Source organism: Gordonia sesuvii (genome assembly GCF_036350415.1).
GTDB lineage: Bacteria > Actinomycetota > Actinomycetes > Mycobacteriales > Mycobacteriaceae > Gordonia > Gordonia sesuvii.
Genome location: NZ_JAZDUF010000002.1, coordinates 749731 through 865073, shown reverse-complemented (window position 1 = coordinate 865073; position 115343 = coordinate 749731). Strand labels below are relative to the sequence as shown.

91 protein-coding genes, 5 tRNA genes and 1 pseudogene (2 of these 97 only partly in view) are annotated in these 115343 nt (G+C 67.3%); 62 read left to right on the top strand and 35 right to left on the bottom strand.

Annotated features, from left to right (window positions below):
- Window positions 1–355 carry the beginning of an AMP-dependent synthetase/ligase gene (locus VZC37_RS10650; RefSeq protein ID WP_330432418.1) on the bottom strand. It extends 1430 nt beyond the left edge of the window, so 355 of the gene's 1785 nt are visible here — the first part of the coding sequence; its start codon is at window positions 353–355; its stop codon lies beyond the left edge, outside the window.
- Window positions 356–585: 230 nt separating this feature from the next.
- Here VZC37_RS10650 and VZC37_RS10645 point away from each other — a divergent pair, with 230 nt between their 5' ends.
- The 3 genes from VZC37_RS10645 (at window position 586) to VZC37_RS10635 (ending at window position 7178) form a co-directional block, all read left to right on the top strand.
- Window positions 586–2358, top strand: a complete 1773-nt coding sequence (locus VZC37_RS10645; protein ID WP_330432417.1) for a DEAD/DEAH box helicase — start codon at window positions 586–588, stop codon at window positions 2356–2358.
- Window positions 2359–2556: 198 nt separating this feature from the next.
- Window positions 2557–2889, top strand: a complete 333-nt coding sequence (locus VZC37_RS10640) for a rhodanese-like domain-containing protein (protein WP_330432416.1) — start codon at window positions 2557–2559, stop codon at window positions 2887–2889.
- Window positions 2890–2996: 107 nt separating this feature from the next.
- Window positions 2997–7178 carry an AAA domain-containing protein gene (locus VZC37_RS10635; protein ID WP_330432415.1) on the top strand — a complete coding sequence of 1394 codons (4182 nt, stop codon included), beginning with the start codon at window positions 2997–2999 and terminating at the stop codon, window positions 7176–7178.
- A gap of 76 nt (window positions 7179–7254) precedes the next feature.
- Here the strand turns inward: VZC37_RS10635 and VZC37_RS10630 are convergent, their stop codons facing one another.
- Window positions 7255–8043, bottom strand: coding sequence for an SIR2 family NAD-dependent protein deacylase (locus VZC37_RS10630; protein WP_330432414.1), 789 nt, complete (start codon window positions 8041–8043; stop codon window positions 7255–7257).
- Complete coding sequence (locus VZC37_RS10625; protein WP_330432413.1) at window positions 8040–8468, bottom strand: HIT family protein; 429 nt, start codon at window positions 8466–8468, stop codon at window positions 8040–8042. The genes VZC37_RS10630 and VZC37_RS10625 overlap by 4 nt, the downstream gene beginning before the upstream one ends.
- Before the next feature lie 507 nt (window positions 8469–8975).
- Between VZC37_RS10625 and VZC37_RS10620 the strand changes: the two genes are divergently transcribed.
- Both VZC37_RS10620 and acpS read left to right on the top strand, forming a co-directional pair.
- Entirely contained in the window at window positions 8976–18230 is a 9255-nt protein-coding gene (locus VZC37_RS10620) for a fatty acid synthase subunit beta domain-containing protein (protein WP_330432412.1), read from the top strand.
- 20 nt (window positions 18231–18250) lie between these two features.
- Complete coding sequence (gene acpS / locus VZC37_RS10615; RefSeq protein WP_330432523.1) at window positions 18251–18643, top strand: holo-ACP synthase AcpS; 393 nt, start codon at window positions 18251–18253, stop codon at window positions 18641–18643.
- Window positions 18644–18714: 71 nt separating this feature from the next.
- Here acpS and VZC37_RS10610 read toward each other — a convergent pair whose 3' ends face one another.
- The 3 genes from VZC37_RS10610 to bcp form a co-directional block, all read right to left on the bottom strand.
- Window positions 18715–19194 carry a hypothetical protein gene (locus VZC37_RS10610; protein ID WP_330432411.1) on the bottom strand — a complete coding sequence of 160 codons (480 nt, stop codon included), beginning with the start codon at window positions 19192–19194 and terminating at the stop codon, window positions 18715–18717.
- Between the two features lie 595 nt (window positions 19195–19789).
- Window positions 19790–20422 carry a TetR/AcrR family transcriptional regulator gene (locus tag VZC37_RS10605; protein WP_330432410.1) on the bottom strand — a complete coding sequence of 211 codons (633 nt, stop codon included), beginning with the start codon at window positions 20420–20422 and terminating at the stop codon, window positions 19790–19792.
- A gap of 24 nt (window positions 20423–20446) precedes the next feature.
- Window positions 20447–20920, bottom strand: a complete 474-nt coding sequence (gene bcp, locus VZC37_RS10600) for a thioredoxin-dependent thiol peroxidase (protein ID WP_330432409.1) — start codon at window positions 20918–20920, stop codon at window positions 20447–20449.
- 144 nt (window positions 20921–21064) lie between these two features.
- On the opposite strand from bcp, the gene VZC37_RS10595 reads away from it, so the two are divergent.
- The 4 genes from VZC37_RS10595 to VZC37_RS10580 all read left to right on the top strand — a co-directional run bounded on the left by VZC37_RS10595 (window position 21065) and on the right by VZC37_RS10580 (window position 24109).
- On the top strand, window positions 21065–21286 hold the full coding sequence (locus tag VZC37_RS10595; protein WP_330432408.1) for a DUF3618 domain-containing protein: 222 nt from the start codon (window positions 21065–21067) through the stop codon (window positions 21284–21286).
- Between the two features lie 98 nt (window positions 21287–21384).
- A tRNA-Lys gene (locus tag VZC37_RS10590) sits at window positions 21385–21457 on the top strand.
- A gap of 185 nt (window positions 21458–21642) precedes the next feature.
- The gene (locus tag VZC37_RS10585) at window positions 21643–22860 is read left to right on the top strand and encodes a L,D-transpeptidase (protein WP_330432407.1); all 1218 of its coding nucleotides are present in this window, start codon (window positions 21643–21645) and stop codon (window positions 22858–22860) included.
- Between the two features lie 106 nt (window positions 22861–22966).
- The gene (locus tag VZC37_RS10580) at window positions 22967–24109 is read left to right on the top strand and encodes an acyl-CoA dehydrogenase family protein (RefSeq protein ID WP_330432406.1); all 1143 of its coding nucleotides are present in this window, start codon (window positions 22967–22969) and stop codon (window positions 24107–24109) included.
- A gap of 54 nt (window positions 24110–24163) precedes the next feature.
- Here VZC37_RS10580 and VZC37_RS10575 read toward each other — a convergent pair whose 3' ends face one another.
- The 8 genes from VZC37_RS10575 to orn form a co-directional block, all read right to left on the bottom strand.
- Window positions 24164–24772, bottom strand: coding sequence for a DUF8020 domain-containing protein (locus VZC37_RS10575; protein WP_431309374.1), 609 nt, complete (start codon window positions 24770–24772; stop codon window positions 24164–24166).
- 105 nt (window positions 24773–24877) lie between these two features.
- Complete coding sequence (locus VZC37_RS10570) at window positions 24878–26926, bottom strand: neutral/alkaline ceramidase (RefSeq protein WP_330432405.1); 2049 nt, start codon at window positions 26924–26926, stop codon at window positions 24878–24880.
- Window positions 26927–26981: 55 nt separating this feature from the next.
- Window positions 26982–27593 carry a TetR/AcrR family transcriptional regulator gene (locus tag VZC37_RS10565; RefSeq protein ID WP_330432404.1) on the bottom strand — a complete coding sequence of 204 codons (612 nt, stop codon included), beginning with the start codon at window positions 27591–27593 and terminating at the stop codon, window positions 26982–26984.
- Window positions 27594–27631: 38 nt separating this feature from the next.
- Window positions 27632–29107: a flavin monoamine oxidase family protein gene (locus VZC37_RS10560; RefSeq protein WP_330432403.1), complete on the bottom strand. Its 1476-nt coding sequence runs from the start codon at window positions 29105–29107 to the stop codon at window positions 27632–27634.
- Window positions 29108–29270: 163 nt separating this feature from the next.
- Complete coding sequence (locus VZC37_RS10555) at window positions 29271–29432, bottom strand: hypothetical protein (protein ID WP_330432402.1); 162 nt, start codon at window positions 29430–29432, stop codon at window positions 29271–29273.
- 129 nt (window positions 29433–29561) lie between these two features.
- Window positions 29562–29723, bottom strand: a complete 162-nt coding sequence (locus tag VZC37_RS10550) for a hypothetical protein (protein WP_330432401.1) — start codon at window positions 29721–29723, stop codon at window positions 29562–29564.
- 100 nt (window positions 29724–29823) lie between these two features.
- Window positions 29824–29896, bottom strand: a tRNA-His gene (locus tag VZC37_RS10545).
- A 103-nt stretch (window positions 29897–29999) separates the two neighbouring features.
- Entirely contained in the window at window positions 30000–30599 is a 600-nt protein-coding gene (gene orn, locus VZC37_RS10540; RefSeq protein WP_330432400.1) for an oligoribonuclease, read from the bottom strand.
- Window positions 30600–30632: 33 nt separating this feature from the next.
- On the opposite strand from orn, the gene VZC37_RS10535 reads away from it, so the two are divergent.
- The gene (locus VZC37_RS10535; RefSeq protein ID WP_431309373.1) at window positions 30633–32261 is read left to right on the top strand and encodes a helicase HerA-like domain-containing protein; all 1629 of its coding nucleotides are present in this window, start codon (window positions 30633–30635) and stop codon (window positions 32259–32261) included.
- Between the two features lie 13 nt (window positions 32262–32274).
- Here VZC37_RS10535 and cmrA read toward each other — a convergent pair whose 3' ends face one another.
- The 6 genes from cmrA to VZC37_RS10505 form a co-directional block, all read right to left on the bottom strand.
- Window positions 32275–33081: a mycolate reductase gene (gene cmrA / locus VZC37_RS10530; protein WP_330432398.1), complete on the bottom strand. Its 807-nt coding sequence runs from the start codon at window positions 33079–33081 to the stop codon at window positions 32275–32277.
- Between the two features lie 126 nt (window positions 33082–33207).
- The gene (locus VZC37_RS10525) at window positions 33208–35271 is read right to left on the bottom strand and encodes an NADPH-dependent 2,4-dienoyl-CoA reductase (RefSeq protein WP_330432397.1); all 2064 of its coding nucleotides are present in this window, start codon (window positions 35269–35271) and stop codon (window positions 33208–33210) included.
- Window positions 35272–35317: 46 nt separating this feature from the next.
- A complete protein-coding gene (locus VZC37_RS10520; protein WP_330432396.1) occupies window positions 35318–35863 on the bottom strand; it encodes a PadR family transcriptional regulator in 546 nt (181 codons plus the stop codon).
- 68 nt (window positions 35864–35931) lie between these two features.
- Complete coding sequence (locus tag VZC37_RS10515) at window positions 35932–37611, bottom strand: ABC transporter ATP-binding protein (RefSeq protein ID WP_330432395.1); 1680 nt, start codon at window positions 37609–37611, stop codon at window positions 35932–35934.
- 311 nt (window positions 37612–37922) lie between these two features.
- Window positions 37923–39110: a globin domain-containing protein gene (locus VZC37_RS10510; RefSeq protein WP_330432394.1), complete on the bottom strand. Its 1188-nt coding sequence runs from the start codon at window positions 39108–39110 to the stop codon at window positions 37923–37925.
- A 33-nt stretch (window positions 39111–39143) separates the two neighbouring features.
- Window positions 39144–39650 (bottom strand): RrF2 family transcriptional regulator, encoded by a 507-nt coding sequence (locus VZC37_RS10505; protein ID WP_330432393.1) that lies wholly within the window; start codon window positions 39648–39650, stop codon window positions 39144–39146.
- 111 nt (window positions 39651–39761) lie between these two features.
- On the opposite strand from VZC37_RS10505, the gene VZC37_RS10500 reads away from it, so the two are divergent.
- Window positions 39762–41033, top strand: coding sequence for a uracil-xanthine permease family protein (locus tag VZC37_RS10500; RefSeq protein WP_330432392.1), 1272 nt, complete (start codon window positions 39762–39764; stop codon window positions 41031–41033).
- Window positions 41034–41268: 235 nt separating this feature from the next.
- Window positions 41269–41580, top strand: a complete 312-nt coding sequence (locus VZC37_RS10495) for a hypothetical protein (protein ID WP_330432391.1) — start codon at window positions 41269–41271, stop codon at window positions 41578–41580.
- A 44-nt stretch (window positions 41581–41624) separates the two neighbouring features.
- Here the strand turns inward: VZC37_RS10495 and VZC37_RS10490 are convergent.
- Window positions 41625–41698 (bottom strand) — tRNA-Arg (locus tag VZC37_RS10490).
- Between the two features lie 55 nt (window positions 41699–41753).
- On the opposite strand from VZC37_RS10490, the gene VZC37_RS10485 reads away from it, so the two are divergent.
- Both VZC37_RS10485 and VZC37_RS10480 read left to right on the top strand, forming a co-directional pair.
- Window positions 41754–43781 carry a bifunctional copper resistance protein CopD/cytochrome c oxidase assembly protein gene (locus VZC37_RS10485; RefSeq protein WP_330432390.1) on the top strand — a complete coding sequence of 676 codons (2028 nt, stop codon included), beginning with the start codon at window positions 41754–41756 and terminating at the stop codon, window positions 43779–43781.
- 123 nt (window positions 43782–43904) lie between these two features.
- The gene (locus VZC37_RS10480) at window positions 43905–44345 is read left to right on the top strand and encodes a single-stranded DNA-binding protein (RefSeq protein ID WP_330432521.1); all 441 of its coding nucleotides are present in this window, start codon (window positions 43905–43907) and stop codon (window positions 44343–44345) included.
- Between the two features lie 27 nt (window positions 44346–44372).
- Here VZC37_RS10480 and VZC37_RS10475 read toward each other — a convergent pair whose 3' ends face one another.
- Window positions 44373–44561 carry a three-helix bundle dimerization domain-containing protein gene (locus tag VZC37_RS10475; protein ID WP_330432389.1) on the bottom strand — a complete coding sequence of 63 codons (189 nt, stop codon included), beginning with the start codon at window positions 44559–44561 and terminating at the stop codon, window positions 44373–44375.
- Window positions 44562–44842: 281 nt separating this feature from the next.
- Here VZC37_RS10475 and ettA point away from each other — a divergent pair, with 281 nt between their 5' ends.
- The 5 genes from ettA to VZC37_RS10450 all read left to right on the top strand — a co-directional run bounded on the left by ettA (window position 44843) and on the right by VZC37_RS10450 (window position 55082).
- Entirely contained in the window at window positions 44843–46516 is a 1674-nt protein-coding gene (ettA, locus tag VZC37_RS10470; RefSeq protein ID WP_330432388.1) for an energy-dependent translational throttle protein EttA, read from the top strand.
- A gap of 150 nt (window positions 46517–46666) precedes the next feature.
- Window positions 46667–51490, top strand: a complete 4824-nt coding sequence (locus VZC37_RS10465; RefSeq protein WP_330432387.1) for an NAD-glutamate dehydrogenase — start codon at window positions 46667–46669, stop codon at window positions 51488–51490.
- Between the two features lie 85 nt (window positions 51491–51575).
- The gene (locus tag VZC37_RS10460; RefSeq protein WP_330432386.1) at window positions 51576–53801 is read left to right on the top strand and encodes a molybdopterin-dependent oxidoreductase; all 2226 of its coding nucleotides are present in this window, start codon (window positions 51576–51578) and stop codon (window positions 53799–53801) included.
- 127 nt (window positions 53802–53928) lie between these two features.
- On the top strand, window positions 53929–54390 hold the full coding sequence (locus VZC37_RS10455) for an acyl-CoA thioesterase (RefSeq protein ID WP_330432385.1): 462 nt from the start codon (window positions 53929–53931) through the stop codon (window positions 54388–54390).
- The gene (locus VZC37_RS10450; RefSeq protein ID WP_330432384.1) at window positions 54387–55082 is read left to right on the top strand and encodes a DUF8010 domain-containing protein; all 696 of its coding nucleotides are present in this window, start codon (window positions 54387–54389) and stop codon (window positions 55080–55082) included. Before VZC37_RS10455 ends, VZC37_RS10450 begins: the two co-directional genes overlap by 4 nt.
- 18 nt (window positions 55083–55100) lie before the next feature.
- On the opposite strand, the gene VZC37_RS10445 is transcribed toward VZC37_RS10450, so the two are convergent.
- Both VZC37_RS10445 and VZC37_RS10440 read right to left on the bottom strand, forming a co-directional pair.
- Window positions 55101–57182 carry a glycoside hydrolase family 13 protein gene (locus VZC37_RS10445; RefSeq protein ID WP_330432383.1) on the bottom strand — a complete coding sequence of 694 codons (2082 nt, stop codon included), beginning with the start codon at window positions 57180–57182 and terminating at the stop codon, window positions 55101–55103.
- Between the two features lie 68 nt (window positions 57183–57250).
- Window positions 57251–57691, bottom strand: a complete 441-nt coding sequence (locus VZC37_RS10440; RefSeq protein ID WP_330432382.1) for a globin — start codon at window positions 57689–57691, stop codon at window positions 57251–57253.
- Between the two features lie 160 nt (window positions 57692–57851).
- Between VZC37_RS10440 and VZC37_RS10435 the strand changes: the two genes are divergently transcribed.
- The 3 genes from VZC37_RS10435 to VZC37_RS10425 all read left to right on the top strand — a co-directional run bounded on the left by VZC37_RS10435 (window position 57852) and on the right by VZC37_RS10425 (window position 59378).
- Window positions 57852–58511: an HNH endonuclease gene (locus VZC37_RS10435; RefSeq protein WP_330432381.1), complete on the top strand. Its 660-nt coding sequence runs from the start codon at window positions 57852–57854 to the stop codon at window positions 58509–58511.
- A 134-nt stretch (window positions 58512–58645) separates the two neighbouring features.
- Window positions 58646–58894: an aa3-type cytochrome oxidase subunit CtaJ gene (gene ctaJ, locus VZC37_RS10430; RefSeq protein ID WP_330432380.1), complete on the top strand. Its 249-nt coding sequence runs from the start codon at window positions 58646–58648 to the stop codon at window positions 58892–58894.
- Window positions 58881–59378, top strand: a complete 498-nt coding sequence (locus tag VZC37_RS10425) for a DUF5130 domain-containing protein (protein ID WP_330432379.1) — start codon at window positions 58881–58883, stop codon at window positions 59376–59378. The genes ctaJ and VZC37_RS10425 overlap by 14 nt, the downstream gene beginning before the upstream one ends.
- Before the next feature lie 73 nt (window positions 59379–59451).
- On the opposite strand, the gene VZC37_RS10420 is transcribed toward VZC37_RS10425, so the two are convergent.
- Entirely contained in the window at window positions 59452–60873 is a 1422-nt protein-coding gene (locus tag VZC37_RS10420) for a cation:dicarboxylate symporter family transporter (RefSeq protein WP_431309372.1), read from the bottom strand.
- Window positions 60874–61012: 139 nt separating this feature from the next.
- Between VZC37_RS10420 and VZC37_RS10415 the strand changes: the two genes are divergently transcribed.
- Together VZC37_RS10415 and VZC37_RS10410 are read left to right on the top strand one after the other, a co-directional pair.
- The gene (locus tag VZC37_RS10415; protein WP_330432378.1) at window positions 61013–62632 is read left to right on the top strand and encodes a sensor histidine kinase; all 1620 of its coding nucleotides are present in this window, start codon (window positions 61013–61015) and stop codon (window positions 62630–62632) included.
- Window positions 62629–63327 (top strand): response regulator, encoded by a 699-nt coding sequence (locus tag VZC37_RS10410; RefSeq protein ID WP_330432377.1) that lies wholly within the window; start codon window positions 62629–62631, stop codon window positions 63325–63327. Before VZC37_RS10415 ends, VZC37_RS10410 begins: the two co-directional genes overlap by 4 nt.
- Window positions 63328–63339: 12 nt before the next feature.
- On the opposite strand, the gene pepN is transcribed toward VZC37_RS10410, so the two are convergent.
- A complete protein-coding gene (pepN, locus tag VZC37_RS10405; RefSeq protein WP_330432376.1) occupies window positions 63340–65946 on the bottom strand; it encodes an aminopeptidase N in 2607 nt (868 codons plus the stop codon).
- A gap of 120 nt (window positions 65947–66066) precedes the next feature.
- On the opposite strand from pepN, the gene VZC37_RS10400 reads away from it, so the two are divergent.
- On the top strand, window positions 66067–66696 hold the full coding sequence (locus tag VZC37_RS10400; protein ID WP_330432375.1) for a DsbA family protein: 630 nt from the start codon (window positions 66067–66069) through the stop codon (window positions 66694–66696).
- Between the two features lie 12 nt (window positions 66697–66708).
- On the opposite strand, the gene VZC37_RS10395 is transcribed toward VZC37_RS10400, so the two are convergent.
- Window positions 66709–67734, bottom strand: coding sequence for a M48 family metallopeptidase (locus VZC37_RS10395; protein WP_330432374.1), 1026 nt, complete (start codon window positions 67732–67734; stop codon window positions 66709–66711).
- Window positions 67735–67756: 22 nt separating this feature from the next.
- On the opposite strand from VZC37_RS10395, the gene VZC37_RS10390 reads away from it, so the two are divergent.
- The 4 genes from VZC37_RS10390 to sthA all read left to right on the top strand — a co-directional run bounded on the left by VZC37_RS10390 (window position 67757) and on the right by sthA (window position 72425).
- Window positions 67757–68233 carry a ribose-5-phosphate isomerase gene (locus VZC37_RS10390; RefSeq protein ID WP_330432373.1) on the top strand — a complete coding sequence of 159 codons (477 nt, stop codon included), beginning with the start codon at window positions 67757–67759 and terminating at the stop codon, window positions 68231–68233.
- Window positions 68234–68255: 22 nt separating this feature from the next.
- Window positions 68256–69080, top strand: a complete 825-nt coding sequence (locus VZC37_RS10385; RefSeq protein WP_330432372.1) for an Fpg/Nei family DNA glycosylase — start codon at window positions 68256–68258, stop codon at window positions 69078–69080.
- Between the two features lie 85 nt (window positions 69081–69165).
- Complete coding sequence (locus tag VZC37_RS10380) at window positions 69166–70098, top strand: PE-PPE domain-containing protein (RefSeq protein WP_330432371.1); 933 nt, start codon at window positions 69166–69168, stop codon at window positions 70096–70098.
- 875 nt (window positions 70099–70973) lie between these two features.
- Window positions 70974–72425, top strand: coding sequence for a Si-specific NAD(P)(+) transhydrogenase (gene sthA / locus VZC37_RS10375; RefSeq protein ID WP_330432370.1), 1452 nt, complete (start codon window positions 70974–70976; stop codon window positions 72423–72425).
- 135 nt (window positions 72426–72560) lie between these two features.
- On the opposite strand, the gene VZC37_RS10370 is transcribed toward sthA, so the two are convergent.
- The 3 genes from VZC37_RS10370 to VZC37_RS10360 all read right to left on the bottom strand — a co-directional run bounded on the left by VZC37_RS10370 (window position 72561) and on the right by VZC37_RS10360 (window position 73968).
- Window positions 72561–73304 carry a L,D-transpeptidase gene (locus VZC37_RS10370; protein WP_330432369.1) on the bottom strand — a complete coding sequence of 248 codons (744 nt, stop codon included), beginning with the start codon at window positions 73302–73304 and terminating at the stop codon, window positions 72561–72563.
- A gap of 330 nt (window positions 73305–73634) precedes the next feature.
- Window positions 73635–73820, bottom strand: coding sequence for a hypothetical protein (locus tag VZC37_RS10365; RefSeq protein ID WP_330432368.1), 186 nt, complete (start codon window positions 73818–73820; stop codon window positions 73635–73637).
- A gap of 74 nt (window positions 73821–73894) precedes the next feature.
- A tRNA-Gly gene (locus VZC37_RS10360) sits at window positions 73895–73968 on the bottom strand.
- A 214-nt stretch (window positions 73969–74182) separates the two neighbouring features.
- Here VZC37_RS10360 and VZC37_RS10355 point away from each other — a divergent pair.
- The 16 genes from VZC37_RS10355 (at window position 74183) to proB (ending at window position 92795) form a co-directional block, all read left to right on the top strand.
- Window positions 74183–74256 (top strand) — tRNA-Pro (locus VZC37_RS10355).
- Between the two features lie 79 nt (window positions 74257–74335).
- On the top strand, window positions 74336–75688 hold the full coding sequence (gene tig / locus VZC37_RS10350; RefSeq protein ID WP_330432367.1) for a trigger factor: 1353 nt from the start codon (window positions 74336–74338) through the stop codon (window positions 75686–75688).
- Between the two features lie 248 nt (window positions 75689–75936).
- Window positions 75937–76548, top strand: coding sequence for an ATP-dependent Clp protease proteolytic subunit (locus tag VZC37_RS10345; protein WP_330432366.1), 612 nt, complete (start codon window positions 75937–75939; stop codon window positions 76546–76548).
- 53 nt (window positions 76549–76601) lie between these two features.
- The gene (locus tag VZC37_RS10340) at window positions 76602–77312 is read left to right on the top strand and encodes an ATP-dependent Clp protease proteolytic subunit (protein WP_330432365.1); all 711 of its coding nucleotides are present in this window, start codon (window positions 76602–76604) and stop codon (window positions 77310–77312) included.
- Between the two features lie 356 nt (window positions 77313–77668).
- Window positions 77669–78949 carry an ATP-dependent Clp protease ATP-binding subunit ClpX gene (clpX, locus tag VZC37_RS10335; protein ID WP_330432364.1) on the top strand — a complete coding sequence of 427 codons (1281 nt, stop codon included), beginning with the start codon at window positions 77669–77671 and terminating at the stop codon, window positions 78947–78949.
- A 103-nt stretch (window positions 78950–79052) separates the two neighbouring features.
- Window positions 79053–79655 (top strand): molybdenum cofactor guanylyltransferase, encoded by a 603-nt coding sequence (mobA, locus tag VZC37_RS10330; protein WP_431309387.1) that lies wholly within the window; start codon window positions 79053–79055, stop codon window positions 79653–79655.
- Window positions 79656–79681: 26 nt separating this feature from the next.
- Window positions 79682–82330 carry a valine--tRNA ligase gene (locus tag VZC37_RS10325; protein WP_330432362.1) on the top strand — a complete coding sequence of 883 codons (2649 nt, stop codon included), beginning with the start codon at window positions 79682–79684 and terminating at the stop codon, window positions 82328–82330.
- Window positions 82331–82446: 116 nt separating this feature from the next.
- Window positions 82447–83886: a bifunctional tetrahydrofolate synthase/dihydrofolate synthase gene (gene folC / locus VZC37_RS10320; protein WP_330432519.1), complete on the top strand. Its 1440-nt coding sequence runs from the start codon at window positions 82447–82449 to the stop codon at window positions 83884–83886.
- Window positions 83883–84284 carry a DUF4233 domain-containing protein gene (locus VZC37_RS10315; RefSeq protein WP_330432361.1) on the top strand — a complete coding sequence of 134 codons (402 nt, stop codon included), beginning with the start codon at window positions 83883–83885 and terminating at the stop codon, window positions 84282–84284. Before folC ends, VZC37_RS10315 begins: the two co-directional genes overlap by 4 nt.
- A 192-nt stretch (window positions 84285–84476) precedes the next feature.
- Complete coding sequence (locus tag VZC37_RS10310) at window positions 84477–84887, top strand: hypothetical protein (RefSeq protein ID WP_330432360.1); 411 nt, start codon at window positions 84477–84479, stop codon at window positions 84885–84887.
- A 48-nt stretch (window positions 84888–84935) separates the two neighbouring features.
- Window positions 84936–85352 (top strand): nucleoside-diphosphate kinase, encoded by a 417-nt coding sequence (gene ndk, locus VZC37_RS10305; protein WP_330432359.1) that lies wholly within the window; start codon window positions 84936–84938, stop codon window positions 85350–85352.
- Between the two features lie 432 nt (window positions 85353–85784).
- Window positions 85785–89138, top strand: a complete 3354-nt coding sequence (locus tag VZC37_RS10300; RefSeq protein WP_330432358.1) for a translation initiation factor IF-2 N-terminal domain-containing protein — start codon at window positions 85785–85787, stop codon at window positions 89136–89138.
- A 350-nt stretch (window positions 89139–89488) separates the two neighbouring features.
- Complete coding sequence (rplU, locus tag VZC37_RS10295) at window positions 89489–89800, top strand: 50S ribosomal protein L21 (protein ID WP_330432357.1); 312 nt, start codon at window positions 89489–89491, stop codon at window positions 89798–89800.
- Between the two features lie 36 nt (window positions 89801–89836).
- The gene (gene rpmA / locus VZC37_RS10290) at window positions 89837–90100 is read left to right on the top strand and encodes a 50S ribosomal protein L27 (protein ID WP_330432356.1); all 264 of its coding nucleotides are present in this window, start codon (window positions 89837–89839) and stop codon (window positions 90098–90100) included.
- 110 nt (window positions 90101–90210) lie between these two features.
- Complete coding sequence (gene obgE, locus VZC37_RS10285) at window positions 90211–91683, top strand: GTPase ObgE (RefSeq protein ID WP_330432355.1); 1473 nt, start codon at window positions 90211–90213, stop codon at window positions 91681–91683.
- The gene (gene proB / locus VZC37_RS10280; RefSeq protein WP_330432354.1) at window positions 91680–92795 is read left to right on the top strand and encodes a glutamate 5-kinase; all 1116 of its coding nucleotides are present in this window, start codon (window positions 91680–91682) and stop codon (window positions 92793–92795) included. The genes obgE and proB overlap by 4 nt, the downstream gene beginning before the upstream one ends.
- Before the next feature lie 20 nt (window positions 92796–92815).
- Here the strand turns inward: proB and VZC37_RS10275 are convergent, their stop codons facing one another.
- The 5 genes from VZC37_RS10275 to ectA all read right to left on the bottom strand — a co-directional run bounded on the left by VZC37_RS10275 (window position 92816) and on the right by ectA (window position 97916).
- Window positions 92816–94474 carry a CotH kinase family protein gene (locus tag VZC37_RS10275; RefSeq protein WP_330432353.1) on the bottom strand — a complete coding sequence of 553 codons (1659 nt, stop codon included), beginning with the start codon at window positions 94472–94474 and terminating at the stop codon, window positions 92816–92818.
- A gap of 91 nt (window positions 94475–94565) precedes the next feature.
- Window positions 94566–95471, bottom strand: a complete 906-nt coding sequence (locus VZC37_RS10270) for a Sir2 family NAD-dependent protein deacetylase (RefSeq protein ID WP_330432352.1) — start codon at window positions 95469–95471, stop codon at window positions 94566–94568.
- An 89-nt stretch (window positions 95472–95560) separates the two neighbouring features.
- Window positions 95561–95998: an ectoine synthase gene (locus VZC37_RS10265; RefSeq protein ID WP_330432351.1), complete on the bottom strand. Its 438-nt coding sequence runs from the start codon at window positions 95996–95998 to the stop codon at window positions 95561–95563.
- Window positions 95995–97266 (bottom strand): diaminobutyrate--2-oxoglutarate transaminase, encoded by a 1272-nt coding sequence (gene ectB / locus VZC37_RS10260; RefSeq protein WP_330432350.1) that lies wholly within the window; start codon window positions 97264–97266, stop codon window positions 95995–95997. Before ectB ends, VZC37_RS10265 begins: the two co-directional genes overlap by 4 nt.
- A gap of 122 nt (window positions 97267–97388) precedes the next feature.
- Complete coding sequence (gene ectA / locus VZC37_RS10255; RefSeq protein ID WP_330432518.1) at window positions 97389–97916, bottom strand: diaminobutyrate acetyltransferase; 528 nt, start codon at window positions 97914–97916, stop codon at window positions 97389–97391.
- Between the two features lie 187 nt (window positions 97917–98103).
- On the opposite strand from ectA, the gene rsmD reads away from it, so the two are divergent.
- From rsmD to ffh, 17 genes and pseudogenes are all read left to right on the top strand, one after another.
- A complete protein-coding gene (rsmD, locus tag VZC37_RS10250; RefSeq protein WP_330432349.1) occupies window positions 98104–98712 on the top strand; it encodes a 16S rRNA (guanine(966)-N(2))-methyltransferase RsmD in 609 nt (202 codons plus the stop codon).
- Window positions 98709–99776, top strand: a complete 1068-nt coding sequence (locus VZC37_RS10245) for an NAD(P)H-dependent flavin oxidoreductase (protein WP_330432348.1) — start codon at window positions 98709–98711, stop codon at window positions 99774–99776. Before rsmD ends, VZC37_RS10245 begins: the two co-directional genes overlap by 4 nt.
- 108 nt (window positions 99777–99884) lie before the next feature.
- Window positions 99885–100373, top strand: a complete 489-nt coding sequence (gene coaD, locus VZC37_RS10240; protein WP_330432347.1) for a pantetheine-phosphate adenylyltransferase — start codon at window positions 99885–99887, stop codon at window positions 100371–100373.
- Window positions 100374–100504: 131 nt separating this feature from the next.
- Window positions 100505–101323: a DivIVA domain-containing protein gene (locus VZC37_RS10235; protein ID WP_330432346.1), complete on the top strand. Its 819-nt coding sequence runs from the start codon at window positions 100505–100507 to the stop codon at window positions 101321–101323.
- A 69-nt stretch (window positions 101324–101392) separates the two neighbouring features.
- Window positions 101393–102037 carry a YceD family protein gene (locus VZC37_RS10230; RefSeq protein WP_330432517.1) on the top strand — a complete coding sequence of 215 codons (645 nt, stop codon included), beginning with the start codon at window positions 101393–101395 and terminating at the stop codon, window positions 102035–102037.
- 51 nt (window positions 102038–102088) lie between these two features.
- The gene (gene rnc, locus VZC37_RS10225) at window positions 102089–102808 is read left to right on the top strand and encodes a ribonuclease III (protein ID WP_330432516.1); all 720 of its coding nucleotides are present in this window, start codon (window positions 102089–102091) and stop codon (window positions 102806–102808) included.
- 12 nt (window positions 102809–102820) lie between these two features.
- A complete protein-coding gene (gene mutM / locus VZC37_RS10220) occupies window positions 102821–103738 on the top strand; it encodes a bifunctional DNA-formamidopyrimidine glycosylase/DNA-(apurinic or apyrimidinic site) lyase (RefSeq protein ID WP_330432345.1) in 918 nt (305 codons plus the stop codon).
- A 78-nt stretch (window positions 103739–103816) separates the two neighbouring features.
- Window positions 103817–104050 carry a FitA-like ribbon-helix-helix domain-containing protein gene (locus tag VZC37_RS10215; RefSeq protein WP_330432344.1) on the top strand — a complete coding sequence of 78 codons (234 nt, stop codon included), beginning with the start codon at window positions 103817–103819 and terminating at the stop codon, window positions 104048–104050.
- Entirely contained in the window at window positions 104047–104469 is a 423-nt protein-coding gene (locus VZC37_RS10210; RefSeq protein WP_330432343.1) for a type II toxin-antitoxin system VapC family toxin, read from the top strand. The genes VZC37_RS10215 and VZC37_RS10210 overlap by 4 nt, the downstream gene beginning before the upstream one ends.
- 88 nt (window positions 104470–104557) lie before the next feature.
- On the top strand, window positions 104558–105016 hold the full coding sequence (locus VZC37_RS10205; protein ID WP_330432342.1) for an OsmC family protein: 459 nt from the start codon (window positions 104558–104560) through the stop codon (window positions 105014–105016).
- A gap of 5 nt (window positions 105017–105021) precedes the next feature.
- Window positions 105022–105306 (top strand): acylphosphatase, encoded by a 285-nt coding sequence (locus tag VZC37_RS10200; protein ID WP_330432341.1) that lies wholly within the window; start codon window positions 105022–105024, stop codon window positions 105304–105306.
- 75 nt (window positions 105307–105381) lie between these two features.
- Window positions 105382–108987, top strand: a complete 3606-nt coding sequence (gene smc / locus VZC37_RS10195) for a chromosome segregation protein SMC (protein ID WP_330432340.1) — start codon at window positions 105382–105384, stop codon at window positions 108985–108987.
- 24 nt (window positions 108988–109011) lie between these two features.
- On the top strand, window positions 109012–110586 hold the full coding sequence (gene ftsY / locus VZC37_RS10190) for a signal recognition particle-docking protein FtsY (RefSeq protein ID WP_330432339.1): 1575 nt from the start codon (window positions 109012–109014) through the stop codon (window positions 110584–110586).
- A 253-nt stretch (window positions 110587–110839) separates the two neighbouring features.
- Entirely contained in the window at window positions 110840–112186 is a 1347-nt protein-coding gene (locus tag VZC37_RS10185) for an ammonium transporter (RefSeq protein WP_330432338.1), read from the top strand.
- A gap of 49 nt (window positions 112187–112235) precedes the next feature.
- The gene (locus tag VZC37_RS10180; RefSeq protein WP_004572306.1) at window positions 112236–112574 is read left to right on the top strand and encodes a P-II family nitrogen regulator; all 339 of its coding nucleotides are present in this window, start codon (window positions 112236–112238) and stop codon (window positions 112572–112574) included.
- A pseudogene (locus tag VZC37_RS10175) lies at window positions 112571–115223 on the top strand ([protein-PII] uridylyltransferase). Before VZC37_RS10180 ends, VZC37_RS10175 begins: the two are co-directional and overlap by 4 nt.
- Window positions 115224–115274: 51 nt before the next feature.
- Window positions 115275–115343, top strand: partial view of a signal recognition particle protein gene (gene ffh / locus VZC37_RS10170; RefSeq protein WP_330432336.1) — the start only. Its footprint extends 1509 nt past the window's final position; 69 of the gene's 1578 nt are visible here — the first part of the coding sequence; it begins with the start codon at window positions 115275–115277; the stop codon falls past the right edge of the window.

The following is a 115343-nucleotide window of genomic DNA, read 5'->3' as shown; positions in this document are numbered from 1 at the left end:
CGGTGCCGGAATCCTCGAGGATCCACTGCACCTGGTCGGGCGCCGAGGTCTCGTAGATCGCCACCGTGGTGCCGCCGGCCCGCCAGATGGCGTAGTCGAGAACCGTCCACTCGTATCGCGTCGACGACAGGATCGCAACGCGCTCGCCGGGCTTGATCCCCGATGCGATGAGACCCTTCGCCACCGCGTCGACCTCGTCGACGAACTGCTTGGCGGTGACGTTGATCCACTGATCCCCAGAGCGCCGCTTCAGCAGCGGCATCGTCGGACGTTCGGCCCGATAGCGGAGAATGCTGTCGATGGTCGTCGCCTTGTCCTCGATGGCGAGGTCGGACGGTGTGGTGTATTCCTGCATGGCGGCTCCCCTACGCGCACGAAATGGGTCATAACGGACACTGTGTTGTCCGCTTCAACACGTCAGCTCTGTTGAGTGGAACTGACGGTACCAGTATCCGTGGTCGGCATCACAGAACGGTGTCCGCGGAGCGTAGCCGCGGTCACAGCACTCCGTGTCAGATCTCGAGGATTCCGCCTGCGGGGCGTTCGGCCACTAGAGTTGGCCAGTGTGAAGAGGACTGCGCGCGCATGAGTGCCACCGAGGATCCGGACGGCTCCACGGGAGCCGGTGACATCACCTTCGACGACCTCGACATCGCGCCGAAAGTCCGGCAGGCCATCGCGGATGTGGGATACGAGACGCCGTCGCCGATCCAGGCCGCGACGATCCCGCCGCTGATGGACGGTCGCGACGTCGTGGGGCTCGCCCAGACCGGCACCGGGAAGACCGCTGCCTTCGCGATCCCCATCCTGTCGCGGCTCGACCCGTCGTCGCGCCGACCGCAGGCGTTGGTCCTGGCCCCCACGCGGGAGCTGGCGCTCCAGGTCGCCGAGGCCTTCGGGCGTTACTCCGCGCACCTACCCGAGGTCCGGGTCCTGCCGATCTACGGCGGCCAGAGCTACGGGGTCCAGCTGTCCGGTCTACGCCGCGGCGCCCAGGTGATCGTGGGGACGCCCGGCCGCGTCATCGATCACCTGGACAAGGGGACGCTGGACATCTCCGAACTCGACTTCCTGGTGCTCGACGAGGCCGACGAGATGTTGACCATGGGATTCGCCGAGGATGTCGAGCGCATTCTCGCCGAGACGCCGGACGACAAGCAGGTCGCGCTCTTCTCGGCCACCATGCCGAGCGCCATCCGACGTTTGGCGCAGCGCTACCTGAACGATCCGCAGGAGATCACCGTCAAGTCGCGGACGGCGACGGCGCAGAACATCACCCAGCGCTATCTGCAGGTGTCACATCAGCGCAAACTCGACGCACTGACCAGATTCCTGGAGGTCGAGACCTTCGACGCCATGATCGTGTTCGTCCGCACCAAGTCCGCGACCGAGGAGCTCGCGGAGAAGTTGCGTTCGCGCGGATTCTCCGCGGTCGCGATCAACGGTGACATGGCGCAGGCACAACGCGAGCGGACCATCAACCAGCTCAAGAGCGGCTCCATCGACATCCTCGTGGCCACCGACGTGGCCGCCCGCGGGCTCGATGTGGACCGCATCTCGCACGTCGTCAACTACGACATCCCGCACGACACCGAGTCCTACGTCCACCGCATCGGTCGCACCGGTCGGGCCGGTCGTTCCGGAAACGCCTTGTTGTTCGTCTCCCCGCGAGAGCGTCACCTGCTCCGGGCCATCGAACGGGCCACGCGCTCGACCCTCGCCGAGATCGGTCTACCCAGCGTCGAGGACGTCAATGCCCAGCGCGTGGCGAAGTTCGCCGACTCGATCACCGAGAACCTTGCGTCCGACAACCTCGATCTGTTCCGCAAGCTCGTGGAGGACTACGCGCAGGAGCACGATGTCGCCCTGGCCGACGTCGCCGCGGCATTGGCGCTCGAGACCCGTGACGGCGGCTTCCTGATGGCACCCGATCCGCCCGAGGGTGTACGAGCCGAACGTCGGGAGCGGGCCCCACGTGGGTCGGGTGGCCAGTTCGCCACGTACCGGATCGCAGTCGGACGCCGTCACAAGGTGTCGCCGGGGTCCATCGTCGGCGCCATCGCGAACGAAGGCGGGCTGACCAGGGGCGACTTCGGCAACATCAGCATCCGTGACGACTTCTCGTTGGTCGAACTCCCCGAGAACCTCGACAACGAGACCTTGGCCTCGCTGCGGCACACCAAGATCGGGAAGAACCCCATCGACATCCGGCGTGACTACGGGCCGCCACGCACTCGCGGCGGTGCCAAACGTGGGCAGGGCCAGCGCGGCGGTGGGACCCGCGACGGCTACGGAAAACGGTCGGACACCTGGGGAAAGCGCGGTCCGAAGCGGATCGCCGGCCGCGGCCGCGGCTGAGCGAATCCATAGGAGTCCCTGAGAATTTCACGCCTGGTGGGGCAGAACTTGCCGGATCGAGATAATTCCGTAACCTTTGTGTGGGGGTTCGAAGGATACGTGATCGATGACCACGCCATGGCGTGGGGCGCCGACCGAAGCCGACGTACACCCTCGATCATTGGACAACGAGATACACACAGGAACGGTGAGTCACCAGTGTCAGTGGTGAATTCGATAACAGCAGCCGACGCACGAGAGCACTGCCAGAGGTCGCGGGCAGTCCTCGTCGACGCACGCCCGCAGGTGATGCGCCACCAGGGAAGCCTTCCCGGGGCGGTCGTCGTGGAGCCGACCGACGTGCGGGAGCACTTCACACCCACGCCGTCGGGGACATTCCCGGTCGTGCGCAACCCCGACACCGAGATCGCTGTCGTGTCCGTCTCGTCCCAGGCCCCCGTCATCGCCGAGGAGATCGCCGGTCTGGGCTACACCAATGTGCGCTACGTCGACGGTGGCTACCGCGCCATGCGGTCGCAGTTCCAGGAGTAGTCCGGTCTCTCGCGGCGGGGTCGGATTGGTAGCGTGCGGGAGGTATCCACGCCCGTGATCCAGCCGAGGACGCCGGCGCAGGCGTACGCAGGAGGGATCGAGAACCGATGGCCGAGGAGACCGACACGTCGCAGCCGGACCAGGTCGTCCGGCTGATCGGTTACCTTCGCGAACTCGTCCGCTCCCGCTTCGACGTCGTCACCGACGTCGATGATCATCCCGGGGTGCTCTGGGTGGGGAAGTCCACCGGCGTTCCGGTACGGGCGGCGGCGGTTGCCGGGCAGACGGTCATGGAGCTCGGCCCGGGCGACGACGCGCACGCGGAGCTCGCACGATTGGTCAGCGAACTGCACGAGGATCCCGACGGCCTCGAGCTCGTCCTCGCCAACGCGATCGTCTCGGTGCACGACGCGACCGCGTCCTCCGGCGAACCGGCGCTCCGCCATGAACATCTCGTCACCCAGCAGGTCATTGCGGACCGCGACGACGAGACCGGCTCGATCCGGGTCGTCCTCGGGGCCGGGGCCGTACCCGTCGTGCACGACGCACCGCTGCTCGCCACGATCGACGGCGTCGACCTGTCCGGCACCCTCAAGGCGCGGGCGAAACTCGCGGAACTGTCCAGTCCGGTCGGACCGAAGATCGGTGAACTGATCGACGAATGGCTGGCCAGGCTCGAGGTGGACCGCGATCGCGTTTCGGTGTCGACCGACCTGCGTCCGGCGGTCGTACTCCGTCGACGCGGGGTCGCGGCCGTGCTCGACTTCTATGACGCGGTACTCGCGGAGCTGCGCGCCGAATCCGAGGATGTGCCGGTCGGTCTCGCTCAGCTCGTCGCGCCGATCGAGGCGCCCGACCGCGTCGCGGCGTTGGCGAAGACGGGCGCGAAGGCCCCCGACGAGCTCGTCCGAGACGCGTTGTACCCGTTGCCCGCCAACGTCGAACAACGCGATGTGCTCGCCCAACTCGGCCTCGACAGCGGGGTCGTCGTGGAAGGCCCACCGGGTACCGGCAAGACGCACACGATCGCCAACCTGACTGCTGCACTGCTGGCGCAGGGGCAGCGAGTGCTGGTCACCAGCGAGAAGGCGCATGCGCTGCATGTCCTGCGCGACATGCTGCCCCCGGAGCTGCGCGATCTCACCGTGTCGATCGCCGATGTGGGTACCGACGATTTCGAGGCGACGGTCTCGAGCGTCGAGGCGATCGCCGACCGGAGGTCTCGATATCAGCCCCGGGTGGTCGAGGCGGAGATCGCGGACGTGATCGGAAAACGCGACCAGGCGCTGCGCCGGCGTGAACGAGTCCTCCGCGAACTCTGGTCGGCGCGCGAGTCCGAGACCGAGGTGCACGAGTGGGTGGCCGGTGACTACCGCGGCACCGCGGCCGAAGTGGTACGCCAGTGCAAGGCCGACGAAGAACGGTACGGGTGGCTCCCGGGTCCCGTGGAGGGTGCGACGCCTCCGCTGGACGCCGGCGAGTTCGAACGGCTGAAGGCCCTGCTGGCGAGCGCCGTCGACTCCGAACCACGTCTGGGTCAACGACTTCCGGACCTGGCCACGCTCCTGCCCGCCCCGGCGGTGCTCGATGACATCTGCGCACGGATCGCCCAGCGGCCCACCGACCCCGAGGTCGGGACCGGCTCTCTGCTGTCGATCCTCGCCGATGTCGAGAGCGCACGGCTCGTCCGGATCAAGGAGGTGTGCGAGCGGCTCGCGGTGGCGGCCGGCGAGGTCTCGGGCTTTCCACCCGCGATCGTCGACATGGCGGATCGCCTGCTCGATGGTCAGGCCGCCCATCTGTGGTCGCGGGTCGTGGGTCTCTCGCCGGTGATCGCCGACGCGGCCGAACGTGATCGTGTGATCGGTGGCCACGTAGTCGACGTCGACGGAGCCGGGCCAGGCGACGACGCGGTGTTTGCCGAGGCGGCAGACCATCTGGCCGGCGGAGGGCGCTGGCGGAGCAGGCTGCTGCGGTCACCGCAGCAGCGGGCCGTCGAGGAATCCCGGGTCAACGCCACCGTGGACGGCCGGGCACCGACCGATGAGCAGGGGCTGCGTCTGGTCGCCGACCATCTCGCGGTCCTCGATGCCGTGGGCAAGGTGCAACGGGTGCTGGCGGACCTGCATGTCCCGGTGGACAACACGGGATCCCGATCGGCGCAGCTGAACTCGCTGGTCCGGCTCGACGGTCAGTTGGCATGGATCTCCGAACTCATGACCGGGCGCGATCAACTCGTCCGGGAACTCGAGGCGATCAGTCCCGGCGGTCCACGCCCGCGTAGCGTCGCCGACGTGTCGGCGGTGGCGCTGCAGGCGGGTGCGATCGCCGCGACCAACGACGCCGTGCTGGCCGAATACGAACTGGCCGACTGCGCCTACCGGCTCGCGGCCGAGGTGGAGCAGGGTCCGTCCCCCGAGGGTGACGCGCTGCTGTCGGCATTGGCCGGTGCCGACCCCGACACCATTCGCGACGCGCGCCGCGCCTGGAATGCCGCCCGGGACGAACTCGCCGACCAGACAGCGCTCGATCTGTTGACCCTGCGATTGCGCAGCAAGGCGCCCGAGCTCTACACGCTGTTCACCGAGACCGCGGATGATCGTTTGTGGCACAAGCGGTTACGGGATGTCGATGCTGCCTGGTCGTGGCGGCGCGCCCAAACCTGGGTCGAGGAGCGCAGCGATCCCGCACTCGAGGGCCGCCTGCAGTCCGAACTCGACGAACTCGAGGCCGACATCGGCGTCCTCACGGTCCGCCTCACGGCCGCCCGGGCATGGCGGGCCTGCCTCGAACGCATGACGGTCGCCGAGGTCCAGGCGTTGCAGTCCTACCGCGATCACATGATCAACCTCGGCAAAGGATCGGGCAAGTACGCCAACCGCTTTCGTGCTGCCGCCCGCGCCGCGATGGAGCAGGCGCAGGGAGCGGTACCCGCCTGGATCATGTCGATCAGCCAGGTCGCGGAGACCGTGACACCGCGCCGCGACGCGTTCGACGTCGTCATCGTCGACGAGGCGAGCCAAGCCGACATCACGAGTTCGTTCCTGCTGTGGTTGGCACCGCGTGTCATCGTCGTCGGCGACGACCGACAGTGCGCACCGACCGGCCTCACGGGGGCCACCCTCGACGACGCGTTCGCCAAACTCGACGCGCACCTGCCCGACCTCCCGAACTACCTCCGCGACGGACTCACGCCTCGGTCGAGTCTGTTCTCGTTGCTGCGTAGTCGATTCGGGCATCTCATCCGCCTGCGCGAACACTTCCGGTCGATGCCCGAGATCATCGAGTTCTCGTCGCGCCAGTTCTATTCGGGAGCGCCGCTGGTGCCGGTGCGGCAGTTCGGTGCCGACCGCCTCCCGCCGCTGCGTGCCGTGCACGTGTCGGACGGTGATGCGAGGGGACAGGGTCAGGGTCTGGTGAACGAGGCCGAGGCGATTGCGATCGCGGATGCGCTGTCGGCATGTCTGCGCGACCCGGCCTACGACGGTGCGGATTTCGGGGTGATCGCCCTGCAGGGCACCAAGCAGGTCGACGAGATCACACGACGACTCCGGGAGACGCTGACGGACCGGCAGTGGCGCGAGCGACGACTGCGGGTCGGCACGCCGCCGGACTTCCAGGGCGATGAGCGTCGGGTGATGTTCCTGTCGATGGTGGTGTCGGATTCCGCGGCCATCGCGCCGCTGACCCGTGCTGAGTCCCAGCGGCGGATCAATGTTGCCGCGTCGCGCGCGATGGATCAGATGTGGCTGTTCCACTCCATTGAGCTCGATGATCTCAAGACCAATGACCTGCGTCGGTCACTCGCCGCCTACGTGGAGTCCAATCAGGGAGCCACACTTCCGCCGATGCCCGGAGATGTCTCGGAAACCGAACGGCAGCAGCCATTCTCGAGTCTTTTCGAGCAGCGTGTGTTCAACCGCCTGGCGGAGCGCGGGTACCACGTGGTGCCCGCGATGACCGTCAACAACCGCACCATCGACCTCGTCGTCATCGGGGCGGATGCCCGTATGGCCGTGGAATGCGACGGCGACACGTTCCGGACCACCGGCGAACAGGCGCGATCGGACATGGAGCGTGAACGCGAACTCCGCAGGTGCGGATGGGAGTTCTGGCGTGTTCGCGAGTCGGAGTACGAACTGGACCCGGGACGCGCGCTCGCCGGACTGTGGGAGGCGCTGGATCGACGCGGAGTCAAGCCAGGGTCGGTGACCGGTCCGAAGGTCGTCGTCGGCGAGACCGCGGACGGTGGGGAATGGGCGCCCATCGACCTCACCGCCGGCGAGTGACGATGTTCATCCCCGGGTAACAGGCCGGCCGCCAGTGGTTTTCGGGTCTGAGAGTGCTACCGGGGAGGGTCGGTACTCAGCCCACGTGCTCGAGGAGTGCGGGAAGCCCGACCCCTGCCGACGCGCGGACGCTGTGGGTGACGAACCGGCTCAGCGCCGACGGCTCCGGATTGAACTCGATGACCGGCACGCCACGGTCGAGAGCCTGCTCGGGTAGCGCGGCGGCGGGATACACCACGCCGCTCGTACCCACCACGAGGACGACGTCGGCGAACGCGAACGCGTTCTCCGCGGCCTGCCACTCGCCCGCCGGCAATCCCTCGCCGAACCAGACGACACCCGGCCGCACCGGCGACAGGCAGATCGGACACGACGGGGGTTCCACGCGGAGCTCCTGCACCGCCCGCTCGGGGTCCGCGTCGGTGCCCTGATAGAGCCGACCGCAGTTGCTGCATCGAGGGGCGAACAGACTCCCGTGGAGGTGACTGACCGCCGTGCTGCCGGCTCGCTCGTGGAGATCGTCCACGTTCTGGGTGACGACGAACACGCCGCGGTCGCGTTCCAGACTTGCCAACGCCCGGTGGCCGGCGTTCGGTTCCGCGTCACAGACGAGTCGTGCACGCCACTGATACCAGGCCCAGACGAGACCCGGATCGTTGTCCCAGGCGGCGGGAGTTGCGATCTCGGTCGGGTCGAACCGCGCCCAGAGCCCGGTCTCGGTGTCCCGGAACGTCGCGATCCCGCTGTCCGCCGACATCCCCGCGCCGGTGAAGACGGTGATGACCTCGGCCCGACGGACCGCCTCGACCGCGGCCGCGGGAATGGCGATGTCGCCCTCGTGCCGGGGGACGGTGTCGTCGGTCATCGCGAGTCCTGTGCCAGTGCTGCTCGCAGGATCTCCGCCGTGTGGTCGGGGTCCGGGTCCCGCCGGACGACGAGTCCTTTGGCGAAACTCAACTTGTCACCGTCGTGCCGCGGCACCACATGGAGGTGAGTGTGGAACACCGACTGAAAGGCCGCGCGTCCGTCGTTGAGCACCAGATTGACGCCATCGGCCGCGATGTCGCCGCTCTTCATCGCGGCCGCGATTCGCTGGCCGGCGGCGAACAATCGCCCGCCCACCTCCGGGGCCAGGTCGGCGAGCCCGGACGAGTGATCGCGCGGGAGGACCAGGGTGTGGCCCCTGGTCACCGGACGGATGTCGAGAATCCCGATGACCGCGTCGTCGCGGTACACGGTGCGGGCGGGCGAGGACCCCTCGACGATGGCACAGAACACGCAGGACGGCATGACCACCGAGGGTACTTTCCGCGCCTGGCGAGGGCCGATCAGACGGCCCGTCGCGACGCCGCCACCAGGAGTGGAACACATCACATAACGATTGCATAACGGCCCGATCCAGGCGTCCTAACCGCCGATCGAGCGCTCGGGCGCCGCGCCTCAACTGCGCCGATGTCCGAGGGTCCCGAAAGCGTTTCGGTGAACACCTGTCCTACCGCCGGGGTTACCGGTGGGTATACCGACGGGTTCGATTTGAACATGAGGAAACCCTCATTTTCGTGTGTCATCATTGGGTCACGTTCACGCCGACGGTGACTCACGGATGAGTCCCGCGAGCCGCGAAAAGCAATGCGCGGCAGGTGTGTTCACCAGTGTGCCATTGACTGCTGCCCTGGACCTGACCAGGCCGACCGACGCCCGACGCGCGGATACATTCCGCGCTCCGCCGCCGACTACCAGCCCCCGAGATCCACGACCCGACACGCCCGCGAACGTGTCGAGACAAGAGGAGTGCACGTGACCGTCGACCAATACCGCTCCGGAGCACAGGGTGCCGCGCACTCGAACCGCCCCACCGCGCCATTGATCGATCGTCTCGCCGACGGCGAGCCGTATGCCATCAGCTTCGGCGGACAGGGCTCGCCGTGGCTGCCGACCCTGGCCGAACTGGTGGTCGACGCGGATCTCGAACACCGCATCGCGAAGATCGTCGCCGCCGCGGAACGCATCATCGACCCGGTCGCCGACCAGGTCACGATCGCGCTCGCCGACGGGTTCCACCCGTTGACCTGGGTGCGGGCTCATGACGCCGAAGAGGCCGTCCCCAGCGACGCCGAGCTCGCCGACTTCACCTTGTCGGGTCCGGGCGTCCTGTTGACCCAGCTCGCCGCCATCGAGGCGCTCAAGAAGCAGGGCCTCGACACCGCGGTCATCTCGCCCACGGCCGTGATCGGCCACTCGCAGGGAGCGATCGCCACCCACGCGATCGGCGCCGACGGCCAGGTCGCCGAATCAGGGCAGGGCCTGCTCCTGGCCATCGCGCAGCTCATCGGTGCCGCCGGCACCCTGATCGCCCGCCGGCGCGGGCTGGCGACCACCACCGACGGCACTCCGATGCTCGCGGTCTCGGGGGTCGCACCGGAACGCATCTCGGACATCCTCGTGGAGTACCGGGCAGGCCTCAGCGACACCGAACTCGCGTCGGCGCCGGTGCTGGCGATCAACAACGGGCGCCGGTCGGTCGCGTTGTCGGGTGCGCCGCGCCACCTCGCCGCGTTCGCGGCCTTCTGCGAGCGGATCGCCGCCGACGAGGCCGACGCGCGCAAGCGTAAGGTCACCGGTGGAGCACCGTTCGCCCCGAAGTTCGACGATCTCAATGTCAGTGTCGCGTTCCATCATCCGACGATGGTCGAGGCCGTCGACCTCGTCGCCCGTTGGGCGGAGGAGTGCGGGATCGACAGTGACACCGCTGTGACGCACGCGCGTGCGGTCCTGGTGGATCCGGTCGACTGGGTCGCGACCGTCGACGACGTCGTCGCGTCCGGCGCGACCTGGATCCTCGACTTCGGCCCGGGCGACCTGGCGACCCGCCTGAGCTCGGCGCTGGTCCGCGGCCAGGGCGTCGGCCTGGTGCCGGCCGCGCTGCGCGTCGGACAGCGAAACCTCTTCAGTCCCGGCGGTATCCCCGAGATCGCCCGGCCGTGGCATCAGTTCGCGCCGCAGCTGATCGCACTGCCGAACGGGCAGACCGCGGTGGACACTGCCTTCACCCGACTCACCGGCCGTTCGCCGATGCTGCTCGCGGGTATGACCCCGACGACCGTCGACCCGGCGATCGTCGCGGCCGCCGCCAACGCCGGCCACTGGGCCGAGCTCGCCGGCGGCGGGCAGGTCACCGAACAGATCTTCGCCGACAACGTCGCGCGCCTCACCGACATGCTCGACGACGGCCGACAGGCGCAGTTCAACGCGCTGTTCCTGGACCCGTATCTGTGGAAGCTGCAACTCGGCGGTAAACGTCTCGTGCAGAAGGCGCGCGCCCAGGGCGCCCCGATCGACGGCGTGGTGGTGTCGGCGGGCATCCCCGAACTCGAGGACGCCGTCGCCCTCGTCGACGAGTTCGTCGAGGCCGGACTGCATTACGTCGCGTTCAAGCCTGGTACCGTCGAGCAGATCCGCGCGGTCGTGCGCATCGCGGCCGAGGTCCCGCATCACCCCGTGATCGTCCAGATCGAGGGCGGGCGCGCCGGCGGCCACCACTCGTGGGAGGACCTCGACGACCTGCTGCTGGCCACCTACGGTGAGCTGCGGGCCCGCGACAACGTCGTCATCTGTGTCGGCGGCGGGATCGGCACCCCGGAACGTGCCAGTGAGTACCTGACCGGCACCTGGTCGGCGGCCTATGGCTACCCGGCCATGCCGCTGGACGGCATCCTGGTCGGCACCGCCGCGATGGCCACCAAGGAGGCCACCACCGCACCCGAGGTCAAGCAGCTGCTCGTCGACACCGTCGGGTGCGACGACTGGATCGGTGCAGGTCACGCCACCGCCGGAATGGCATCCGGGCGTAGCCAACTCGGCGCCGACATCCACGAGATCGACAACACCGCATCGCGCTGCGGCCGACTGCTCGACGAGGTCGCCGGCGACGCGGACGCCGTCGCCGAGCGCCGCGACGAGATCATCGCCGCGATGGAGGGCACCGCCAAGCCGTACTTCGGCGACATCGCCGGGATGACCTACCGGGAATGGCTCGACCGTTATGCCACCCTCGCCGTCGGCGACGGACGCTCCGATCAGATCCCGTGGGCCGACATCACCTGGCAGCAGCGGTTCGTCGACATGCTGCAACGCACCGAGGCCCGCATGAACCCGGCCGACTCGGGTGAGATCCCGACCATGTTCGCCGAACTGGGGTCGACCCACGACCCGCACTCGGCCATCGACGCCATCGGCAGCGTCTACCCGCAGATCGAGACCGATGTGCTGCACCCGGCCGACGTGGCGTTCTTCCTCGAGCTGTGCCGGATCCCCGGCAAGCCCGTCAACTTCGTGCCGGTCATCGACAAGGACGTGCGCCGCTGGTGGCGCAGCGACTCCCTGTGGCAGGCCCACGACGCCCGCTACCCGGCCGACGCCGTGTGCGTGATCCCGGGTCCCGTCGCGGTTTCCGGCATCACCCGGGTCGACGAGCCGGTCGGCGACCTGCTCGACCGCTTCGAGGCCCAGGTGGTGACCGACCTGCACAACACCGGCGTCGAGGCCCTGGCGGTGGATTCCCGCAAGCGTGTGGGTCTCGTCGGCGACGAGGGCGCGATCGTCGCGGTCCTCGAGGCCGAGGACGTGGAATGGGCAGGACGGATGGTGTCGAGCCCGATCGCTCTGCTCGGCGACGTCGACTGCTGGGAGGTCGTCGATCTCGGCCGTGCAGAGCACGAGCCGACCGGCTCGGTCCTCGAACGCATCGCGGGTGCGCCCGAACAACTCGACGGCTCACGTTTCGACCTCATCACCCCGATCTCCGGTTCCTCGGTGCGTATTCCGCTGCACATCGATGCCACGATCCTCGACGGCGGCAGCCCTCGGGTCGGCATCGATGAGGCGTCGACCGCGATGACCGAGATCCTCACGGTGGCCGCCGGCGGCGCCCTCGCCGAGGTGACCGACAAGGTCTCCACCACGACGGTGGCGTGGGATCCCGACAGCGTCGCCGACCACGCGGCGGTCACCGGCTACACCATGCCGGCCCACCTGCGTCCGACGACCCCGACCGCACCGTTTGGCTTCGCGGTTCCCGATACGCTCGTCGGTGCATCCTGGCCGAGTGTGTTCAGCGTCATCGGCGCTGCCCGCACCGAGCACGGCCGGCCCGTCGTCGAGGGGCTGCTGGATCTGGTCCATCTCGATCACGCGATCCACATCGTCGGCGAGATTCCCGCCGACGCCACCGAACTGACGGTGACCGCCCGTTGCGGCGCGGTGACCGACACCGAGGTCGGCCGGGTCGTCGAGGTGAGCGTGGACATCGCGGGACCGACCGGACCGGTCGCGACCCTGGCCGAGCGGTTCGCCATCCGCGGACGACTCGGTGCGGCGGAGCTCTCCGATCCCGCCCGGGCCGGCGGCGCCGCCGACGACGAGACGTCGGCGACCCGAAAGCTGCTGCGCCAGGCCACGATCACCGCGCCGAGCCGAATGACCGGCTTTGCCGCGGTGTCGGGCGACCGCAACCCCATCCACACCGATGCCGCCGCAGCGAAACTCGCCGGTCTCGGTGAGCCGATCGTGCACGGGATGTGGCTGTCGGCAGCCGCACAGCAGGTGGTCACGGCCACCGACGGCAAGCAGCCGATTCCGTCGCCCCGTCCGCTGGTCGGCTGGACCGCGCGGTACCTGGGCATGGTGCGGACCGGCGACGAGATCACCGTGCGGGTGGATCGTGTCGGGCTGGACGCGGGCCGCGAGATCGTCGAGGTCAGCGCCAAGGTCGGCGACGACCTCGTGATGAGCGCGACCGGTCTGCTGGCCGCGCCGCGTACCGTGTACGCGTTCCCCGGGCAGGGCATCCAGAGCAAGGGCATGGGTCTCGACGCCCGTTCGCGATCGAAGGCCGCCCGCAAGGTGTGGGACCGCGCCGACAAGCACACCCGTGCAGCCCTCGGCTTCTCCATCCTCGCGGTGGTTCGCGACAACCCGACCACGCTGGTGGCGAACGGGACCACCTACAACCACCCGGACGGCGTCCTCTACCTGACGCAGTTCACCCAGGTTGCGATGGCCACGTTGGGCGTCGCCCAGATCGCCGAGCTCAAGGAGTCCGGCGGATTCGTCGAAAACGCCATCACCTGCGGGCACTCGGTCGGTGAGTACAACGCGCTCGCCGCCTGCGCAGGCGTGCTCCCGCTGGAAGCAGTCCTCGAGGTCGTGTTCCAGCGTGGCGAGGCCATGCATCACCTGGTGCCGCGAGACGAGTTGGGCCGCAGCGACTACCGGATGGCCGCCATCCGCCCGAGCCAGTTCGGTCTCGCCGACGCCGACGTCACCGACTTCGTCGCCGACGTGGCTGCCTCGGTGGGAGAGTTCCTCGAGGTCGTCAACCTCAACCTGCTCGGCTCCCAGTACGCCATCGCCGGAACGGTCCGCGGCCTCGAGCACCTCGAAGACGAGATCGAGCGTCGCCGACTGGAGTTCGGCGGGAAGCGGTCGTTCATCCTGGTCCCCGGTATCGACGTCCCGTTCCACTCCAGCGTGCTGCGCGCCGGTGTGCCGGAGTTCCGGTCGAAGCTCGAGGACCTGCTGCCCGAGCACTTCGATCCGGCGATCCTCGTCGGCCACTACATCCCGAACCTGGTGCCGCGGTTGTTCAACCTCGGACGCCCGTTCGTCGAGGAGATCGCCGCGCTGGTCCCGTCCGATCCGCTGGATGCGGTTCTCGCCGACTGGGATTCGTGGGCGGCCAAGCCGAGCGACCTGGCCCGTGTCATCCTCATCGAGCTCCTGGCCTGGCAGTTCGCCAGCCCGGTGCGCTGGATCGAGACCCAGGAACTGCTCTTCGCCGGCCCGGAGCGTGGCGGACTGGGAGTGCAGCGGTTCGTCGAGATCGGCCTCAAGGGCGCCCCGACGCTCGCCGGTCTGGCATCCAACACGCTCAAGCTCGACGACTACTCCGCGGCGACCACCGAGGTGGCCAACGTGGAGCGCGACTCCGACCTGATCCTGGCCAAGGACTCGGGCCCCGAGCCCGAGGACGACGTCGACGAGGTCGCGGCCGAGGCTCCGGCCGACGCCGAGGCGCCTGCCGCCGCCGCACCGGCCGCACCGGCCCCGGCACCCGCCGCCGCGGCCGGCCCGCGTCCGGACGACATCGCCTTCGGTCCGGCCGACGCGGTGAAGTCCGTCATCGCCCTGTGGACCAAGATGCGCACCGACCAGATCGGCTCGGCCGACACCATCGAAGCGCTGTGTGACGGTGTGTCGTCGCGTCGCAACCAGTTGCTGCTCGACATCGGTGGCGAACTGGGCCTCGGTGCGATCGACGGTGCCGCGGAGGCGGATATGACCGCCCTGTCGTCCACCGTCGACACCCTCGCCCGCGGATACAAGCCCCTCGGCCCGGTCCTGACCGACGCCGTGGGCGACCAGATCCGCAAGGTGCTCGGCCCGGTCGGCAAGCGTCAGTCCTACATCACCGATCGCGTCTCGAACGTCTGGCAGCTGGGCCCGGGCTGGGGCCTGCACACCACGGTCGCCGTCGCACTCGGTACCCGCGACGGTGCCAGCGTGCGCGGTGAGGATCTCGGCAACCTGCTCGACGGTCCGCTCACCAACGCCGACTCGCTCGACGCCTTGATCGACCGCGCGGTGACGACCGTGGGTGCCGCGCGCGGCATCTCGGTCGCCAAGCCGGCCGCCGAGGGCGGAGGCGGTGCGACCGTCGACGCGGCGGCGCTCGGTGAGTTCACCGAACAGATCACCGGACGGTCCGGGGCACTGGCCTCGGCGGCCTACACCGTGCTCGCCAAACTCGGCCTGGCCGATGAGGTGTCGACCGCGGAGATCGTCGAGGACCCGAATGCGGTGGTGGCCGAGCGGGTCAGCGCCGAGCTCGGCTCGGATTGGGCGCGCACGGTCGCACCCGCATTCGACGTCGCGAAGGTCGTCCTGGTGGACGATCGGTGGGCCACCAGCCGCGAGGACCTGGTCCGGCTGTGGCTGGCCGACGAGCACGACCTCGACACCGACTTCGACAGTGTCGTCGGCCGTTTCGACGGCGCCGGTCGCACCGTCGCGCAGCACGCCACGTGGTGGCAGGGCAAGGCGCTGGCAAACGGAAACGCTGTGCACGCGAGGACCTTCGCGGCGATCGCCGAGGCGGCCGAGAAGCCGGCTGCGGGCGAGTACGCCGACGACATCGCGGTCGTGACGGGTGCCGGCAAGGGATCGATCGCCGCTTCGGTGATCGGCGGCCTGCTGGCCGGTGGCGCGACCGTCATCGCCACCACCTCACGGCTCGACGATGCGAAGCTCGCGTTCTACAAGAAGCTCTACCGGGAGAACGCGCGGTTCGACGCCGCTCTCTGGGTGGCACCGGCCAACATGGCGTCGTACACAGACGTCGACGATCTCGTCGAATGGATCGGCGCCGAGCAGACCGAGAACCTGGGTGGCACGACGTCGGTGATCAAGCCGGCGATGAAGCCCACCCTGCTGTTCCCGTTCGCGGCGCCGCGCGTCGCCGGTGACCTCACCGATTCCGGTGGCCGGGCCGAGCTGGAGATGAAGGTCCTGCTGTGGTCGGTCGAGCGGATGATCGCCGGACTCGGCGAGATCCACGCCGATCACGACATCGCCGCCCGCGTCCACGTGGTTCTGCCCGGGTCGCCCAACCGCGGCATGTTCGGCGGCGACGGGGCCTACGGCGAGAGCAAGGCCGCACTCGATGCGCTCGTGACCCGCTGGGCCGCAGAGGAATCCTGGAGCACCAAGATCACCCTCGCCCACGCCCTGATCGGCTGGGTGCGGGGCACCGGACTGATGGGCCACAACGACGGCATGGTCGACGCCGTCGAGGCGGCCGGGGTCCGGACCTGGAGCACCGAGGAGATGGCCGGCAACCTGCTCGGCCTGTGCAGCCCGGAACACCGGAGCAGCGCACGCAGTGCGGCCATCGTCGCCGACTTCACCGGCGGGCTCGACCCGTCCGTCGACCTCAAGGCGCTCGCCTCTGCGGCTGCGGATTCCGCGGTCGCCGAGGACGAGGAGTCCGAGACACCAGACGTGGCAACGGTGTCGGCGCTGCCCGCGCCGGCCCGCGCGCCGCAGGGGATGACCCCGCAGTGGCCGTCGATCGACGCGCGTCCGGAGGACCTCGTCGTCATCGTCGGCGCCGGTGAACTCGGGCCGTACGGCTCGGCGCGCACCCGCTTCGAGATGGAGGTCGACGAGAAGCTCTCCGCCGCAGGCGTCGTCGAGCTGGCCTGGAACACCGGCCTGATCCACTGGGACACGGCACCGAAGCCCGGTTGGTACGACACCGAGACCGGAGACCCGGTGCCGGAGAGCGAGATCGCCGAGCGCTACCACGACGAGGTCGTCTCCCGCTGCGGTATCCGCCGCTACGCCGACGACGGCGCCATGGTGGACAACACCTCGCCGCTGCTGACGTCGGTCTTCCTCGACGAGGACCTCACCTTCACGGTGAGCTCCGAGACCGAGGCCCGCGCATTCGCCTCGGCGAACCCGGAGAAGACCCGCGTCGCCGAGAACGCGGAGACCGGTGACTGGCAGGTCACCCGACTGGCCGGCACGGAGATCCGTGTGCCACGGCAGTTCTCGCTCACGCGGACCGTCGGCGGGCAGATCCCGACCGGATTCGACCCGACCCGCTGGGGTGTGACCCCGGACATGGCCGAGTCGATCGACCGGGTGGCCCTGTGGAACCTGGTCGCGACCGTCGATGCGTTCCTCTCGTCGGGCTTCACCCCGTCGGAACTGATGCGGTGGGTGCACCCCGGTCTGGTGGCCAACACGCAGGGCACCGGCATGGGCGGCATGACCTCGATGCGCGAGCTGTACATCAACACACTGCTCGGCGAGTCGAAGGCCAACGACATCCTGCAGGAGGCGTTGCCGAACATCGTCGCCGCGCACGTCGTGCAGTCCTACGTCGGCAGCTACGGTGCGATGATCCACCCGGTCGCCGCGTGCGCCACAGCCGCGGTGTCGGTCGAGGAGGGGGTCGACAAGATCCGGCTCGGCAAGGCGATGTTCGCCGTCGCCGGCGGTTTCGACGACCTCGGTATCGAAGGCATCGTCGGATTCGGCGACATGTCCGCCACCGCGGACTCGGCCAAGATGGCCGAACGCGGCATCGACGAACGCCGGTTCTCCCGGGCGAACGATCGTCGCCGGGGCGGATTCGTCGAATCCGCCGGTGGCGGAACGATTCTGCTCGCCCGTGGTGATGTGGCCGCACAGATGGGCCTGCCGGTCCTCGGCGTGGTCGCGTGGGCGCAGAGCTTCGGTGACGGCGTCCACACCTCGATCCCGGCCCCCGGGCTCGGCGCATTGGGCGCGGCGCGGGGCAACGATGCCTCGCCGCTGGCTCTCTCGCTGAGTGCGCTGGGAGTCACCGCCGACGACGTCGCGGTGATCTCCAAGCACGACACGTCCACGCGGGCCAACGATCCCAACGAATCCGAGCTGCACGAGCGGATCGCGTCGGCCATCGGCCGGGGCGACGGTGCACCGCTGTTCGTGGTGTCGCAGAAGACGCTGACCGGTCACGCCAAGGGCGGCGCCGCCGCCTTCCAGCTGATCGGGCTGTGCCAGCTGCTCCGTGACGGCGTGATCCCGCCGAACCGCAGCCTGGACTGCGTGGACGAGCAGATGCGTGAGTACCCGCACCTGGTGTGGCCGCGGGAAACCCTGCACCTCGGTGAGCGGTTCCCGCTCAAGGCGGGTCTGCTGACCAGTCTCGGCTTCGGCCACGTGTCCGGTCTGATCGCCGTGGTCCACCCGGAGGCATTCGTGGCCACGCTGGACGCCGAGCAGGCCGCGCAGTACCGGCGGGTGTCCGCCGAGCGCGCTCGCAAGGGCAATCACCGTCTGCTGGAGGCGATGTGCGGTGTGGAGCCGGCTTACCGGCGCCCGGCCAACCGTCGCTTCGACGAGGCCGTCGACGAGCACGATGCCGAGGCCGGCCTGCTGCTCGATCCGGCGGTCCGGTTGGCCGCCGACGGCAGCTACGGCCGCGCAGGCGAGGCGGTGTGACCGCCGGGGCAGACGCGGCGATGAGCGTTCTGGGTGTGGGCATCGACATCGTGTCGATCCCCGAGTTCGGCGAGCAGTTGCGCCAGCCCGGCACGACGTTCGCGGATCGGTTCACGGTCCGCGAACGTCGCGACGCCGCCGCCGGGACCGGTGACGAGGCCCGTCACCTCGCCGCTCGCTGGGCCGCCAAGGAAGCCGTCGTCAAGGCATGGTCGGTGAGCCGGTTCTCTCGTCAGCCGCTGCTGCCGCTGATCCGGCACAGCGACATCGAGGTGGTCACCGACAACTGGGGTCGTCCGGCCATCCGGCTGGGCGGCGAGATCGGGGAACTCCTCGCCGACACCCGCGTCCACATCTCGTTGACCCACGACGGCGACACCGCTGCCGCCGTCGCGATCCTCGAAGGCGTCTGACAACTTCTCGCACCTCCATCGGTCGTTCGCGCGCGCAGCTACGTGCGCGAACGACCGATGGACGCGCTTCGTCATGCAGCCAACAGGTGGAACCGGATCAGCCATTCTCGAGCCTGGCCTGCGACGACCCGGTTCTCGAGGTCTTTCCAGGTCCACCGGATCACCATGACGTCCATCCGCCTGAGGGCGTCCTCACGTGTCTTCTCCCGCTTCATGGCCTGGAAAGGCGTCTCCCCGGGACGTAGATGCTTCCCGTACTTGACATCACCGTCGAACTCGGCGACCAACAGCCCCGCCCAGTCGAAGTCGGTGCGAGCGACGAACCGGCCGTCCTCGTCGTAGAACTCGTGCTGAAGCCGTGGGATCGGAAGTCCCGCTTCGATGAGCTGAGCCCTCACCCAGGATTCGCCCGGGTTCTCGGCGCCGCTGTCTGCGTGGTGAAGTGCCCGTCGTGCGTGACCGACACCGTGCCGTCGGCCGTGCAGCATGGCGCGCATCACATCGCGATCCGCGCCGAGCCGCAACGCGGAGTCGAACACGGCCAAACGCACCGGCGAATCCCATTCGGGAGGTGCAGGCTACATCTACCGCGGTGCGTTCGAGAGATGTCACCACCACGCCATCGACGATGACGACGTCGGTCTCCTCGAGGGGTCCTGTGTGCTCGTGTCTCGCCGAGCTGCGGTGGGCGCCATACGACTTCCCGGTGGTGGTGTGTACCCGCCGAAGGTTCGGTCTGAGCATGGCGAGCCCGTGGAGCGTGGCTGCGCTCTGGTGGCTGAGGGTGATCGTGGAGTCCGACAGCTTGCTCGCGGCGATGGCAGTCAGCCGATGGAACTGCTCAGGTGTGCGTTCGGCCGGGTATACCGCAGCCCCGCGCCCGACGGGGATCAGCTCACCGCGTCGGCGTGCTCTCGTCAGGTCGGTGTCGGAGAAGCCGGCGTCGAGCGCAGTCGTGCGGAAGACGAGGCCGTGCTCGTCGGTGGGGAAGGTGGTCATGCATCTTTGGACGCACGGAAGGCCGACGTGGTGCCGCCTGCGTGTGCTCGCGCGTCGATCTTGTGTTCGCGCGCGCAGCTGCGCGCGCGAGTGAACGGTGGGCGCGCGAAAACGCGAGCCGCACCCGCGTGAAGGCGCGAACGGCCCTCAGTCCTCGGCCGTCGTCTCCTCGAGCAGCAGATAGCCGGCGAGCATCCGTTTCAGCTCGTCGACCGACTGGTCGTGGTCGTGGCCGTCCTGCACCGAGAAGCTGAGTACCGAATAGGCGGTGTGCACCAGCACCTGCGACATCATCTCGCGGCGGGTGCGCTGGGTCGGGGTCAGCGGCGCCAGGATCTTCGCGACCTGGTCGGCCAGCACCCGTTCGTTCTCCGAGGCAGTTGCACGGGTCGCGGGAGTCGACTGCACGGCCAGCCAGACCGCCCGGCGCGACGGATCGTCGCGCCACAGCGCGGCGAGGTGGTCGAGGAACTTCTCGAGTAGATGGGGCCATTCCAGCGACGGGATCTCCGAGGCGAACGCGGCGAGTTCCTCGCGCACCCCGACGGTGTCCTGACGGTCGAGTTCGCAGACGATGACGTACTTGTTCGCGAAGTACTGATAGAGCGTGCCGATCGGCACCTCCGCCCGCGACGCGATCTCCTCGCATGTCAGGGATTCGAAGCCGACCTCGGTGAGTAGGTCACGCGCGGCGGCCAGCATCGCGGAGAACTTCTTCTTGCTGCGTTCCTGGGTCGGCCGCTTACGCGGGACGAGGGGCTCGGCGAGCGGCGTGGACATCGTCGTCGGACCTGCTGGTGACACTCACACCGACAGGTCGCGGCGGAGCTTGGCGACGTGGCCGGTGGCACGGACGTTGTACTGCGCGGCGGCGATCTTTCCGTCCTCGTCGACGAGGAATGTCGACCGGATCACCCCGGTGACCGTCTTCCCGTACATCTTCTTCTCCCCGAACGCCCCCCACTCGGTGAGCACCTGCTTGTCCGGGTCGGACAGCAACGGGAAGGTGAGGCCCTCGTTCTCCACGAACTTCGCGAGCTTCGCCGGCTTGTCCGGGGAGATGCCGACGACATCGATTCCGGCGTCGTTGAGCTCGGCGAGATTGTCGCGGAAGTCACACGCCTGCTTCGTGCAGCCGGGCGTCGACGCCGCGGGGTAGAAGTAGACGATGACCTTCCGGCCGGCGTAGTCGGCCAGCGATACCGGGTTGTCTGCGGCGTCGCTGAGGGTGAAGGTGGGGGCGGGGTCTCCGACGGACAGCCGCGTGGGTGCTGGCATACACGTCAGGCTAGTCGATTGACTCACGGGACCCGAGTGCGTGGGCCGACATGCCGTACGCTCGGAAGGTCGCGTCACGCTGTCGTTGCACACGTCGAGACACTCTGTCGTCATGTATGTCGTCAAAGCGCTGGGAGGAACCACGTGTCCGGGGATACCGAACGGATCGAGCAGGAGATCGCGCAGGCGCGAGAGGACCTCGCCAAGACCCTCGACACGCTGGCCGAACGAACCAGCCCACAGCGGTTGGCGGCAGACGCGAAGGGCAAGGCCGTCGCCACCCTGAGCAAGCCGGCGGTCAAGTACGCGCTGGCCGGTGTCGGGGCCGTGGTGGTTGCGCTGGTGGTGCGAAAAGTCCTGCAGTAACGGCCACGATCGCGACCACGTACGCGTGCGATGATCGCCGGTCGGGGCGATTTCACTTCTGTCGTCCGGACATGTAAGGTTCCTTCTCGCACCGACAAGCGCCATTAGCTCAATTGGCAGAGCAGCTGACTCTTAATCAGCGGGTTCGGGGTTCGAGTCCCTGATGGCGCACAGGATTCCGACAAGACGCCCCACGGCAAGTGGGGCGTCTTTCGTGTTCGGTCGGGTGTCCGACCGACTCGGACAATCCGGTCGCGAGATGTCTCGTACACTTGTGGCCAGCCGTGCGTAACAGGGGGAGGCTCCTCGACGACATCGCATGGTGTGTTCGTTCGGCGTTTCCAGGATGGAGGATCATGCGGATCGGTCGTACCCGCGCAGGCGCTCGTTCGCCGCTCGCGATCATCGGCATTCTCGTCGCAGTAGTCGCCATGGTGTCGGCCTGTTCGCAGGAGCCCACCTACTCGTCGAATGTCAGTAGTTCCAACCTCTTCGACGACATGCTGCGGCCCGGCATGGTCACCGAGGTCGGCAACATGCCCCTCAACGACCAGACCATCGGCGTGCAGCCGGGCGCCCCGATCAAGGTCGCGGCGACCGAGGGGTCGATCACCGGGGTCCGGATCGACAAGTCGGACGGCAAGCCGGTCAAGGGTGTTCTGTCCGAGGACGGTACGACCTGGACCAGCGCCGAGCCGCTCGGATACAACCGCACCTACACGTTGCAGGCCGACGCCGTGGGCATCGGTGGGCGGACCACCAAGCGCGTGTCGTTCACCACGCAGGCACCGAACAATCTGACGCTCGCCTACCTGACGCCCTCCCCGGGCGAGACCGTGGGCGTCGCACAGCCCGTCGCCATCAAGTTCGACGAGCCGATCCCGAACCGTCGGGCCGCGCAGGACGCCATCCGGGTCACCACCGATCCGCCGGTCGAGGGCGCGTTCTACTGGATCAGCGACTCCGAGGTCCGCTGGCGCCCCAAGGATTACTGGCAGACGGGCACCAAGGTCGACGTCGCGGTCAACACCTACGGCATCGACCTCGGCGACGGCCTCTTCGGCCAGGAGAACTCGAAGACCAACTTCACCATCGGCCGGTCGATGGTCATCACCGCCGACAACAACACCAAGCAGGTCACGTTCAACCGCGACGGCAACGTGATCCGGTCCATGCCGACGTCGATGGGCAAGCCCGGCCACGACACGCCCAACGGCGTGTACCTGGTGTCGGACAAGCACGAGCACATCATCATGGACTCGTCGACCTACGGGGTGCCGATCAACGCCGCCGAGGGTTACCGCACCCCGGTCGACTACGCGACCCGGATGTCCTACAGCGGCATCTTCTTCCACTCGGCTCCCTGGTCGGTGTGGGCGCAGGGCAACACCAACACCAGCCACGGCTGCCTGAACCTCAGCCCGAACGACGCGCTGTGGGTCATGCAGAACACGCTCCGAGGCGACCCGGTCATCGTGAAGAACACCGCCGGTGAGACGTTGTCCGGCGTCGACGGGCTCGGCGACTGGAACATCTCCTGGCAGGAATGGTCGAAGGGCAACGCCGACGCCTGATCCCGCGACCTGCGGTGGTACCGACCGCAGGCGCTCGCATCCAGACGTTGACATCAGCCACTGTTACGATCGTCGGTGAAATGAACGCCGACCGTAAGGGTGCCAGATGACCGACCGCTCCTCGTGGGAAACCGACGACCTGACCGCACTGCGCGATCTCGCCCGCAGCTTCTGCGAGAAGGAGATCAAGCCGAACATCGAGAAGTTCATCGAGCAGCATCATGTCGACCGCGACCTGTGGAACAAGGCCGGTGACCTCGGTCTGCTGTGTATGTCGATCCCGGAGGAGTACGGCGGGGGTGGCGGTAGCTTCGCGCACGAAGCCGTCTTGATCGAGGAGCAGGCGCGTATCGCCGACTCGTCGTGGGGAGCGAGCCTGCACAACGGCATCGTCGCCCACTACCTCCTCGAGTACGGCTCCGAGGAGCAGAAGCAGAGATGGCTACCCAAGATGGCAAGCGGGGAAGCGGTCGGGGCGATCGCGATGACCGAGCCGGGAACCGGGTCGGATCTGCAGAACGTCAAGACCAAGGCGATTCGCGACGGCGACGATTATGTCATCGACGGCGCCAAGACCTTCATCACCAACGGTGGGCAGGCCGACCTGATCATCGTCGTCGCCAAGACGGACGTCGGCGAGGGCGCCAAGGGGATCTCACTGATCCTGGTCGAGGGCGACCGCGACGGCTTCCGGCGCGGACGAGTCCTCGACAAGGTGGGGCAGCGCGGCCAGGACACCTCCGAACTGTTCTTCGACGGTGTCCGGGTGCCCACCTCGAATCTTCTCGGCGCCGAAGAGGGCCAGGGATTCATCCAGCTGATGCAGCAACTGCCGCAGGAACGCCTGATCATCGCCGTCGCGTCGGTCGCCGGGATGGAGACGGCGGTGGCCCAGACCATCGAGTACACCAAGGACCGCACGGCATTCGGGCGACCGATCTTCGGCTTCCAGAACACCAAGTTCAAGCTGGCCGAGGCCGCCACCGAGACCAGGATCGCGCGCGTCTTCGTCGACGACTGCATCGTCAAGCATCTCGACGGCGCACTGGACATCCCCACCGTCGCGATGGCGAAGTGGTGGACCAGCGATCGTGCGATGGTCGTCGCCGACGAATGCCTGCAGCTGTTCGGCGGCTATGGCTACATGAACGAGTACCCGATCGCGCGGATGTGGGCGGACAACCGGGTGCAGAAGATCTATGCGGGTACGAACGAGATCATGAAGGAGATCATCGCGCGCTCGCTGTGATTCGACGGCAGACGGGTCGGAGTCCGCGGATCGAGGACTCCGACCCGTCCCGTATCACGGGGTGTTGATCCAGTTCAGGATTGCCTGGCCGGCCCGGGGATCGCCGTTGTTGATCCCGACGACGGCTCCGATCGCAGCGCCGACACCGGCGCCCCAGATGCAGCCCACGATCACCAGGCAGCCGACGATCAGTCCGACGATCGCACCGACCGCGGTGGCGACCCCGCCGCCACGGTTCCATCCGTTGTTGATGTGCCAGATCATCCGGTTCCAGGCGCGGTCCTTCTGAGCGGACGCGGGGTGCATGCCTGCGGCGATCGCGGCCCGCATCTCCGGGCTGATCATCGGCGTCAGCGTCGCGGTCGAGCGATCGGCACTCACCTCGGCGCGCAGCGGCACCTGGACCCCGTTGAGGGGGATGGACAACCCGACGCTGTCGATGGTCCGGCCGTTGTCGTCGATGACGGTCAGGGCGTTCGCGTCGCGGGCGACGAAGGACGCGTTCTGCAGCACGGACGTGATGCTCGTACCGCCGGGTGACGTCGAGGTCAGGTGAGACGGTGCGGTCGACACCGGCGCTCCGTGCGCGGTTGCGGTCGACACGGTGAGGAGCGCGGTGACGACACCGGCGAGCGTCAAGAGAGTGAGCCTGAGCAGCTTCATCGTTCTTCGTTCCGATCTTCGAGTTGCGTTCTCAGCAGGGACAATCCCGTCTGACCTTATCGTCGCCGGGTGTTGTGGTGGTTGCGGCCGTGAGAATTACAGCGATCAGCCGACGGCGAAGGCGGGGGACACCCCGACGATCGCACGGACGGCCCCATCTGCCGCGCGGCTGTCGCCCAGATAGCGGATACGGAAGCGTCCGGAGGTTCGTTCCGGAATCGTCCACTCGATGCGGATCACGGACGCGTCGCCCTGGTCCGGTGGGCGCCGCCAATGCAGGACGGTCTCCCAGTCGTTGTCGTCGGCGACGGTTTCCCATCCGGTGGGCGTTCGGCGTTGCACTTCGAGATACGTACCACCGGTCCGGAAGTCATTGTTGGGATGCGCCCCGACGAACTCGACTGCCGCCACCTGACCTGCCCGGTAGCGGGCGCGGGGCGCCGACAGCACGTCGCCGTAGGTGTATCCGGCGAGTGGCCGGTCCGCGGGGACGGGCGGCAGCAGGTCGGGCTGGAACCCCGACTTGTCCAGTGGCGCCGGGCCTCGCCCCGGCGCCGACCCCTTCGCCATCGCCGATGCGAGGGCGTGGAACTCCTGCATGTATGCGGAGAGGGTCCAGCGACCGAACATCGTCGCGCCGCCCTCGTACTGCTGTGAGTCGTACTCCTCCGGCGTTGTCACGTACTGGGTGAACGCGTTCGAATATCCCTGTACCAGAACGCTCTCCGGGTCCACTCGAAGAGCATCGGCCACCACCGTCCGCAGCCGCAGTCCCGCGACGATGGTGACCTCCGCGGGGACGGCGACCAGAACGAGCTCGCCGATCCGCAGCACCTGCAGTGGGACGACGTGGGGTATCCACGGCGAGGGCGGCAACAGCCCCAACGGAAAGGCGATCAGCTTGGGTGCCTGCATGTCTCGCATCCATGGCGAGACCGGGGGATGACGATCACCGCCGAGCGCGGTGACGACCGGATTGGTGGTGCCCTCCTGGAGGAATCCGAGTTGCGAGCGCCAGTTGTCCTCGGTGCTGGTCGCTGCGGCGGCGGCACCCATCATCGCCGGCGTCGTCGCGGCCGGGCGGCCTTCCGGTGTGTAGTCCCCGTCGATGCGTACCGACGACATGTCGACGTAGCGCACCACCGAGTCCACGCCGCCACGCGTCATCGGACGCGCACGGTCGTATGCTGCCCGGCCGGCCCGGTATTGGCGCTCGCCGATGATCTCGCAGTTGGTTGTGTTGTCCGCGGTCGGCCCGCCCGGATGCATCTTGACCAGGTTGAGGTTGGGCGTCATGTCGCCGCTGTTGGTCTGTGGGAATGCCGCGACGAACCCGGGTGCGGTGCGCTCCCAGCGATAGCTCGCGTAGCCCTTGTTGTCACCCGCGATGAGCTTGTTGCGGTCGGTCAGCGAGGTGCCGTGCGTCGGGAACCACGTGATCGCCCCGACGTCTGTACCGCCCTGGCGGAACCGCAACACGGTGACCGACGGGTCGATCGAGGTGGGAAAGTGTCGACGGTCGGATGCCGGGTTGAGATCGAAGGCGGGCTGCGAACGGTTGCGGCTGGCGTCGTGCAGTTCGCCGCGGCCGATCGAGATCGTTCCCGGAGCGAGGTTCTCGTGGGCACGGACGATGGCGGTGTAGATGCCGTCGACCTCGGCATCATAGGAGTTCTTCTTGAATCCGTAGGCCGCGAGAGTGTATGCGAAGTCCCAGGCGGTACCCCCGCATGACGCGTGCGTGTGGGTAGCGTTGAGATTGACGTTGCGCTCGGTGTACAGCCCGCCGAACCGTTGACGAAGCCTCGGCATCACGCCCATGTGGTGCGACTGGAACAGACAGGCGACGTCGCTGGTGACGAACACGACCCGCTCACCGGTCGCGCGGTCGACGACGATGTACGCGCGTGCCCAACACCGTTGCAGCAGACCGGCCGCCACCTGCTCGGCATCGGAATAGCCCATCATGCCTTGACCTGCGATCGCGCCGGTCATGTCGGCACGACCACACCCGACGAGATAGTCGCCCGATGCCGGTGGCGCGGTGCCATCCGGCGTCGCACTCGCCGTCGGTTGACCGGCGACGAGTGCGACGCCGCCCCCGACGGCCGTCGCCGCTGCTCCGGTGAGCAGGTGTCTGCGTGATACCCCCATGGTTTGTCCCCCTGATCGTGAGGCGACAACGTCGTCGCAGATGAAATGGTGTCCGCTATCTCCGGACGACGTGGCCGAGCAACAAGGTGACCGTGGCGTCGGCGATCCGGTCGCAGATCGCGCGGTCGCGAGTGTTGAGGTAGGCCAACGTGATCCCGTCGGTCGCAGCCACGACGAGGGGCGCCAGCTCCTCGGTCGGGCGAGTCCACTCGACTTCTGCCTGGGCCGCGGCCAGGGCGAGTCCGTCCGCGATGGCGGCGTAGTAGCGGTGGTACATGTCCGCGCCCAGCCAGGCGAGCCCGGTGGTCTGGCGCGCGTACTGGTTGAGCGAGATCATCGCCTGCTCCCGCTCGGGATTGGCGACGACGCCGTCGATATAGCCGAACAGACTTTCTCGCAACATGACCCGGACACCGTCGAATCCACCCACCAGATCCTCGGCTGCGGCGGTCAAGGCTTCGGCGATCACGGAGATCTCGTTGTCCGTGCCCCGCTGGACCAGCGCTGCGAGCAGTTCGTCGCGCGAGGCGAAGACGTAGTGGAACGTCGACAGGGTCATGTCCGCCTCGGCGCTGATCGCCCGCGTGGTCGCCGCATCCACACCACCGCGGGCGATCACGCGGAATGCCGCGTCGAGCAACAGGTCTCGGCGCTTCTCGACCGGCATCCGGGCCATCATCGTTCCTCTGTTCGGTTCGAGCAGGTTCAGCGCAGGGCGCCGAGCACTTCGCGTGCCGCGCGTTTGCCGGAGCGGACGGCGCCGTCCATGTACCCGGTCCAGTAGTCGGCGGTCTCGGTGCCGGCCCAGTGGATCGGGCCGACCGGTGCCCGCAGGGCGGGACCGTACTTGGTCAGGGTGCCCGGCGAGGATACGGCCACCGGGCCGCCCTGCGCCCAGGGATCGAGGTCCCACTTGTAGATGCCGTAGTCGATGAAATCTCGGGCCTCGGGTCCGAAGTAGTCGACGAAGTTGCCGATGCACTCGCGCACGATCTGCGATTCCGGTGCCGGGTCGAGCCGTCGCATCGCATCGGCGGAGATGAATCCCATCAGGATGTGTCGATCCTCGGCGTAGCTCTCGAAGGTGACGTCGATCGGACGGCCGTTGCCGTACACCTGGCCCGACAGCCCCTTCTCCCGCCAGAACGGCCGACGGTAGAGCGCGGCGAACTTGCTGACCGCGCCCATGTGGTACCCGTTGGTGAGCCCGACACGGGCGGCCGGGAGGCCGGGTGCGTAGCGAATCCGATCACTGATCGCCGGCGACATCGCGACGATGACCTTGCGGGCCCGGAAAGTGCCCGCCCCGCTGACAACCTCGGCACGGCCCCGCGACCAGCTGATCGACCGTACCGGCGCGTTGTAGACCATCCGGTTGCCGAGGGCGCGGGCCATTCGGATGGGAATGAGGGCTGCGCCGCCCTCGAACAGGCTCTCCTGGGCCCCGTCGTCGGTGCTCAGGAGGCGGATGAGGGTGCCGGGATTGTTCTCGTCGCCGGACGCCGCGATGTAGTTGAGGAAGTAGAGCGCAGACACCTCATCGGGCCGGACGGAGAGCGGTGCGGACATCGCGACCTGCATCAGTGCCTGTCCGGTGGGCGTGGATGTGATCTGACGGCTGTACTGCCCCCAGGTCAGCGAGTCCAGGTATCGCGCGTTCGGGTGCTTCCAGGGTTCGCCGACGGGGAACCCCGCGAGCGCGTCGATCGAGGCCCGGCCCAGACCTACTCCGGCCTCGAGGGTTTCGGCCTGAAGGGGTAGTGGCACGGCAGCGGGCATGCGGGTGCCGTTGCCGCTGTTCCAGAACACGCTGTCGCCCTGGTTGTAAGTGGGAATGGTGCGGACGTCGTACTCGCGGGCCAGGGCCGCGATGTGATTCTGTGTCGGCCCGATGAACTCGGCGCCGGCGTCGAGGGTGGCGCCGAGTCGGGGTGACTTGATGTTGTGCACGCGTCCGCCGGGCCGGTTGCGGGCCTCGAGCACCAGCACCGACGCCCCCGATTCGACGAGAGTCTTCGCGGCGGCCAGTCCGGACAGACCTCCACCTACGACGACGGCATCGACCGTGTCGCCCGGAGCTGCGCTTGCGCGGCCACCGCCGAAGGTGGCCGCGCCGACCGCGGTGCCCGCCGCGGCGAGCCCGGTCCCGAGGAACAGACGACGCGAGAAGTCTTGTGTCATGGAGGCTTTCCGTCCTGCCGTGGACCGTTGGGTCCGGGGTGATGCGGGGGACGCTATCGACCCATTGTTTAGGTCGTTTGACCTGAAGTAACGGCATGGTAACAGGTCATGTGGTGTGTGTCCCATGATCGAGTGCTACACGCCCGGATCACATCACCCGGCGTCAGGTGTGGGCGGCGATGATGGACTCGGCCTCGCTCGCATCGACGTCCATCGCGATCAGTGCGGCGTTGTTGGCCCTCCGGATGGAATAACGCCCGTTGTTCTTCGTTGCCGCGACGTGCAGCCCGGCCTTCTTGGCAGCGTGGTTCAGGTTTTCGAGCATGCCGGGATGGTACGGCATGGACGCAGTTGTCTCATTCTGAGTGGCGGGCTGCACCCGTGGCCGCTGCGCTAACCAACGTCAACACGAAATTCGTTGGAGTGAAGCGGGTTTCGAAGCCGAGAAGGCTTCTCACTTGTGCTTCTTGATGAGTTTCTCGACCTCGTCGGCGTCGACGTTCTTCGCGATCAGTTTTCCGTTCTTGGCCTTGCGGACCGAGAACAGGCCGGACTTCTTGGCGGCGGCGACGTGTAGGCCGGCCTTCTTGGCTGATTTGTTGAGGTCCTCGAGCATGCCGGAATGGTACTGAGCAAAGGTGAACAATCGGTTCATCGCCTCGAAGGGCATATCGACCAGAACGGCCCTCCGCATGCACGCGGAGGGCCGTTGTCGGGGTGGATGACGGGACTCGAACCCGCGACAGCCAGGATCACAACCTGGTGCTCTACCAACTGAACTACATCCACCATCGGCGTCCGTCACCCAGGGTTTCTCACCGGGTCCCAGAGCCAGGGACTAACTCTAGCGGGTGAAGGCGTCCGAACTCCAATCGGTTGCCGATCCGCGTGTTCACGCAGGTCCGAGGTCCTTCACGATCGTGGCCAGTTGGTCGGCGTCCGGGCCCGGGGCCGGGACGAACGCGGCCGCGCGGTAGTACTTCAGCTCCCGGATCGACTCACGGATGTCGGAGAGAGCCCGATGGGACAGCCCCTTTTCGGGCTGCCCGTAGTAGACCTTCGGGTACCAGCGACGACACAGTTCCTTGATGGAGCTCACGTCGACCATCCGATAGTGGAGGTAGGCGTCGAGGGTGGGCATGTCGCGCGCGATGAAGCCCCGGTCGGTGGCGATCGAGTTACCCGCGAGGGGGACGGCACCGGAGGTCGTCACATGGGTGCGGATGTAGTCGAGGACCTGCTTTTCGGCCTCGGCGATCGTCACCGTCGATGATCGAACCTCGTCGGTGAGCCCCGAGGACGCGTGCATCTTCGCGACCACCTCGGGCATGGCGGCGAGGTCGGCTTCGTCGGCGTGGATGACGATGTCGACACCCTCGCCGAGAACGTTGAGCTCGCTGTCGGTGACGAGTGCGGCGATCTCGATCAGCTTGTCCGACTCGAGCCGCAGGCCGGTCATCTCGCAGTCAATCCACACCAATTTGTCCTGCACCCGGTCAACCTTAGTCGTCATAGCCGCGCGGCAATGCCTCGACCGCTATGGTCGGCTCTGGTGAGGGTCGAACCGACGGCTCGACGAGAGGACACGCACGTGGCCGACGCTGCTGCCACCATCGCTTCCGGCTACGCATTCGGAACCGCATCGATCGAACTCGGTTCGGTGTCGGTCGACGGACAGGTCGACCCGGCCGCGAAGGTGCGGATCCCGTTGGCGATGATGAACCGTCACGGCCTGGTGGCCGGTGCGACCGGAACGGGCAAGACCAAGTCGATTCAGGTCGTCGCCGAGCAATTGTCTGCCAACGGCGTGCCCGTGGTGATGGCCGACATCAAAGGCGACCTGTCGGGGCTGATGAATCCCGGTGTCTCCGGCGAGAAGATCGTCGAACGTGCGACGCTGACGGCCGACGACTGGGTGCCGGCAAGTTCACCGGTCGAGTTCGTCTCGCTCGGTTCTGAGGGCATCGGAGTGCCGATCCGGGCAACGGTGACCTCGTTCGGTCCGATCCTGCTCAGCAAGGTGTTGGGGCTCAACGCAACACAGGAGTCGGTACTGGGTCTGATTTTTCATTGGGCCGACCAGCAGGCCTTGCCGTTGTTGGATCTCAAGGACCTACGTTCGGTCATCACTTACTTGACGAGCGACGAGGGCAAGCCCGAACTGAAAGGTATCGGCGGTGTGTCGACTCAGAGCGCGGGGGTCATCCTGCGTGCGGTCGCGAATCTCGAGGCACAGGGCGGGGACACGTTCTTCGGCGAGCCGGAGATCGAGCCGGAGGACTTGATCCGCCTGGACTCCGAGGGACGTGGCGTGATCACACTGTTCGAACTCGGTGCGCACTCGGGTCGACCGGTGCTGTTCTCGACGTTCCTGATGTGGATACTGGCCGACCTCTTCGAATTCCTGCCCGAGGTGGGCGATCTCGACAAACCCAAGCTCGTGTTCATCTTCGACGAGGCGCACCTGTTGTTCGATGACGCGTCGAAGGCGTTCATCGAGCAGGTCGAGCAGACTGTCAAACTGATCCGCTCCAAGGGGGTTGGAGTCTTCTTCTGCTCGCAATTGCCCACCGACATCCCGGACGGCGTGTTGTCCCAGCTGGGTGCGCGGATCCAGCATGCGCTGCGCGCCTTCACCCCCGACGACCAGAAGGCCTTGCGCAGGACGGTGCGGACCTACCCGACGTCCGACGTCTACGACCTCGAGAAGGCCTTGACATCGTTGGGAACGGGTGAGGCGATCGTGACCGTGTTGTCGGAGAAGGGGGCGCCCACGCCGGTTGCGTGGACCGTGCTGCGTGCGCCGAGGTCGTCGATGGATGCGGTCGCCGCCGACGCGATCACAGCTGCGGCCAAGGCCGGGCCGCTGTATCCGAAATATGGCCGGTCCATTGATCGGGATTCGGCCTACGAACGGCTGGCGGCAAAAACTCTCGCGCCGGGTGAATCGCCTGATGCGCCGCCGCCCGCGCCCGAACCGATCAACGAGCCGCAACCGGCACCGGAACCGAAATCGATGTCGGAGGAGCCCAGTGTGATCACCGAGGTTCTGTCGAGCAAACCTGTCCAGAGCTTCCTTCGCCAGGCTGCGAGTCAGGCGGGCCGAGAGTTCAGTCGAGCCATCTTCGGCACCGGGCGTCGACGTCGCCGATGAGCGGCTGCGGAGATCAGTCGCCGCCCAGCTTGCGGTAGAACGTACCGACGATCGGCGCGACCACCGCGCGTGGGCTGTATCCGCCGGCGACCGACATCGCCTTCGACAAGGTTCCGGGCACGACGCGCATCTTGTTGTGCTCCAGTGCGTCCAGGCTCATCTCGGCGACCTTGGCGCTGGAATGCCAGAGGAAGTCGGGGACCATCCGATCGACGATGGAGGCATCGTCGGGGGCGGGGGTCTCGGTACGTACGGGTCCGGGGGCCAACAGCGTGATGTGCACTCCCTGTGCCGCGACCTCGCCACGCAGGGATTCGCTGAACGAGTTGACGAAGGCCTTGCTGGCGGCGTAGGTCGCGTTGTTCGGGATCGGCATGTTGCCGGCCGCGGACCCCACCATCAGGATGCCGCCTGACCCTCGATCGACCATCTGGGGCAGCACGGCAAGGGTCAGGTCGTGCACGGCGGTGACGTTGAGACGTACCTGCGCGCGTTCGTACTCGGGGTCGAGGTCGCGGACCGGGCCGAACGTGGCGATGCCCGCGTTGTTGCAGAGGATCGACACCTCTCGGCCGGCGAGTTCGGCCGACAGCACTTCCAGTGCACAAGGATCGGACAGGTCAACGGGGCGGACCTCCACCTGCACCTGGTGGGTGGCGCGCAGTTCGACGGCCAGGTTCTCGAGAACGTCGCCGCGCCGGGCGACGAGGATCAACGAATGCCCACGCGCGGCCAACGCCCAGGCGAGAGCCATCCCGATCCCTGAGGACGCGCCGGTGACAACGGCACGGGAGGACTCGGTCGGCGACGGGACACCCATGTCTGACGATCCTAGTCGGGCGGTCGGGGGGATCTCGATACACCGGCTCGCTGCGCTCGCGCGGTTACTCGATCGGCGGGGATACGCCCGCTGCGCTCGACGAAATCGAGACCCCCTCCGCCTTGGTCAGGCGATGCCCGCGGCCACCTCGGTGCCCTGTCGGATGGCCCGCTTGGCGTCGAGTTCGGCGGCCAGGTCGGCGCCGCCGATGACGTGCGTGGTGACACCGGCGACGGTCAACGGGTCGACGAGTTCGCGCACCGACTCCTGACCGGCACACACCACCACGTTGTCGACTTCGAGGATGCGGGTGTCGGTGACCTTGCCCTCGTCGTCGTGGAAGCTCAGGTGCAGTCCCTGGTCGTCGATCTTGTCGTAGGTGGCGCCCGAGATCTGTTCCACGCCCTTCATCTTCACCGTCGCGCGGTGCACCCAGCCGCTGGTCTTGCCGAGTGTCTTGCCCTGCTTACCGGGCTTGCGCTGCACCAGGTAGACCTGACGGATCGCCGGCAGCGGACGGGGTTTGGTGACGAAGCCGGGCTTGTCGCCGTCCTCGGTGACGCCCCATTCCTGCTCCCATTCCTTGAGATTCAACGATGGGGACTCGTCGGTGACGAGGAATTCGCTGACGTCGAAGCCGATTCCGCCCGCACCGATCACCGCGACACGCTTGCCGATCTCGCGGCGCCCGAGGACGGCGTCCGCATACGACATCACCATCGGGTGGTCCACCCCGGGGATGCTCGGGATGCGCGGGGTGACACCGGTTGCCACGATCACGTCGTCGTAGCCGCCCTCGATGATCTCGTCGGCGGTGACGCGCTTGTTCAGCACCACGTTCACACCATTGATCTCCAGCTGACGGGTGTAGTAGCGAATCGTCTCGCTGAACTCCTCCTTGCCGGGGATGCGGGAGGCGATGGAGAACTGGCCACCGATGCTGGAGCCGCCCTCGTAGAGGTCCACCTTGTGGCCGCGTTTGGCCGATGCGACCGCGGCCGACAATCCGGCCGGTCCGGCGCCGATGACCGCGACCCGCTTGGCGCGGCGCGTCGGTCCGAGCAGCAGCGTCGTTTCGCGGCCCGCCTGCGGATTGACGAGGCAGGAGACGTGCTTGCCGACGAAGGCGTGGTCGAGGCAGGCCTGGTTGCAGCCGATGCAGGTGTTGATCTCGTCGGCCCGACCCTCGCGGGCCTTGTTGGCGATCTCGGGATCGGCGAGGAACGGGCGCGCCATCTGGACGGCGTCGACGCGTCCGCGTTCGAGGATCTCCTCGGCGAGTTCGGCGGTGTTGATGCGGTTGGCGGCGATCAGCGGGATCGACACCTGGTCGCGCAGACGTTCGGTGAATTTCACGAACGCGCCGCGGGGCACCGAGGTGACGATGGTGGGCACCTGCGCCTCGTGCCAGCCGATGTCGGTGTTGATCGCATCCACCCCGTGCTCTTCGGCCTTACGCGCCATGAGTGCGACCTCGTCCCACGTCTGGCCGTTGCGGATGAGGTCGGCGATGGACTGGCGCAGGATGATCGGGAAATCACGCGGCACCTGGCGGCGCATCTCCTTGATGACCTCGACGAGGAACCGCTGCCGGTTCTCCGTTGAGCCACCCCACTTGTCGGTGCGATCGTTGGTGTGCGGGCAGAGGAACTGATTGATCAGGTAGCCCTCGCCGCCCATGATCTCGACCGCGTCGTAGCCGGCCTGCCTGGCCAGTTTCGCCGACCGTCCGAAGCTGCGGATGACGTGCCGGATGATCGGCTCGTTCATCTTGAGGTGTTTGAACGGGTGGATCGGCGACGGCTCGGAACCGGCGGCGACCTTGAACGGGTTGTAGCCGTAGCGGCCGGCGTGGATGAGCTGCATCGCGATCTTGCCGCCCTCGTCGTGCACGGCCTTCGTGACCCGTTGATGCCGCTTGACCTCGAGGACGTTGGTCATCTTGCCGCCCGCGATGGACAGCACACCGGTCCGGCTGGTGGCGAATCCGCCGGTGATGATCAGGCCGGCGCCGCCCTTCGCGCGCTCGGCGAAGTAGGCGGCGAGTTTGTCGGTGTCCCACACCCGATCCTCGAGACCGGTGTGCATCGAACCCATGATGAGTCGGTTCGGGATGGTCATCCCGCCGATCTGCAGCGGTTCGAACAGGTTGGGAAACTGCGGATTTCGCTCGGCCGTGTGGGCTGACATGGCGTTGCCTCTCGTGTCGGGATCGGTGGAGCGGTGATCGTGGGTGTCAGGTGGACATTTCGCGTTCGAGGGCGTCGATGACCTCGTCACACCAGTCGACGAAGCCCTGTTCAGACCGGATTCCGCCGCGCAGCACCAGATATTGGTGAAGTTTTCGGCCGGTCAGGCTGTTCGGGGTGGGGTAGTACGCGGCCTCGAAGCCATTGAACAGAGTCAGTTGGGCGAGATGTTCGTCCCGATGCGCCTTGAGCTCGCCGATGATGGTGGCCAGGTCGCCGAACTCGGCGGCGCGCAACTTGACTCCGAGGTCATTGCGCAGCGGCTGCAACGGGGTCGGACTCATCGCCCACTCCGCCAGGACTTCTCGTCCCGCATCAGAGATGGTGTAGACCTTCTTGTCCGGACGGCCGTCCTGGGCGACCGATTCGAAACTGACCAGGTCGTCGGCATGCAGCTTCTTGAGCGTGCGATAGATCTGCTGGTGGGTCGCCGACCAGAAGTAGCCGATGGATCGATCGAACTGCTGACCGATCTCGTAGCCCGTTCCGGGCCGTTCGGCCAGCGACACCAGGATCGCGTGTTCGAGCGCCACGAACTCAAACTAGCACTGCACTCATGCACTATGCAACCAAGTTCATATGCACCGAGTTGCGTATTGGGTCACCCGACGCCGACGACTCGATGCTGGGTCGAAAGGTGCCCGTCGCGCAGTTCGAGAATCTCGTCGGCGATCGCGATGACCTGGGCGTCGTGCGTGATGAGCAGTGTCGAGCGGCCGGCCGCGAGACGGCGCAGCGGTGGAAGAATGCGTTGCGTGGTCGCGCCGTCGAGTCCGGACGTCGGCTCGTCGAGGATGAGGACGGGGGTGTCGCGGAGGATCGCGCGCGCGATCGCGATGCGTTGGCGCTGTCCGCCGGACAGGGTGAGGCCGTCCTCGCCGAGGAGGGTGTCGTAACCGTTCGGCAGGGCCGAGATGAACGCGTCGGCGTCGGCGGCAACGGCGGCGTGCACCACCGACGTGCGATCGGCGTCGGGGCGGCCGTACGCGATGTTGTCGGCCACGGACGCGGCCGCGATGATCGGTTGCTGCGGCAACAAGGTGATGTGGTCGCGGATCGACGTGCCGGTGAGGTCGGCGAAGTCGCGGCCGCCCAACGTGATCTGGCCTGCGTCCGGCCGGCCGAACCGGCACAGCAGTGACGCGAGGGTGGATTTACCTGCGCCGCTGGGTCCGACGAGTGCCGTGATCGTCCCGGGCCGCAGTTCCAACGACACTCCGTTGAGCACGGTCGTCTCGCCCCGACGGACGGTCACGTCGCGGACCGCGATGCGATGGTCGGGCCCGGAGTATGGCATCGCGTGCGGGTGGTCGGAGTCGGTCGCCTCGAGGTCCAGCAGTTCGGCGAGGCGTTCCGCACTCACCGCCGCCGAGGCCAGTGCCAGCCGGACTTCGGCCAGTTCCTGCATCTTCGGATAGAGCATGCCGAGATACCCGGTGAGCGCGAGGAGTTCACCGACGCTGAGCTCGCCGGCGCGGACCTGCCACACGCCGGCGACAGCGATGGCCAAGGTGACGACGACCTGCCCGAAACCCATCGCCGCGCCGAAGCCGGCCTCGATCCGGGTCTGCGCCATGCGGGCGGTCAGCCACCTGACGCCGTGCCGATGGAGGCGGGCGTGCTCGCGGCCCTGCTGGTTGTAGGCGACGGCGGTCTCATGGCCGATCAGGGCAGCGGTGACTGCTTTGGCGATGTCGGCGTTGGCGATTCGTTCGTCGCGGGTCACCCGGGTCTGGCGGCTGCCGTAGACGGCCGAGATCGCCCACAGCGCCGGTACCGCGGCGAGCGCCACCGCGGCGACCTGCCAACTCATCACCAACGCGGCGACGACCAGGCCAGCGGTGTTCACCGCGGCGATCAGGAATTGCATCACCCCGGACCCGACGAGGTACTCAACGGCTTCGAGGTCACTCGAGTGGCGCGTGACCAGATCGCCGATTCCGAAGCGCCGCTGGGTGACCGGGGCGAGGCGTTGAACGTGGGTGAACAGCTGGTCGCGCAGTCGCAGAACGACGCGCTCGGAGATCCCGATCGCACACACCTGGCCGTGGTAGTCGGCCGCGGTCGACGCCGCGGTGATCAACAGCCAGAGCGCTGCGAGCTCGACGAACTGACCGACGCCGTCTGCCGACAGGGCGCCATCGATGACATCGGAGAGTACGAAGATCGCCACGATCTCGCACCCGGCGGCGAACAGCAGAAGCAGAGCGGCCCAGGAGAATCGAATGGCCTCCCCGGAGAGTGCAGGGGAGAAGCGGCGAAACGCGCTACGAGTGGTCAACGGTGCGTCCGATCAACACGGGGATGCCCCGGGCCGTGATCGGGGGTCACGGCCCGGGGCAGGGGATGGGTCAGGGCGGGGTGGACCCGCTCAGAACCACATCCAGTCCCAGCGATGCAGCCGGGGATTCCACACGCGACGACGGCGCCGCTGCGGTGCCGGGTGCTGTTGGCGACGTGAGGTGTTCGGCTTCGGGGTGGGTTGCGCCATCGAGATTCTCCTTTGGTGTTCCGTGTCGGCGACGATGCCGACCCGCAGAAACCTATGGCTGGTTTCTGCGGGCCTGCTGCTGCGGAACTGGGAGGTGGCTGTCAGGCCTGTGCGCCGCTGCGCAACAACTCGGGCCCGAAGGTTTCGTAATGGAGACGGTTCTCGTCCACTCCGCGGTCGACGAACTCGTCGCGCATGGCGGACAGGAATCCGCCCGGACCGCAGAGCATCACATGTGCAGAATGGTCGAACGTGATGTCGTGCAACGACATCTGGCCCGAGCGGACCTTCTCCGAGATCACGTGCGGTGACGCGTTCTCGTACCACTGGAAGAGTCGGGCGTCGGGCAGCGATTCGACGAGGGCGGCCAGGTGACCGCGGTGGGGCTGCCGGTCGCGGGACCGGTCCGCGTGCAGGACGGTCACCGGCCGCGCAACGCGGGACTCCGCCATCGCGGTGAGGAGTCCGATGACGGGGGTGCAGCCGATTCCGGCGGACGCGAGCACGATCGGCGAGTCGTCGTCGGGCAGCACCAGATCTCCGAACGGCGTGCTCACCCGCAGGGTGTCGCCCTCGAACACCTCGGCGTGCAGATACCCGGACACCTCTCCGGCCAACTTGACACTGATACGCCAGTCCGGAGCGCTCGGGGCGCCGGTCAGGCTGTACTGACGGATCTGATGCGCGCCGTCTGCCAACGGGACCTGCACCGAGATGTATTGTCCTGGAGAGAATGCGGGCAATGCGCTGCCGTCCGAGCTGGTGAGGGTCAGGGCGACCGTGTCGGGGGAGACCTGGAGTCGCTCGGTCACCCGTACGTCACGCCACACCTGCCCCGGCGTCACTCCGGCGGCTTCGTAGAGGCCGGTCTCGGTGGTGATCAGTAGGTCGGCCATGTCCCAGTAGACCTGATCCCACGCGTCGGCGACGGCAGGTGTGACCGCATCGCCGAGAACGGCGACGATCGCCGCGAACAGGTGCTCGTGGACCACGGAGTACTGCTCGCGGGTCACGCCCAAGGAGGCGTGCTTGTGCGCGATGCGATCGAGGATGAACCGTTGCCGCCGAACATCCGGCTCCAGCTGGAGCCGGGCGAAGGCGGCGACCGACCCGGCAAGTGCCTGGGGTTGTTCGCCGGTCTGTTGATGCGTGCGGTTGAACAGGTCCTCGCGCAGCTGCGGATGGGCGGTGAACAGGCCCTGGTAGAACCTCGTGGTGATCTCGCCGAGTGCATCCTGGACGGCGGGGAGGGTCGCGGCCAGGGTGCTGCGTTGACTGTCGGACAACATGTGGTGACTCCTGTTTCCTCGATGACGTTTCGGTCAGGGTGTGTGGGCGCCCGCCGACCTCGTACCGGGGTCGTGCGACGCATGTGGTGGCGCCAGGGACAGCAGAACAGCGGCGGTGGGTTCACGGACGAGATCGGCGACGGTCTGCTCGTCCAGGCTGGCGAAGAACGCCGCCCGGGCGCGCGCCAGTGCGCCGCGCAGCCGACAGGCCCGTCGGAGCGGACAGGGTTGGGGCCCTTCGCAATCGACCACCTCGCCATCGCCCTCCAGGGTGGCGGCGAGCCAGCCCACCCGCGCTTCGCGTCCCAGATCGGTGATCACCAGCCCGCCGCTTCGGCCGCGTCGAGAGTGGACCACGCCCATTTCGGACAGCCGGCCGACGACCTTGGCGACGTGGGTGTAGGGCACCGCGAGTTCGACTGCCAACGCCCTTGTGGTGATCGCTGTGGTGACTGCGGTTGTGTCCGAGCGCTTTTCGTCGGCCACGGCAAGTCGCATGACAACCCGGAGGCCGATGTCGGTGAACCGGGTGAGTTGCATGAGATGAGTGAACCATAATTGGAATCTGAAATGCATATTAAAAGATCGTGATGCCCGTCACGGCACTCGTTGCGGCAGCGAGGCGACCCGCGATGCCGCACACTGATTCCCATGGCGACACCGGAAACGCGATCGGGTGGGTTCTTCTCCTGGCGGCAGGTCGACGGAGGAGGGGTGATCGGCCCTGATGAACGACTGAGTTGGTCCCGGACTGTCGGGATCGGACTGCAACACGTGGTCGCCATGTTCGGGGCAACGTTTCTCGTGCCGGTCCTCACCGGCTTCCCGCCGTCGACCACCTTGCTCTTCTCCGGAATCGGCACCCTGCTGTTCCTGATCATCACGCGCAACCGGCTGCCGAGTTACCTCGGTTCCAGTTTCGCGATCATCGCCCCGGTGCTGGCTGCCACCGCATCCAACGGCCAATCCGCCGCGCTCGGCGGGATCGTGGTCGTCGGTGCGCTGCTGGTCGTCATCGGAGCGATCGCGCATTTCGCCGGCACCGGCTGGATCGAGGTGATGATGCCGCCGGTGGTCACCGGGACGATCGTGGCACTGATCGGACTGAACCTCGCGCCCGCCGCGAAGGACAACTACGAGCAGGACGCGGTCATCGCGACGATCGTGCTGGTTCTCCTGGTTGCGTCCGTGGTGCTGTTCCGGGGTCTGATGGGCCGTTTGGCGATCTTTCTGAGCGTGATCATCGGCTACGTGATCTCGCTCATCTTCGACAAGGTCGACACGAGCGGGATCGGCGACGCGGCGTGGATCGGACTACCGGACTTCCAGGCTCCGAGCTTCCATCTCTCGGTCATCCCGATGTTCCTGCCCGTCGTCCTCGTCCTGCTGGTGGAGAACATCGGTCATGTGAAATCGGTCGCCACGATGACCGGCATCAACTACGACCGCAGAATCGGCCGTGCCCTGGCGGCCGACGGCTTGGCGACGGTCATCTCGGGCAGCGGCGGCGGCACCGCCACCACCACCTACGCGGAGAACATCGGCGTGATGGCGGCCACCAAGGTGTACTCGACGGCGGCCTACTGGATCGCCGGAGCGGCGGCGGTGCTGCTCGGGCTGTCGCCGAAGGTGGGTGCGGTGATTGCGGCGGTGCCGCCCGGGGTGCTCGGCGGAGTCACCACGGCTCTCTACGGCCTGGTCGGCATCCTCGGTGTCAACATCTGGGTCTCCAACCGGGTCGACTTCGGACGGCCCATCAACCAGTTCACCGCGGCGATTCCATTGATCATCGGAATCGCCGACTACACGTGGGTGGTGGGGGACCTCAACTTCGGCGGCATCGCGCTCGGCGCCGCCGCGGCGTTGCTCATCTACCACTCGATGGCGTTGATCGGGCGGTGGCGCGGGACGGTCACCGCCTGACGGTCACCGTCCGAGGAGGGGCGCGGGACGGTTCAGTCCTTGCTTCCCGGAATCCCCACGAAGAAGCCGATCCCGATGATCACACACGAGACGAAGGCCACGGCCGGCATCACCCACATGAAGTCCATGCGCAGGATGCTACGAGGGATTCGGCGCGCATGTCGGGTTTCGGAGTCGCAAAGGGACTTTCGTCCTCTCTCAGCAGCACCGTCCACCATGGCGGTACGGTCCGGGTATGCGAGACGACGTCACGCGAGGTGATGGCGACGATGTCGAGGTCAGTGCGCTGGCGATCAACGTTGCGATTCCGGAGCACCTGCAGTGGGCCGACGTGCGGCGCGATGTCGAGTTCCGCCTGACCACGCTCAACGTCCGCATGCTGTCGGACGGTCGGCTCGCGGCCAGGGCCTACGGAAGGCCCACGGCTGGGGGCCGAGGGGCCTACACCTCGTTTCGCGTACCCGACGATCCCGAGATCGCGGCGTTGATCGATCACGCCGCGACCCGCGCGGCGGCGATGTGGGCGGGACATCGCGGCCTGGGTTGAGGTGCGCGTCCCGAGTGAACGCGGGAAGTCGGTCAGTTCGGCGGTGCCCCCGGCAGGACTCGAACCTGCGACCTAGGGATTAGAAGGCCCTTGCTCTATCCACCTGAGCTACGGAGGCTGGTACCGCTCAGGGCGGCAGCGAGGGCGAGTATATCCCGTCCTACAGTTGACCCATGACCAGCGCAACGCCGAGAGCTCCGGCCGACCCCGGCCGCGACTCGATGCATGAGCATCGCGGTGTGGTCGCGGGTCTCGCCTGGGCGGTGGGTTGGGTGGCTGCCCTCGTGGCGATCGTGGCCACGGCATTGTCGGCGGCGTCCGCGATCGAACTCGCCGGGGTCCCCGATCCCGGATGGCCGACGACGTACGGCGTCGCGGTCGTGACCGTGATCGGGCAGGTGGGTGCGGCGATCGCGGTCGGATCGTCGATGTTCGCGGCGTTCTTCGTCCCGCCACAGTCCGACGGGGTCCTGGACGTCGGTGGCTATCGGGCGATCCGGATCGCGGCGACCGGGTCGCTGGTGTGGGCGGTCTGCGCGGTGTTGATGATTCCGCTGTCGATCTCCAACGTCAGCGGACAGCCGTTGTCCGAGACGCTGCGGCCGTCGAATCTGATCACGGCCTATCCGCAGGTCGCCGACGCCACCACCTGGCTGTGGACGGCGATCTTCGCCGTGGCCGCCGCTGCGTTGGCGCGGATCGTCCTGCGTTGGGGCTGGACGGTCCCCGTCCTCGGCATCGCACTTCTCAGCCTGATGCCGCTCGCACTCGCCGGACATTCGTCGACGGGCGGCAACCACGATCTGGCGACCAACAGCCTGATCCTGCACATCGTCGGCGCGACCGTGTGGATGGGTGGCCTCTTCGCGGTACTCGTCTATGCGTTCGCCGGCGGCCGTTGGCGGGCGCTGGCGGTGCGCCGGTTCTCCCGCGTGGCGTTCTGGGCGATCATCGTCGTCGGCGTCAGCGGCGTCATCAACGCATTCGTGCGGATGTCCCTGTCGGATCTGTTCACCGACGTGTACGGCGCCCTGGTGCTCGCCAAGGTGGCGGCGCTGGTGCTCCTCGGTGCGCTCGGATGGTGGCATCGGCGAGTGACGATCGCGCGGCTCGAGGACGGCCCGGCCGAGCGCTCGCTGTTCGTCCGATTCGGCGTCGTCGAGTTGTTGGTGTTCGCGGTCACCTTCGGTGTGGCGGTGGGGCTGTCCCGGACGCCGCCACCGATCGGTGAGATCGCCGACATCAGCGCGGTCGAGAACCAGATCGGCTATCGCATCGACGGACCGCCGACGCTGGCGCGAATCGCCTTCGACTGGCGCTTCGACATCCTGTTCGGGACCCTGGCACTCGTTCTGGCGATCGTCTACCTACGCGGGGTGATCCGCCTGCGCCGACGTGGCGACGCATGGCCCGTGGGACGCACCGTTGCCTGGATCCTGGGGTGTGCACTACTGCTGTTCACCACGTCCTCCGGGCTCGGGCGCTACTCGCCGGCGATGTTCAGCGTGCACATGATCGCTCACATGTCGATGTCGATGATGGTGCCGGTGCTGCTGGTCCTCGGAGGTCCGGTCACCCTGGCCCTGCGCGCGCTGCCGCCCGCGGGACGGGGCAATCCGCCCGGACCACGGGAATGGATCCAGTCGGCCCTGCACAGCGCGCCGTCGCGCTTCGTCACCCACCCGGCCATCGCGGCAGTGCTGTTCGTGGGCAGCTTCTACCTGCTCTACCTGAGCGGGCTGTTCGAGACCGTCGTGCCGTACCACGCCGCACACCTGCTGATGAACGTGCACTTCATCGTGAGCGGGTACCTCTTCTACTGGCTGGTGATCGGCATCGACCCCGCGCCCCGCCAGGTGTCCCCGGTGGCGAAACTCGGAATAGTCATGGGGTCATTGCCGTTCCACGCGTTCTTCGGTGTGGCGTTGATGATGACGAGCGCCGTCATCGCCGAGGGCTACTACCTGGGTCTCAACCTGCCGTGGGACTACACGCTGGCCGACGACCAGCGGGTCGGCGGCGGCATCGCGTGGGCCACGGGTGAGATCCCGCTCGTCGTGATCATGCTGGCCTTGTTCGTCCAATGGCGTCGCCAGGACGAGCGGCAGGCGCAACGGCTGGACCGTCGCGCCGATCGCGATCATGACGCGAACCTCACCGACTACAACGAGATGCTCAGAGAACTCAACAAGAAACGCTGATCGACCCGACTCGCGGCGTGTTGTCCACAGATCGTCTCTGGACCGGTTACGCAGCCGTGCGATGCCCGATGCTGTCGGCAGTCACGGAGAACCGTGGCGCTCGACGAGCCGGAGGAGCCGATCATGTACGAGACCTACACGACCGTCATCGGGACAGTGGTGTCCGATCCGCGTCATCGCGAGACCACCACCGGTGAGCCGGTTATCTCGTTCCGCGTTGCCTGCAACTCACGGCGCATCGACAAGCGCAGCCAGGAATGGGTCGATGGCCCCACGCTGTATCTGACCGTGAGTTGTTGGCGACGTCTGCTGGCAGGGGTCTCGCAGGCCGTTGCGAAAGGCCGACCCGTGATCGCACATGGACAGATCAAGACCAACGAGTACGTGACCGCCGACGGGGAGAGACGTGCCGACCTGGAGATGACCGCGAGTGCGGTCGGGCTCGACCTGAGTCGGTGCGTGGTGACATACGCAGGGGCGGCGGACCACGGTCGGGCGCCCGTGGACACGGCGGTCATCGGCGCGGACGGAAGCCACGCCCAGGGGCGCCCGGCGGCGGCGTGAACCTGCCTAGTGTCCCGCGTCGGGACACTAGAACTCGAGGCTTGCCCGCACGCGGCGCTCGACGAGGAGCGGCACGAAGTCACGCACGCGGGCGGTGTCGAAGTCACGGACCACCGTGTCGAAAGTGTGGCGGACCTCGTCGGGCGAGCGGTTGGGGTAGGCGGCCTGGATTCGACCGGCGACTTCGTCGAGGACTCGTTGCTCATCGGTGGTCATACCGAGGATGGTACGTTCCGGACCGGTTGTTCCATTGAGGAGAAAGTCCTGATCAGGACGTGATTTCGACCACCCTGACACCCAGTGCGCGAGGGAAGTGCGTACCGCATGCCGACAGGGCGGGGGGCGCGCCCCGGTCGGGGCGTCAGACCATTAGGCTTGGAGCGAGTTGTGGCAGTCCGCCGCATGGCCGGAGCCGCGTAGGGATTTGCTCGAGAGAGCCCATAGATGGCAACACGATGCGTGGCAACGAAAACCAGGGTCTGAAGGAGATTTCGTAAGTGGCTGAGTTCATCTACACCATGAAGAAGGTGCGCAAGGCGCACGGCGACAAGGTCATCCTCGACGACGTCACCATGTCCTTCTACCCGGGTGCCAAGATCGGCGTCGTCGGCCCCAACGGCGCCGGCAAGTCGTCGATCCTGAAGATCATGGCCGGCCTGGACCAGCCGTCGAACGGTGAGGCCTTCCTCGACCCCGAGGCGACCGTCGGCATCCTGCTGCAGGAGCCGCCCCTCAACGAGGAGAAGACGGTCAAGGAGAACGTCGAGGAGGGCATGGGCGAGATCAAGGTGAAGCTCGACCGCTTCAACGAGATCGCCGAGCAGCTCGCCACCGATTACTCCGACGAGCTCATGGAGGAGATGGGCAAGCTCCAGGAGGATCTGGACAACGCCGATGCATGGGACCTCGACTCGCAGCTCGAGCAGGCGATGGATGCGTTGCGTTGTCCGCCCGGGGATTCGCCGGTGACCCATCTCTCCGGTGGTGAGCGCCGCCGAGTCGCACTGTGCAAGCTCCTGCTGCAGAAGCCGGACCTGTTGCTGCTCGATGAGCCCACCAACCACCTCGACGCGGAGAGCGTCCTGTGGCTCGAGCAGTTCCTCGCCGCCTACCCGGGCGCGGTCCTCGCCGTGACACACGACCGCTACTTCCTCGATCACGTCGCCGGCTGGATCTGCGAGGTCGACCGCGGCCAGCTGCACCCGTACGAGGGCAACTACTCGACCTACCTGGAGAAGAAGGCCGAGCGGCTCGAGGTGCAGGGCAAGAAGGACCAGAAACTACAGCGTCGCCTCAAGGAGGAACTGGCGTGGGTGCGCTCGGGTGCCAAGGCGCGGCAGACGAAGAACAAGGCACGACTCGCGCGGTACGAGGAGATGGCGGCCGAGGCCGAGAAGACACGCAAGCTCGACTTCGAGGAGATCCAGATCCCCACACCGCCGCGTCTGGGCGATGTGGTCGTCGAGGTCTCGCACCTCGACAAGGGTTTCGAGGGTCGGGTACTGATCAAGGACCTGTCGTTCACGTTGCCGCGCAACGGCATCGTCGGCGTGATCGGTCCCAACGGTGTCGGCAAGACGACCCTGTTCAAGACGATCGTCGGGCTCGAGGAGCCGGATTCGGGCTCGGTGAAGGTGGGCGAGACGGTCAAGCTGAGCTACGTCGACCAGGGCCGCGCCAACATCGACCCGAAGAAGACTGTGTGGGAGGTCGTGTCCGACGGGCTCGACTACATCGAGGTCGGTCAGAACGAGATGCCGTCGCGTGCCTACGTCAGCGCGTTCGGCTTCAAGGGCCCGGATCAGCAGAAGCGCTCCGAGGTGCTCTCCGGCGGTGAGCGCAACCGCCTCAACCTCGCGCTCACCCTGAAAGAGGGCGGCAACCTGATCCTGCTCGACGAGCCGACCAACGACCTCGACGTCGAGACCCTCGGCTCACTGGAGAACGCGCTCGAGCAGTTCCCCGGCTGCGCCGTGGTCATCTCCCACGACCGGTGGTTCCTGGACCGGACCTGTACCCACATCCTGGCGTGGGAAGGCAACGTCGAAGAGGGCAAGTGGTTCTGGTTCGAGGGCAACTTCGAGGCATATGAGGCCAACAAGGTCGAGCGCCTCGGTGCCGACGCCGCGCGACCGCACCGCGTGACGCACCGTCGCCTGACCCGCGACTGAACGAAGAGTCGCGTCCTCGCGGTTCGGAGGACACGCGGCGTCGATCCCGGGCCGCGCAGGCGTGAGGATCACTACCATCGCAGGCAGGGAGGTACACCCGGAGATTCCGGGTTCCTGCCTCGCCGCGATGGGGTGAGTGCCGTGACGAACATGACATCGCTTCTGCCGCAAGCGATTGCGCGTTACTTCGGCACGGCCTCGGCGTTCGCGGACGACGCTCGGTACCCGGATCCCGATTCCTTCGACGACGAGGAAGTGGGACGGGTGCGGCGTCATCTCGAAGTGGCCGAGACGCGTGCACCCGGTCGCACGCTCGTCGACGTCGTGGCCACCGATTCCGGTGGGATCGAGGTCGTGGTCGTCAACGACGACATGCCCTTGCTGGTCGAGGCCGTGCTGGCCACCGTCGAGGCGCATGACCTGGTGGTCAGTCGGATCGACCATCCGGTGATCCCGGTCTTGCGCTCGGCGGACGGTGTGCTCGTCGATTTCGCGCCGGATGATCCGAGTGCGGTCGAGTCCTGGATCTTCGTCGTGGCGCTCTCCCGTCAGCCGGAGTTCGACGCCGATGCGCTCACCCGGGAACTCACGGAGGTCATCGGGAGGGTCGCCGACGTCGACCAGGACGTCGCGACCATGCGGGAGAAGTTGACCCGCCTCGCGGGGGAGTGCATGTCACCGCCGCCGTCCGCCGAGGGCGGCCTGCTCGCGGGCGAGCGTCGGGAGTACGCACGACTGCTCGAGTGGTTCGCCGGCAACCACTTCCTGCCACTCGGGTACGTCCGGGCGATCGACGAGTCGTCGTCCTCCGATCGGCTGGGGATCTGGCGCACCGAACAGGTGTCGTCGGCGTTTCCGACCTCGGTGACGGCGCCGCTGTTGCCCGTGGTGTCACGGGTCTACCTCGAGACCGGTATCCAGCGTTCGGATTTTCCCACGCTGCTGCAGATCCCGGCCTTCGACGACGACGGCGCACACGTCGGCGAGCATCGATTCGTCGGTACCTTCACCTCGTCGGGGTTGCACCAGACGGTGCTCGACGTCCCCGTCCTGAGAGCCAAGGTGCACGGTGTGCTCGGCCGGGCGAAGGTCGACGAGGACTCGTTCGCCGGGCAGTCGATGCTGGAACTGCTGCAGAACTATCCGCTCGTGGAGATGTTCGCGGCCTCCGACGAAGAGCTCGGTCGGCGGGTGGACGAACTGCTGGACGCCGTCGCCACCCGTTCGTTGCGGTTGTTCGTCCGCGCCGATCCGGCCGGTGAGATGGCCTCCGCGCTGGTCTACCTCCCGCGTGACCGCTACAACACGAAATCGCGCCTGGAGCTCCAGTCCCATCTGCTGCGCGCGCTCGGCGGTTCCGCGATCGAATACACCGCTCGGGTCAGCGAGATGCCGCTCGCGTTGTTGCAGGTCCTCGTGCGCGTGGACGCCGACGTCGCGCGCTCCCTCGGAGCCCTCCACACCGGCAGCGACGCACAGCGCAGTATGCAGGCTCAACTGGCCGACGCGATCCGCAGCTGGGACGAGCGGGTACGTCAACTGGCGCGCGCGGTCGACGCGCAGCAGCCGGCCGCGGAATGGCCGCAGGGCGGCGCCGACGCGGTTCTGCGGATGCTGCCGTCGCTGTCCGACGACTACAAGGAGCAACGCAGCCCGCGGGACGGGCTCGCCGATCTCGTCCACGTCACCGGGCTCGCGCCAGGGGATCTGACGGTCACCCTCGGTCGTCCGCTCGGCGACGAGGAATCCGAGGACACCCCGCCGATCGTGGGTATCGACGGCACCGACGACGGTCGCCGCCTGCGCGAAGAACGCTGGACGTTCACCCTCTACCTCTGCGACGAGGCCGCCACCCTCACCGACGTTCTGCCCGTTCTGCAGAGTCTCGGGCTCGACGTCCTCGACGAACGCCCGTATCACCTTCGCCGCAACGACGGATCGTCCTGCTGGGCCTACGAATTCGGTGTCCGACTGAGCGAGGGCATGACCATCGACACCGGCTCGCTCGACGACCTCGAGCATCGCTTCACCGACGCGTTCCGGCAGATCTGGCGGCGTAGCGCCGAGATCGACGCGGTGAACGAACTCATCATCCGCTGCGGCCTCACCTGGCGAACCGCGGCGATGCTCCGCGCCTACGGCCGCTACCTTCGGCAATGCGGATTCGCTTACACCACAACACATGTGGCGTCTGTACTGGGCGATCACAAGGCCGTGACGCAGGGCCTCGTCGAACTGTTCGCGGCCTCGTTCGACCCGGAGTCCGCCGACGAGACCCGGCGCCGCGCCGCCCTGGATGCGCTGCGTAGCGAGATCGGTACGGTCATCAGCCTGGATGCCGACCGGATCCTGTCGGCGTTCGCGGCGGTGGTCACGGCGACGTCGCGGACCAACTTCTTCGTCACCGACCCCGACGGCGTCCGGCAGTCGGTGATGTCGTTCAAGTTGCGCCCCCGCGACATCCCGCAGGCGCCCCAACCCAAGCCCCTGCACGAGATCTTCGTGTACTCGCCACGAGTCGAAGGCGTGCACCTGCGGTTCGGCATGGTCGCGCGCGGCGGACTGCGGTGGTCGGACCGGCGGGAGGACTTCCGGACCGAGATTCTCGGCCTGGTCAAGGCACAGGCGGTGAAGAACGCGGTCATCGTCCCGGTCGGGGCCAAGGGCGGCTTCGTCGTGAAGCGGCCGCCCGCTCCCACCGGCGAATCCGCCGCCGACCGCGACGCCCACCGGGCCGAAGGGGTCGCGTGCTACCGCGCTTTCATTGCCGGGCTGCTCGACGTCACCGACAACATCGACCGGCAGACCGGGGTCGTCGTCCCCGCACGGTCGGTGGTCCGTCGCGACTCCGACGACCCGTATCTGGTGGTCGCGGCCGACAAGGGAACCGCCGCGTTCTCCGACATCGCCAACGAGGTCGCGGCGGACTACCGCTTCTGGCTCGGCGACGGATTCGCCTCCGGCGGCTCCGCCGGCTACGACCACAAGGAGATGGGCATCACCGCCCGCGGCGCCTGGGAGTCGGTGAAGCGGCATTTCCGAGAGATGGGTGTGGACACCCAGTCCCAGGGCTTCACGGTGGTCGGCATCGGCGACATGAGCGGCGACGTGTTCGGCAACGGGATGTTACTGTCCGAGCACATCCGGCTCGTCGCGGCATTCGATCACCGCCACGTGTTCATCGACCCCGATCCGGATGCCGCCACCGCGTTCCGCGAACGGGCACGGCTGTTCGAGCTGCCGCGGTCGTCCTGGGACGACTACGACGTGTCACTGATCAGCCGCGGCGGCGGCGTGTGGTCGCGGCATCAGAAGTCCATCCCGGTCAGCGCAGAGATGCGCGAGGCGCTGGGAATCGAGGGTGATACCACCGAACTCTCACCACCCGAGCTGATCCGGGCCGTGCTGCTCGCCCCTGTCGACCTGCTGTGGAACGGCGGAATCGGCACCTACATCAAGTCGTCGGCCGAATCCGATGCCGATGTCGGTGACAAGGCGAACGACGCCATCCGGGTCAACGGTGATCAGCTGCGGGCCAAGGTGATCGGGGAGGGCGGCAACCTCGGGGCGACCGAACGCGGGCGGATCGAGTTCGACCTGTGGGGCGGACGGGTCAACACCGACGCGATGGACAACTCCGCAGGTGTCGACTGTTCCGACCACGAGGTCAACATCAAGATCCTGCTCGACTCCGCGGTGTCGACCGGCGACATCGGCGGTGTCGAACGCACCGAACTGCTCGACTCGATGACCGCCGAAGTGGCCGATCTGGTGCTCGCCGACAACGTGTCGCAGAACTCCGAACTCGGCTACTGCCGGACGTTCTCGCAGGACCGCGTCGACGTCCACGTGCGGCAACTCGCCGACCTGGCAGACACCTACGGGGTGGATCTCCACCTCGAGGCCCTGCCGGAACCGGCGGAACTACGCAAACGGTTCGACGTCGAGCCGCACCGCGGACTCACCTCACCCGAACTCGCCACCTTGATGGCCCACGTCAAACTCGCGACCAAATCGGATCTGCTGGCCACCGACCTGCCCGACAACGACGTGTTCGACGAGCGACTCGGCCGCTACTTCCCGGTGCCGCTGCGCAACCGGTTCGCCGACGGCATCCGCTCCCATCGCCTGCGGCGCGAGATCGTCACGACGACGCTGGTCAACGACGTGGTCGACAAGGCCGGTACCACCCACCTGTTCCGGCTGCGTGAAGGCGCCGGCGCATCCACCGAGGAAGGCGTCCGAGCCTACGTGGTCGCATCGGCCGTGTTCGGGATGGACGCTCTGTCCGAGCGAATCCTGCACGCACCGGCCGCGGTCGGCGTCATCGACGAGATGATGCTCTACGCACGGAGGCTGCTGTTCCGGTCGTCGCGCTGGCTGCTGGCCTTCCGGCCGCAGCCGCTGGCGATGGCGGCCGAGATCACCCGCTACCGTGAGCGGGTCGCCGAACTGACCGCCTTGCTCGACAGCTGGCTCGGGACGAGTTCGGCCCTCGACGTGGACCAACGGGTCGAGCACTATCGGTCGTGCGGTGTACCGGAGGACCTTGCGCATGACGTCGCGGTGAGCCTGCACAGGTTCTGTCTGCTCGACATCATCGACGCCGCCGAGATCGCCGATCACGATCCGGTCGAGGTCGGCGAACTCTACTTCGGTGTCATGGAGCATTTCCGCATCGAGGAACTGCTCACCTCGGTCTCCGATCTCGACTACGGCGACCGATGGCATGCCCTGGCGCGCTTGGCTCTTCGCGACGACATGCACGGTGCACTACGCGCGATCACGTTGAAGATCCTGGAGATCGGTGAGCCCGACGAGACGGCGGCGGAGATGATCAGCGAGTGGGAGTCGTCGCACTCGTCACGGCTGTCGCGCATGCGGACCATGCTCGCCGACATCAACGACCTCGTGGACCCCGATCTCGCGACATTGTCGGTGGCCGCCCGGCAACTCCGTAGCGTCATCCGCTGACACGGCCCGCAGCATGACGGGACACTCGATGTCGGGTCGGCGCGATCGCTGGCCATGACCCCGGTCGATCGGTCTATCGTGAGGCATGACCCGGACTGCGCTGCGAATTTGTCCGCTGTGTGAGGCCACCTGCGGACTCACCGTGACCGTCGACGACGACGGTCGACTGCTCACCGCTCGGGGGGACGCCGACGACGTGTTCAGCCACGGTTACATCTGTCCCAAAGGGGCGAGTCTGCCCGACCTCGACAACGACCCCGACCGCCTGCAGCGGCCGTTGGTGCGCCGTGACGGAGAACTGGTCGAGACCGACTGGTCCGACGCGCTGACCACGGTCGTGGAGCGGCTCGGCGGCATCATCGGCGAACACGGCGGCTCTGCTGTCGGTGTCTACCTCGGGAATCCGACCGCACACACGGTCGCGGGCGCGCTGTACGCGCCGGTTCTGGTCAAGACCCTCGGCACGTCGAATCTGTTCAGCGCGAGCACGCTGGATCAGATGCCCAAGCAGATAGCCCTCGGGTATCTCTTCGGCAACCCGTACGCGTTTTGTGTGCCCGACCTCGACCGCACCGACCACCTCGTCGTCATCGGCGCGAATCCCGTTGTCTCCAACGGAAGCGTCACCACCGCGGCGGATTTCCCCGGCAAACTGGCCGCGCTACGCAAGCGCGGTGGACGCCTCACGGTCATCGACCCGGCCCGTACCCGGACCGCGAAGCTGGCCGACACCCACCTCGCGCCTCGCCCGGGTACGGACGCGGCACTGCTCTTCGGCGTGGTGCACACCCTGTTCGACGAGGATCTGGTGGCTCCCGACCTCGGCGGAATCGCCCGATACGTCACCGGAGTCGAGGTCCTGCGCGCGCAGGCGAACGACTTCGCGCCCGAGCGTGTGGCCGACTACTGCGGGGTGTCCGCGGAGGCGATCCGCGACCTGGCGCGCTCGATCGCGGCAGCGCCCTCGGCAGCGGTATACGGGCGGATGGGTACGACCACCGTCGAGTTCGGCACGGTCACCAGCTGGCTCATCGATGCGGTCAACATCCTCACCGGCAACCTCGACCGCCCGGGCGGCGTGATGTTCCCGACCCCGCCGACCGCCCCGGCACCGCGCCCCCCGCGGCCCGGGCGCGCGTTCCGGACCGGCCGGTGGCGCAGCAGGGTCTCCGGACATCCCGAGGTCGCGGGCGAACTGCCCGCGGTCGCCATCGCCGAGGAACTCGACACACCCGGCGAAGGCCGGATGCGGGCGTTGATCACCGTCAGCGGCAATCCGGTGCTGTCGGCCCCGGACGGCGACCGGCTGTCGCGCGCACTCGACGGAGCCGAGCTGGTGGTGTGCATCGACCCGTACCTCAACGAGACGACCCGGCACGCCGACGTGATCCTGCCGCCGCCTCCGCCGTCGCAGAGCCCGCACTTCGACTTCATCCTCAACAACCTCGCAGTGCGGGCGACGGCACGATACTCACCGCCAGTCACGCCGACGGACAGCCGCCCCGGTGAGTCGGAGATCATCGGCCGAATCGTCCTGGGCCTCGGAGGGTTCGGCGTCGACTCCGACCCGGCGCTGGTGGACGAGCAGGTGATCGCGATGACTCTGGCAAAGGAGGTCGCCGACCCGCATTCGCCGGTCGCCGGGCGTGACGTCGCATCGCTCGTCGAGATGTTGCCCGATGCGCCGGGACACGAACGGCGACTGGACATGATGCTCCGGTTGGGAGCCTACGGCGATGCGTTCGGCGTCCGGCCCGACGGCCTCACCCTCACCCAGGTGCTCGCCGCACCGCACGGTGTCGATCTGGGGCCGCTGCAACCACGCCTGCCCGGGGTGTTGCGGACCGAGTCGGGCACGGTCGAGTTGGCCGCCGACGATCTCATCGCCGACGTCGAGCGGCTTCGCTCGGCCCTCGACCGCACCTCCGACGGCCTGGTCCTGATCGGGCGCCGGAACCTGCGGTCCAACAACAGCTGGATGCACAACCTCACCGCTTTGTCCGGGGGCACGAACCGCTGCACGCTGTACGTGCACCCCGACGACGCCGCGCGCCTCGGCCTCGATGACGTCGCGATCGTGCGCGGTCCCGGTGGGGAGCTGAAGGTCCCCGTCGAGATCAGCGCCGACATCCTGCCGGGTGTCGTGTCCCTCCCGCACGGGTGGGGCCACGATCTGGCCGGCACCCGGATGACGGTTGCCGCCGCGGCACCCGGCGCGAACGTCAATCAGCTCAACGATGGAACCCGGATGGACCCGCTGTCCGGGACGGTCACCCTCAACGGGCTGCCGGTGGAGATCATCCCCGCCTGACAGCGCGGACCGTGTCGGTCGCCGGGAGAATCCAGGACACCCGGTGCGTAGGGTGGACCGCGATCACCCGCTGCGGCGGCCGAGTCGCGGCCGTGTCGCGGCCGTGTCGACGTCAGAGAGGAGACACGTGCTCTACGAGGACGAGGGAACCAGAACCGAGGCCGGCTACGTCGTCAAGGTTCCGGTCCGATGGTCGGACATGGACGTCTTCGCCCACATCAACCACGCCCGCATGGTGACGTTGATCGAGGAGGCCCGCATTCCGTGGCTGTTCTACGACGAGCGGCCGACTGCGGAGCTGCGCCGGGGATGTGTGGTCGCCGACCTGCACGTGCGATACCGGGAGCAGGTGCGTCACGACGAAGGGCCCATCGTGGTCACGATGTTCGTCGAGCAGTTGCGTGCCGTCGACTTCACCGTCGGATACGAGGTACGGCGCAACGGCGACGACCCGGACGCCAAGCCGGCGGTCACCGCGACCACCCAACTCGTCGCGTTCGATGTCGACGCACAACGTCTGCGTCGCATCACGCCGGCAGAGAAGGAGTACCTGGCCTCCTTCCAGCGCGACCGGACGGCGAACCGATGACCGAAAGCGAGCGGCACATCACCCTGGCCGGTCCGGCCGACCGGGCCGACGCAACGGCATTCCTGGGCCGGGCGCTGCGCCTCGACGACGCCGCCGTGATCCGGGTCGCCGCGCGGGCCGACGGACTCATCGGGCTCTGGGCCGCCACCGGATTCGACGTCCTCGCCGGCCGGTCGGTGTTCGGCACCATGCGGCCCGACGACATCGTCTGTGACGCAGCGACATTGCGAAGCTCGCTGAGCGCAGCCGAACCCGGGACCGAGGTCGATCCCGGGTTCGCACTCGCGAGCGCATGGCGAGGCGCTCTGCCCGCGACGACCGGATTCACCCAGCTCGACGACGTCCCGGCTCGCACCGTCGTCGAGTTGTCACGTGGCGGAGCGCACTTGGCGCGAACCGAGGGAAGCGCGCACGGCCCGGCGACCGGACTGCTCGACCAGGACATCCTGGATGTGTCGTCCACCGACGACAGTGAACATGCATCGGTGTCGATGCGATCGCTGTTCGCACTCACCGCGATGGGTTTCATCCGCGACGCCGAGGGACATGAGGTCACCGAGTCGTCGCCGATCGAGAAGATCAGCGAGTCAGAACCGGTCCGAATCCGGTTGTCCGGCGCATGGATACGCATCGACGCCCGATACGGATCGGTGTTCCAGCGCCGCGAACGTATCGCGATGATGACCCTCTGAGGACGGCCGGCGCCGCCGTCAGACCAGCCAGGCCGCCGAATTCGGTGCGAGCTGACCGTCGATGAGCGGGTAACTGGACAACAGGACCTCACCGGGCGGCAGCGGGACCGGGACATCGCTGGTGTTGAGGGCACAGATCAGGTGTCCGACGGACCTGCGGAACGCGAGACAACCATCCGGTGCCCCGTACCATTCCACCGTGTCGCCGTCGAATTCTGACCGCTGATAGCGCATCTCGATCGCCTGCCGATAGAGCGACAGCGTTGAGCCGACGTCCTCGAGCTGTGCCTCCACGGTGAACCGAGTCCAGTCGTCGGGAATCGGAAGCCAGGTGTCGGTAGTGGTGCTGAAGCCGTACGGCGGCTCGAACCCCTCCCACGGCAACGGAACCCGACATCCGTCGCGGCCCCGCTCGGTGTGTCCGGAACGCTCCCACACCGGGTCCTGCAGCGCCTCGTCGGGCAGGTCGGCATTCGGCAGGCCCAATTCGGCGCCGTTGTAGATGAAGACCGTGCCGGGCAGGGCCAGTTCCACCAACAGCATCGCTCGCGCACGCAGGATGCCGAGATCGACGTCGACACCGTCGGCATCCGCACCGTCGCCGAGGCGACCGTAGCGGGTGACCTCCCGCTCGACGTCGTGATTGGACAGGGTCCAGGTGGGTGTCCCGTCCACCGAGAGCACCGACTCCAGCGAGTTCTCGATGGCGTCGCGGATCGACTTGGTGTCGAAAGCCGCTTTGGCGAGGCGGAAGTTGAACCCGAGGTGCAGTTCGTCGGGGCGAAGGTACTCGGCGAAGCGCTCGTTGTCGTCCACCCAGATCTCACCGACGTTGGCCGCTCCGGGGTAGTCGTCGAGCACGGTACGGATCTTGCGATGGATGTCGTGTACCGCGTAGTTGTTGAACCGCGGGTCATCGTCCGAGTTCTGCAGCAGGCCTGCGGATTCGACGTCCATGTCGGGCAGGTCGGCAGGCTTCGCCATCCCGTGTGCGACGTCGATGCGGAACCCGTCGACGCCCCGGTCGAGCCAGAATCGCAGCGTCGTCTCGAGATCATCGAAGACCTCGGGATTCTCCCAGTTCAGGTCTGGCTGCTCGGCCGCGAAGATGTGCAGATACCACTGACCGGGGCTGCCGTCGGGGTCGGGCACCCGCGTCCACGCCGGGCCGCCGAAGACGCTGTGCCAGTTGTTCGGCGGCTCGTCACCGTTGTCCCCGCGGCCGTCGCGGAAGATGTAGCGGGCACGTTCGGGGCTGCCGGGTTCGGCCGCGAGGGCGTTGACGAACCACGGGTGCTGATCGCTGGTGTGGTTCGGCACCAGGTCCATCGTGATCCGGATGTCGCGGTCGTGGGCCTCGGTGATCAGCTCGTCGAAAGTCGCGATGTCACCGAAGAGCGGGTCGATGTCGCGCGGATCGGATACGTCGTAGCCGTGGTCGGCCATGGGGGAGCGCATGATCGGGCTCAACCAGATGGCGTCGACGCCGAGGAGCTCGAGGTAGCCGAGCTTGTCGATCACACCGGCGAGGTCGCCGACCCCGTCGCCGCTCATGTCGGAGAACGACCGGGGATAGATCTGATAGAAGATCGCGGACTTCCACCACGTGGTGTCGGCCGGGTCGAGCTGGGTCGCGGTGGAGGCGGGAACCACCGCGAGCTCGTCTTCTGGCGGTTCCGGGTCCTCGGTGGTGTCGGCGGTGTCGGTGTCGGTGTCAGGCGTGTCGGTCACATCGCTGTCGGCGCGCTCGGTTTCGGTGGGCTCGGTTTCGGTGGGCTCGGTTTCGATGGGCGCTGCGTCCGTGTCCTCGTCCGCGGGGGTGTCATCCTCAGCGCTGTCGTCCGCCTCTGGATCAGCCTGGTCGGCGGCATCCGCGGAGTCGGTCGCCTCGATGGCGTCTCCGGCCGTCGGATCGTCCCCGTCGTCGCTGCTTTCGTCGCCATCGGCTTCGATGTCGGCGCTCACTGCGGGGGCCTCGTCGATCCCCGCATCCGATGGTGTCGCGGCGTCGTCGACACCGGTCTGGGGTGCCTGATCTGCGCCCTCAGGATCCGGTTCGGCGGGGACAACCTTCGATGTCTCGTCGCTCACCGTCGTCATTGTGCCTTACCAGTGTTTTCGACGAGACGTCCAGGTCACCTCGGCGCGTCGGCTCGGCGTTCGGCGTGTCAGACAGGCGAGTTCATCATCGAGTTCGCTGCCATCTCCATGTAGTCGACGAGCGCCCGACGGTGCGGATCGTCCAGGGTTTCGGAGTCGATCGACGCGATCGCGATGTGCATACATCGCAACCATGCGTCGCGTTCGATCGGTCCGATCCGGAAGGGGTGGTGGCGCATCCGCAGCCGTGGGTGACCACGCTCGTCGGAATAGGTCCGCGGTCCGCCCCAGTACTGCTCGAGGAACATGCGGAGGCGACGTTCGGCGGGGCCCAGATCCTCCTCGGGATACAGCGGACGCAGGACGTCGTCTGCGGCGACCTCCTCGTAGAACCTGGCGGTGAGCTTGTCGAACGTCTCCGCGCCGCCGACCTCGTCATAGAAGGTTCGTTGCGTCGCGGGTGTACTCGGCTGGATACCGCCTGGGACCTCACTGCTCACGATCCCCATTGTCCTGACGGTCGGCGAACTCATCAACAGCACTGGTCGGCGGCGGGCGTGTCATCCGTTGTTCACGTGGTCGACCTGCGTTGACACGCAGAATTGTCGTGCAAACAGGGGTGTTCCGTGGTCAACTTGACCTCGTCGAATGTTCAGGTGGGAGATGCGTATGAAGGCCAGGTCCGCGACGAAGGTGACCTCGGCAGATGGCGCGCGGCAGCGTGTCCACGCACTCACCACGGTGCCCGGTGGTCGTGAGTCGGATTCGGTGGGCATCGGCCACCCCGTCGTCGGCGCGCCGTCGGCGTCGCTGTGGGGCCGCCGACGGGTGCTGCTGCTCAACGCCACCTATGAGCCACTGACCGCGGTATCCCTCCGTCGTGCGATCGTCCTCGTCCTGCGGGAGAGAGCCGACGTCGTCCATGCCGACGACGCGGGCCTGGTCGTGCACTCGGCGGATCTGTCCGTGCCGGTGCCGTCGGTGATCCGGCTGCGCTCCTTTGTGAAGGTGCCCTACCGCGCGGTGATCCCGATGACGCGTGCCGCACTCATGCACCGCGACCGGTTCCGCTGCGGGTACTGCGCCGGCAAGGCCACCACGATCGATCACGTCGTACCGCGTAGCCGCGGCGGGGCGCATTCGTGGGAGAACTGTGTCGCGTGTTGCGCGAGTTGCAACCATCGCAAGGCGGACCGATTGCTCAGCGAGCTCGGCTGGAAGCTGCGGGTCGTCCCGTCCGCGCCCAAGGGGCGCCATTGGCGTCTGCTCGCGACGATCAAGGACATCGACCCGGTCTGGACGCAGTACATCGACGCCGGCGCCGCGTGAGCGCGGCATGCCGCGGCGTCTACGACGCGGTGTAGGGGTCGTCGCCCGCAGCGTCGAGCGGTGGGCTAGATTGATCACACGACCTGCACCGCAGTCGCATGCAGGGCTCAGCACCAACCGATCGAAAGGGTGGCATGGAAGACCTGATCGTCCCCATCGGAGTGCCGGTCACGATCCTGACCGTTCTGTCCGTCGTGGCATGCGTCGTCGCCATGGCGTTCACGCGCGGTGTCAAGTACCCGAAGGTGCAGAACTACACCCTCGATCAGGAGTGGCAGCACAAACCGCTGCTGTTCAGCGCCACCGACATCGAACCGATGGCCCTGGCACACCACGCAGAGGCGAGCGACACGGACGGAGGTTCGGCAAGTGGCAAATGGTGACGTGGTCCCAGGACAGCACGGCGATGTCTCCGTCTCGTCGGCGGCGACGACGGCACTGCCGATCGGCACGGTGGTCACCAACGGCGGACGGGTGTCGGCCACTCGCTTCCCGGGTCAGGCGCCCACCACACCGCCGTTCACGCGTGAGGAGCTCATCGGTCTCGACGATGCGCTGAAGGCAGCCAGCGAGAAGGCGCTGATCCGCTTCTCGGTGTTCATCGGCGACCTGGGCTCCGACGCCGTCGCCGACGCCCGGGCCGTTCTGCTCCGCGCCCCCGAACCCGCCCATGGCACCCTGATCGCGGTCTCGCCGAACACCCACGACGTCGTCGTCGTGTCCGGCACGAAGGTCGCCGACCGGGTGAACGACCGAGTGGCACAACTCGGCGTCACCGCCGCGGTCACGAGCTTCCGCCAGGGCGATCTGATCGACGGACTGATCGCCGCATTGCGCGTCATGTCGACCGCCGCCGCGGTGTCCTGACGACACGAGAAATCCACCACATCGGCCGCTCACCGTTTCGGTGAGCGGCCGATGTGTGTTGTGCCGACTCCGGTCAGTGCGTCAAGGCCGGTTGCCGCGGCTCCGGCGTCGGCTCGTCGGGTAACTGGTCGATGGGGTCGTCGTCGACCATGTCGGACTCGTCGAACGGATCGTCCCCGCTCAACACGGAGTCGACACGACTGCGATCCACGGTGGATGTCCATGACCCAACCAGCAGGGTGGCCACCGCGTTGCCGGAGAAATTGGTGACCGCGCGTGCTTCGGACATGAACCGGTCGATGCCGACGATCATGCCGACGCCGTCGAGCATGTCGGGTCGGTGCGCCTGCAATCCACCTGCGAGCGTTGCCAATCCGGCGCCGCTGACGCCCGCGGCGCCCTTCGAGGCGATGATCATGAAGGCCAGCAGCCCGATCTGTTCACCGATCGACAGCGGGTCGCCCATCGCATCGGCGATGAAGATGGACGCCATCGTCAGATAGATGGCGGTGCCGTCCAGATTGAACGAATAGCCGGTCGGTACAACGACTCCGACCGTCGTCTTCTCCACGCCGAGGTGTTCCATCTTGGCGATGAGCCGCGGCAGCGCCGACTCCGACGAGGACGTCGCGAAGATCAACAGGTACTCCCGGGCGAGGTAACGCACGAGCCGGAAGATCGACACACCGGCGACCGTGCGCAGCAGCACGCCGAGCACGCCGAAGACGAAGACGAGGCAGGTGAGGTAGAAGGCGAGCATCAAGATGAGCAGCTGCTGGACCGCGGCCCAACCCGTCTGGCCGACGACGTTGGCGATGGCGCCGAAGGCGCCGATCGGGGCGACCCACAGGATCATGGACAGCACCTTGAAGACCAGCTTCTGGAAGTACGACACCGCGGTGAGGATGGGCTCCCCGCCACGTCCCATCGCCTGGATCGCGAAACCGACCAGGAGCGCGACGAACAGGGCCTGAAGAACATTGCCCTCGGTGAGGGCACTGAGCAGCGACGTCGGAACGATTCCCTCGATGAACTCCAACGTCCCACCGGACTCGTGCGCCTGTTCGGCCAGCTCGGCACCCTTGCCCGCGTTGGCCGAGACACTCAGTCCCTCACCCGGGTTGATCACGTTTCCGACGACCAGCCCGATTCCGAGGGCGACGGTGGACATCGCCAGGAAGTAGACGAAGGCCAGGCCGCCGACCTTGCCGACCGTGGCCGCCTTCCGGACCGACCCGATGCCCAGCACGATGGTGCAGAAGATGACCGGTGCGATCATCATCTTGATCAGGCTGACGAATATCGTGCCGAGTACGCCGAGGTTCTGGCCAACTTCCGGCCACACCATGCCGACGACGACGCCTGCCACCACGGCGCCGATCACCGCGATGTAGAGCCAATGCGTTCGGTCGCGCTTCCGGGTCTGTATCGGCATGTCCGCCGTGGCGCCGGGCGAGGTGTCACCCCTGCGGCCGGCCCGTGATCTGAGATTCATCGGATTCCTTTCGTCGCGCGCCACCGTGCGCGTCGGGTTCTGTCGTGTACGAATTGTTGGGGTATCCCGTGACATGGGTCACGATTGAGTTCATTTCGTTCACGCCGGGCGTCGACCCGCACACATCCGAGGAAGACCGATGACGAGCGTCGTGCCACGTACCCTCGCAGGGCAGGCCGTCGCCTGGCTGCTCGGCCTCGTCGCGGTGATCGTGGTGGTGGGCGGGGTCCTGGCCGCAGTCGATGCCCGCGTGGACGGCGATCGAGCCGCACGACAGGAAGTGACCGCCGTCGCGGTGAGTCTGGCCGACGCACCGTCGACCGCCGAGGCCGTGATGTCGCCGGATCCGGCCACACTCCTGCAGCCGGTGACCGAACAGGTACGGCAGGCGACCGACATCGCGTTCATCACGATCATGGATCCCGCCGGTCGCCGATTCACGCACACCGATCCCGAGATGATCGGCGGCTCGTACCTCGGTAGCCGCGCCGAGGCATTGCGCGGCGAGGTGCACACGGAGACCTACACCGGAACGCTGGGGCCGTCGATCCGCACCATCGCGCCCGTGCGTTCCGCCGACGGGCAGATTGTCGGCCTGGTCGCGGCGGGGATCACCCAGCAGACGTTGTCCGACGCGTGGACGGCTCAACTGCCTCTCATCGCGACCATCGCGGTCCTGGTGCTGCTGTTCGCCGGTGCCGGATTGTGGTTGATCCGCAGGCGCCTGCTCCGGCAGACCGGAGGGCTCGCACCTGCGGAACTACGGCTCATGTACGAGCACCATGACGCCGTCCTCCATTCGGTCCGCGAGGGCCTGGTGGTCACCGAGGCCGGGCGGCCGGCACTCGTCAACGACGAAGCCCGGCGACTGCTGGACCTCGACGGTGACATCGTGCCGTCGGAACCCGACAGCGCACCCGTCCCTGAGTTTCTGGACGGCAGCCGAACGCCATTGGTGGACGAACTCTATGCGCAGGGTGGCCGGACACTCGTGGTCAGCCGTTCCCCGGTTCCGGGCAGTCGGGACTCTGCGGTGGTGACCATCCGCGACCGCACCGAATTGTCGGAAGCGCTGGGGGAGTTGGACAGCATGACCAGCTTCGCCGAGGCGCTGCGGTCCCAGGCGCACGAGACCGCGAATCTGCTGCACACCATTGTGGCCATGATCGAGATGGGCCGTGGTGCCGAGGCCGCCCGGCTCGCAACCTCCGAACTGCAACTGTCGCAGCGCCTGATCGACGAGATGAGCGAATCGGTCGCCGAACCCGCACTCGCCGCCCTGCTGCTCGGCAAGACCGCCCAGGCGGCCGAACGCGGTGTCGCACTGACATTGACGGAGGATTCACTTCTCGTCGACGCCGCGACGCAGCTGCTCCCGGCGGGTGAGATGATCACCGTGGTGGGCAATCTCGTCGACAACGCGCTCGACGCGGCGGATCCGGCTGATCCGTGGGTGGAGGTGACCGTCATCGGTGACGCTTCCGAACTCACGGTGGTCGTCGCCGACAGCGGCCCCGGCATGGCACCCGACGTATTCCGTCGAGCGCGGATGCGTGGATTCTCCACCAAGTCGGGTGGCGACGCAGCCGGACGCGGCCTCGGTCTCGCGCTGGTTGCGCAGATCATTGCCCGCCACGGTGGGACGTTGACGGCCGAGACCACGTACGGGTCTGTCGTCACCGCGACGGTGTCTGCGGCGACGACGCGAGAACCGGGAACCGAAGATCCGGCCGCACCGACAGCGGGGCGGGGCCGATGATCCGTGTACTGATCGTCGAGGACGAACCGTTCATCGCCGAGGCGCACCGCGAGTTCCTCGACCGGGTGGGCGGTTTCGAGGTCGTCGCCGCCGTCGGCACGGCCCAGCAGGCCATGCGTGCCGTGCGGTCCGCGGCAGAAGCGGATACCCCGGTCGACCTCGTGCTACTCGATCTCGGACTACCCGACGCGCGTGGTGTCGATCTCGCCTCCGCGTTGTCCGGGATCGGTCCGGATCCCGACATCATCGCGATCACGGCACAGCGCGATCTGACCACGGTGCGCAATGCGATCTCGCGCGGAGTGCTGTTGTACCTGTTGAAGCCGTTCACGTTTGCCGCGTTCCGGGAGAAGATCGAGCAGTATCTACGGTATCGCGAGGCGCTCGGCTCAGGCGCCGATGCCGTCAGCCAGCGCGAGGTGGACCGCGCCGTCGCGGCACTGCGGACCACCGACACCCGATCGACCGCGGCGAAAGGCGCCGCGCCCGACACCCTTGATGCGGTGGGTCGGGCGGTGCGGGACAGCGAGAGTGGTCTGACCGCTTCGGAAGTGGCAGTGGCGCTAGGTAGTTCGAGGGTGACCGCGTGGCGTTACCTGGAACGTCTGGCCGACGACGACACCGTCGAGCGCATCACCGAGTACGGGAACACCGGCCGCCCTCAGGTGCGCTACCGCTGGCGGTCGCGCACCTGAGGACCGCCGACGTCAGGATGCCGATTCGGCGTCGAACCGGCGGGCGCGCAGCGACCGGGCCACCGTGTCCCGTCCCTCCGAGATCAACCGTTTGAGTGCCGGCGGATGGTCGCCGGCCAGGAATGCATCCGCCGCCGCGAGTCCGTCGTCGTCGATGGCCCAGTGCGGATAGAGCCCCACCACCACCGTCTGCGCGACCTCGCTGGACCGCCGCGCCCAGAGGTCGGGCACCGCGGCGAAATACTTCGCGACGTATTCGCCCAGCAACTCCGACTGGCCGGGCCGTGCGAATCCCTCGATCATCGTGCGGGTGTAGATGTTCGACAACGAATCGTCCTCGGTGGCCTGCGTCCATGCGTCCGCCTTGGCTTCCGGGAGTGGTCGGGACGAGCGTGCGGCCGCCGCCTGTCGCTGCCCGGTGGCGGTGTTGTCACGTGCCGCCTCGGCGTCGATCACCGGTGAACTCGCGGGATCGGTGTCGATCGCACCGACGGTTGCCAACGCGTGCACCAGCTTCCACCGCATGTCGGTGTCCACCACGAGCCCGGGCAGACCGTGCTCGGAGGGGTCTGCCCCGTCGAGGAGTGCCTGTGCGGCCGGAATCTGGTCGTCGTTCAACCGACCACCGAGCAAGGTGTTGACGAAGGCCAACTGATGATCCGATCCCGCCTCCGACGCCCGTGCGAGTTCGAGTAGCCGGGCGCTGAACGACGGCCGACCCGTTGCGGCGACCCATTCCGGATCGGCATAGGCCTCCAAGGCGCTCGTCGCCTGCATGAGTACGCGCTGCACGACGCCGATCTCGGACTCCGCGGCGATACCGCGCTGCACGAGCTCGATGAAGTCACGTGCCGCCATCTCGGCCTGCCGGGTCATCTCCCATGCCGCCGACCACACCAGGGTGCGCGGCATCGGGTCCACGATGTCACCGACCCGTGAGGTCGCGGTGGCCAGCGAGTCCGGGTCGAGGCGCACCGACGCGTAGGTCAGGTCGTCGTCGTTCAGCAGGATGAGCGCTCCGCGCGGGACGCCGACGAGGTCGGCGACGTCGGTCCGCTCGCCTTCGACGTCAAGCTCGACGCTCTGCGTGCGTTCGAGTGCGCCGGAGCCGTTGTCGTCGTACACACCGACGCGGAGCCGGTGCACCCGGGTCTCGCCCTCACCCGGCCGGGCGCCATCCTGCACGATCGTGAATCGCGTGAACCGACCGTCGTCGTCCACCTCGAAATCCGGGCGGATCACGTTGATACCGGTGGTCTTGAGCCACTGGGTACCCCAGTCGGACAGGTCGCGTCCTGACGACTTCTCCAGTGCCGTCAACAGATCCGAGAACGTGGCGTTACCGAACTCGTGCGCGGCGAAGTAGTCACGCAGTCCCGCCAGGAAGTCCTCCAGGCCCACATACGCGACCAACTGCTTGAGGACCGAGGCGCCCTTGGCGTAGGTGATGCCGTCGAAATTGACCTCGACCGCGGCGATGTCGGGAATGTCGGCCGCGACCGGGTGCGTGGACGGCAGCTGGTCCTGACGGTACGCCCACGACTTCTCGACGTTGGCGAAGGTGGTCCACGCGTTGGTGTACTCCGTCGCCTCCGATTGGCAGAGCACGGATGCGAACGTGGCGAAGGACTCGTTGAGCCACAGGTCATCCCACCACTGCATGGTGACGAGATCGCCGAACCACATATGGGCCATCTCGTGCAGGACGGTCTCCGCGCGACGCTCGTAGAGGTACTTCGTCACCCGCGACCGGAAGACGTAGTCCTCCAGGAAGGTCACCGCACCTGCATTCTCCATGGCTCCGGCGTTGAACTCGGGGACGAACAGCTGGTCGTACTTCCCGAACGCATAGGGGATACCGAAGTTCTTGTGGTAGAAGCCGAATCCCTGCTTGGTCTCGGTGAACAGGCGGTCGGCGTCCATGTGCTCGGCCAGCGACGTGCGGCAGTAGATCCCCAACGGGATGGTGCCGTGGTCGTCGCTGTAGGTGTCGGTCCACTCCGCATACGGGCCGGCGATCAAGGCCACGAGATAGGTGCTCATCAGCGGGGTCTCGCGGAACCGGTGGACAGTGCCACCGTTCGGTCCGGACTCGGCCTTGAGCGTGTTCACCACCGCGGCATTGGAGATCACCTTCCAGTCGTCGGGAGCGGTGACGGTGATCGTGTAGGTGGCCTTGAGATCGGGCTGGTCGAAACACGCGAACATCCGCTTGGCGTCGGCGGTTTCGAACTGCGAATAGAGATAGACCGCGTCGTCGGTCGGGTCGACGAACCGGTGCAGTCCCTCGCCGGTGTTGGAGTAGGCGCAGTCGGCGACCACGGTGAGTGTGTTCTCGGCTGCGAGGTCCGGCAGTGCGATCCCGACCGACTCGTCGAAGTCGGCGACGTCGAGTTCGGTGCCGTTGAGGGTCGCCGAGATCAGCGTCGGGGCGACGAGATCGATGAAACTGGACGCGCCGGCCGTTGCGGTGAAGGTCACCGTGGTCACCGACCGGAACGTCTTCACACCCGGCGCGCCGTCGCCGTCGGTGAGGTCGAGTTCGATCGTATAGTTGCCGACGTCCAGCGTTGCGGCGCGTTCCTTCGCCTGGTCGCGGGTCAGATTGGGAGCAGTCACAGTCCGTCCATCACCTCTCGAATCGTGGTCCGGAGGCCAGCTTAACGGGAATGTTCGGAGCGCAATCTGGTTGCAGTTGGGGAGCAGGTCGAACCATGTACCAGAGCGGAAGGGCAGTCGATGACGACGACACAGACATCGGAACAGCAGCGCGATCGGGTGGATTTCTGGTTCGACCCGTTGTGTCCGTGGTGCTGGATCACGTCCCGGTGGATTCTCGAAGCCGAGCAGGTCCGGCCCATCGACGTGAACTTCCATCTCATGAGCCTCGCCGTGCTGAATGAGAACAAGGACATTCCCGACGAGTACCGCGAGAAGCTCGCGCAGGCCTGGCGTCCGGTCCGGGTGATCGCCGCCGCGGTGGCGCAGAAGGGTGACGAGATCCTCGCGCCGATCTACACCGCGATGGGCACACGCATCCATAACAAGGGCGTCGACGATCTGGACCAGGTTGTCGCCGAGGCGCTCGACGAGGTCGGCCTCGACGCAGCTCTGGCCTCGGCGGCCGACTCCGACGAGTTCGACGACTGGATTCGCACCAGTCACCACGAGGGAATGGACAAGGTCGGCGACGATGTCGGTACGCCGACCATCCATGTCAACGGCGTTGCGTTCTTCGGGCCGGTACTGTCCCGTATTCCGCGTGGGGAGACCGCCGGCACCGTGTGGGACGGGGCTGTCGCCCTCGCGTCCTTCCCGCACTTCTTCGAGCTGAAGCGCTCCCGGAACGAGGACCCTCAGTTCGACTGAGGTGCCAGGGTCTCAGACCCTCGGCGGCATCGACAGCCCGTTCGGTAGTGATCCCGGCGCCACGGCTGCCGGATGCGGTGGCGGCGGCACCGGGACCACATTTCCGCTGCCGACACCGCGGACGATGGTGCGTGGCCGGAAGAGCATGGCGCCCGGACGGGTGCGGTCCCGGAGGGCCGCGGCCCGCCAGGTGAGCACCGGGTGTGACGCCAATGCGTTGACCGCCCAGGTGAAGAATCCTCGTTCGTGGGTGGCGCGGTCGGCGAACTGGTCGAAGTCCACGGCAGACAGCATGTACTTGCCGGACGAGAGCACACCCACGACGCCGGGTGCACCGGCCGGCCGGGTGTAGTAGCCGTAGTTGTCGGCGGTGTACTCCTGAGCCCGCGACAATGCCGCACCGACGAAGGGGATGTTCATCCCCACACTGGTCGCCAGCTGCCGCCAATAGGACGTGTGGCCGGCGGCGATGTGGCCGATCTCGTGTCCGATGATGAACTCGAGTGCCTCGGGGTCGCGGGCGCGTCCGCCGATCTCGAACAGATCCGAGTACACGACGACGTACCGCCGGAACCCGTGGCCCGAGGCGAACGCGTTGACCATGCCGTTGCCGAGCACCACATACGCGTCCGGCACGTACTCGAGCCCATAGCGGGCCGCTGCCTCGACGACCATGCGATATCCCTCGGCGAACTGCGTAGGCGTCATCTGCACACCGTTCACGCGCGGCCCCGCATAGGTCAGACCGCGGATGAGCAGCAGGATGAGGGGCAGTGCCAGCAACAGCAGGAAATACTCGCTGAACTGGCCCAGGATCACCAGCCAGACGATCGCGAGATAGCCCACGAGCGTGGCCGCGATGACCAGGATCAGCATCGGGATCTCCCATGGATGCAGCCGCGGCCGGGCCGCAAACCGGGCCGGGGGTAGCCAGAATGCGCCCGCCGCGGGCTCACCGCCCGCAGCGGGTCGGTCACCGCTGGGGGATGCCGCGTCGGCGACGCCGGGAACGTTGGGTATCGGCGAATGAGCGTCCACGCGACCAATCTATAGTGGCGCCATGCGTGTCTACCTCGGTGCCGATCATGCCGGATTCGAACTGAAGAACCTCATCGCCGATCATCTGCGGTCGTCCGGCCACGAGGTCGTCGACTGCGGAGCCCACGAGTACGACGCTCTCGACGACTACCCGGCGTTCTGTATCGACGCCGCGAAGCGGACCGTCGCCGATCCCGGCAGCCTCGGGATCGTGTTGGGCGGCAGCGGCAACGGCGAGCAGATCGCCGCCAACAAGGTGCCGGGGGCACGATGTGCGCTGGCCTGGAGCGTGGAGACCGCGCAGCTCGCGCGCCAGCACAACAACGCCCAGCTGATCGGCATCGGCGGTCGGATGCACAGCACCGACGAGGCACTCGCCATCGTCGATGCGTTCATCGCAACGGCGTGGTCGGACGAGCCGAGGCATCAGCGTCGGATCGACATCCTCGCGGAGTACGAGCGAACCGGCGAGGCGCCCGCGGTCCCCGGCAACAGCTGAACGCGCCTGATCCGACGACACGGTGCCCGAAGGTCATACCCTGCACCGGTTGGCGCGGCGCCAGCAACGGGTTTTCGCCGGTCAACAGGTCCACGTCACCAGCCCGCAGGGCAGGTTTCTCGACGGTGCCGACGCGGTCGACGGCATGGTGTTCGCGCGGGCGGAGGCGTGGGGCAAGCATCTGATCCAGCATTTCCGGCCGGCGCACGCAGCAGCTGGGGCGCGCGCCGGGCGACGGATGATCCATGTGCATCTCGGTTTGTACGGGGCGTTCACGGAAGCGCCGGTGCCGATGGACGCGCCGGTGGGGCAGGTCAGGATGCGGATGGAGGGTACCCGGGTCGGCGTCGATCTGCGGGCCCCGACCGCGTGCGAACTGTTCACGCCCGCCGACCTCGACGAACTCATCGCGCGCCTGGGGCCGGACCCGCTGCGTCCTGACGCCGATCCGACTCGTGCCGTGTCGGCGATCGGCCGCTCCCGGCGCCCGATCGCTGCGTTGATGATGGACCAGAAGGTGATCGCCGGAATCGGCAACGTCTACCGTGCCGAGCTGCTCTTCCGGGCCTCGATGAACCCGTACCGGGAGGGGCGGGCGGTGTCCACGGACTCGGTCGAGGCGATGTGGGAGGACCTCACCGCGCTGATGCGTGTGGGCGTGCGACGCGGCCGCATCCACGTCGTCCGTCCGGAGGACGACCACGGCCCGGGGTCCTACGCGCCCGACCGACCGCGGACCTATGTGTACCGACGTGCAGGTGAGGCCTGTCGGGTGTGTGGCACGACGATCAGGGTCGCGGAACTCGAGGGCCGGAACCTCTACTGGTGTCCCACCTGCCAGCCGTAGCCGATTCGCCGCCGGCCGTCATCGTCACAGCCGACACTCAGCGTGGTTCAGTGATTTTCTCATCCGCGACCCGCACCATGGACACATGGCTGATGCGGAGACCGGACCCGCCGACCGGCCGCGCGTGACCCTCTTCGCGGTGGGCGGCACCGGCGAATCCTTCGCCGGTGACGAGCGGTCGGAGGTTGCGGGTCTGCTGCGTGAGGTCACCACGCACCTCGACGAGCGATTCACCTGTCGATGGGTCGGCTACCCGGCCAGCTACGGCCCGGCTCCACGTCTGGTCGGCATGAGCTACCGCGACAGCCTCGACATCGGCACCCGCGAACTGCGTCGACGACTTCAGGAGGTCGACGGCCCGATCGCACTGATCGGGTATTCCCAAGGCGCAGTGGTCATCCGCGACACCATCACCGAACTGTCCGACGCCGGCGATCCCCTCGTCGACCGTGTGCTCGCGGTCGGTCTCGTCGCCGACCCGCACCAACCGCCCGGAGCCGTGACCGGCTGCGCCGGCTGGGGAGTCGCCGGTCCCGGCCGACCGATGCCGGCCGGTGTGCCGACATACTGGGTCGGTGCGCCCGACGACATGATCTGCAACGCGACCGCGGACTCGTTTGTCCGCGACATCGCGGACCTCACGGCGGCGCTGGCCTTCGGCGGCATCGGACGATGGGTATCGCAGCTGTGGACAGTGCTGCGTACCAACAGTTTTCAGAATGCGTCGCGGACTTCGCCCGGGCTCGAACAGGTCCGCCGCGACCTCGAGCGGGTGCGGACGGCGATGCGTGAGATCGCCGGGTACCTGCCCGGCACACTCCGCTGGCATTCGGTTGAGCTGCGAAATCCCCGCGGCGGGCGGCACACATCGTATGCGCGTGAACCCTATCGGCGCGCGCCGGTCACGGACCCCGACACCACGGGATGCCAGGCCCTCGCCCGGTGGCTCCAGGTGCAGGCGACGTTCTCCCCGGTCGGGTGCGCCGGCAGTGCCTTGGACAGCGAACTGGCCGCGTGACCTCCGCCGGTCGAGCCGCCCCCCAACCGCTGACCATATTCAGATCCTCTGCCGTCGTACGGGATCTCGATACGACCTCCGCTAGCGCTCCGGTCTACTCGATCAGCGGGGGGTTGCGTTCGGGTCTATTCGATCTGCGGGAGGGGTCCCAAACTGCTGATCGAGTAGGTCGAGCCGCTAGGCGAGATCGTATCGAGATCCTCTGGCGCCGAACGGGATCTCGATACGACCTCCGCTAGCGCTCCGGTCTACTCGATCAGCGGGGGGTTGCGTTCGGGTCTATTCGATCTGCGGGAGGGGCCCCAAACTGCTGATCGAGTAGGGCGAGCCGCTAGGCGAGACCGTATCGAGATCCTCTGGCGCCGAACGGGATCTCGATACGACCTCCGCTAGCGCTCCGGTCTACTCGATCAACGGAGGGTCGCGCTCCGGTCTACTCGATCAGCGGGGGGTGGCGTTCGGGTCTATTCGATCTGCGGGAGGGGCCCAACTGCTGATCGAGTAGGTCGAGCCGCTAGGCGAGACCGTATCGAGATCCTCTGGCGCCGAACGGGATCTCGATACGACCTCCGCTAGCGCTCCGGTCTACTCGATCAGCGGGGGGTGGCGCTCCGGTCTACTCGATCAGCGGGGGGTCGCGCTCCGGTCTACTCGATCAACGGAGGTTCGCGCGCCGGTCTACTCGATCAACGGAGGGTCGCGCGCCGGTCTACTCGATCAACGGAGGGTCGCGCTCCGACCGTGGTGGATTGATTCGGCGGTGTTAAATCCCGTGGAACAGTGTGCTGCTGCGGAGTCGGCAGAGATCGGTGAGGGTGACACTGAGCGGAGCGTGTGGTGCGCCCAGCGCATCCGGATCGAGTGGAGACAGCACCGTGGATCATTTCGACATCGTCGTGATCGGCTCCGGACCGGCCGGGCAGAAGGCCGCCATCGCCGCAGCGAAGCTGGGTAAACGGGCCGCGATCGTCGAACGCCGCCACATGGTCGGCGGCGTGTGCATCAACACCGGCACCATCCCCTCCAAGACGCTCCGCGAGGCCGTTCTGTATCTGACGGGGCTCAACCAACGAGAGCTCTACGGCCAGTCCTACCGCCTGAAATCCGACATCACCGTGAGCGACCTGTCGGCGCGGACGATGCACGTGGTCGGCAAGGAGATCGATGTCATCCAGAATCAGCTGGCCCGCAACTCCGTCACGATGCTCATCGGGAACGCGTACTTCGTCGACCCGCACGAGATCGCCGTGGAGGATGCGACCGGGGACCTGAAGCGTGTCAGCGCCGACCACTTCGTGATCGCCGTCGGCACCCGACCGGCTCGGCCGTCGACGGTCGAGTTCGACGGCATCACCGTGGTCGACTCCGACCAGATCCTGGCCATGGACCGGGTGCCGGGGTCGATGGTGGTCGTCGGTGCCGGCGTCATCGGCATCGAGTACGCGTCGATGTTCGCTGCCCTCGGGACCAAGGTGACCGTCATCGAGCAGCGGCCCACGATGCTGGACTTCTGTGACCGGGAGATCGTGGAGGCGTTGCAGTACCAACTGCGCGAACGAGGTGTCACCTTCCGATACCGCGAGCACGTGCGGACAGTGGAGAATCATCCGTCGGGCACTCTCACCATCCTGGAATCGGGCAAGAAGATCCCGGCCGACACCGTCTTGTACTCCGCAGGCCGGCAGGGCGTCTCCGACGAACTGCGGGTGGAGGCTGCCGGATTGACCGCCGATGCCCGTGGCCGACTGAAGGTCGACGAACATTTCCGCACGACCGTCGACCACATCTACGCGGTCGGCGACATCATCGGGTTCCCGGCACTGGCGGCGACCTCGATGGAACAGGGGCGACGGGCGGCCTACCACGCGTTCGACGAGCCGGTCGGAGCGACCGACGCGGACCTGCAGCCGATCGGCATCTACGCGATTCCCGAGATCAGCTTCGTCGGACGGACCGAGGACCAACTCACCACGGCCAACATCCCGTTCGAGGTCGGCGTGGCCCGCTATCGGGAACTGGCCCGCGGCGCCATCATGGGTGACTCGTACGGTCTGCTCAAACTGCTGGTCCACGCAGAGGAGCGGACCCTCCTCGGCGTCCACGCGTTCGGCAGCAACGCGGCAGAACTCGTCCACATCGGCCAGACCGTCATGGGGTTGTCCGGCACCGTCGACTACCTGGTCGACGCCGTGTTCAACTATCCGACCCTGGCCGAGGGGTACAAGGTTGCGGCGCTGGATGCGGTGAACAAGATGCGGGCGATCGCCCGCGTCCGCGCCGAGGGCCACCGCCTGGATCTGGATGCGGGGGAGCCGGCGATCGGCTGACGGGATGCCCGACGCCGACCCCAACCGCTGATCCTCACTGGGGTTCGAGCGAGTCCGACACGGGTCGAGACCCGCACCGACGCAAAAACTTCGGGCCCGGACTTGATGTCCGGGCCCGAAGTGGAAAACGTTGCGTCAGCTGCCGGGGATGTAGTCCGGGCCGATGGTGCCGCGCACGACGATCGGCGTGTCACGCGGAATCGTGTTGAACACCCACTTGCCGTTCTCGGTGCTGATGTTGATGCAGCCGTGGCTCACGTTGCTGCGGCCCTGCTGCTCGACCGACCAGGGTGCGGCGTGGATGAAGATGCCGTCCCACGACATGCGCGTGGCGTACTCGACATACGTCCGATAGCCCTCCGCGGAGTCGACCGGCACACCGTACGTGGACGAATCCATGTACATGTCGCGGTACTTCTCCTTGGTGTAGTACACACCGTTGGGAGTCGGGTGCTTGTCCGAGCCCATGGAGATCGGCATGGTCTTCACCTGATTGCCGTTGTGCCACCAGGTGATCTGGTGCGTCGCGTCATCAGCCATCGCGATCCACCCGGTCGAGGTCTTCACGTTCGGGATCGCCGGACCCTTCGGGGTCTCCGTGGTCGTCGGAGGCGGCTCCGGCGCCGGAGTCGTGGTCTTCGGGGTCGTCGGAGCACCGGGGATCTGCGGCACGCCGGGGATCTCGGGGACCTCCACCGGGGGGAGACCCGGGATGACGGTCACGGGTGCGGCGCCGGCGGTCATCGGCAGCATGAGCGTCACGGCGGCTGCACCGATGATGGTGGCCACCACACGTCGCGTCGTGCCCCGACGCGCGCGACGAGAAGGCTTCGATGTGAACACAGAGAGACCTTTGCAGTTTGAGTTACTGAAGCGCATCCCCCGGAGCGCTGAACCATCGTTACACAAACGTTGCCATCGGGCCAAAGTCGCGTCGGCGAACAGCAGGCCAACACACCCCACGTGCGTGGGCGTTGCGCAGAACTGCGTGGTGAGCGGGTCGGTCGACCCAGACGGTGTGATAACCGTCACAAGCGTGGAGTTCGCACGGGTTGTGTGGCCGACGGGTTCTGCGGCCGTGATCCGACTGCGATCGAGCGGGGAATCGGCGGCACGTGGCGGGGCTCAGGCCAAGGCGCAGAACGGGAGTCGCTCGCGCCGCCGCGTTCGCACGCACGACCGGTGGCGTGCGTGTACGGGGATCGGGGGTCAGGCGGGCTGGGGGTGTTCGGTGCGCAGGTGGCGTGCCGGCTCGATGCACGCCTCGTCGCGGCAGACCAACATCACGTCCACCCGGCCGTGGCCGGACTCCGACTGCGCGACGTCCTTGCGGACGTACAGATTTGCCCCGCAGCTCGGACACTTTCGCTGGCTCTTGGTGTGGCTGGAAGACATGCCCCAACCCTACGCCTGAAGTGGCGTGGATCACAGGAGGCTGACCTGAACCCGGCAGGGAGACAAGGCAGAGATGGAGCGGGTGACGGGAATCGAACCCGCGTAGCTAGTTTGGAAGACTAGGGCTCTACCATTGAGCTACACCCGCGTGCCGCGTCACCTGTGGGATCGCCACCGGCGTCGCGTGCGTCCAAGACTGTACCCAATGCGATGTCGGAACCCGAAATCGGTGTCCGGTGAGTCGTGGTCATGTGAGCGGGTGCCCACCCGTTTAGGTGGTCGGCAAAGGCCCACGTACTATCTTCTGTTGGCCCTGCTCTGCGTTGTCGCCGGTCGGCGAAGCGTTCGTCGATCAGGGTCGCCGGGATGTGGCGCAGCTTGGTAGCGCATCCGCTTTGGGAGCGGAGGGTCGCAGGTTCAAATCCTGTCATCCCGACTCGTGTGGCGGCGGTACGACCGCTCCAGCCCGCAGAGACAGTGACACCGACGCAGAAATGCAGATGTAAGGAGCAGGCGTGAAGAGCACCGTCGAGCAGCTCGGCCCGACCCGGGTGAAGCTCAATGTCGAAGTACCGTTCGAGGAGCTTTCCGGTGAGTTCGACCGGACCTACCGGTCGTTGGCTCAGCAGATCCGGATCCCCGGCTTCCGCCCGGGCAAGGCGCCCGCCAAGCTGATCGAGGCCCGCGTCGGCCGCGACTCCATCCTCGCGCAGGTCGTCAACGACGCGCTGCCGGGCAAGTACTCGCAGGCGGTGGCCGAGACCGAGACCAAGGCGATCGGCCAGCCCGAGATCGACCTGGCCGATCTCGTGTACGGCGACCCGATCACCTTCACCGCCGAGGTCGACGTCCGGCCGGAGATCGAACTCCCCGATTACTCGACGCTGGCCGTCGAGGTCGACGCCATCGAGATCGATGACGCCGAGGTCGATGAGCAGGTCGAGGGTCTGCGTGCGCGTTTCGGCACGCTCAAGGGTGTCGACCGCGGCGCCGAGAACGGCGACTTCGTGTCCATCGACCTGGCCGCCACGGTCAACGGTGAGGCCGTCGACGAGGCATCCACCGAGGGCCTGTCGCACGAGGTCGGTTCCGGGCAGTTGATCGACGGCCTCGACGAGGCGCTGATCGGCGTGAAGGCGGGCGAGACCAAGGAGTTCACCACCACGCTGGTCGCCGGCGACCACGCCGGTGACGAGGCGCAGGTCACCGTGACCGTCAACTCCGTCAAGGAACGCGAGCTGCCCGAGCTCGACGACGAGTTCGCGCAGATGGCCAGCGAGCACGACACGGTTGCCGAGCTGCGCGAGAGCCTGGTCGACCGCGTCAAGCAGTCCAAGAAGATGGAGCAGGCCAACGCGATCCGCGACAAGGTACTCGAGGAGCTGATCGCCAAGGTCGAGATCCCGCTGCCGGAGAAGGTCGTCGCCGAAGAGGTCGAGGGCCAGCAGCATCAGATCGTGCATGCGCTCGGCCACGACGACGAGCAGGTCGCGAAGTTCCTCGAGGCGCAGGGCAAGACCCGCGAGGAGTGGGACGCCGAGGCTCGTGAAGAAGCCGAGAAGTCGGTCAAGACCCAGTTGCTGCTCGATGCGATCGCCGACCAGCAGGACACCGAGGTCGGCCAGGACGAGCTGACCCAGCAGATCCTGTTCCAGGCCCAGCGCTACGGCATGCAGCCGCAGGAGTTCATCCAGCAGCTGCAGAGCGCCGGACAGGTCGGCGCGGTGTACGCCGACGTCCGACGCGGCAAGGCGCTCGCCGGGATCGTGTCGGAGGTGACCGTCACCGACAGCAGTGGCGAGACCGTCGACACCGACGAGTTCTTCGGAACCCCCGACGACGAGTCGGACGACAACGACGAGAGCTGACACACGTCAGCACGAGATTGGCCGAACAGCCGGAGCCGGGTCGCCGTACCCGTCGCCGGCTGTTCTGCTCTCAGCGAATAGCGGGGTCATCGGGACTGTCCGCCCGACCCCATTGGTTAGGGTCGAAGAGGACCTTGCGACGAATCCCGGGGACGTTCGGATTCGTCTCCGGAGACATGCTGGACCGAGGAAACCGGTAGACGCGGTCGTGAGACCGCACGTCACCACGACAGGCAAAGGTAGGAACAGTGACTGAGCCGACCATCCACACCCCGACACTGAGTTCGGGCGTGGCCGGGTTGAACCTGACCGATTCGGTGTTCGAACGACTGCTGCGTGAGCGCATCATCTTCCTCGGCACACAGGTCGACGACGACATCGCCAACCGGTTGTGTGCGCAGATCCTGCTGCTCTCGGCCGAGGATCCGACCCGCGACATCAACCTCTACATCAACTCGCCGGGTGGCTCGGTCACCGCGGGCATGGCCATCTTCGACACGATGCAACTCGCGGAATGTGACGTGGCCACCTACGCGATGGGCATGGCGGCGTCGATGGGCCAGTTCCTGCTCGCCGCCGGCGCCCCGGGCAAGCGGCACGCGCTGCCGCACTCGCGCATCATGATGCACCAGCCGTCGGCAGGCATCGGCGGTACCGCAGCCGACATCGCCATCCAGGCCGAACAGTTCGCGGCGACCAAGAAGGAGATGAACCGGCTCAACGCCGAGTTCACCGGACAGCCGCTGGAGAAGATCGAGGCCGACTCGGACCGCGACAAGTGGTTCACCGCGCAGCAGGCGCTTGAGTACGGGCTGGTCGATCATGTGGTCACCCGCGCCGGGTCGGTGACCCCGTCCTGAGCGCCGTCCACGTACTGCAAGCACGAGGCCACATCTCACCTATGGAGCAGAAGATGACCAATTCACGCATCCTCGACCTCGACGCCCTGCCTGCCGACGTCGCCGCCGGTATCCCGTCGTCGGCGCTCGCCATCAAGAGCATCGAGGCGCGCTACATCCTCCCGCAGTTCATCGAGCACACCCCGAACGGTCAGCGGCAGTACGACCCGTACGCGAAGCTGTTCGAGGAGCGCATCGTGTTCGTCGGCACCCCGATCGACCAGACGGTTGCCAACGATGTGATGGCGCAGCTGCTGGTGCTGGAGTCGCAGGACCCGGACCGCGACATCACCATGTACATCAATTCGCCGGGCGGCAGCGTTCCGGACATGCTCGCGATCTACGACACCATGCAGTACGTGCACTGCGACATCGTCACGGTGTGTCTGGGCGAGGCCGCCTCGGCCGCGGCCATCCTGCTGGCCGGTGGAACCCCGGGCAAGCGCGCCGCACTGCCGAACGCGACCATCCTCATCCACCAGCCGCGGACCGGTGGTGCCTACCAGGGTCAGGTGTCCGACCTCGAGATCCAGGCTGCCGAGATCGAGCGGATTCGTAACCGGCTCGACGAGATCCTGTCTCGACACACGGGGCAGGACACGGACAAGATCCGCAAGGACACCGACCGCGACAACATCCTCTCGGCGGATCAGGCCAAGGAATACGGCATCGTCGACGAGGTCTTCGAGTACCGCAAGAAGTCGTTCAAGAAGGTCAGTCACTGACCGACGGGCACGCACCTCGTCCCGACACGCCGGGCCGAGGTGCGTGCCGAACATCGGCCGCGGCAGTCATCCTTGACGTCTGCGCCGGTGTAGATCGGGCAGGGTGTAGATCGGGCAGGGAGCCCGGGTGCCGGCGACACCCGACACAGCGGGTGACGACAGGCACAACAATCGGATAGATGGACGGCGACCGAAACTTCGGGTACGACATTTGCCTTTATCGGTCGAAGTTCGAGCGGCACGCGGGTACCGTCGGGTTATTGGGCGATTCGACTGCCGAACAGTGACCCATGCCCGGCTGCGCGCGGTGACGGTGCGTCGAATCGACCGGAGCAACAGGAAGGTACGTACACGAGATGGCACGAATCGGAGACGGTGGCGACCTGCTGAAGTGCTCGTTCTGCGGAAAGAGCCAGAAGCAGGTCAAGAAGCTGATCGCCGGGCCCGGCGTGTACATCTGTGACGAGTGCATCGACCTGTGCAACGAGATCATCGAAGAGGAACTCGCCGAGAACGGCGACGTGAAGCTCGATGAGCTCCCCAAGCCGGCCGAGATCCGCGACTTCCTCGAGAACTACGTCATCGGGCAGGACACCGCGAAGCGGACCCTGGCCGTGGCCGTCTACAACCACTACAAGCGCATCCAGGCGGGGGAGAAGAAGGACTCGCGCAGCGGTGAGGTCGTCGAGCTGGCCAAGTCCAACATCCTGATGCTCGGCCCGACCGGCTGCGGCAAGACCTACCTGGCGCAGACGCTCGCCAAGATGCTCAACGTTCCGTTCGCGATCGCCGACGCCACCGCGCTCACCGAGGCGGGCTATGTCGGCGAGGACGTCGAGAACATCCTGCTGAAACTGATCCAGGCGGCCGACTACGACGTCAAGCGTGCCGAGACGGGCATCATCTACATCGACGAGGTCGACAAGATCGCGCGCAAGAGCGAGAACCCGTCGATCACCCGCGATGTCTCGGGAGAAGGCGTCCAGCAGGCGCTGCTGAAGATCCTCGAGGGCACGCAGGCATCGGTTCCGCCGCAGGGTGGTCGCAAACACCCGCATCAAGAGTTCATCCAGATCGACACCACCAACGTGCTCTTCATCGTGGCCGGTGCGTTCGCCGGGCTCGAGAAGATCGTGTCCGAGCGAATCGGCAAGCGCGGCATCGGGTTCGGCAACGAGGTCACCAGCAAGGACGAGGTCGACACCACCGACCACTTCGCCGAGGTGATGCCGGAGGATCTGATCAAGTTCGGCCTCATCCCCGAGTTCATCGGGCGTCTGCCGGTGGTCGCATCGGTGACCAATCTCGACAAGGAGTCGCTGGTCAGCATCCTGTCGGAGCCGAAGAATGCGCTGGTGAAGCAGTACACGAAGCTGTTCGAGATGGACAACGTGGAGCTCGAGTTCACCAAGGACGCGCTCGAGGCCGTCGCCGACCAGGCCATCCACCGTGGCACCGGCGCCCGCGGACTGCGCGCGATCATGGAAGAAGTGCTGCTGCCGGTGATGTACGACATCCCGAGCCGCGACGACGTGGAGAAGGTCGTCGTCACGGGGGAGACGGTGAGCGACAACGTCCTCCCGACGATCGTGCCGCGCAAGGCCAGCCGCGACGAGCGTCGCGACAAGAGCGCCTGACCAATTCGAGCCTGACTCCCGATAACCAGACTCCCGGAACCACGGATCGCTTTCCGTGTTTCCGGGAGTTTTTCGTCTGCGGTGGGTGAGACTGGTCTGCATGATGCAACAACAGGATTCGCAGGTCGCGGGAATCGTGCTGGCGGGCGGACGGTCCCGGCGGATGGGCCGCGACAAGGCGGCGCTCGAGTGGGAAGGGGAGCCGTTGCTCGCCCGCGTCGTGCGGATCGTCGGCCGCCGCTGCGACCCGGTCCTGGTGGTCGCCCCCGAGGAGTCGGCGGCATACCAGGCGTTGTACGGCACCGGCGGTCCCGAGGCGCGATGGGTGACCGACGAGACGCCCGGCGCAGGACCACTCGGCGGCCTCGCGGTGGGTTTGGCACACGCGGCCGACACCGGGGCCCGGTGGGCGTTCGTGTGCGCCACCGACATGCCTCTGATCACCGCCGAGCTCATCGACGAACTCCTGCGGGGCGTCACCGAATCCACCCAGGCGGTGATCGCCAGCGACGCCCAGCGTGATCATCCGATGGCAGGTCTGTACCGCACGGACGCGGCCGGTGTGATCGCCGACCTCACGGCAGGCGGCGAGCGCCGCATGCTCGCCGCGTTGGACGCGCTGACCACTCATCGCGTCGCCGTCGGCAATCCGGATTGGCTGACCAACGTCAACGCGCCCGAGGACCTGCACCGGCTCCATGTCTAGGACGTGACGTTTCCTAAGATTGTGGGGTGAGCACACCCGATCCGAGCCACGAGCTACCGAAGTCCTGGGACCCCGCCGAACACGAGGCACAGCTGTATCAGGGCTGGGTCGACGCGGGCTACTTCACGGCGGACGCGGCCAGTGACCGGCCCGCGTTCTCCATCGTCATCCCGCCGCCGAACGTCAACGGTTCCCTGCACATGGGCCATGCCTACGAGCACGTGCTGATGGACACCCTCGCGCGACGGCGGCGGATGCAGGGTTACGAGGTTCTCTGGCTGCCCGGCATGGACCACGCGGCCATCGCGATGCAGACGATGGTGGAACGCAAGATCGCCGCCGAGGACGGGCTGACCCGCGACGACCTCGGACGTGACGCGTTCATCGAGCGTGTGTGGACGGAGAAGGCCGAGATCGGCGACAACATCGGCACCCAGATGCGCCGCCTGGGCGACGGTGTGGACTGGAGCCGGGAACGCTTCACGATGGACGACGGCCTGTCGCGGGCCGTGCAGACGGTGTTCAAGCAGATGTACGACGAAGGGCTCATCTACCGGGCCGAACGTCTGGTCAACTGGTCGCCGGTGCTCAAGACGGCGATCAGCGACATCGAGGTCAGCTACTCCGATGTGGAGGGCGAGCTGGTCAGCTTCCGATACGGGAGCCTCGATGACGATCAGCCGCACATCGTCGTCGCCACCACCCGGGTCGAGACCATGCTCGGCGACACGGCGATCGCCGTGAATCCCGACGACGAGCGCTACGCCCACCTGGTCGGCACCACGCTCGAGCATCCCTTCCTCGACCGGCGCCTACCGATCGTCGCCGACGACCACGTCGACCCCGAATTCGGCAGCGGCGCCGTCAAGATCACGCCGGCCCACGACCCGAACGACTTCGCCATCGGGCAGCGCCACGACCTGCCGATGCCGAGCATCATGGACGACGAGGCGCAGATCGTCGGCACCGGGACGCCCTTCGACGGCATGGACCGGTTCGAGGCGCGGGTGAAGGTGCGCGAGGCGTTGGCCGAACAGGGGCGCATCGTCAAGGAGGTCCGTCCCTACCTGCACAGCGTCGGTCATTCCGAGCGGACCGGCGAGCCCATCGAGCCGCGGCTGTCGATGCAGTGGTGGGTGAAGGTGGATTCGCTGGCCAAGGCGGCCGGTGACGCCGTGCGCACCGGGGAGACGGTGGTGCACCCGACGTCGATGGAACCCCGCTGGTTCGGCTGGGTCGACAACATGCACGACTGGTGCATCTCCCGCCAACTGTGGTGGGGACACCGGATCCCGATCTGGTACGGCCCCGACGGTGACGTGGTGTGTGTCGGTCCCGACGACGAGGCGCCCGAGGGCTACGTGCAGGAGACCGACGTCCTCGACACCTGGTTCTCGTCGGGCCTGTGGCCGTTCTCCACCATGGGCTGGCCGGAGCAGACCGCGGACCTGGAGAAGTTCTATCCCACATCCGTCCTCGTCACCGGCTACGACATCCTGTTCTTCTGGGTGGCCCGGATGATGATGTTCGGCACCTACGTCGGTGAGCAGATGGGTGAAGGCCGGACGGTGCCGTTCCACCATCTGTTCCTGCATGGGCTGGTGCGTGACGAACACGGCCGCAAGATGTCGAAGTCGAAGGGCAACGGCATCGACCCGCTCGACTGGGTGGAGCGCTTCGGCGCCGACGCGCTGCGCTTCACGCTGGCCCGCGGCGCGAACCCGGGCAGCGACATCTCGGTGGGGGAGGACCACGCCCAGTCGTCGCGCAACTTCGCCACCAAGCTGTACAACGCGACCAAGTTCGCCCTGATGAACGGTGCCGACCCGGGTGAACTGCCGGACCGATCCGAGCTCACCGAGGTCGACCGGTGGATCCTGGACCGACTCGACACGGTGCTCGCGGAGGTCGACGCCGGCTTCGAGGCCTTCGAGTTCTCCAAGGCGTGCGAGGCCCTGTACCACTTCGCGTGGGACGAGGTGTGCGACTGGTACCTGGAGCTGGCGAAGGTGCAGTTCGCCGACAACGACGAGAATCGCTCCAGGGCAACATCTCTGGTTCTCGGAACCGTTCTCGACAAGCTACTTCGTGCGCTGCATCCGGTGGTGCCGTTCGTCACCGAGGTGCTGTGGAAGACGCTGACCGGTCGGGAATCGGCGGTCATCGCCGAATGGCCGCACGTGCAGGGCGACGCCACCGACCCCGTCGCCGCGCAACACGTCGACGACCTGCAGCGCCTGATCACCGAGGTCCGACGCTTCCGCAGCGACCAGGGACTGCGCCCCGGACAGCGCGTCGCGGCTGAGGTCGACGGCCTCGACGCAACTGGTCTCGCGCCGTCGCGGCCCTACCTGGACTCGCTGGCCCGCCTCGAGCGTGCCGACGACGGGTTCGCGGCCACGGCCACCATCGACGTCCGGCTGTCCGCGGCCACCGTCACCGTCCGGATCGACACGTCCGGCACGGTCGACGTCGCCGCAGAACGCAAGCGCCTGGCCAAGGACCTGGCCGCGGCGGAGAAGGAACTCGCCGGCACCACAGGGAAACTCGGCAACGAGCAGTTCCTCGCCAAGGCGCCCGAACACGTCGTCGCGAAGATCCGCGAGCGACAGAGGGTGGCGACCGAAGAAGTCGAGCGACTCGGTGGCGCCCTCGCCGCGTTGGGGGGCGTGTGAGCCCCCGCGACCACGGCCACCGGTCCGACGACGACGATCCGATCGACGATCTGGATCGCGATCACCTCGGCCCCGACGGGCCCGTGACGGAGGATCTCGGCGCGCTGCTCGATGAGATGGACGCACGCGATCCCGACGAGGCCGACACCGCACCCGTCGAGCCCGGCGACGACGCGGCGACCCTGGCCGAACTGGCCGAGGTGGAGGCCGAACTCGACACCCGGTGGCCCGAGACGAAGATCGAGCCCTCCCTGACCCGGATCTCGGCTCTCATGGATCTCCTCGGATCGCCGCAGCACGGCTACCCGGCGATCCACATCGCCGGCACCAACGGCAAGACCTCGGTGGCGCGCATGGTCGACGCGCTGCTGATCGCGTTGCACCGTCGAACCGGCCGGATCACCAGTCCGCATCTGCAGCGGGTCACCGAACGTATCTCGGTGGACGGCAAGCCGATCAGCGCGCGGACCTACATCGACACCTACCGCGAACTCGAGCCATACATCACCATGGTCGACGACTCGTCGACCGCGACCGGCGGTCCGCGGATGAGCAAGTTCGAGGTGCTGACGGCAATCTCCTATGCCGTCTTCGCCGAGGCGCCCGTCGACGTCGCGGTGGTCGAGACCGGGATGGGCGGACGGTGGGACGCCACCAACGTGGTGGACGCGACGGTCGCCGTCATCACCCCGATCGCGATGGATCACGCCGACTATCTCGGTGACACCCTCGCCGAGATCGCCGGCGAGAAGGCCGGGATCATCAAGAAGGCCGCCGACGAGTTGGTGCCGACCGATCCCGTCACCGTCATCGCCCCGCAGGAACCCGAGGTGATGGACGTGCTGCTCCGCGAGACCGTCGATGCCGGCACCATCGTGGCGCGCCAGAACTCGGAGTTCGCGGTGCTCGATTCGATCACCGCGGTGGGCGGGCAGATGCTGCAGATCCAGGGCCTCGGCGGTGTGTACGACGAGGTCTATCTACCACTGCACGGCGCGCACCAGGCCGCGAACGCGGCGTTGGCGCTCGCCGCCGTGGAGGCGTTCTTCGGCGCCGGCCCCGACCGGCAGCTCGACATCGACGCGGTCCGCGCGGGCTTCGCCGCGGTCGCCAGTCCCGGACGGCTCGAACGGGTCCGCAATGCCCCAACCGTGTTCGTCGACGCCGCCCACAATCCGCACGGCGGCGAGGCACTGGCCCGCGCCCTGGCCGAGGAGTTCGACTTCCGTCGGTTGGTCGGGGTCGTCGGCATGCTCGGCGACAAGGATGCCGAGGGATTCCTCGAGGCGGTCGAGCCGGTCTTCGATCACGTCGTGCTCACCAACAACGGTTCGCCGCGGGCGCTCGACACGGAGGCGTTGGCCGAGATCGCGTTGCCGATCTTCGGCGAGGACCGCGTCGTGGTGAAACCGTTCCTGCCCGACGCGGTGGAGACCGCGATCGGGCTGGCCGAGGAGTCCGACGGTGAACCCGTGGCGGGAGCGGGGGTGGTGATCACCGGTTCGGTGGTCACCGCCGGCGCAGCCCGCACCCTGTTCGGCAAGGAGCCGTCATGAGCGAGCCCACGCGCTACAGTCCGCCGACCACGGATCCCTGGAAGGGGCTCCGCGGGGTGATGGCGGGCACGCTGATCCTCGAGGTCATCGTCATCGGCCTGGCGTTCCCGATCGTCGCCAACCTCGGCCCGGGTATCACCTGGCTGAGCGGCGGATACCTCGGGCTGGTGGTGGTGGCCTTCATCGCCGCCGCGGGAATGCAGGGGCGGTCGTATGCCCTGCGCCTGGACCTGGGGCTGCAGGCGCTCGTGATCGCCGGCGGCTTCCTGCACTGGTCGGTGGCCGTGGTCGGGGTGATCTTCCTCTGCGTCTGGGTGTACATCGCGTACATCAAGCGCGACGTCGAGCAGCGGATGGCGAAGGGCATGCTGGCCGGGCAGGAACCGCTCGACGATTGACTGCCGGACCTTCGGCACGATGGATGCGCACTTCGTCGGCTGCAACAGGTGTTGCGCGACTGTGACCCCCGGCCTCTCGCCTGTGGCCGCAGATGCTGTGAGAATGTCGCTGCCGGGGGATGAGCCGAGATGGGCGTAGCCACCGAATCCAGCCGCAAAACCCCTGGTGCCACCCATGACGTGAGGAATAGTTTGTCTGTCATCTCCAGTCTTCGCCGCCCTTGTGCCGCCGCCGCATTCGCGTTGGCCGTGATCGGATCGTCGGTCGCCGGTGCGTCGGCTCACGCAACGCCGGCACCGGAAGACGGACCGGTGGCCGGCGCACCGATGCCCACCGCGGACGGCGAGTTCAGCTACCTCGCCACCCACGACGTCACCGAGCAGGCGGCGTCGCTGGCGGTGCCCGATGCGGTGGCGTCGTTGCCGGTGCCCCAGGAGTACCGGCCCGCGAACCTCGCGCTGGCCGCCCAGTTCGACATGGCCCTGGCTGCGGCGCTGAAGTCGCCGGGCGGGTGCGTCCAGGTGGTCGTCGATCCGCAGGCACGCGACGGAAGTCTGTTCAACTACGGGTTCTTCCCGGTCGCCGGCGAGCATTGTTCGTGAGCCTCCCGGTTCGTGACCGCGCCGCTCGCTTGTCGCTAAGGTGTGCTCGTGACTGAACGGACCCTGGTACTCATCAAGCCCGACGGCGTGGCACGCTCGCTCGTCGGTGACATCCTCAGCCGAATCGAACGCAAAGGCCTCACGCTCGTGGCGCTGGAGCTGAAGACCGTCAGCGACGACGTGGCCCGCGGCCACTACGCCGAGCACGAGGGCAAGCCCTTCTACCCGTCCCTGCTGGAGTTCATCACCTCGGGACCGCTCGTCGCCGCTGTCCTGGAGGGGCCGCGTGCAGTGGCGGCATTCCGCCAGATCGCCGGCGGAACCGACCCGGTCGAGAAGGCCGTGCCGGGAACCATTCGCGGTGACTTCGCACTGAGCACGCAGAACAATCTGGTCCACGGTTCGGACTCGCCTGAGTCGGCCGAGCGGGAAATCGCATTGTGGTTCCCTGACCTGGGAGTCTGACCCGACCTCTTCCTCCTCGTTCCCCGTCACACCCGCTGTTGGAGCTGTCAATAGTGCGTGGTGTGCGGGGAACGACTCGTTGTGTGGGATACTTGCACAGTTGTCGACGGCACACTTTGTCGTCGGCAGCCGGATGACGATTCCGGAATCGGACACCCCGATTCGCGCGTCTTCCCCACCGGACCGGCACTGTTGGTTTCAGAACGGCACTGTCGGTATCAGAACCGGCACCGTCGGTCTCCCGGTGGCGTGGAAGACGCCGGCCGGTCGAGGTCATCGACAACGCAAGGCGCCGCCTCGCGATCCGGGACGACTCAGATCGCAGAGAACGCGCGAAGACCACACAACACCGGTCCTCGCAGACCGGGACAGACAGAGAAGCCCTCGCGTGGCCGCGTCAGCCCGACGCGCCCGGGGGCTCGAGGAGATTGAGTGACCGACAACGGGTCGCCGGCTGACGCGAACGCAGCGTCGGAATCGGCGGAGGAGTTCCCCACCAGGCTTCGAGTGCACGCCCTCGCCAGGACGCTGGGACTGACCAGCCGTCAGGTGTTGGCGCATCTCGCGGACCTGGGCATCGAGACACGTAGCCCGCAATCGAGCATCGACCGGGAGACCGCCGAGGCGGTGGCCGCCCGCGTGCGTGAGCACGTCGCGGTCGACGAATCCGCGGCGGAGGCCGTGGACGACGCCGCGGACACCGCAGGCGTCGCGGAGTCGCCGGCAGCCGAGTCGCCGGCAGCGGAGCCGTCGGGCGCTGACGCGCAGTCGGGCCGCCCTGAGGGTGAGAACGCCCAAACGGAATCAACCCAGACGGAATCCACTCAGACAGAATCCACCCAGACAGGGACCGAGCCGTCGCCGGAGGCGGCCGCCGAGGCGTCGGCTTCCGACTCGGACACGGACACGCCCACACTTTTCTCGGCCGTCGACGACACCCAGCACCAGCCGGTGCGGCAGACCGTCGAGGACGTCGATGCCCAGCCACTGTTCCTGTCGCCGCAGGCCGTCGAGGCGGCGCGTCGCCCCTCTCGGTCGAAATCCGACTCCGGGGACGACAGCAGGGGCGACAACAGCAGCCGGGACGACAACAGCCGGGACGACACCAGCGGGGACGACAAGAGCAGTCGCTCCGAGGACGGACAGTCCGACGGCGAGCGCGGATCCCGCCGTCGTCGTCGTGGACGCCGAGGCCGGGGCCGCGGGCGTGGCGATCAGGGCGACGGCGGCAACGACGAGCAGGCGACCGACGAATCGACCGACAACGGCGACAACTCGACCGACGACTCCGACGACGACTCGCGCCCATCCGGCAAGAAGAGCAAGAAGGGCAAGTCCGACAAGTCCAAGTCCAAGAAATCCGACGACGACGCCAAGGACCAGGGTGCCGACGCCGGCAGCGGGGACAAGGACGGCGGGGACAAGAGCCGCGGGGACAAGAACGGCGGGGACAAGGCCGGCACCGACGCCGACGGCGACACCGGTGACGCCGATTCGTCCGGGGATGCGGACGAGTCCGCCTCGTCCGACGACGCCGAGCAGGGGTCGTCGAAGCGTCGCCGCCGCCGGCGTCGTCGCAAGGGTGGCGCCGACGCCGATGACAGTTCGCCGGACGATCCGCCGAACACCGTCGTCCACGAACGGGAGCCGCGCAGCAAGAAGGCCCGCGACGAGGTCCAGGGGATCTCGGGTTCCACGCGTCTCGAGGCCAAGCGTCAGCGCCGACGGGATGGTCGCGATGCCGGCCGTCGCCGACCACCGATCCTCAGCGAATCGGAGTTCCTGGCCCGGCGCGAAGCCGTCGACCGGGTGATGGTGGTCCGCGAGCGCGGCGCCAACATCTCGATCACCGAGCCTGGTTCCGCCGGGCACGACCATGCGGTGCCGATCGAGGACTACACGCAGGTCGCGGTCCTCGAAGACGGAGTTCTCGTCGAACACTTCGTGACCACCGAGACGTCGTCTTCCATGGTCGGCAACATCTACCTCGGTCGGGTCCAGAACGTGCTGCCCGGCATGGAGGCCGCCTTCGTCGACATCGGCCGTGGCCGTAACGGCGTGCTCTACGCCGGCGAGGTCAACTGGGATGCGGCCGGACTCGACGGGGGCTCGCGCAAGATCGAGCAGGCCCTCAAACCGGGCGACAGTGTGCTCGTCCAGGTCAGCAAGGACCCGGTGGGACACAAGGGTGCCCGGCTGACCACCCAGATCTCGCTCGCCGGCCGCTACCTCGTGTACGTGCCCGGCGGTTCCTCGACCGGGATCAGCCGCAAGCTGCCGGACGTGGAGCGCAAGCGACTCAAGAGCATCCTCGGCAAACTCGTTCCCGACGACGCGGGCGTGATCATCCGCACCGCGTCGGAAGGCGTGAGTGCCGACGAACTCGGCGCCGACATCGCGCGACTCGAAGCGCAGTGGAAAGAGATCGACGCCGCGGTGGCGACGGCCAAGAAGGGTTCCGGGTCCAACGGGCCCAAGGCGCTCTACGAAGAGCCCGACCTGCTCGTGCGGGTCGTTCGAGACCTCTTCAACGAAGACTTCCGCAAGCTCGTCGTCGAAGGGCAGAAGGCCTGGGACCTGGTCGAGCGCTACATCGGCTCGGTGGCCCCGGATCTGATGGACCGCGTGGAACGGTTCGAGAAGACCCACGCCGACGCGCCGGATTCCTTTGTCGTGCACCGCATCGACGAACAGCTCGCGAAGGCGCTGGACCGCAAGGTCTGGCTGCCGTCGGGCGGCACGTTGATCATCGAACACACCGAGGCGATGACCGTCGTCGACGTCAACACGGGCAAGTTCACCGGTTCCGGCGGCAACCTCGAGGAGACGGTCACCCGCAACAACCTCGAGGCGGCCGAGGAGATCGTGCGACAGATGCGCCTGCGCGACATCGGCGGCATGATCATCGTCGACTTCATCGACATGGTCCTCGAATCCAACCGCGACCTGGTGCTTCGCCGTCTGACCGAGGCACTCGCGCGGGATCGGACGCGACACCAGGTGTCGGAGGTGACGTCGCTCGGGCTCGTCCAGATGACCCGTAAGCGACTCGGCACCGGTCTGCTGGAGGCGTTCTCAACACCGTGCACCCACTGCGGTGGCCGCGGCATCATCGTGCACGCGAACCCCGTCGAGGCCCGTCCGGACGATTCTTCGCAGAGTGACGGTGGTGGATCGAAGCGGTCACGGCGCAATCGGCGCAAGTCCGAACCCGCGGCGGAACAACACAAGCCGGCACAGAATCCCGCGGAGCATCCGATGTTCCGCGCGATGGCGGCGCATTCCCACGATCACGACGCGGAGACCGGAACCGACGCGCCGGAAGCCGATGGCACCGAGACCCCCGCAACCGAGACCCCCGCAACCGAGGCTCCGGCGACCGAGGCCCCCGCGAAGGACGCCCCTGCGACCGAGTCGGCGACGAGCGTGACCGAGACCGCCGACGAGTCGTCGGTTCCCGACGACGCTCCCTCCGCCACCACGGATCAGGAAGGCGAGGCGCCGACTGCAGACGCGCCTTCCGAGCAGGAGGCGGATGAGCCGCGGGCAGCAGAGGCCGCGCCCCAGCCGCGGCGTCGTCGTCGCGTGGTCCGGCAGGCCGCGGCCCCGCCGTCGTCGTCGGAGCCCGTGGTGTTGACCGGTGACGGTGACGCGCCGTCGGCACCGTTGACCACCTTCGGACCCACCGATTCGGCCGGCACCGCCGAGGCGGCGGTCGCGGTGCGGCGTCGACCTCGGCGTCGGACCGCCGGACGACCCGCCGGACCGCCACCCGGCGACCAGTGATCGGCGGTTGCCGACCGGCGGCCGGGCCGACGAACAGCTGGGCCGCCGAACAGGGCCCAACGAGCAGGTGGGGTGCGGTCCGGGCGAGTTTGACCCGACCGGCGGCAGTCCCGTAATCTTGATTGGTCGCCTTCGGGGGAGGGTCTGCGCTGTGCCCGGAACGTCCAGGAAACTGGATCGCACCGATCAGCCGCGCGGAACCGCCGACAGGCCCTCTGGAGTGATCCGCAGTGACCACGGCTTCGGCCGAGCGTCGCCTGCAGTCACACCAGTAATGACGCACCACCCACCCACCCGGTGCGCGAACCAGCGCCCAGGGTCCGACAGACGAGTTAAAGAGGACAGCTTCGATGGCAACGTACGCGATCGTCAAGACCGGCGGTAAGCAGTACAAGGTCGCAGAGGGCGACCTTGTCAAGGTCGAGAAGATCGACAGCGATCCGGGCAGCAGCGTCAGCCTCCCGGTGGCGTTGGTCGTCGACGGCTCGACCCTCACCACTGATGCGGACAAGCTGGCGAAGATCTCGGTGACCGGCGAGGTCGTCGAGCACGTCAAGGGTCCCAAGATCCGCATCCACAAGTTCAAGAACAAGACCGGCTACCACAAGCGCCAGGGCCACCGTCAGAACCTGACGGTCCTCAAGGTCACCGGTATCAAGTAACTCGATTCCCGCACCTACCTCAGGAGGACTGCAGAGATGGCACACAAGAAGGGCGCGTCCAGCTCGCGCAACGGTCGTGATTCCAACGCCAAGCGCCTCGGCGTGAAGCGCTTCGGTGGTCAGCAGGTCAGCGCCGGCGAGATCCTCGTCCGCCAGCGCGGCACCAAGTTCCACCCGGGCGTCAACGTCGGCCGCGGCGGCGACGACACCCTGTTCGCCCTGGAGACCGGCTCGGTGGAGTTCGGCACCAAGCGTGGACGCAAGACGGTCAACATCGTCCCGGAGACCACCGCGGTCTGACCCGGACGGTCTCATCACGCACAGCTCTCACAGGGCGGGCAGGGTACAGATGAACCCTCCCGCCCTGTTTGCTTTTCCCCGGCTGCGCAGTCCAGAGAGGAAGTAACCCGATGTCCCGGTTCGTCGACCGCGTGACGATCCACGTCGCGGCGGGTAACGGCGGCCACGGCTGCTCGTCGGTCCACCGCGAGAAGTTCAAGCCCCTGGGTGGTCCCGACGGTGGCAACGGTGGCAACGGCGGCTCGGTGCGCCTGGTGGTGGACCCGCAGGTGCACACCCTGCTCGACTTTCATTTCCGGCCGCACGCGAAGGGCTCGAACGGCAAACCCGGAATGGGCGACAACCGCGACGGCGCCACCGGCGAGGATCTGGTGCTGAAGGTGCCCGACGGCACCGTGGTGCTGGACAGCAACGGGTCGATCCTGGCCGACCTGGTCGGCGACGGAACCACGTTCGAGGCCGCCCAGGGCGGCCGTGGCGGACTGGGCAACGCGGCGCTCGCATCCAAGGCGCGCAAGGCGCCCGGCTTCGCGTTGCTCGGTGAGGAAGGTCAGCATCGCGACCTCGTCCTCGAACTGAAATCGGTCGCCGACGTCGGTCTCGTCGGTTTCCCGTCGGCAGGCAAGTCGTCGCTGGTGTCGGTGCTGTCGGCGGCGAAGCCGAAGATCGCCGACTACCCGTTCACCACATTGGCCCCCAATCTCGGTGTCGTGCAGACCGCCGGGGACGTGTTCACCGTCGCCGACGTCCCCGGGCTGATCCCCGGTGCATCCACCGGTCGGGGACTCGGGCTGGAATTCCTGCGACATCTGGAACGCTGCGCCGTGCTGGCCCACGTCGTCGACTGCGCCACCCTCGAGCCCGGGCGCGATCCGTTGTCCGACATCGACGCGCTCGAGGCGGAGCTCGCGGCCTATCAGCCGGCTCTCGACGCCGACCACGGTCTCGGCGACCTCGCCGAACGTCCCCGCGTGGTGATCCTGAACAAGATCGACATCCCCGATGCCGCCGACCTGGCTGATCTCGTGGAACCCGAACTGGCGCAGCGCGGTTGGCCGGTGTTCCGGATCTCCGCGGTGAGCCATGAGGGTCTGCGCGAGCTCACCTTCGCGCTGGCGCGGATGGTCGCCGATTACCGCGAACGTCACCCGAAGCCACAGCCGCGCCGACAGGTCATCCGACCCAAGGCGATCGACGAGGTCGAGTTCAGCGTCGTCCCGGATCCGGAGGTCGACGGCGGTTTCATCGTCCGCGGCACCCGGCCCGAACGGTGGATCGCCCAAACCCAGTTCGGCAACGACGAGGCGGTCGGCTACCTCGCGGACCGGCTGAACCGCCTGGGCGTCGAGGACGAACTGGTGCGCCTCGGCGCCGAGCCCGGCGCCCCGGTGACGATCGGTGAGGTGACGTTCGACTGGGAGCCGATGACCCCGATGGGCGACGACGTGCCCGTCACCGGTCGTGGCACCGACGTCCGACTCGATCGCAACGAGCGGGTCGGGGCGGCCGAGCGCAAGCAGGCCCGGCGACTCCGCCGGGGTCTGCCCGACCTCGACGAGGAGTCCGAACAGGACATCCCGTGAGCGACGTCCGCGAACGCATCGCCCGTGCGCGAAGCGTCGTGGTCAAGATCGGGTCCTCGGCGCTCACCGACCTGCACGACGGCCTGGATCGGGCCCGGCTCGACCGACTCGCGGACGCGCTGGAGGCGCGGATGCGCGCCGGATCGGACGTGATCGTGGTGTCGTCGGGAGCCATCGGCGCCGGCATCGCACCGTTGGGACTGAAGAAGCGTCCGACCGACCTCGCCACCAAACAGGCCGCGGCCAGCGTCGGACAACTGGCTCTCGCCCACGCCTGGGGCACGTCGTTCGGCCGCTACGGGCGGACGGTGGGCCAGGTACTGCTCACCGCCGACGACGTCTCCAACCGGGCACATCACGCGAATGCCCAGCGCACCCTGGATCGGCTGCGCTCGCTCGGCGCGGTGGCCGTGGTCAACGAGAACGACACGGTCGCCACCACCGAGATCCGCTTCGGCGACAACGACCGACTGGCCGCTCTGGTCGCGCATCTCGCCGGCGCCGACGCACTGGTCCTGCTGTCCGACGTCGACGGCCTCTACGACGGGGACCCGCGTCGTGTCGGCGCCGACGGCAGCCGCGCGCGACTGATCCCCGAGGTACACGGGCCGGAAGATCTCGACGGTGTCATCGCCGGGTCGGGGGGCGCGCTCGGAACCGGCGGAATGGCCTCCAAGCTCGCCGCTGCGCGGCTGTCGGCGGATGCGGGTGTGCCAGTGCTGCTCGCCGCAGCCGAACAGGCCACGCAGGCGTTGGCGGACGCATCCGTCGGCACTGTCTTCGCCGCTCGCGACGAGCGGCTGTCCGCCCGTCGGTTCTGGGTTCGGCACGCCGCCGACGCGCGTGGACAGATCGTCCTCGATGACGGCGCCGTCGCAGCCGTGTCGAAGCGGCGCCGTTCGCTACTCGCCGCCGGGGTGGTCGGGGCCCACGGCCGGTTTCATGCCGGCGACGTCGTGGAACTCGTCGACACCGGCGGAATGGTGTGCGCCCGTGGCGTCGCCGCCTACGATTTCGACGACGTCGCCCGCATGGTCGGCAGGTCGACATCGGAGCTCCCGGCGGAGCTGCGCCGACCGGTGATCCACGCGGACGACCTCGTGGCGGTCTGACCGTCAGCAGAAAGACCTCTTCACGAGAAGAAGAGCGTCGATCCGGTCGGGGACTGGTGCACGCGCCGGGCACCGGCCGGCGTCTTGTCCGAACCGAACGTCGCTGCCGCCCCGGTCCTTACGCTCACGAGCCGGAAATACCCGCTGTGGGTGAACTCGTCCGGGGTGTCGACCGGTCGGACCTCGAACTCGTCCGCGTGGTCGGTGTTGTCGCCGGCACAGGTGTACAACAGCTTCTGGCCGGCAGCGGTGGCGAACGCCCTGCTGGCGTGCAGGACGTGCCCGGACCCCTTGTTCACCAACGACTTTCCCGTGCCGAGGTCGGTGAACGACCACAGATCCTCGTCGTCGACGGTCGGCGGTCGCCGACGATGGACGACCTCGAAGTTCGCCGGGGCGGGCACATCCGCGGGAATGCCCTCGTGCGTGGTCCGCATGCACTCGTTGGTGGCATCGTCCCGGATGTACACGGGCGCGGCCGCACCAGGTAGTCCACCGAGCAGGTGGCCGGCCGAACCGGCCAGACGCAGCTGCTTGCGCACCGCGCCGATCTCCGTCGGGAGGTTCGGTACCCGAAGGCCGTCGAGGATGTCCTCCATCGTGTCGATCATCGGGATCAGCTGTGACTGCTGGGTGTCGCGCCCGAAGATGCCGACCCGCCATGACCGGATCTGATCCATCAACTGCTCGCAGCGATCAGGATCCTTGCGCACCAGCTTCGCCAGCAGGCCGTCGTCACCGAGCTTGAAATGTCGGTGTGACTGCAGGATCTGATCGAGACCCCAGGGGATCATCCGAAAGTTGACGTTGCCGACGCCGGGATTCGCGACGGCGTCGACGTCATTGAAGGTGTAGGTGTTGTTGGTGTTGCGTGAGTAGCCGTCCCAGTGCTTCAGGAAGAAGTCCATGGCATAGCAGCGGATGAACTGATCGAGATCGACGACCTCGTCGGCGCCGGCCAACCCGTCCGTCGTTATGCGGTCGATCGCCAACCGCAGGTCCGCCTTGTCGTCGAACTCGGACAGATCCTCGACGCCGATGCGGTCGAACCGCGCGTCGACGAAGTCGTCATTGTGCTCGAGTTCGTACAGGTTGCCCTTCCGGTCGCCGAAGTTGCGCTCGATGTAGCGCGGCATGATCGGCTCCACACTCACGTAGACGCCGGGACCGTTGACATTCGGCAGGCCCTGGCCGACGGGCTTTCCGTTCACGAACACCCGAGCGAAGTTGCACCGCGACCGGGGGAGTCCGGCCAGTTCGAACAGCTTGTAGCCCAGCGGTTGTCGAATATAGGAGCGGTCCTGGACCGAATTGTTCAGGGTGATGTAGCGCGACCCGATCAGGTCCTCGATCAGCGGACGGTTCGGCCGGTTGTCCTTGCCGAAGTCGATGTGCAGGCTGGGTTTGGAACTGCTGATGGAACCGCAGAACGACTTCTTCTTGATCCCGACGTCGGTGAAGGTGGTCTTCGCCGGGAAGCGGGTACCCGAGATCTCGACGGACGAGGCCCGGTGCCAGGTGTAGCGCGCACCGCCGGTCCAGTCGAAGTTGCACACCCCGCCCTTGGGTTGCTGGTTGCGTACGGCCTCCCACTCCGCCGCGGGCATCGAGATCCTGATCGTCAGGACGTTGTCGATCGCGTACAACGCATCGAGTGCCTGTTGCTGTTCGATGGTCATCGACCCTCCCGAGAGCCGGTCGTGTGACCGATAGTGCCAGTGGTGACGACCAGTCTGTCTCCCCGGCGATCGTTCGGGCACGAGTAGCCGACTACGCGAATCCGTTCGCCGCGACGTCGTCGGGTGCCGCCAGCCGCGGCAACACCACCGACGCGAGGTGGTCGATCTTCAGATCGGACAATTCGTCGGCACGCGTCGCGCCGCGGTTCACGATGACGAGCGCCTTGCCCGTGCGGTGGGCATGCCGCGCGAAGCGCAGGCCGCTCATCACGGTCAGCGACGATCCGACCACGAGTAGCGCATCTGCCTCGTCCACCATCGAAAAAGCTTGCTGCACTGTCTGTTTCGGAACACTTTCGCCGAAATAGACGATGTCGGGCTTGACGATGCCGCCGCAGCCGGGGCAATCGATCATGGTGAAATCACTGGTGTCGTCGATGGCCGCGTCCGCGTCGGGCGCCACCTCGATTGCCCCGCGTCCCCGGACACGGCGGGTGAACCCGTGATTGAGATGCTCCAGGTCGCGGGCGAGCCGATGGCGTGAGATCCGCCAGTCGCACCGCAGGCACCGCACCCGCCCGTAGCAACCGTGCAGTTCGAGGACCCGCCGTGTGCCGGCCTTGGTGTGCAGCATGTCGACGTTCTGGGTGATCACGCCGGTGAGCCTGCCCGCATGCTGCAGGGCGGTGAGGGCGCGATGAGCGTCATTGGGCTGCGCGGCATCCATGTGCCGCCACCCGAGATGGTTGCGCGCCCAGTAGTGCCGGCGGAACTCGGGGGAGGAGAGGAACATCTCCAGCGTCATCGGGGTCCGAGTCGGTGCTCCGGGGCTGCGGTAGTCGGGAATACCGGAATCGGTCGAGATCCCCGCCCCGGTCAGGGCGACGATACGCCGTCCGTCGAGCAGGGTACGGGCGCGGCGGATCTGCTCGTCGACGTCGTCATCGAGCGGCGTCGGCTCGGCCGGGGTCCAGCCGATCTGCAGTCGCGTGCGCACCCTGTCCAGGGTAGCGCTGCCGGACAGACCACCGGCCCGGCAGAACGCGGGGTTCTGCCGGGCCGGAGTTCACCATCGACGGCGGCCGGTCAGTCGGCGGCCACCGCCTCCGGAGTATGTTTCCCGGTCGGCTCGGGGACGGCGACCAGCGGGTAGACGCCGTTCTCGTCGTGCACCTCGGTGCCGACGACCGGGGGATTGAAGACGCACAGCATGCGCATCTGGGTGTCTGCGGTCACGGTGTGGCGTTCGTGGCCGTTGAGCAGGTACATGCTGCCCGGGCCCAGCGGGTACGTCTCGCCGGTCTCACGGTCGAGCAGGGTTCCCTCGCCCTCCACGAGCCACACCGCCTCGATGTGGTTGGCGTAGTGGAACTCGTTGACCGAACCGGCGTTGATGGTGGTCTCGTGGAACGAGAAACCGACCCGATCGCCACCGAGGACGATGCGCTTGGAGACCCAGTTGCCCTTCGGGTCGGCGACCTCGCGCTCGGTACCCGTGATCTCTTGTGTGGTACGGACGATCATCCGATCACCTCCTTGACGGAATCAGCAATGATATCGAGGCCGCGGTCCAGATCCTCATTCGAAATGGTCAGCGCCGGAAGCAGTTTCACGACCTCATCGGACGGGCCGGCGGTCTCGACGATCAGACCTGCGCCGAACGCGGACGCACTCACCTTGCCGGCGGCGGCGGCCTCGTCGAACACCAGGCCCTGCGCCATCCCGCGACCGCGGGTGGAGATGCCGCTGAACTTCTCGCACAGCTCGGTGAAGCGGGTGTGGATGCGGTCGCCCTTGGCGTGGACGTCGCGGGTGAGCGCGTCGTCGCTCCAGTAGTGCTCGAGCGCCTTGGTGCCGGTCACGAACGCGGGGTTGTTGCCGCGGAAGGTGCCGTTGTGCTCGCCGGGCGTCCACACGTCGAGGTCGGACCGGAAGAGGGTCAGGGCCAGCGGCAGGCCGTAGCCGCTGATCGACTTCGACAGCGTCACGATGTCGGGCTTGATGCCGGCGGCCTCGAACGAGAAGAACTCGCCGGTGCGGCCGCAACCCATCTGCACATCATCGACGATGAGCAGGATGTCGCGACGCTGGCACAGCTCCGAGAGCGCTTGCAGCCATTCGGCGCGGGCGACGTTGATACCGCCCTCACCCTGGACCGTCTCGACGATCACCGCGGCCGGGCGATTGAGCCCGCTGCCGGAGTCGTCGAGGACTCGCTCGAACCAGTTGAAGTCCTCGACGACACCGTCGAAGTAGTTGTCGAACGGCATCGGGGTCGCATGCACCAGCGGGATACCCGCGCCGGCACGCTTCATCGAGTTGCCGGTCACCGCAAGCGATCCCAGCGTCATGCCGTGGAAGGCGTTGGTGAAGCTGATGATCGACTCGCGTCCGGTGACCTTGCGGGCGAGCTTGAGTGCTGCCTCGACCGCGTTGGTGCCGGTGGGGCCGGGGAACTGGATCTTGTAGTCCAGTCCGCGTGGCTGCAGGATCTTGCCGTGGAAGGCCTCGATGAACTTGCCCTTGGCGACAGTGGCCATGTCGAGGCCGTGGGTGATCCCGTCGTCGGAGATGTAGTCCAGCAGAGCCGATTTCATCACCGGATTGTTGTGGCCGTAGTTCAGCGAACCGGCGCCGGCGAAGAAGTCGAGGAAATCCCGGCCGGTCTGGTCGGTGATGTGCGAGCCGCTGGCGCGGGTGAACACCGCGGGCCAGTTGCGGCAGTAGCTGCGCACCTCGGACTCGTGCTGGGTGAAGACGGAATCGTCGATTGACTGATCGAGAAGTTGCATTGGTAACTTCCCCCTTTACTTATTGACGATTGGTGGTTGACCATGTCGCACACGGCGTGCGCCGACATCAGGAGATGTCGGCGCCGCAGCCGTTGTGATGGTCGGTTATTGAGTTATGGGATTCAGGGTTCGATGAGTTCGGGCTCGAGGAGATAGAGATCCTCGGGCTCGTGCGCGTCCGGGAACTGATCGGCGGCGAAGAGATCGCGACGGTCGAAACGCAGACCGCGGGCTTTGGCCACCGACTCGAACAGGCGCTGGGAAGCGACGTTGTCCGGGCTGATCGTGGTGTGCATCGCGACGACGCCGGAGCGCTGGCACCGGTCGAAGAGGCGGTGCAGCATGGTGCCGGCGACGCCGTGGCCACGACAGGAGTCGTCGACCGCGACCTGCCACACCATCAGCGTGGACGGATCGGTTTGGCGCCGATAGCCGGTGACGAAACCGACCGGGCGCCCATCGACTTCGGCGACGATCGATGTGGAAGCGAAATCATGGCACCACAGGACATAGGAATAACTCGAGTTGACGTCGAGAACCTTTGAGTCCGAGGCGATTTCCCACAATCTTTCGCCGTCGTCGGCGGTGGGCTGCCGGTAATCGACAGCAAGGGCAGTTGTTGGGGCCGTACTTGTTTGGAGCGGGCTCATGACGTTTACGACGTTAACAACGCATGTCCCCGAAGTCATGCGCCTGAGGAAATCGGACACCGAAACCCCTATCAATCCCCTGCTCAGCCCGTGTTTGTGAAGTGAATCACAAAGTATTGCGTGACGGGGGAGTAGATGGGACAAGGGGTGGTCGTCTCCCGATCGCGATGACGCACAATGGTGGGTGATGACCAGGATAATCGCAGGTGAACTGCGTGGACGCAGGCTCACGGTTCCCGACGCCGGGACTCGGCCGACGTCGGATCGAGTCCGTGAAGCGATCTTCAACATCGTCGTGACGCGCGCTGACCTCGACGATGCCGACATTCTCGACCTCTACGCGGGGACTGGCGCGCTGGGCATAGAGGCGCTGTCCCGGGGCGCCGCCCACGCCACGTTCGTCGACTCACGACGGCGGGCCACATCGGTGATCTCCGCCAACATCGGAGCCTGTGGTCTCGGTTCGTCCGCAACCGTCGTCACCCGGCCGGTCGCGTCATTCCTGTCGTCGGGCGACGGTGAGGTCGACATCGCCTTCCTCGACCCACCCTATGACCTGCCGGACGACACGATGACCGCAGACCTGGCCGCCCTCGCGGCACGATGGATGGCCCCGGGCGGGCTCGTGATCGTCGAGCGTGCGGTGCGCGCCCCGCAGACGCAGTGGCCCGATGCACTCACCGTGCTGGTCCGCAAGGCCTATGGAGACACCCGCGTCGAGGTGGCGATCCATGACGGGCCGGACGACGCAGAACCGGAGAATGGCGGAACCGGAGAATGGAGGAGCGGCCGATGAGAGTCGGTGAACTCGAGGTTGCCGTGCCGATTGTGTGCGCCCCGATGGCCGGTGGTCCGACCAAGCCGGCGCTGGTGTCCGAAGTCGGTGAGGCGGGTGGGCTCGGAATGCTGGCGGCCGGATACCTGACCGCGGACGCACTCGAGGAACTGGTGATCGACGTCGAGAGTCGCAGCGGTCGACCCTACGGCGTCAACATCTTCCTGACCGGTATCGATTCGTGTGCCGGGCCGGCGGGAGCCGACACGTGGGGAGCCGTGCAGCGTTATCGCGACGACCTCGCCGTCGAGGCGCGGCGTCACGGGGTCGAACCGGGCGAGCCCCGATTCTCCGATGAGGCCGTCGACGCGAAGATCGATGCGTTGGCCCGGCATCGACCCGCGCTGGTCAGCTTCACGTTCGGCGACCCCGGACGTTCGCTGATCGACCGTGTCCATCGTGAGATCGGTGCGCCGGTCGCGGTGACCGTCACGTCCGTCGACGAGGCGCAGACCGCCGCGCGGTCGGGGGCGGACGCGCTGATCGCCCAGGGGATCGAGGCAGGTGGTCACCGAGGGCTCTGGTTCGACGACCCCGCCCTCGTCGCGGGTGGCCCCGCGACGCCGACCGCGGAACTCGTCCGCACGGTGACAACGGCCGTGGATCTGCCGGTGATCGCCGCCGGTGGCGTCACCGACGGTGCCGCCGTGCGCTCGATGATCGCCCTCGGGGCGATCGGCGCCCAGCTCGGGACCGCATTCCTCTGTGTCGACGAAGCGGGAACCGGCGCCGCCCACCGCGCGGCACTGCTCGACCGGACCTACCGCGACACGGTGATCACGCGAGCGTTCTCCGGACGGTCGGCGCGGTCCCTGCGCAACGGCTTCGCGAAGCGCCACGCCGACGCCCCGGCCGCCTACCCGCAGGTCCATCACATGACGAAGCCGATTCGCGCGGCCGCAGGCGGCGCGGGCGTGGCCGACGACATCAACCTGTGGGCCGGGACGGGATGGCGCGCCGTCTCGACGGGCTCGACATCGGATCTGATGGCCCGGCTGATCGCTGAGTTCGACGACGCGCCCTGAAACTGTGCGCCCCCTGACCCGGTTCACGCCCTGACCCGGTGCGCCCCCGGCCCGGTGCGTGCGGTGTCCGGCCGTCGCGTTGGGTGGATTGCTGGGTAGATTTCGGGCATGACCGCTGCAGTGTTCCCCGGATCCTTCGACCCGTTCACCGTCGGCCACCGCTACATCGTCGAGCGTGCCGCGGCCCGATTCGACTCACTCGTCGTCACCGTCGTGGTGAATCCGAACAAGCAGGGCATGTTCGGGGTCGACGAACGCATCGCGCTGATCCGTGAGGATTGCGCGCACCTGCCCAACGTCCGGGTCGAGCGGTGGACCGGGCTGCTCGTCGACCACCTGCGCCAGGAAGGGATTGACACGATCGTCAAGGGACTGCGCTCCGGCACGGACTTCGACTACGAGACACCGATGGCGCAGATGAACCGCGAACTGGCCGACGTCGAGTCGATGTTTCTGCTCACCGATCCCCGCTACGCCCACGTGTCGAGTTCGTTGGTCAAGGAGGTCGCGAAACTCGGCGGCGACGTGACACCGTTCCTGTCCCCGCACATCCACGAACGCCTGATGGCGCGGCTGGCAGGGGAGCGACAGGTCTGACGGTCCGGTCGTCGCGACAACCGGACCCGCGACACACCCCCCGCGCCTCATCAATCACAGCCACCCCATTCGGCACAATAGTCACAGTTGTTTCAGGCAGACCGAAGGCCACCAGCCGGATTGGGGTAGCTGTGTACCGGGTATTTGAAGCGCTCGACGAACTCGCCGCGATCGTCGAGGAGGCGCGGAGCGTCCCGATGACCGCGGGCTGCGTCGTTCCGCGGGGCGACGTCCTCGAACTGGTCGATGACATCAAGGATGCGATCCCGGGTGAACTCGACGACGCCCAGGACGTCCTCGACCAGCGTGACTCGCTGGTGGGCAACGCCCGCGACCACGCCGAGGCCGTGATCAGCAAGGCCGATTCGGAGTCTGAGGCCGTCGTCGCCCACGCACGGGCCGAGGCCGACCGCATCCTGTCCGAGGCCAAGGCGCAGGCCGACCGGATGGTCGACGAGGCGAACGGGCACGGACGTCAGCTCGTCGACGACGCGACCGCCGAGGCGCATCGGCTCTCCACCAGTGCCGCTCGCGAGTTCGAAGCGGTGACCGGGCGGGCGCGCGCCGAGGCGCAGCGCACGATCGATTCCGCGAACAATTCCTACGACAAGTCCGTTGCCGACGGCATCGCCGAACAGCAGCGCCTGGTGTCGGAGACCGAGGTCGTCGGTGCGGCCAAGTCCGAGGCCGAGCGGATCATCGACGCCGCACATGCCGAGGCCGATCGTCTCCGCGGCGACTGCGACGTGTACGTCGACGAGAAGCTCGCCCAGTTCGAGGAGATCCTCACCGGGACGTTGCGGTCGGTGAATCGCGGTCGGCATCAGCTGCGCACCGGAGCGGGCATGCACGACTACGTCGAGTACCCGCGCAGCGTCGACGAGCCGCCGGCGCCGCGGGGCAGCCAGAGCCGCGACCGGGACGATCAGGGCTCACCGCTCGCCGTCTGATCGGTCGCTGCGGAGTGGTTCGAAGACTCTGCAGGTCGGGCGTATCGTGCAACTGTGACAGATCGAGCAATGAGTCGAGGTGTCGCGGCCGGCGGAACCGGGCCCGGCGACACCGGTGACAAGCAGCGCGAACCGTTCGTCCTCGACGTCCGGTCATTGGGGCGTCGCGCCGGCACCATGGCGGAGGTTCATCGAACCGTCGTGACGCCGCAGCGTGTCGGCCTCGACATGCTGGCCATCCCGGCGGGGTCGGAGATGGATCTCGACCTGCGGCTGGAGTCGGTGACCGAGGGCGTGCTGGTCACCGGAACCGTCTGCGGCGAGACCGAAGGGCAATGTGCCCGGTGTCTGGAGCCGATCGAGAGCACCGTCACCGTGTTCCTCACGGAACTGTTCGCCTATCCCGACAGCGAGACCGAACAGACCACCGACGCCGACGACGTGCACCGCATCGTCGACGACCGTATCGACCTCGAGCAGTCGATCATCGATGCCGTCGCGCTCGAACTCCCCATGTCGCCGTTGTGCACCGACGACTGCCCGGGTCTGTGCCCGGAATGCGGCATACGCCTCGCGGTGGCCGAGCCGGGCCACGATCACGAGGTCATCGACCCGCGGTGGGCGGCGCTGCGCGAGAAGTTCGGTTCGGCCGGCGACTCCAGAGACGGCGGCCCGCAGTCCGACGACGCGCCCCAGGACAAGGACGGTGACTGAGTCGACGTGGCCGAAGGACCAGGCGTGACCGACGACACCGCGGGATCCGTCATCCCGACCGATCCGGAACAGGAGAAGTTCGCCGATCTGCTCGACGCCCTGCACACGCAGCTGTCGACCGAACTGCTCGTCCTCGCGCTGACCCATCGGTCCTACGCGTACGAGAACGGGGGCCTGCCCACCAACGAGCGGCTCGAGTTCCTCGGCGACTCGGTACTCGGGGTCATCATCACCGAGCGCCTGTACCTCCGATACCCCGATCGGTCGGAAGGTGAACTGGCGAAGATCCGGGCCAGCGTCGTCAACATGCACGCGCTGGCCGAGGTGGCCCGAGGACTCGGTGAGGGTGGGCTCGGGCGCCACCTCTACCTGGGGCGGGGGGAGGAATTGACCGGCGGCCGCGACAAGGACTCGATCCTCGCCGACGGCCTCGAATCGATCTTCGGTGCCCTCTACCTCGAGCACGGGCTCGCCGTCTGCAAGGAGATCATCCTCGGACTGTTCGACGAGATCATCGGTCGCGCAGGGCATCTCGGCGCGGGTCTGGATTGGAAGACCTCGCTGCAGGAGCTGTCGGCGGAGGGTGGCCACGGGCCGCCGCACTACCAGATCACGTCGACCGGACCCGACCACAACAAACACTTCACCGCCGTTGCGGTGGTGGCGGGCGAGAGCCTCGGCGAAGGCAGCGGGCGGACCAAGAAGGAGGCCGAGCAGAAAGCCGCGGCCTTGGCCTGGCAGGCGCTGACCGACCGCGCCGCAACGCGTTGAGCGTGCCCTGACGTGCCGGAACTCCCCGAGGTGGAGACCGTCCGCCGTGGCCTCGCCGATCATGTGAACGGCCGCCGGATCGTCGGTGTCGAGGTGCTGCACCCGCGATCCGTGCGCCGGCATCTCGGCGGCGGTGCGGATCTCGTCGGCCGCCTGACCGGCAAGCAGGTCGGCGGGGTGTACCGGAGGGGAAAGTACCTGTGGCTCGACATCGTCGACTCCTCCGTGGATCGAGTAGCTGCGAACGGAGTGAGTGGCGTATCGAGATCGAGCCCAGACAGCTTTCCGCTCGTCGTCCACCTCGGCATGAGCGGTCAGATGCTCATCAGCTCGGCCGGGGCCGAGGACCACATCCACCTGCGTGTCCGCGCGTCGCTCGACGACGGCAACGAATTGCGTTTCGTGGATCAACGGACGTTCGGTGGCTGGCACGTCGACGAATACGTCGACGTGGCTGGAGATCTCGGGGGTCGTGTGCCGGAATCCATCGCACATATCGCACCGGACCCGTTCGACCCCGTCTTCGACCCGACTCGGGTCGTCACCGCGATCCGCGCCCGGCACACCGAGATCAAACGCGCTCTGCTCGACCAGACCGTGCTGTCCGGGGTGGGCAACATCTACGCCGACGAAGCGTTGTGGCGCAGCAGGATTCACGGGTCACGGGTCACCGACGGCATCAGCCGGGCCAAGTTGGTCGACCTGATCGCGTCGGTCACCGACGTCATGCGGGACGCACTCGTCGTCGGCGGCACGTCGTTCGACTCCCTGTACGTCAACGTCAACGGCGAGTCCGGATACTTCGAACGTTCCCTCAACGCCTACGGCCGCGCGGGCGAACCGTGCCGGCGGTGCGGTGCGATCATGCGCCGCGAACAGTTCATGAACCGGAGCTCGTACTTCTGTCCCCGGTGCCAACGCAGGCGCTGAGTCCGCTCGATGTAGTCGGCGACCGGCCGTCGAGAACGAATGCTATCGTTGGTGATATCACCGGTGGGAGGTGTTGTGATGTCGTCGATCATCGTGCGCGGGCTCGACGAGTCGGTCAAGGAGCGACTGGCTGAACAGGCCAGGGAACACGGCCGGTCCATGGAGGCCGAGGTTCGTGACATTCTGACCAAGGCTGCGAACCGCCCCCACATCGGACTTGCCCTCATGCAGGCCGCGCAGGACGTGGGCGGTGTGGACGACCTGCCGGTACCGCCGCGGTCCGACATCGCGCGAGCCGTGGAATTCGAATGATCGTCTTGGACACGAACGTGGTATCCGAAGTCCTTCGATCGCGACCCGATCCGCAGGTCGCGTCGTGGCTCGAATCGCTGACGGGGGACGTGGCGATCACCGCCGTCACGCTTGCGGAATTGTTGGCCGGGGTCCGCCGACTTCCCGCGGGTCGGCGAAGTCGCGCACTTGCCGCGCGCATCGACGCCGCCATCGAGCCGTATCTGTCCGACCGGTCGGTGCTCGCGTTCGACCATGTTGCGGCGGTGCAGTACGCCGATGTCCTCGCTGCGCGGGAGTCCGCGGGACTGCCGATCGCCATGGCCGATGCCCAGATCGCAGCGATCTGTCGCGCGCGCAATGCCACCTGTGCGACCCGGAACACGAAGGACTTCGCGCACACCGGCATCGACGTCGTGGACCCGTGGACTGACATATGAGTGTGGTCCCGTCACGGAAGCAATCCGGCCCTGCCGGTGTTGTGGAGTCCGAGTCCGAAACCGACCAGAGAATCGAACGAAAGCGATCATGACCACCGATCAGCAGACAGCTCAGACCGCCGCAGCCACCGCATCGCCGAGCACCGAGCTCTGGGTGGAACGCACCGGAACGCGTCGCTACACCGGCCGGAGCTCCCGAGGAGCCGAGGTACTGGTCGGCTCGGAAGACGTCGAGGGCGTCTTCACTCCCGGTGAACTCCTCAAGATCGCGCTCGGAGCGTGCACCGGCATGTCCTCGGACCGACCGCTGTCCCGCCGGCTCGGTGACGACTACGACGCCACCATCCGCGTCAGCGGGGCCGCCGACCGGGAGAACGAGGTCTACCCGGTCCTCGAGGAGGTCTTCGAGATCGATCTGTCCGAACTCGACGAGGACGCGGCCCAACGACTGCTGGTCGTGGTCGAGCGCGCCGTCGACGCGGTGTGCACGGTGGGTCGGACGCTCAAGGCCGGGACCACCGTGAACCTCGCCATCGAGACGGACTGACCGCGATGGCCGGCGACGACACCGTGCGCCTGACCGCCCACGTCCACGGAATGGTGCAGGGCGTGGGATTTCGATGGTGGACCCGGTCACGGGCGCTCGAACTCGGACTGGTCGGGTCTGCCACCAACCTCGCCGACGGACGGGTGCTGGTGGTCGCGGAAGGACCTCGCGACGCCGCCGACGCACTGCTCACCGCGCTGCGCTCCGGCGAGACGCCCGGTTCGGTCGACGTGGTGGTGGAACGATACGACCCACCCCGCAACGATCTGCAGGGATTCGTCGAAAAATAGTGGTATCCCGGACGGTCGTCCACAGGACCGCGTGGTGCCGCCGTCCCCGCGCGATGGTGAGTACTCTTTACCGTCGTGCACCTCAAGAGCCTCACCCTGAAGGGCTTCAAGTCGTTTGCGTCGTCGACGACGCTGCGCTTCGAGCCCGGGATCACCTGTGTGGTGGGGCCGAACGGGTCGGGCAAATCGAACGTCGTCGACGCTCTGACCTGGGTGATGGGGGAGCAGGGCGCCAAGGCGCTGCGCGGCGGGAAGATGGAGGACGTCATCTTCGCCGGCACCTCGGGCCGTCCGCCACTGGGACGCGCCGAGGTCACACTCACCATCGACAACGCCGACGGCGCACTGCCCATCGAGTACTCCGAGGTGTCGGTCACCCGCCGCATGTTCCGCGACGGTGCCGGCGAATACGAGATCAACGGGAACTCCTGCCGACTGATGGACGTGCAGGAACTGCTCAGCGACTCCGGCATCGGGCGCGAGATGCACGTCATCGTCGGGCAGGGCCGCCTCGCCGCGATCCTGGAGTCGCGACCGGAGGAACGCCGCGCCTTCATCGAAGAGGCGGCCGGCGTCCTCAAGCACCGCAAACGCAAAGAGAAGGCGGTGCGCAAGCTCGACTCCATGCAGGCCAACCTGGCCCGCCTCACCGACCTCACGGCCGAGCTCCGACGGCAACTCAAGCCGTTGGGGCGCCAGGCCGAGGTCGCCCGACGTGCCCAGACGGTCCAGGCCGACCTGCGCGACGCCCGTCTGCGACTGGCCGCCGACGACCTGGTCACCCGGCGCGCCGAGATGGCCGAACACACCGCCGTGGAGGACCAGGTACGTCTCCAACAGGACGAGGTCACCGCCCTGCTGGACCGCGCGAACGACGAACTGCGGGAACACGAACGACATCTTGCCGAGGTCGCCCCGGCCGCCGCTGCCGCCGGACAGACCTGGTTCCGCCTGTCCGCGCTGGCCGAACGAGTGGACGCCACCAGTCGGGTGGCCACCGAGCGCGGTCGCTACCTCAGTGAACCCGTGGCCGCCAACACCGGGACCGACCCGGAAGAACTCGACCGCCGCGCCGAGGAGGCCGCCGAGACCGAGGCCGAGCTCGATGCCGCGGTCACCGCGGCAGCCGAGTACCTCGAGTCCGCGCGGGAGGAACTCGATCACCACGAAGGCGTCGCCGCGGAAGCCGAACGTGCTCACCTCGCGGCAGTTCGCGCCATCGCCGACCGTCGCGAGGGCCTCGCGCGCCTGGAGGGCCAGGTCGACAACCTGCGCACCCGATCGGAATCCGTCGACGCGGAGACCTCGCGGCTCACCGCTGCCATCGCCGCGGCCAACGAGCGCGCCGAGGCCGCCCAGGGCCGGCAGGACGCGACCGCCGCCACACTCGGTGAGTTCGAAGCTGCCGAGCACGGCCTCGACGACCACCACGAGCGGTCGGTCACGGCCCTGAACCAGGCCAACGAACGCGTCGCCGCGTTGCAGGCGGAGCAGCGGGAGACCGAACAACGAATCGCCTCACTGAGTGCGCGCATCGAAGCGCTCGAGCTCGGCCTCGAACGAAACGACGGCGGCGCATGGCTGCTGGAGAACGCACCGGACGGGCTGCTGAGTCCCATGTCCGAACTCCTCACCGTCGAAACCGGCTACGAGACCGCCATCGCAGGCGCGCTGGGAACCATCGTCGACGGCATCGCGACCGTCGACGCAGCCGCCGCGGTGCGTGCCCTCGACGCCCTGAAGTCCGGCGACGGTGGTCGCGCCGCGCTGATCCTCGGCGGATTGTCGAGCACGGAGTCGCGCGGCGACGTCACGCTGCCATCCGGCGCGTGTTGGGCGGCATCTGTGGTGACCTGCCCGGCGTCGATCCGCGGGGCCGTGGACCTGGTACTCGCCGACACCGTCGTCGTCGAGACAGCCGAGCTGGGACTCGAGATCGCCCAGCGCCACCGGGTGCGTACGGTCACCCGCGACGGCGACCGCATCGGTCCGGGTTCCGTCGAGGGTGGATCGTCGCATCGGCAGTCGACTCTCGAGGTCCAGTCCTCGATCGATGCCGCGGCCACCGATCTGGCCGCGTCGCGGCACAGATCCGAGGAGATCGAGGCGGCACTCGATGGTGCCCTCGCCGAACAGGTCACCAGGCGCGAGTCCGCGGAAGAGGCCCTGGCCGCACTGCACGAATCCGATGCGAACGTCGGTGGGACCTACGAGGAGATGGCCCGACTGGGTCACGAGATCCGCGCCGCGCACGCCGAGGCCGAACGCCTGACCCGTCAACGGGCCAAGGCCGAAGAGGGCCGCGCCGACATGGTGGAGTCGCTGCGGGAACTCGAGGAGCGCCTGCGGCTGGCGCGCGACGAGTCCGACGAGACGCCGGCACACGCCGGGGACGACGAACCACGGGCGGCCGCCGCCGCGGCGGTGACCGCGGCCCGGTCGGCCGAGATGGAAGCGCGGCTGGCGTTGCGTACCGCCGAGGAGCGTCTGGCGTCGGTGAAGGGACGTGCGGACTCCCTGCGTCGGGCGGCAGCCCGCGAACGCGAGGCGCGGATTCGTGCCGAGCGTCAGGACCGCGCCCGACGTCACGCCGCATCGGTGGCCGCGGCGGTGGCAGAGGCGGCCCGCGACGTCTCCGAGCGGTTGCAGTTGTCGGTCCAGGACGCGCAGGCCGGGCGCGACGAACTCGAGCAGATGCGGGTGGAGCGGACCGCCGCCGTCGACGAACTCAAGAAGCAGGTCGGCGACCTCACCGCACAGCTCGACAGGCTCAAGGACGCCGTTCACCGCGACGAGGTGGCCAAGGCACAGGCCGCACTGCGGATCGAGCAACTCGAGGAGCAGATCCTCGAGTCGTTCGCGGTGGCCCCAGACGATCTGGTCGCCGAATACGGCCCGGACGTCCCCATGCCGCCGTCGGCGCTGGAGATGCAGGAGTACGAGCAGGCCAAGGAGCGCGGCGAACCCGTGGTGGCGCCGGCCCCGATGCCGTTCGACCGGGCCGCCCAGCAGGCGCGGGCGAAGAAGGCGCAGAAGGACCTCAACACGCTCGGCAAGGTCAACCCGCTGGCCCTCGAGGAGTTCGCGGCGCTCGAGGAGCGCTACAACTTCCTGTCGGCCCAACTCGAGGACGTCAAGGCCGCGCGGCGGGATCTGCTCGCGGTCGTCGACGAGGTCGATGCCCGCATCCTGCAGGTCTTCACCGAGGCCTATGCAGACGTCGAGCGCGAGTTCACCGAGGTGTTCCGTACGCTGTTCCCCGGCGGCGAGGGACGGCTCGTACTCACCGAACCGGGCGACATGCTGACCACCGGAATCGAGGTGGAGGCACGCCCACCCGGCAAGAAGGTCAAGCGTCTGTCCCTGCTGTCCGGTGGTGAGAAGTCGCTGACCGCCGTGGCGATGCTGGTTGCGATCTTCCGGGCTCGACCGTCACCGTTCTATGTGATGGACGAGGTCGAGGCGGCGCTCGACGACACGAACCTGCGGCGGCTGATCTCGTTGTTCGAACAGCTCCGGGAACGGTCGCAGCTGATCGTCATCACACACCAGAAACCGACCATGGAGGTCGCCGACGCCCTGTACGGCGTGAGCATGCGCGGCGACGGGATCACGACAGTGATCTCACAGCGGCTGCGGGGAGTCGACATCCCCGTGGGTCAGCAGCCCGACGCGACCTGACGACAACCAAGAAAGCGAAGCGGAGTGGACACCCAGATCATCATCGCCATCGTCATCGCGGTCCTCGTGCTCATCGCACTGGTCGCGGGCGGAGTCGCACTGACGCGGCGGCGGCGCATCTCGCTCTCCGACGATTCGGGGGCACAGCGTCCGGTCGACGGTACGACCCCGCAGGTCGACAAATCCGGCGGATACAAGGCGGGATCCGGGTTCTCCTTCAGTCAGGGCGGTGGCAGCGGGGTGGGCCTCGCCGAGCCGCCCGAACCCACAACCCCCGAACCCAGAACTACCGAACCCCAAGCTACTGAGCCGCCCACCACCGTTCCGCCGACCGGTGAGCGCACCGAGGTCGATGGTCAGCCGGGCGTCGGCGACGACGCGTCGGTGCCGCGCGACTCCGTGCGGCGTGGCATCCAGAACGTCGACCTACCCGCCGACGATGTCTTGACCGACGACACCGTGTCCGAGGTGGAGAGTCCCGACGCCACCGCCACCCCCGACACCACGGTCGAGGTGCCCGAAACCCCCGCCGAACTCTTCGAGGCACCCGCGCCGGACACCGACACGCTGCCGGACACCGAGCCCCCCGCCGACGCCGACGCCACCACGACCGCGCCCGTCGAACCCGAGACGGCACCGACTGTCGAGGAAGCTGCCGCCCCAGCGCCGATCGACGAGATCGCGCCGACGGCGGGACGCCTCGGGCGCCTGCGTGGACGGCTGTCGCGCTCGCAGGGTGCGATCGGCAAGAGCATGCTCGGTCTTCTCGGCGCCGGCGACCTCGATGAGGAGAGCTGGGAGGAGATCGAGGACACGCTCCTGATGGCCGACCTCGGCACCGCGTCGACGATGGCGGTCGTCGAGCGACTGCGCACCGAGTTGGCCACCGGCAGTGTCCGGACAGCCGACCAGGCGCGTGCGGTGCTGCGGCGTGTCCTGGTCCAGCAGCTACGCCCGGACCTCGACCGTTCCGTGCGGGCGCTGCCGCACGCCGAGGGCCCCGCTGTGGTGCTCGTGGTCGGCGTGAACGGCACCGGAAAGACCACGACGACCGGCAAGCTCGCGCGGGTGCTCGTCGCCGACGGCCGCCGCGTGTTGCTCGGCGCCGCCGACACCTTCCGCGCCGCCGCGGCCGACCAGTTGCAGACCTGGGGCGAACGCGTGGGTGCCGACATCGTCCGCGGAAAAGAGCAGGCCGACCCGGCGTCGGTCGCCTTCGACGCGGTTGCCAAGGGCATCGACACCGGCGTCGACGTGGTCATGATCGACACCGCCGGGCGCCTGCACACCAAGACCGGGCTCATGGACGAACTCGGCAAGGTCAAGCGCGTCGTCGAGAAGAAGGCGCCGGTCGACGAGGTCCTGCTGGTGCTCGACGCCACGGTCGGCCAGAACGGACTGACCCAGGCGCGGGTGTTCGCCGAGGTGGTCGACATCTCCGGTGTGGTCCTCACCAAGCTCGACGGCACGGCCAAGGGCGGCATCGTGTTCCACGTCCAGGAGGAACTCGGTGTGCCGGTGAAGCTGGTCGGCCTCGGTGAGGGTGCCGACGACCTCGCACCGTTCGAGCCCGAGGCGTTCGTCGACGCGCTGCTCTGAGTACTCCGTCATCGCTGCGAACCGCTTTGCGGTAGTGAAACCGGTGATCCGACACCGCGAAAGCCAGATCGGAGATCCTTCACGGAGGCTGAGAACCTCCTGAGGCGTGACCTGCGTTGTTACGTGCAGGAAATATAAAACGACCACTGGTTCACACGTCGGAAACCTCAGGGCACCACGGCCGAAACCGTCTGCCGCCAGAGTCTCTGTGCAGGCGTCGAGCCGTCGGCGCACTCTGAGGAGGTTTCACAAAGTGGTTTTGGCACTGCCAGAAGAAGTTTTTGGCGAAGTCAACCCCGGTGATACGGCGTGGATGCTCGCCGCCGCGGGTTTGGTGTTGCTGATGACTCCGGGGCTCGCCTTTTTCTACGGGGGGCTGGCTCGGGGCAAATCTGTCCTGAACATGATGATGATGTCGTTCGGCTCGCTGGCCACGGTCAGCGTTGTCTACGTGTTGTGGGGATTCTCGATGTCGTTCTCCGACGGCATCACCGGCAACAGTGACATTCTCGGCATCTTCGCCAATCCGTTCGCGCTGTTCGGTTCCGACCAGCTGATGAACACAGCGGGCACCGAGGACGCGCCGACATACGTCACCGCGGGGATGACCATCCCGGCGATCGTCTTCATGGGATTCCAGTTGACCTTCGCGGTCATCACGGTCGCCCTGATCAGCGGCGCGCTGGCGGAACGCGTGAAGTTCTCGACCTGGCTCCTGTTCACGGTGCTGTGGTCGACCATCGTCTACTTCCCGCTCTCGCACATGGTGTGGGGCGGTCTGGTCGGCGGCGGCGGTCTCCTCGGTGGGGGCGAAGACAGCATCGCCGGCTGGATGTTCGGCACCACCGACGGTGAAGCCGACGTTGCGCCGATCGACTTCGCCGGTGGCACCGTGGTGCACATCAACGCCGGTATGGCGGCCCTGGTGCTCGCGCTCATCATCGGTGCGCGTTCCGGCTTCGGTCGCACCGCCTACCGTCCGCACAACATCCCGTTCGTGATGCTCGGTGCGGCCCTGCTGTGGTTCGGCTGGTTCGGATTCAACGCGGGCTCCGAGCTCGCGGCCGACGCCACCGCCGGTCTGGTGTGGGTCAACACCACCGCCGCCACCGCCGCAGCGATCATCGGCTGGCTCGCCGTGGAAATCATCCGCGACAAGCACGCGACCAGTGTCGGTGCCGCCTCCGGTATCGTCGCCGGCCTCGTGGCCATCACCCCGGCCTGTGGCTCCCTGACCCCGGTGGGATCGCTGATCCTGGGCGTCATCTCGGGTGCGCTGGCCGCCGTCGCCATCGGCCTGAAGAACAAGTTCGGCTACGACGACTCGCTCGACGTCGTCGGCGTTCACCTCGTCGCCGGCCTGTGGGGCACCATCGGTGTCGGCCTGCTGGCCAAGGATGTCGGCCTGTTCTGGGGCGGCGACTACAAGCAGGTCGTGGTCCAGATCGTGATCGCTGCATTCGCCCTCGTGTTCACCGGTGTGCTGACCACGATCATCGCGCTGGCGCTCAAGCCGCTCGGCTGGAAGATCAGCCAGGAGGACGAGCACAACGGCATCGACGAGGCGGAACATGCGGAGACGGCATATGAACTGGCATGAATCCCTGCACGTTCGCTACTACGCTGATTCCTGTGGAGAGGGATAACTCATGAAGCTGATCACCGCAATCGTGAAACCGTTCACGCTTGAGGACGTCAAGGCCGGACTGGAGCAGGCCGGAATCCTGGGTATGACCGTCAGCGAGGTCCAGGGCTACGGTCGTCAGAAGGGTCACACCGAGGTCTACCGCGGCGCCGAGTATTCGGTCGATTTCGTGCCGAAGGTCCGCGTCGAGGTCGTCGTCGACGATGCTGCCGTGGACAAGGTCGTCGACGTGATCGTCGAGGCCGCACGCACCGGCAAGATCGGTGACGGAAAGGTGTGGGTCTCGCCGGTCGAGTCGGTGGTCCGGGTCCGGACCGGGGAGCGCGGCGGCGACGCGCTCTGACCAAGGGCACGAGCCCTTTTCGATCACAGCCACACGGCCCCGCGTCTGACGAGTCAGGCGCGGGGCCGTGTCCATCACCGAAGGAAGTGCGAAAACCCCGTGGCAGCAACAGATCTCGCGGCGACCCGCCGGCAGCTCCTGGAGTCGGGGAGATCGGGGAAGCTCGACGCCCCCGGCCTCCGGCAGGTGCTCGTCGACCTGCACGAGTTCTGGTTGACCAGCAAGGGCGCCGAACTCGGCGTGCGACCGCAGAGTGGGTACGCGATCGTCGCCGTCGGTGGTCTCGGTCGTGGTGAGTTGCTTCCGTTCTCCGACCTCGACCTCATCCTGCTCCACGACGGGATGCCGCCCGATGAGGTCGCCGAAGTCGCCGACGGGCTCTGGTACCCCCTGTGGGACGCGAACATCCCGCTCGACCACAGCGTCCGCACCGTTCCGCAGGCCCTGCAGGTCGCGGCCGAGGACGTCAGTGCTGCTCTGGGTCTGCTCGAGGCCCGCCACATCGCGGGCGACGAGGATCTGTCGACGCTGCTCATCAGCGGCGTACGGCAGCAGTGGCGCATGGAGATCCGGGATCGGTTCCCCGCGGTCGTCGCTCACGCGCAGGACCGGTGGCGACGAGGCGGTGACATCGCCCATCGCGCCGAACCCGACCTGAAGAGCGGCCGCGGCGGCCTGCGCGACGTACAGCTCATGGGGGCGTTGGCGATTGCGCAGCTCACCGATGGGATGGCCAGTCTGCGACCAGATTCCCCCGGAGCCGGGCCGCAGGTCGCCTACGGTCGGTTGCTCGACATCCGCACCGAGTTGCATCGCATCGCGGGACGGCCGCGCGAGCAGGTGCGCGCACAGGATGCGGACGAGATCGGTGCGGCGCTGCGCATCGGCGACCGGTTCGATCTCGCGCGAGTGATCAGCGATGCCGCCCGCACCATCAGCTACTCGACCGACGTCGGTCTGCGCACGGCAGGCAACGCGCTCCCGCGACGCGGTCTGGCCAAACTGCGTCGCTCACCCATCCGGCGCCCCCTCGACGAAGGTGTCGTCGAGCACAACGGTGAGATCGTATTGGCGCGCAACGCGATTCCCAGCAAAGACCCGGGGCTGATCCTGCGCGTGGCCGCCGCGTCGGCGCGCACCGGTCTGCCCATCAGCGCGTCGACACTTTCTCGACTCGCCGACTACGCACCCGAACTGCGCGAGCCCTGGCCGGCCGAGGCGCTCAGCGATCTGCTGGTGCTGCTCGGAGCGGGTCACCACATGGTCGACCCGATCGAAGCGCTCGACCGGACCGGCCTGTGGGGACGGCTGCTGCCCGAATGGGGCGCGGTGCGTGACCTCCCGCCGCGCGATGCCATCCACACGTGGACGGTCGACCGTCATCTCGTGGAGACCGCCGCGCATGCCGGGTCGATGACCACCCGCGTGTCCCGGCCGGACCTGCTTGTCCTCGGCGCGCTGCTGCACGACCTCGGGAAGGGGCGGGGCGCGGACCACAGCATCGTCGGCGCCGAGCTGGCCGTCCAGATCGGCAACCGGTTCGGGCTGTGGCCGCAGGACGTGACGGTGTTGTCGGACATGGTTCGCCACCACCTGCTGCTCCCGACCATAGCCACGCGACGTGACTTGGACGATCCGGCGACCGCCGAGTTCGTCGCGGACACCCTCGGCCACAACAGGGTGCTGCTGGAATTGCTCGCCGCGCTCGCCGAGGCGGACTCACTCGCCACCGGACCCGGCGTCTGGGGGGAGTGGAAGGCGTCACTGATCAACGAACTGGTCCGTCGGGCGTTCCGACTCATCGACGGTGGCGCATTGCCGCGGCCGGAAGCGCTCACACCCGAGCAGGTCGCGCTCGCCGACAAGGGCGGATTCTCGGTGGACATCGTGCCCGCCGACGGTGCACACACCTTCCGCGTCACCATGGTCGCCCCGGACGACTCGGGGCTGTTGTCGAAGATGGCCGGGGTGCTGAGCCTCAACGGACTCCGATCGCATTCGGCCACAGTGCAGAGCCACGCCGGGAGCGCGGTGAACACCTTCGTGGTGGTCCCGTTGTTCGGCAGTCCGCCCGAAGCCGGTCTGATGCGCCAGCAGCTCATGGCCGCGGTCGAGGGCAAGGTGGACGTCCTGGCCCGACTCGATGCCCGCGAGGCCGAGTCGCCGATCCCGACGATCGCTTCCGTGACGGCCGCGCCCGGGGCCGCGGCGTCGGCCGGCAGCACCGATCCGGCGATCGACGGCGCCGGGCACCCGAAGAACGCTGTGCCCGCCCTGTTCGCGGTGGCGCCGCCGCGGGTCATCTGGGTGCAGCCCGACATGGACGCCACCGGACCGGATCCCGGACCCGACCCGGGTGAGGTCTTGATGGAACTGCGTACCGACGATCGGATCGGGCTGCTGAGCCGGGTCAGCGCGGTGATCGAACGCCACGGCGCGCTGGTGCGCTGGGCGAAGGTCACGACGTTGGGAAGTACCGTCGTGGACACGTTCTGTCTGCAGATGCCCGACGGTGGCGAGGATGCCCGTGCGGCCCTGGCCGACGACGTGATCGGCGTATGCCCACCGCCGCAGCCGCGTTCCGACGACGACGGCAACGGCCCCGACGCGTACGGCGGCACCGCGCGGTCCGGCGTGCCGATCAGCTGATCGGCGGGCCACGCGCGGAGCACATCAACCCGGGCATGGAAGACTGGAAGAATGTTCGATTCGCTTTCCGATCGGTTGGGCGACGCCCTCAAGGACCTTCGCGGCAAGGGGCGCCTGTCC

Excerpts from the sequence above, each read along its gene's own strand:
- VZC37_RS10465 (WP_330432387.1), top strand. The coding sequence starts at position 46,667 with ATGACATCGCTTCTGCCGCAAGCGATTGCGCGTTACTTCGGCACGGCC.
- VZC37_RS10215 (WP_330432344.1), top strand. The coding sequence starts at position 103,817 with ATGTCGTCGATCATCGTGCGCGGGCTCGACGAGTCGGTCAAGGAGCGA.
- VZC37_RS10365 (WP_330432368.1), bottom strand. The coding sequence starts at position 73,820 with ATGTCTTCCAGCCACACCAAGAGCCAGCGAAAGTGTCCGAGCTGCGGG.
- VZC37_RS10435 (WP_330432381.1), top strand. The coding sequence starts at position 57,852 with ATGAAGGCCAGGTCCGCGACGAAGGTGACCTCGGCAGATGGCGCGCGG.
- mobA (WP_431309387.1), top strand. The coding sequence starts at position 79,053 with ATGCAACAACAGGATTCGCAGGTCGCGGGAATCGTGCTGGCGGGCGGA.
- VZC37_RS10605 (WP_330432410.1), bottom strand. The coding sequence starts at position 20,422 with ATGTCCACGCCGCTCGCCGAGCCCCTCGTCCCGCGTAAGCGGCCGACC.
- VZC37_RS10390 (WP_330432373.1), top strand. The coding sequence starts at position 67,757 with ATGCGTGTCTACCTCGGTGCCGATCATGCCGGATTCGAACTGAAGAAC.
- VZC37_RS10560 (WP_330432403.1), bottom strand. The coding sequence starts at position 29,107 with ATGACACAAGACTTCTCGCGTCGTCTGTTCCTCGGGACCGGGCTCGCC.
- VZC37_RS10645 (WP_330432417.1), top strand. The coding sequence starts at position 586 with ATGAGTGCCACCGAGGATCCGGACGGCTCCACGGGAGCCGGTGACATC.
- VZC37_RS10575 (WP_431309374.1), bottom strand. The coding sequence starts at position 24,772 with ATGAAGCTGCTCAGGCTCACTCTCTTGACGCTCGCCGGTGTCGTCACC.
- VZC37_RS10625 (WP_330432413.1), bottom strand. The coding sequence starts at position 8,468 with ATGCCGTCCTGCGTGTTCTGTGCCATCGTCGAGGGGTCCTCGCCCGCC.
- VZC37_RS10630 (WP_330432414.1), bottom strand. The coding sequence starts at position 8,043 with ATGACCGACGACACCGTCCCCCGGCACGAGGGCGACATCGCCATTCCC.
- VZC37_RS10340 (WP_330432365.1), top strand. The coding sequence starts at position 76,602 with ATGACCAATTCACGCATCCTCGACCTCGACGCCCTGCCTGCCGACGTC.
- acpS (WP_330432523.1), top strand. The coding sequence starts at position 18,251 with ATGAGCGTTCTGGGTGTGGGCATCGACATCGTGTCGATCCCCGAGTTC.
- bcp (WP_330432409.1), bottom strand. The coding sequence starts at position 20,920 with ATGCCAGCACCCACGCGGCTGTCCGTCGGAGACCCCGCCCCCACCTTC.
- VZC37_RS10420 (WP_431309372.1), bottom strand. The coding sequence starts at position 60,873 with ATGAATCTCAGATCACGGGCCGGCCGCAGGGGTGACACCTCGCCCGGC.
- VZC37_RS10445 (WP_330432383.1), bottom strand. The coding sequence starts at position 57,182 with ATGACGACGGTGAGCGACGAGACATCGAAGGTTGTCCCCGCCGAACCG.
- VZC37_RS10315 (WP_330432361.1), top strand. The coding sequence starts at position 83,883 with ATGAGCGAGCCCACGCGCTACAGTCCGCCGACCACGGATCCCTGGAAG.
- VZC37_RS10210 (WP_330432343.1), top strand. The coding sequence starts at position 104,047 with ATGATCGTCTTGGACACGAACGTGGTATCCGAAGTCCTTCGATCGCGA.
- rpmA (WP_330432356.1), top strand. The coding sequence starts at position 89,837 with ATGGCACACAAGAAGGGCGCGTCCAGCTCGCGCAACGGTCGTGATTCC.
- VZC37_RS10580 (WP_330432406.1), top strand. The coding sequence starts at position 22,967 with ATGACCGACCGCTCCTCGTGGGAAACCGACGACCTGACCGCACTGCGC.
- VZC37_RS10180 (WP_004572306.1), top strand. The coding sequence starts at position 112,236 with ATGAAGCTGATCACCGCAATCGTGAAACCGTTCACGCTTGAGGACGTC.
- VZC37_RS10485 (WP_330432390.1), top strand. The coding sequence starts at position 41,754 with ATGACCAGCGCAACGCCGAGAGCTCCGGCCGACCCCGGCCGCGACTCG.
- VZC37_RS10200 (WP_330432341.1), top strand. The coding sequence starts at position 105,022 with ATGGCCGGCGACGACACCGTGCGCCTGACCGCCCACGTCCACGGAATG.
- VZC37_RS10415 (WP_330432378.1), top strand. The coding sequence starts at position 61,013 with ATGACGAGCGTCGTGCCACGTACCCTCGCAGGGCAGGCCGTCGCCTGG.
- ectB (WP_330432350.1), bottom strand. The coding sequence starts at position 97,266 with ATGCAACTTCTCGATCAGTCAATCGACGATTCCGTCTTCACCCAGCAC.
- obgE (WP_330432355.1), top strand. The coding sequence starts at position 90,211 with ATGTCCCGGTTCGTCGACCGCGTGACGATCCACGTCGCGGCGGGTAAC.
- VZC37_RS10500 (WP_330432392.1), top strand. The coding sequence starts at position 39,762 with ATGGCGACACCGGAAACGCGATCGGGTGGGTTCTTCTCCTGGCGGCAG.
- rsmD (WP_330432349.1), top strand. The coding sequence starts at position 98,104 with ATGACCAGGATAATCGCAGGTGAACTGCGTGGACGCAGGCTCACGGTT.
- VZC37_RS10410 (WP_330432377.1), top strand. The coding sequence starts at position 62,629 with ATGATCCGTGTACTGATCGTCGAGGACGAACCGTTCATCGCCGAGGCG.
- VZC37_RS10525 (WP_330432397.1), bottom strand. The coding sequence starts at position 35,271 with ATGTCAGCCCACACGGCCGAGCGAAATCCGCAGTTTCCCAACCTGTTC.
- folC (WP_330432519.1), top strand. The coding sequence starts at position 82,447 with ATGGACGCACGCGATCCCGACGAGGCCGACACCGCACCCGTCGAGCCC.
- VZC37_RS10585 (WP_330432407.1), top strand. The coding sequence starts at position 21,643 with ATGCGGATCGGTCGTACCCGCGCAGGCGCTCGTTCGCCGCTCGCGATC.
- VZC37_RS10635 (WP_330432415.1), top strand. The coding sequence starts at position 2,997 with ATGGCCGAGGAGACCGACACGTCGCAGCCGGACCAGGTCGTCCGGCTG.
- VZC37_RS10550 (WP_330432401.1), bottom strand. The coding sequence starts at position 29,723 with ATGCTCGAGGACCTCAACAAATCAGCCAAGAAGGCCGGCCTACACGTC.
- clpX (WP_330432364.1), top strand. The coding sequence starts at position 77,669 with ATGGCACGAATCGGAGACGGTGGCGACCTGCTGAAGTGCTCGTTCTGC.
- VZC37_RS10495 (WP_330432391.1), top strand. The coding sequence starts at position 41,269 with ATGCGAGACGACGTCACGCGAGGTGATGGCGACGATGTCGAGGTCAGT.
- VZC37_RS10505 (WP_330432393.1), bottom strand. The coding sequence starts at position 39,650 with ATGCAACTCACCCGGTTCACCGACATCGGCCTCCGGGTTGTCATGCGA.
- VZC37_RS10535 (WP_431309373.1), top strand. The coding sequence starts at position 30,633 with ATGCCTCGACCGCTATGGTCGGCTCTGGTGAGGGTCGAACCGACGGCT.
- VZC37_RS10570 (WP_330432405.1), bottom strand. The coding sequence starts at position 26,926 with ATGGGGGTATCACGCAGACACCTGCTCACCGGAGCAGCGGCGACGGCC.
- VZC37_RS10275 (WP_330432353.1), bottom strand. The coding sequence starts at position 94,474 with ATGACCATCGAACAGCAACAGGCACTCGATGCGTTGTACGCGATCGAC.
- coaD (WP_330432347.1), top strand. The coding sequence starts at position 99,885 with ATGACCGCTGCAGTGTTCCCCGGATCCTTCGACCCGTTCACCGTCGGC.
- VZC37_RS10450 (WP_330432384.1), top strand. The coding sequence starts at position 54,387 with ATGACCGAAAGCGAGCGGCACATCACCCTGGCCGGTCCGGCCGACCGG.
- VZC37_RS10510 (WP_330432394.1), bottom strand. The coding sequence starts at position 39,110 with ATGTTGTCCGACAGTCAACGCAGCACCCTGGCCGCGACCCTCCCCGCC.
- VZC37_RS10205 (WP_330432342.1), top strand. The coding sequence starts at position 104,558 with ATGACCACCGATCAGCAGACAGCTCAGACCGCCGCAGCCACCGCATCG.
- rplU (WP_330432357.1), top strand. The coding sequence starts at position 89,489 with ATGGCAACGTACGCGATCGTCAAGACCGGCGGTAAGCAGTACAAGGTC.
- VZC37_RS10370 (WP_330432369.1), bottom strand. The coding sequence starts at position 73,304 with ATGCGCTTCAGTAACTCAAACTGCAAAGGTCTCTCTGTGTTCACATCG.
- VZC37_RS10265 (WP_330432351.1), bottom strand. The coding sequence starts at position 95,998 with ATGATCGTCCGTACCACACAAGAGATCACGGGTACCGAGCGCGAGGTC.
- VZC37_RS10480 (WP_330432521.1), top strand. The coding sequence starts at position 43,905 with ATGTACGAGACCTACACGACCGTCATCGGGACAGTGGTGTCCGATCCG.
- VZC37_RS10555 (WP_330432402.1), bottom strand. The coding sequence starts at position 29,432 with ATGCTCGAAAACCTGAACCACGCTGCCAAGAAGGCCGGGCTGCACGTC.
- VZC37_RS10230 (WP_330432517.1), top strand. The coding sequence starts at position 101,393 with ATGAGTCGAGGTGTCGCGGCCGGCGGAACCGGGCCCGGCGACACCGGT.
- ctaJ (WP_330432380.1), top strand. The coding sequence starts at position 58,646 with ATGGAAGACCTGATCGTCCCCATCGGAGTGCCGGTCACGATCCTGACC.
- VZC37_RS10460 (WP_330432386.1), top strand. The coding sequence starts at position 51,576 with ATGACCCGGACTGCGCTGCGAATTTGTCCGCTGTGTGAGGCCACCTGC.
- VZC37_RS10400 (WP_330432375.1), top strand. The coding sequence starts at position 66,067 with ATGACGACGACACAGACATCGGAACAGCAGCGCGATCGGGTGGATTTC.
- VZC37_RS10475 (WP_330432389.1), bottom strand. The coding sequence starts at position 44,561 with ATGACCACCGATGAGCAACGAGTCCTCGACGAAGTCGCCGGTCGAATC.
- VZC37_RS10380 (WP_330432371.1), top strand. The coding sequence starts at position 69,166 with ATGGCTGATGCGGAGACCGGACCCGCCGACCGGCCGCGCGTGACCCTC.
- ectA (WP_330432518.1), bottom strand. The coding sequence starts at position 97,916 with ATGAGCCCGCTCCAAACAAGTACGGCCCCAACAACTGCCCTTGCTGTC.
- VZC37_RS10565 (WP_330432404.1), bottom strand. The coding sequence starts at position 27,593 with ATGCCGGTCGAGAAGCGCCGAGACCTGTTGCTCGACGCGGCATTCCGC.
- cmrA (WP_330432398.1), bottom strand. The coding sequence starts at position 33,081 with ATGGGTGTCCCGTCGCCGACCGAGTCCTCCCGTGCCGTTGTCACCGGC.
- VZC37_RS10245 (WP_330432348.1), top strand. The coding sequence starts at position 98,709 with ATGAGAGTCGGTGAACTCGAGGTTGCCGTGCCGATTGTGTGCGCCCCG.
- VZC37_RS10440 (WP_330432382.1), bottom strand. The coding sequence starts at position 57,691 with ATGGGGATCGTGAGCAGTGAGGTCCCAGGCGGTATCCAGCCGAGTACA.